The sequence below is a fragment of the Mycobacterium sp. TKK-01-0059 genome (assembly GCF_000709305.1).
Taxonomy (GTDB): domain Bacteria; phylum Actinomycetota; class Actinomycetes; order Mycobacteriales; family Mycobacteriaceae; genus Mycobacterium; species Mycobacterium intracellulare.
Map to the genome: position 1 here is coordinate 1 of NZ_KL446997.1, position 114923 is coordinate 114923.

Annotated in this window: 111 protein-coding genes and 3 pseudogenes (1 of these 114 running past the window's edge); 50 read left to right on the forward strand and 64 right to left on the reverse strand. The window is 65.0% G+C overall.

The window, feature by feature from the left end; translation table 11 throughout:
• Positions 1-840: 840 nt before the first annotated feature.
• The 3 genes from K883_RS26295 to K883_RS25080 form a co-directional block, all read right to left on the reverse strand.
• A complete protein-coding gene (locus K883_RS26295; RefSeq protein ID WP_156035665.1) occupies positions 841-1611 on the reverse strand; it encodes a hypothetical protein in 771 nt (256 codons plus the stop codon).
• A 40-nt stretch (positions 1612-1651) separates the two neighbouring features.
• On the reverse strand, positions 1652-2320 hold the full coding sequence (locus K883_RS28450; protein ID WP_255358968.1) for a DUF3846 domain-containing protein: 669 nt from the start codon (positions 2318-2320) through the stop codon (positions 1652-1654).
• Positions 2321-2671: 351 nt separating this feature from the next.
• Positions 2672-3496, reverse strand: coding sequence for a zincin-like metallopeptidase domain-containing protein (locus K883_RS25080; protein ID WP_036456229.1), 825 nt, complete (start codon positions 3494-3496; stop codon positions 2672-2674).
• Between the two features lie 674 nt (positions 3497-4170).
• On the opposite strand from K883_RS25080, the gene K883_RS25085 reads away from it, so the two are divergent.
• Positions 4171-4875, forward strand: a complete 705-nt coding sequence (locus tag K883_RS25085; RefSeq protein ID WP_036456230.1) for a hypothetical protein — start codon at positions 4171-4173, stop codon at positions 4873-4875.
• Positions 4876-5023: 148 nt separating this feature from the next.
• Here the strand turns inward: K883_RS25085 and K883_RS25090 are convergent, their stop codons facing one another.
• The 8 genes from K883_RS25090 to K883_RS25130 form a co-directional block, all read right to left on the reverse strand.
• Positions 5024-9766, reverse strand: a complete 4743-nt coding sequence (locus K883_RS25090; protein ID WP_036456232.1) for a methyltransferase domain-containing protein — start codon at positions 9764-9766, stop codon at positions 5024-5026.
• A gap of 450 nt (positions 9767-10216) precedes the next feature.
• Positions 10217-10873, reverse strand: coding sequence for a hypothetical protein (locus K883_RS25095; RefSeq protein ID WP_036456234.1), 657 nt, complete (start codon positions 10871-10873; stop codon positions 10217-10219).
• Between the two features lie 132 nt (positions 10874-11005).
• Positions 11006-11248, reverse strand: coding sequence for a hypothetical protein (locus K883_RS25100; RefSeq protein ID WP_051701231.1), 243 nt, complete (start codon positions 11246-11248; stop codon positions 11006-11008).
• 193 nt (positions 11249-11441) lie between these two features.
• Positions 11442-12758, reverse strand: coding sequence for an AAA family ATPase (locus tag K883_RS25105; RefSeq protein ID WP_036456236.1), 1317 nt, complete (start codon positions 12756-12758; stop codon positions 11442-11444).
• Position 12759: 1 nt separating this feature from the next.
• A complete protein-coding gene (locus K883_RS25110; protein WP_036456238.1) occupies positions 12760-13977 on the reverse strand; it encodes a hypothetical protein in 1218 nt (405 codons plus the stop codon).
• 193 nt (positions 13978-14170) lie between these two features.
• Positions 14171-15451, reverse strand: a complete 1281-nt coding sequence (locus K883_RS25120) for a vWA domain-containing protein (protein ID WP_036456240.1) — start codon at positions 15449-15451, stop codon at positions 14171-14173.
• Positions 15448-16554: an AAA family ATPase gene (locus K883_RS25125; protein ID WP_036456242.1), complete on the reverse strand. Its 1107-nt coding sequence runs from the start codon at positions 16552-16554 to the stop codon at positions 15448-15450. Before K883_RS25125 ends, K883_RS25120 begins: the two co-directional genes overlap by 4 nt.
• A 440-nt stretch (positions 16555-16994) precedes the next feature.
• Positions 16995-17840 (reverse strand): hypothetical protein, encoded by an 846-nt coding sequence (locus K883_RS25130; RefSeq protein WP_036456243.1) that lies wholly within the window; start codon positions 17838-17840, stop codon positions 16995-16997.
• Between K883_RS25130 and K883_RS27740 the strand changes: the two genes are divergently transcribed.
• Together K883_RS27740 and whiA are read left to right on the forward strand one after the other, a co-directional pair.
• On the forward strand, positions 17839-18162 hold the full coding sequence (locus K883_RS27740; RefSeq protein WP_156035666.1) for a hypothetical protein: 324 nt from the start codon (positions 17839-17841) through the stop codon (positions 18160-18162). The genes K883_RS25130 and K883_RS27740 overlap by 2 nt on opposite strands.
• 10 nt (positions 18163-18172) lie before the next feature.
• Positions 18173-19126, forward strand: a pseudogene (whiA, locus tag K883_RS27300) (DNA-binding protein WhiA).
• A 140-nt stretch (positions 19127-19266) separates the two neighbouring features.
• On the opposite strand, the gene K883_RS27745 reads toward whiA, so the two are convergent.
• A complete protein-coding gene (locus K883_RS27745; protein WP_156035668.1) occupies positions 19267-19527 on the reverse strand; it encodes a hypothetical protein in 261 nt (86 codons plus the stop codon).
• Between the two features lie 519 nt (positions 19528-20046).
• On the opposite strand from K883_RS27745, the gene K883_RS25150 reads away from it, so the two are divergent.
• The 5 genes from K883_RS25150 (at position 20047) to wrbA (K883_RS25170) (ending at position 25794) form a co-directional block, all read left to right on the forward strand.
• A complete protein-coding gene (locus K883_RS25150; RefSeq protein ID WP_051701188.1) occupies positions 20047-20490 on the forward strand; it encodes an MmpS family transport accessory protein in 444 nt (147 codons plus the stop codon).
• On the forward strand, positions 20487-23321 hold the full coding sequence (locus K883_RS25155) for an MMPL/RND family transporter (protein WP_036456253.1): 2835 nt from the start codon (positions 20487-20489) through the stop codon (positions 23319-23321). Before K883_RS25150 ends, K883_RS25155 begins: the two co-directional genes overlap by 4 nt.
• A complete protein-coding gene (locus K883_RS25160; protein WP_036456255.1) occupies positions 23318-23752 on the forward strand; it encodes a hypothetical protein in 435 nt (144 codons plus the stop codon). The genes K883_RS25155 and K883_RS25160 overlap by 4 nt, the downstream gene beginning before the upstream one ends.
• Positions 23753-24637: 885 nt before the next feature.
• Positions 24638-24982, forward strand: a complete 345-nt coding sequence (locus K883_RS25165; RefSeq protein WP_255359025.1) for a MarR family winged helix-turn-helix transcriptional regulator — start codon at positions 24638-24640, stop codon at positions 24980-24982.
• Between the two features lie 167 nt (positions 24983-25149).
• Positions 25150-25794 (forward strand): NAD(P)H:quinone oxidoreductase, encoded by a 645-nt coding sequence (gene wrbA / locus K883_RS25170; protein ID WP_036456259.1) that lies wholly within the window; start codon positions 25150-25152, stop codon positions 25792-25794.
• Here wrbA (K883_RS25170) and K883_RS25175 read toward each other — a convergent pair.
• The 6 genes from K883_RS25175 to K883_RS25200 all read right to left on the reverse strand — a co-directional run bounded on the left by K883_RS25175 (position 25768) and on the right by K883_RS25200 (position 30338).
• A complete protein-coding gene (locus K883_RS25175; RefSeq protein ID WP_036456260.1) occupies positions 25768-26274 on the reverse strand; it encodes a MarR family winged helix-turn-helix transcriptional regulator in 507 nt (168 codons plus the stop codon). The two genes, wrbA (K883_RS25170) and K883_RS25175, sit on opposite strands and share 27 nt — an antisense overlap.
• Positions 26275-26523: 249 nt before the next feature.
• Positions 26524-27234 (reverse strand): GAF and ANTAR domain-containing protein, encoded by a 711-nt coding sequence (locus tag K883_RS25180; protein ID WP_051701189.1) that lies wholly within the window; start codon positions 27232-27234, stop codon positions 26524-26526.
• Between the two features lie 22 nt (positions 27235-27256).
• On the reverse strand, positions 27257-28012 hold the full coding sequence (locus tag K883_RS25185) for a pyrimidine reductase family protein (protein ID WP_036456591.1): 756 nt from the start codon (positions 28010-28012) through the stop codon (positions 27257-27259).
• 49 nt (positions 28013-28061) lie between these two features.
• Entirely contained in the window at positions 28062-28409 is a 348-nt protein-coding gene (locus K883_RS27750) for a Rid family hydrolase (RefSeq protein WP_218917179.1), read from the reverse strand.
• A gap of 444 nt (positions 28410-28853) precedes the next feature.
• The gene (locus K883_RS25195; protein WP_036456264.1) at positions 28854-29570 is read right to left on the reverse strand and encodes a cutinase family protein; all 717 of its coding nucleotides are present in this window, start codon (positions 29568-29570) and stop codon (positions 28854-28856) included.
• Positions 29571-29942: 372 nt separating this feature from the next.
• Positions 29943-30338, reverse strand: a complete 396-nt coding sequence (locus K883_RS25200; RefSeq protein WP_036456266.1) for a RidA family protein — start codon at positions 30336-30338, stop codon at positions 29943-29945.
• A gap of 101 nt (positions 30339-30439) precedes the next feature.
• Here K883_RS25200 and wrbA (K883_RS25205) point away from each other — a divergent pair, with 101 nt between their 5' ends.
• The 4 genes from wrbA (K883_RS25205) to K883_RS25220 all read left to right on the forward strand — a co-directional run bounded on the left by wrbA (K883_RS25205) (position 30440) and on the right by K883_RS25220 (position 35366).
• Positions 30440-31075 carry an NAD(P)H:quinone oxidoreductase gene (gene wrbA, locus K883_RS25205; protein ID WP_036456267.1) on the forward strand — a complete coding sequence of 212 codons (636 nt, stop codon included), beginning with the start codon at positions 30440-30442 and terminating at the stop codon, positions 31073-31075.
• Positions 31076-31142: 67 nt separating this feature from the next.
• Positions 31143-31883 (forward strand): beta-phosphoglucomutase family hydrolase, encoded by a 741-nt coding sequence (locus K883_RS25210; protein ID WP_036456269.1) that lies wholly within the window; start codon positions 31143-31145, stop codon positions 31881-31883.
• The gene (locus tag K883_RS25215) at positions 31880-34246 is read left to right on the forward strand and encodes a glycoside hydrolase family 65 protein (protein WP_036456271.1); all 2367 of its coding nucleotides are present in this window, start codon (positions 31880-31882) and stop codon (positions 34244-34246) included. The genes K883_RS25210 and K883_RS25215 overlap by 4 nt, the downstream gene beginning before the upstream one ends.
• 487 nt (positions 34247-34733) lie before the next feature.
• On the forward strand, positions 34734-35366 hold the full coding sequence (locus K883_RS25220; RefSeq protein WP_081914443.1) for a TetR/AcrR family transcriptional regulator: 633 nt from the start codon (positions 34734-34736) through the stop codon (positions 35364-35366).
• 122 nt (positions 35367-35488) lie between these two features.
• Here the strand turns inward: K883_RS25220 and K883_RS26300 are convergent, their stop codons facing one another.
• The 12 genes from K883_RS26300 to K883_RS25280 all read right to left on the reverse strand — a co-directional run bounded on the left by K883_RS26300 (position 35489) and on the right by K883_RS25280 (position 47899).
• Positions 35489-36187, reverse strand: a complete 699-nt coding sequence (locus K883_RS26300; RefSeq protein WP_081914414.1) for an MmpS family transport accessory protein — start codon at positions 36185-36187, stop codon at positions 35489-35491.
• A 108-nt stretch (positions 36188-36295) separates the two neighbouring features.
• On the reverse strand, positions 36296-37822 hold the full coding sequence (locus tag K883_RS25230) for a flavin-containing monooxygenase (RefSeq protein WP_081914415.1): 1527 nt from the start codon (positions 37820-37822) through the stop codon (positions 36296-36298).
• Positions 37819-38580, reverse strand: a complete 762-nt coding sequence (locus K883_RS26305; protein ID WP_255358978.1) for an SDR family NAD(P)-dependent oxidoreductase — start codon at positions 38578-38580, stop codon at positions 37819-37821. Before K883_RS26305 ends, K883_RS25230 begins: the two co-directional genes overlap by 4 nt.
• 62 nt (positions 38581-38642) lie before the next feature.
• Positions 38643-39455, reverse strand: coding sequence for an enoyl-CoA hydratase/isomerase family protein (locus K883_RS25240; RefSeq protein ID WP_036456275.1), 813 nt, complete (start codon positions 39453-39455; stop codon positions 38643-38645).
• Positions 39456-39553: 98 nt separating this feature from the next.
• Positions 39554-40384 (reverse strand): SDR family NAD(P)-dependent oxidoreductase, encoded by an 831-nt coding sequence (locus tag K883_RS25245; RefSeq protein ID WP_036456277.1) that lies wholly within the window; start codon positions 40382-40384, stop codon positions 39554-39556.
• Positions 40362-41066 (reverse strand): TetR/AcrR family transcriptional regulator, encoded by a 705-nt coding sequence (locus K883_RS26310; RefSeq protein ID WP_081914417.1) that lies wholly within the window; start codon positions 41064-41066, stop codon positions 40362-40364. The genes K883_RS25245 and K883_RS26310 overlap by 23 nt, the downstream gene beginning before the upstream one ends.
• Positions 41066-42775, reverse strand: coding sequence for a class I adenylate-forming enzyme family protein (locus K883_RS25255; protein ID WP_036456279.1), 1710 nt, complete (start codon positions 42773-42775; stop codon positions 41066-41068). The genes K883_RS26310 and K883_RS25255 overlap by 1 nt, the downstream gene beginning before the upstream one ends.
• A 280-nt stretch (positions 42776-43055) precedes the next feature.
• Positions 43056-43613 carry a hypothetical protein gene (locus tag K883_RS25260; protein ID WP_036456281.1) on the reverse strand — a complete coding sequence of 186 codons (558 nt, stop codon included), beginning with the start codon at positions 43611-43613 and terminating at the stop codon, positions 43056-43058.
• A 196-nt stretch (positions 43614-43809) separates the two neighbouring features.
• Positions 43810-44415 carry an FAD-dependent oxidoreductase gene (locus K883_RS25265; protein ID WP_036456283.1) on the reverse strand — a complete coding sequence of 202 codons (606 nt, stop codon included), beginning with the start codon at positions 44413-44415 and terminating at the stop codon, positions 43810-43812.
• Between the two features lie 229 nt (positions 44416-44644).
• Positions 44645-45667, reverse strand: a complete 1023-nt coding sequence (gene gnd, locus K883_RS25270) for a phosphogluconate dehydrogenase (NAD(+)-dependent, decarboxylating) (protein ID WP_036456285.1) — start codon at positions 45665-45667, stop codon at positions 44645-44647.
• Between the two features lie 16 nt (positions 45668-45683).
• Positions 45684-47129, reverse strand: coding sequence for a glucose-6-phosphate dehydrogenase (locus K883_RS25275; protein ID WP_369798935.1), 1446 nt, complete (start codon positions 47127-47129; stop codon positions 45684-45686).
• Positions 47130-47185: 56 nt separating this feature from the next.
• A complete protein-coding gene (locus K883_RS25280) occupies positions 47186-47899 on the reverse strand; it encodes a sigma-70 family RNA polymerase sigma factor (RefSeq protein ID WP_081914418.1) in 714 nt (237 codons plus the stop codon).
• Positions 47900-48103: 204 nt separating this feature from the next.
• Here K883_RS25280 and K883_RS25285 point away from each other — a divergent pair, with 204 nt between their 5' ends.
• The gene (locus K883_RS25285) at positions 48104-48574 is read left to right on the forward strand and encodes a MarR family winged helix-turn-helix transcriptional regulator (RefSeq protein WP_036456288.1); all 471 of its coding nucleotides are present in this window, start codon (positions 48104-48106) and stop codon (positions 48572-48574) included.
• Positions 48575-48760: 186 nt separating this feature from the next.
• On the opposite strand, the gene K883_RS25290 is transcribed toward K883_RS25285, so the two are convergent.
• Positions 48761-49321, reverse strand: coding sequence for a TetR/AcrR family transcriptional regulator (locus tag K883_RS25290; protein WP_081914419.1), 561 nt, complete (start codon positions 49319-49321; stop codon positions 48761-48763).
• A 445-nt stretch (positions 49322-49766) separates the two neighbouring features.
• On the opposite strand from K883_RS25290, the gene K883_RS25295 reads away from it, so the two are divergent.
• Positions 49767-50336 (forward strand): TetR/AcrR family transcriptional regulator, encoded by a 570-nt coding sequence (locus tag K883_RS25295; RefSeq protein WP_179945134.1) that lies wholly within the window; start codon positions 49767-49769, stop codon positions 50334-50336.
• A 263-nt stretch (positions 50337-50599) separates the two neighbouring features.
• The gene (gene kasB / locus K883_RS25300; RefSeq protein ID WP_036456293.1) at positions 50600-51847 is read left to right on the forward strand and encodes a 3-oxoacyl-ACP synthase KasB; all 1248 of its coding nucleotides are present in this window, start codon (positions 50600-50602) and stop codon (positions 51845-51847) included.
• Here kasB and K883_RS28665 read toward each other — a convergent pair.
• From K883_RS28665 to K883_RS25315, 4 genes and pseudogenes are all read right to left on the reverse strand, one after another.
• Positions 51838-52077, reverse strand: a pseudogene (locus K883_RS28665) (hypothetical protein); the annotation flags it as partial. The gene kasB and the pseudogene K883_RS28665 sit on opposite strands and share 10 nt — an antisense overlap.
• 121 nt (positions 52078-52198) lie before the next feature.
• Positions 52199-53038 carry a phosphoadenosine phosphosulfate reductase domain-containing protein gene (locus tag K883_RS25305; RefSeq protein WP_036456296.1) on the reverse strand — a complete coding sequence of 280 codons (840 nt, stop codon included), beginning with the start codon at positions 53036-53038 and terminating at the stop codon, positions 52199-52201.
• A complete protein-coding gene (locus K883_RS25310) occupies positions 53035-53454 on the reverse strand; it encodes a hypothetical protein (RefSeq protein ID WP_036456298.1) in 420 nt (139 codons plus the stop codon). Before K883_RS25310 ends, K883_RS25305 begins: the two co-directional genes overlap by 4 nt.
• Positions 53454-54341: a hypothetical protein gene (locus K883_RS25315; RefSeq protein ID WP_036456300.1), complete on the reverse strand. Its 888-nt coding sequence runs from the start codon at positions 54339-54341 to the stop codon at positions 53454-53456. The genes K883_RS25310 and K883_RS25315 overlap by 1 nt, the downstream gene beginning before the upstream one ends.
• 224 nt (positions 54342-54565) lie before the next feature.
• On the opposite strand from K883_RS25315, the gene K883_RS25320 reads away from it, so the two are divergent.
• The 4 genes from K883_RS25320 to K883_RS25335 are packed head-to-tail and all read left to right on the forward strand — an operon-like array spanning position 54566 to position 57326.
• Complete coding sequence (locus K883_RS25320; RefSeq protein WP_036456301.1) at positions 54566-55213, forward strand: hypothetical protein; 648 nt, start codon at positions 54566-54568, stop codon at positions 55211-55213.
• A gap of 55 nt (positions 55214-55268) precedes the next feature.
• The gene (locus K883_RS25325; protein WP_036456303.1) at positions 55269-55736 is read left to right on the forward strand and encodes a hypothetical protein; all 468 of its coding nucleotides are present in this window, start codon (positions 55269-55271) and stop codon (positions 55734-55736) included.
• The gene (locus K883_RS25330) at positions 55733-56599 is read left to right on the forward strand and encodes an RAMP superfamily CRISPR-associated protein (RefSeq protein WP_036456305.1); all 867 of its coding nucleotides are present in this window, start codon (positions 55733-55735) and stop codon (positions 56597-56599) included. Before K883_RS25325 ends, K883_RS25330 begins: the two co-directional genes overlap by 4 nt.
• 7 nt (positions 56600-56606) lie before the next feature.
• Complete coding sequence (locus tag K883_RS25335; RefSeq protein ID WP_036456307.1) at positions 56607-57326, forward strand: hypothetical protein; 720 nt, start codon at positions 56607-56609, stop codon at positions 57324-57326.
• 10 nt (positions 57327-57336) lie between these two features.
• Here the strand turns inward: K883_RS25335 and K883_RS26315 are convergent, their stop codons facing one another.
• The 4 genes from K883_RS26315 to K883_RS25355 all read right to left on the reverse strand — a co-directional run bounded on the left by K883_RS26315 (position 57337) and on the right by K883_RS25355 (position 60692).
• Positions 57337-58353: a hypothetical protein gene (locus K883_RS26315; protein WP_051701196.1), complete on the reverse strand. Its 1017-nt coding sequence runs from the start codon at positions 58351-58353 to the stop codon at positions 57337-57339.
• A gap of 276 nt (positions 58354-58629) precedes the next feature.
• On the reverse strand, positions 58630-58869 hold the full coding sequence (locus tag K883_RS25345) for a hypothetical protein (protein WP_036456610.1): 240 nt from the start codon (positions 58867-58869) through the stop codon (positions 58630-58632).
• 404 nt (positions 58870-59273) lie between these two features.
• Positions 59274-60272 (reverse strand): hypothetical protein, encoded by a 999-nt coding sequence (locus K883_RS25350; RefSeq protein WP_036456309.1) that lies wholly within the window; start codon positions 60270-60272, stop codon positions 59274-59276.
• Between the two features lie 114 nt (positions 60273-60386).
• Complete coding sequence (locus tag K883_RS25355; protein ID WP_156035673.1) at positions 60387-60692, reverse strand: hypothetical protein; 306 nt, start codon at positions 60690-60692, stop codon at positions 60387-60389.
• 333 nt (positions 60693-61025) lie between these two features.
• Between K883_RS25355 and K883_RS25360 the strand changes: the two genes are divergently transcribed.
• The 4 genes and pseudogenes from K883_RS25360 (at position 61026) to K883_RS25375 (ending at position 64167) form a co-directional block, all read left to right on the forward strand.
• Positions 61026-61937 (forward strand): hypothetical protein, encoded by a 912-nt coding sequence (locus tag K883_RS25360; RefSeq protein WP_036456312.1) that lies wholly within the window; start codon positions 61026-61028, stop codon positions 61935-61937.
• 49 nt (positions 61938-61986) lie between these two features.
• Positions 61987-62466, forward strand: coding sequence for a hypothetical protein (locus tag K883_RS25365; RefSeq protein ID WP_036456314.1), 480 nt, complete (start codon positions 61987-61989; stop codon positions 62464-62466).
• Positions 62467-62548: 82 nt separating this feature from the next.
• Positions 62549-63841, forward strand: coding sequence for a hypothetical protein (locus tag K883_RS25370; protein WP_036456316.1), 1293 nt, complete (start codon positions 62549-62551; stop codon positions 63839-63841).
• Positions 63842-63962: 121 nt separating this feature from the next.
• Positions 63963-64167, forward strand: a pseudogene (locus K883_RS25375) (YiaA/YiaB family inner membrane protein).
• Here the strand turns inward: K883_RS25375 and K883_RS25380 are convergent.
• Together K883_RS25380 and K883_RS25385 are read right to left on the reverse strand one after the other, a co-directional pair.
• Complete coding sequence (locus K883_RS25380; protein ID WP_036456318.1) at positions 64139-64567, reverse strand: type II toxin-antitoxin system VapC family toxin; 429 nt, start codon at positions 64565-64567, stop codon at positions 64139-64141. The pseudogene K883_RS25375 and the gene K883_RS25380 overlap by 29 nt on opposite strands.
• A 4-nt stretch (positions 64568-64571) precedes the next feature.
• Entirely contained in the window at positions 64572-64844 is a 273-nt protein-coding gene (locus K883_RS25385) for a type II toxin-antitoxin system Phd/YefM family antitoxin (RefSeq protein ID WP_036456612.1), read from the reverse strand.
• Between the two features lie 69 nt (positions 64845-64913).
• Here K883_RS25385 and K883_RS25390 point away from each other — a divergent pair, with 69 nt between their 5' ends.
• The 4 genes from K883_RS25390 (at position 64914) to K883_RS25405 (ending at position 67581) form a co-directional block, all read left to right on the forward strand.
• On the forward strand, positions 64914-65096 hold the full coding sequence (locus K883_RS25390) for a hypothetical protein (protein ID WP_036456320.1): 183 nt from the start codon (positions 64914-64916) through the stop codon (positions 65094-65096).
• Complete coding sequence (locus K883_RS25395; RefSeq protein WP_081914420.1) at positions 65093-66067, forward strand: NHL repeat-containing protein; 975 nt, start codon at positions 65093-65095, stop codon at positions 66065-66067. Before K883_RS25390 ends, K883_RS25395 begins: the two co-directional genes overlap by 4 nt.
• Positions 66060-66503, forward strand: a complete 444-nt coding sequence (locus K883_RS25400) for a hypothetical protein (RefSeq protein WP_156035675.1) — start codon at positions 66060-66062, stop codon at positions 66501-66503. Before K883_RS25395 ends, K883_RS25400 begins: the two co-directional genes overlap by 8 nt.
• A 61-nt stretch (positions 66504-66564) precedes the next feature.
• Positions 66565-67581, forward strand: coding sequence for a hypothetical protein (locus tag K883_RS25405; RefSeq protein WP_156035677.1), 1017 nt, complete (start codon positions 66565-66567; stop codon positions 67579-67581).
• Positions 67582-67781: 200 nt separating this feature from the next.
• Here the strand turns inward: K883_RS25405 and K883_RS26320 are convergent, their stop codons facing one another.
• Genes K883_RS26320 through K883_RS25420 form a run of 3 tightly spaced genes read right to left on the reverse strand, consistent with a single transcriptional unit; the run spans position 67782 to position 69913 of the window.
• Entirely contained in the window at positions 67782-68393 is a 612-nt protein-coding gene (locus tag K883_RS26320) for a hypothetical protein (RefSeq protein ID WP_051701198.1), read from the reverse strand.
• A gap of 12 nt (positions 68394-68405) precedes the next feature.
• Positions 68406-69086, reverse strand: a complete 681-nt coding sequence (locus K883_RS25415) for a hypothetical protein (protein WP_036456327.1) — start codon at positions 69084-69086, stop codon at positions 68406-68408.
• A 44-nt stretch (positions 69087-69130) separates the two neighbouring features.
• Complete coding sequence (locus K883_RS25420; RefSeq protein ID WP_036456328.1) at positions 69131-69913, reverse strand: sensor domain-containing protein; 783 nt, start codon at positions 69911-69913, stop codon at positions 69131-69133.
• Between the two features lie 236 nt (positions 69914-70149).
• Between K883_RS25420 and K883_RS27305 the strand changes: the two genes are divergently transcribed.
• From K883_RS27305 to K883_RS25465, 8 genes are all read left to right on the forward strand, one after another.
• Positions 70150-71169 (forward strand): sensor domain-containing protein, encoded by a 1020-nt coding sequence (locus K883_RS27305; protein WP_156035679.1) that lies wholly within the window; start codon positions 70150-70152, stop codon positions 71167-71169.
• Between the two features lie 94 nt (positions 71170-71263).
• Positions 71264-71965, forward strand: coding sequence for a sensor domain-containing protein (locus tag K883_RS25435; RefSeq protein ID WP_036456621.1), 702 nt, complete (start codon positions 71264-71266; stop codon positions 71963-71965).
• Between the two features lie 87 nt (positions 71966-72052).
• A complete protein-coding gene (locus K883_RS25440; protein WP_036456332.1) occupies positions 72053-72460 on the forward strand; it encodes a hypothetical protein in 408 nt (135 codons plus the stop codon).
• Positions 72457-73734: a DUF7373 family lipoprotein gene (locus K883_RS25445; RefSeq protein ID WP_255358983.1), complete on the forward strand. Its 1278-nt coding sequence runs from the start codon at positions 72457-72459 to the stop codon at positions 73732-73734. The genes K883_RS25440 and K883_RS25445 overlap by 4 nt, the downstream gene beginning before the upstream one ends.
• The gene (locus K883_RS25450; RefSeq protein WP_036456334.1) at positions 73731-74945 is read left to right on the forward strand and encodes a DUF7373 family lipoprotein; all 1215 of its coding nucleotides are present in this window, start codon (positions 73731-73733) and stop codon (positions 74943-74945) included. The genes K883_RS25445 and K883_RS25450 overlap by 4 nt, the downstream gene beginning before the upstream one ends.
• 8 nt (positions 74946-74953) lie before the next feature.
• Positions 74954-76984, forward strand: coding sequence for a serine/threonine-protein kinase (locus tag K883_RS25455; RefSeq protein ID WP_036456336.1), 2031 nt, complete (start codon positions 74954-74956; stop codon positions 76982-76984).
• Positions 76985-77011: 27 nt separating this feature from the next.
• Positions 77012-77887, forward strand: a complete 876-nt coding sequence (locus K883_RS25460) for an SseB family protein (RefSeq protein ID WP_255358984.1) — start codon at positions 77012-77014, stop codon at positions 77885-77887.
• Positions 77884-78495 carry a hypothetical protein gene (locus K883_RS25465; RefSeq protein ID WP_255358986.1) on the forward strand — a complete coding sequence of 204 codons (612 nt, stop codon included), beginning with the start codon at positions 77884-77886 and terminating at the stop codon, positions 78493-78495. Before K883_RS25460 ends, K883_RS25465 begins: the two co-directional genes overlap by 4 nt.
• Before the next feature lie 75 nt (positions 78496-78570).
• Here the strand turns inward: K883_RS25465 and K883_RS25470 are convergent, their stop codons facing one another.
• Positions 78571-79653: an FHA domain-containing protein gene (locus K883_RS25470; RefSeq protein WP_156035681.1), complete on the reverse strand. Its 1083-nt coding sequence runs from the start codon at positions 79651-79653 to the stop codon at positions 78571-78573.
• A gap of 375 nt (positions 79654-80028) precedes the next feature.
• Between K883_RS25470 and K883_RS27310 the strand changes: the two genes are divergently transcribed.
• Together K883_RS27310 and K883_RS25480 are read left to right on the forward strand one after the other, a co-directional pair.
• Positions 80029-80607: a DUF4333 domain-containing protein gene (locus tag K883_RS27310; protein ID WP_255358988.1), complete on the forward strand. Its 579-nt coding sequence runs from the start codon at positions 80029-80031 to the stop codon at positions 80605-80607.
• 2 nt (positions 80608-80609) lie between these two features.
• Entirely contained in the window at positions 80610-81002 is a 393-nt protein-coding gene (locus K883_RS25480; RefSeq protein ID WP_036456340.1) for a hypothetical protein, read from the forward strand.
• Positions 81003-81126: 124 nt separating this feature from the next.
• Here the strand turns inward: K883_RS25480 and K883_RS26325 are convergent, their stop codons facing one another.
• Together K883_RS26325 and K883_RS27315 are read right to left on the reverse strand one after the other, a co-directional pair.
• Positions 81127-82350 carry a hypothetical protein gene (locus tag K883_RS26325; protein WP_051701202.1) on the reverse strand — a complete coding sequence of 408 codons (1224 nt, stop codon included), beginning with the start codon at positions 82348-82350 and terminating at the stop codon, positions 81127-81129.
• Positions 82351-82500: 150 nt separating this feature from the next.
• Entirely contained in the window at positions 82501-83079 is a 579-nt protein-coding gene (locus K883_RS27315) for a sensor domain-containing protein (protein ID WP_255359027.1), read from the reverse strand.
• On the opposite strand from K883_RS27315, the gene K883_RS28455 reads away from it, so the two are divergent.
• The gene (locus tag K883_RS28455) at positions 83078-83338 is read left to right on the forward strand and encodes a hypothetical protein (protein ID WP_036456344.1); all 261 of its coding nucleotides are present in this window, start codon (positions 83078-83080) and stop codon (positions 83336-83338) included. The two genes, K883_RS27315 and K883_RS28455, sit on opposite strands and share 2 nt — an antisense overlap.
• A 319-nt stretch (positions 83339-83657) precedes the next feature.
• Here K883_RS28455 and K883_RS25500 read toward each other — a convergent pair whose 3' ends face one another.
• Positions 83658-85079 carry a neutral zinc metallopeptidase gene (locus tag K883_RS25500; RefSeq protein ID WP_179945143.1) on the reverse strand — a complete coding sequence of 474 codons (1422 nt, stop codon included), beginning with the start codon at positions 85077-85079 and terminating at the stop codon, positions 83658-83660.
• A 190-nt stretch (positions 85080-85269) separates the two neighbouring features.
• Between K883_RS25500 and K883_RS25505 the strand changes: the two genes are divergently transcribed.
• The 3 genes from K883_RS25505 (at position 85270) to K883_RS25515 (ending at position 88309) form a co-directional block, all read left to right on the forward strand.
• Complete coding sequence (locus K883_RS25505) at positions 85270-85821, forward strand: helix-turn-helix domain-containing protein (protein WP_255358989.1); 552 nt, start codon at positions 85270-85272, stop codon at positions 85819-85821.
• Positions 85818-86450 carry an RES family NAD+ phosphorylase gene (locus K883_RS25510; RefSeq protein ID WP_036456349.1) on the forward strand — a complete coding sequence of 211 codons (633 nt, stop codon included), beginning with the start codon at positions 85818-85820 and terminating at the stop codon, positions 86448-86450. The genes K883_RS25505 and K883_RS25510 overlap by 4 nt, the downstream gene beginning before the upstream one ends.
• A gap of 71 nt (positions 86451-86521) precedes the next feature.
• A complete protein-coding gene (locus K883_RS25515) occupies positions 86522-88309 on the forward strand; it encodes a hypothetical protein (protein WP_036456351.1) in 1788 nt (595 codons plus the stop codon).
• A 306-nt stretch (positions 88310-88615) separates the two neighbouring features.
• Here the strand turns inward: K883_RS25515 and K883_RS25520 are convergent, their stop codons facing one another.
• Positions 88616-89206 (reverse strand): hypothetical protein, encoded by a 591-nt coding sequence (locus tag K883_RS25520; RefSeq protein ID WP_036456353.1) that lies wholly within the window; start codon positions 89204-89206, stop codon positions 88616-88618.
• A gap of 47 nt (positions 89207-89253) precedes the next feature.
• On the reverse strand, positions 89254-90177 hold the full coding sequence (locus tag K883_RS27760; protein WP_255358990.1) for a DUF4333 domain-containing protein: 924 nt from the start codon (positions 90175-90177) through the stop codon (positions 89254-89256).
• Positions 90178-90418: 241 nt separating this feature from the next.
• Between K883_RS27760 and K883_RS25530 the strand changes: the two genes are divergently transcribed.
• Positions 90419-90826 (forward strand): hypothetical protein, encoded by a 408-nt coding sequence (locus K883_RS25530; RefSeq protein ID WP_036456639.1) that lies wholly within the window; start codon positions 90419-90421, stop codon positions 90824-90826.
• 105 nt (positions 90827-90931) lie between these two features.
• Here K883_RS25530 and K883_RS27320 read toward each other — a convergent pair whose 3' ends face one another.
• From K883_RS27320 to K883_RS25540, 3 genes are all read right to left on the reverse strand, one after another.
• Positions 90932-91795 (reverse strand): sensor domain-containing protein, encoded by an 864-nt coding sequence (locus K883_RS27320; protein ID WP_255358991.1) that lies wholly within the window; start codon positions 91793-91795, stop codon positions 90932-90934.
• Positions 91746-93011, reverse strand: a complete 1266-nt coding sequence (locus K883_RS25535) for a serine/threonine-protein kinase (RefSeq protein ID WP_081914425.1) — start codon at positions 93009-93011, stop codon at positions 91746-91748. The genes K883_RS27320 and K883_RS25535 overlap by 50 nt, the downstream gene beginning before the upstream one ends.
• 176 nt (positions 93012-93187) lie before the next feature.
• Positions 93188-93667: a hypothetical protein gene (locus K883_RS25540; RefSeq protein WP_036456356.1), complete on the reverse strand. Its 480-nt coding sequence runs from the start codon at positions 93665-93667 to the stop codon at positions 93188-93190.
• Between the two features lie 131 nt (positions 93668-93798).
• Here K883_RS25540 and K883_RS25545 point away from each other — a divergent pair, with 131 nt between their 5' ends.
• Together K883_RS25545 and K883_RS25550 are read left to right on the forward strand one after the other, a co-directional pair.
• Positions 93799-95358 carry a hypothetical protein gene (locus K883_RS25545; protein WP_036456357.1) on the forward strand — a complete coding sequence of 520 codons (1560 nt, stop codon included), beginning with the start codon at positions 93799-93801 and terminating at the stop codon, positions 95356-95358.
• Between the two features lie 47 nt (positions 95359-95405).
• A complete protein-coding gene (locus K883_RS25550) occupies positions 95406-95876 on the forward strand; it encodes a DIP1984 family protein (RefSeq protein ID WP_036456359.1) in 471 nt (156 codons plus the stop codon).
• A 1130-nt stretch (positions 95877-97006) separates the two neighbouring features.
• On the opposite strand, the gene K883_RS27765 is transcribed toward K883_RS25550, so the two are convergent.
• Positions 97007-97147 carry a hypothetical protein gene (locus tag K883_RS27765; RefSeq protein WP_156035685.1) on the reverse strand — a complete coding sequence of 47 codons (141 nt, stop codon included), beginning with the start codon at positions 97145-97147 and terminating at the stop codon, positions 97007-97009.
• A gap of 161 nt (positions 97148-97308) precedes the next feature.
• Between K883_RS27765 and K883_RS27770 the strand changes: the two genes are divergently transcribed.
• Entirely contained in the window at positions 97309-97764 is a 456-nt protein-coding gene (locus tag K883_RS27770) for a hypothetical protein (protein WP_156035687.1), read from the forward strand.
• A gap of 408 nt (positions 97765-98172) precedes the next feature.
• On the opposite strand, the gene K883_RS25555 is transcribed toward K883_RS27770, so the two are convergent.
• The 6 genes from K883_RS25555 to K883_RS25575 form a co-directional block, all read right to left on the reverse strand.
• Positions 98173-98784 (reverse strand): hypothetical protein, encoded by a 612-nt coding sequence (locus K883_RS25555; protein ID WP_255358994.1) that lies wholly within the window; start codon positions 98782-98784, stop codon positions 98173-98175.
• A gap of 65 nt (positions 98785-98849) precedes the next feature.
• Positions 98850-99506 carry a hypothetical protein gene (locus K883_RS25560; protein WP_255358995.1) on the reverse strand — a complete coding sequence of 219 codons (657 nt, stop codon included), beginning with the start codon at positions 99504-99506 and terminating at the stop codon, positions 98850-98852.
• Positions 99507-99568: 62 nt separating this feature from the next.
• Positions 99569-102733: a hypothetical protein gene (locus tag K883_RS25565; RefSeq protein ID WP_369798938.1), complete on the reverse strand. Its 3165-nt coding sequence runs from the start codon at positions 102731-102733 to the stop codon at positions 99569-99571.
• A gap of 41 nt (positions 102734-102774) precedes the next feature.
• Complete coding sequence (locus K883_RS25570) at positions 102775-103167, reverse strand: hypothetical protein (RefSeq protein ID WP_036456366.1); 393 nt, start codon at positions 103165-103167, stop codon at positions 102775-102777.
• Between the two features lie 537 nt (positions 103168-103704).
• On the reverse strand, positions 103705-103839 hold the full coding sequence (locus K883_RS28460) for a hypothetical protein (RefSeq protein WP_255358997.1): 135 nt from the start codon (positions 103837-103839) through the stop codon (positions 103705-103707).
• Positions 103840-103870: 31 nt separating this feature from the next.
• Positions 103871-104233 carry a hypothetical protein gene (locus tag K883_RS25575; protein WP_036456645.1) on the reverse strand — a complete coding sequence of 121 codons (363 nt, stop codon included), beginning with the start codon at positions 104231-104233 and terminating at the stop codon, positions 103871-103873.
• An 876-nt stretch (positions 104234-105109) separates the two neighbouring features.
• Between K883_RS25575 and K883_RS28030 the strand changes: the two genes are divergently transcribed.
• The gene (locus K883_RS28030; protein ID WP_179945137.1) at positions 105110-105682 is read left to right on the forward strand and encodes a hypothetical protein; all 573 of its coding nucleotides are present in this window, start codon (positions 105110-105112) and stop codon (positions 105680-105682) included.
• Positions 105683-106489: 807 nt separating this feature from the next.
• Here K883_RS28030 and K883_RS25585 read toward each other — a convergent pair.
• From K883_RS25585 to K883_RS25600, 4 genes are all read right to left on the reverse strand, one after another.
• Entirely contained in the window at positions 106490-107422 is a 933-nt protein-coding gene (locus K883_RS25585; protein WP_036456369.1) for a ParA family protein, read from the reverse strand.
• A gap of 771 nt (positions 107423-108193) precedes the next feature.
• Positions 108194-108427 carry a hypothetical protein gene (locus tag K883_RS25590; protein ID WP_255358998.1) on the reverse strand — a complete coding sequence of 78 codons (234 nt, stop codon included), beginning with the start codon at positions 108425-108427 and terminating at the stop codon, positions 108194-108196.
• Between the two features lie 4 nt (positions 108428-108431).
• Complete coding sequence (locus tag K883_RS25595; RefSeq protein WP_036456371.1) at positions 108432-109310, reverse strand: ParA family protein; 879 nt, start codon at positions 109308-109310, stop codon at positions 108432-108434.
• A gap of 81 nt (positions 109311-109391) precedes the next feature.
• Positions 109392-110867: a ParB/RepB/Spo0J family partition protein gene (locus K883_RS25600; protein WP_255358999.1), complete on the reverse strand. Its 1476-nt coding sequence runs from the start codon at positions 110865-110867 to the stop codon at positions 109392-109394.
• A 743-nt stretch (positions 110868-111610) separates the two neighbouring features.
• Between K883_RS25600 and K883_RS27335 the strand changes: the two genes are divergently transcribed.
• The 4 genes in view from K883_RS27335 to eccD are tightly spaced (at most 33 nt apart) and all read left to right on the forward strand, a layout consistent with a single transcriptional unit that may run on beyond the window.
• Positions 111611-111841, forward strand: a complete 231-nt coding sequence (locus K883_RS27335) for a hypothetical protein (protein ID WP_065501424.1) — start codon at positions 111611-111613, stop codon at positions 111839-111841.
• A complete protein-coding gene (locus K883_RS25605) occupies positions 111816-112664 on the forward strand; it encodes an ESX secretion-associated protein EspG (protein ID WP_255359000.1) in 849 nt (282 codons plus the stop codon). Before K883_RS27335 ends, K883_RS25605 begins: the two co-directional genes overlap by 26 nt.
• 33 nt (positions 112665-112697) lie before the next feature.
• Positions 112698-114275, forward strand: coding sequence for an AAA family ATPase (locus K883_RS28465; RefSeq protein ID WP_036456375.1), 1578 nt, complete (start codon positions 112698-112700; stop codon positions 114273-114275).
• A gap of 3 nt (positions 114276-114278) precedes the next feature.
• Positions 114279-114923: the start of a type VII secretion integral membrane protein EccD gene (gene eccD / locus K883_RS25615; RefSeq protein ID WP_036456378.1), read on the forward strand. 771 nt of this gene lie beyond the right edge of the window; 645 of the gene's 1416 nt are visible here — the first part of the coding sequence; its start codon is at positions 114279-114281; its stop codon lies beyond the right edge, outside the window.

The window sequence follows — 114923 nt, forward strand, 5'->3', positions numbered from 1 at the left end:
CCGTCTGTCCCCGCGAGCCGGCTGCGCCGGCTCCCATGCCCGGGCGGGCAGGCCCGCCCGACGAGTTACCCTGTGCGCCAACCGCTTACGCGGTTGTCTTGGATTACGTTGCTGCGGTTGGTGTTTCGGTGTCCGCACCGCTGACGCGGTGCCGTGGTGGTGACGTTGTGCTCTATTGTGCTGTTCGGCATTGCGCTGCAACCGCTTTCGCGGTTGGCGCCACCGCTGACGCGGATTGCCTTGCTGTTCAACGCCATACCGCCATACTACAGGTTCTTTCCGAATCACGCTGCTTTCCAACACTTTCCACGCGATCAACTTTTCGGTACCGCGCGCCGGGCGGGAAGGGGGATATGACGGTGCCCCGCAGGCGGGGTCCTGCGGGGCACCGGGTTAGCGTGGCACGCTGACGTGCGCCACGGGGGTTAGCGGCGCCCATACACCCTGCGCAGGGAGGCCACCGCACGCCCGGTCCTGGCGGCGCTGGCGACGCACCGCGCGCTGGTGATCGCGCTTATCGGTCGGCAACCGCCACGACCCCGTCCAGGCCGTCACCCCCGCCGTCTTGGACACCTCAGCCATGGTCATCACTCCCCTCTTCGAGAACCCCAGGCCCACCCCACCGGCGTGCCCAACACCACAGACCCTACCGGCGACCACCGACACCACTGAACACCCCAACAGCCCTCCCCCAGCGCCATCACCCGCCGCTGCCGGGTCCGCCAATCCACCCACACCAGCGTCACGAAGCCGCACGGCTGACCCTTCACCGTTGCCCTCCCCCTTGCGTGACCACGCCACCATCGACGCGCAGCAAGCACGCAGGCCCGTGCCACGGGCTCACCGGCCGCAGGCGCAGACCCCCAATGGGAGCTGTCGTGCTGTCGCGGCGAAGTCGTCACGCTCGGCGATCTCCCCGTTGATCATCGCCAGCGCTTGGTCGATAACCTCGGCCAAGGCCAGCCGCGCCTCCGATGCTTGCGCCGCTAACACGCGGCGAGGGCGGGCGACATACACCGACACAGCGAGCCACCGCTGGCCGATATTGGCCATTTCGACGTGCAGGTTGAAAACGACATCGATCCCGTCGAGCACTCCCTGGCTGTCGTACGCCGGATCTATGTCCAAGCTCAGCCAACGCACGTCAGCACCCGCTGCTAGCCCTTGCACTTGTAGCCAGCTCGCCCCGGACGGGTCGCTTTGGAAGACCTGCAGCAACAGCTCGTGCAACGTGTACTCCGCTTCGCACTCGCCGGCCAGCCGTGCCAACGTGTCGGCGATCTCGGCGCGGTTCGCCTCGCGGGCCCACCACTGCTGATACAGGCTAGGGTCGCGTGATACCACCAGCGGAGCGACCAATGCCTCCGCGCGTGGTGATTCGGCGACGTCTACGCCATGGCTTTCCCCGCGGGGCGACCCCAGCCATTCCTCGAGCACCTCGACGAGGGATGCCGCCCGGTCATGGATCGTCTCGCGCACATCGAAGTTGTGCTCGTCGTGGTAGCGGTAGGCAGATTCGCTGTAATCGCTCAGATCGCAATTAGTAGGGCAATTTTGGTCGCACTCATGCATGACGTGGATGTCGTCGAACGAGGCCCGCAGCGCCGCCACAGCGGCGACCACAGCTGCCGGTGGGGTCGGTGCGCTCATCTCAGCCCCACTCATTGCTCAGCCCCACAAGCTCGGGACGCTCAGGGGCTTCCAGCACGGTCACGGTGTACAGGGCATCGACGTTTCGGCCAATGCCATGGCCGTCGCCCGTGTACTCCCGCAGCTGCTCCCACAGATGCTCGAGGTCTTCGAAGGGCTCCACTTGAACCTTCTCGACCTGTTCGGACTCGTGGCCGTCGCTGTAGGTGTTCTCCACCTTGATCTTCAAATGAACTGCCGCACTCAGCTCCTCGTCCTTCGGTGAAGCGAACGTGTCGGCAAACACAGCCGACGACATCTCGGCCAAATGCTCCAGTCTGGCTAGCTGGTCCTCGTCGAGCGGGGCGGCACTCTCGCCCGTCAAACGAGTGATCACTGCCGTGCCAAACACCGGTTGCCATCGCCCGTAGCGGATCGCAATCATGGTCGCCACGACATTCAGTACCTCAGCCACCGCCTCGCGGTCATCGAGGTCCACCCCCAGGAGCGCCTCATCGTCGACCCACATATCGAGCCGATCATCAAGGGAGATCACGTCATACAACGCGCATCCGATTTGTTCGCGAAACAGCGCCCCCGCCCCTCCGCGCTCATCCAGGACGAACGGCACCCGCGTCACCGTCCGATCAAGGCCCACCTTCAGCACCACCGGTGCATTGCCAGCAGTCACAGCACTCCCCTTTCCGGGAAACTTGGCCCTGCCCCAACGGCTTGGCCAACACCTCGAACGTTACCGCACCCCACCGACAAGGCCGCCCGTCACCAACCACCATTGACAGCAACCGACCGACCAGAAAAAAGAAGAAGACCACCAAAAAAAACGCGCGCGTCGCAGGCACTCCCACCACCGTCACCCCACCCTTGCCGGGTGGGGTGACGGTGGCCCGGCGGCACCAGACACCACACCCGGCGAGTGAGCCGGTCGCCAGGCGGGCACTGGGTCGCGGGCCGGACCGGCGCGCCAGCGCCGGAGGGAAGTTGTTGGGGACTTTCTCCGGCGCGCGCTGCGCGCCCCGCGGCTCTACGAGGCCTCCTCCTCGTCCTCGACGATCTCGGCCAAGGTTCGGCCGGCCCTCAAGATCTTGTCCGTGGCGGTGAATACCGCGCGGATGTGGTTGTCGGTGACCCGCTCGTCACCCAGCCAATGCTGGATGTAGGCGCGCGACTCCTCCGGCGCCCACGCGGTCAACTCGAGTTCGTGGGCCAGCAGGTAGGCCACCGACTCCGCTCCGAACTCGCACACCCCGCGGCTGCACGGGCTTTCCTCGTCCGCCGAATCCGTTGTGTGCCCGAGCATCACGTGTCCCATCTCATGAAACAGGGTTTTCATCGGGAACTTTGCGACGGGGCTGACCGCCACGTTGCGCCCGAAGCTGTATCCCTGGCAGTTGCCGTCGATCAGCGCGTACGGCACCTGCGTGATGTCCAGGGCCGCCAGTGCACGCTGTGCGTCCCACGCGGGCAGCTCGGGCCACGTGACGTCTGGCCCGACCGTGTTGCTGTAAGGGAACGTGGATCGATTCAGCTTGAAGCGCATCACGACGACGACCTTTTCGCCCGTCTCCTCGTCGGTCTTGCGGATCGGCCGCGGATGCAGCACCGCCCGGCCGCCGCCCTTGACCGGGATCCGGCCCAGCGCCTTCCACACGCTAAACGGTGCGCACGGCTCACTGACACCCTGCGACCACAGCAGGATCTGATTCTGCAGGGAGTACTGGTAGAACCGGCAATACGTGTCCCCCAGCCGGCCCGGCATCGTCATCGCCTGTTCGAGCATGGCTCGCCAGTCGACCTCGCCGTCCTGGTTGATGGCCGGAGCAACCCGCTCGATCGTGTATGCAGTCATGGCCTTCCCCTTCCGGGAGTTCGGGGCCCGCCCAACTGGCTTGCCCTACACCGAGAACACTACCCACGCCCACCGACAACTTGCCGCCGCCGAACACGATAAGCCCCCTTATCGCCCACCGCTCTTGTCCGACTACGCCCGGCTCGGATGTGCTGGCAGCCAACGCATCACGCGCAGAAGAGCCGTCACCGACCCGCACGCATTCACCCGCGAACATGACCTATGGAGCCGCGGCCGGCCGCCCACACCCGTCGTGCGCCGACGACCTCGCCGAGGCCCGCACGCTCGGCCACGCCAGCGCGGCCGCGGCTGCGCTGCGGGCCGCCACCACGCCGCCCGCACCGCCTGGCACGCGTTCTGCGACCTGCTCGACGAGATCGACCGCACCGGCCGGCCCTGCACCTCCTGCCCCTCCTCCTCGTTGTCGAGATTGCTGCTGCTGCCTGCTGCTGACGATCGCCGCGCAGCTCCCTAACCCTTGCCCCACCCCGTGCCGGGCGGGGCGACCCGTCAGCAGCCCAGGTCAGTCTGATTCTGCGGGCTGTACTGGTAAAACGGCAATAGGTGTCGTCCAGGCGCCCCGGCATCGTCATCGAACACAGTAATGACTAATATCAGCCGACTCGGTTCGCAGCATCCGTCCAAAACGCGGTTTGATGCTCGATACTGCTCATATGTCGGTTATCGACGAAGGTTTCGAGGTTTTGTGGCGGTATCCGTTCGGGATGGATGAGACCCCAAAGTGGGCCATGCCTTGGCTTCCTCCCGGCCCGGTGGCGCAACAAGCGCTGGCGGTTCTACCTTTTCCACTTCGAGCGTGTCAGACCGGGACCTACTTCGACCCAGATGATTGTTACGAGGAGCGGCCCGCACGTGAGATGAAGGCCGTGGAGAAGGCCATCCGCGATCTCGGCGAGCGGCTCGAATGGCGACTAGAGCGAGTCTGGGCACTGGATGAAGAGTCTTCGCCAGAGGATGCAGCGGCATACGAAAAAGCCACCAAGTGCATCAGCGGGCAATACGTGAACCCACGTTGCCTAGACGACTATGTCCAACACGCTTGGGACCTCGCGGAGACGGTTGGCTTGGATGAAGAAGACCCAGATCCGAAGCTGAAACCCGGCCCTGAAACGGCTGAGGTGTATCGCGCTGCACTAGATTGGGCACAAGCCGGCGTTGTCGTACTGCAGCAAAGTCTTCCCTGGCCCTTCACTGAAGTACCCCCCTGGGTCATCAACGACAACCGACCGGCGCATCGGGCGCTGTTCACCTACGCATGGCTCCTGGCCGTGCGCTCGAAACGTCAAGCGAAGCCTTGGTTTCGGGCAATGCTGTACATGAACCCAATCGATAACATGGGTGTCAGAGACTTCCTGTGATCGATAGCGTCATCATCAGCCGAGTGCGCCCCGGGCGTGGCGTCCCTCTCCCTACACCTGTACCAGGTTGGGAGGAGTGCTGGGCCGGCGCAAGGCCGGGAGCGGCCCCCACCGGCGCACGCAGGCCGCTCCCGTCGACGTTGCGCTACTACGCTGCGGCGGGGCGGTTCTCTTCCCTCAGCGCGTCGTCGATCGCATTGTTGACCTCGGCGAGCTCGGCGCGCGCAGTGATGAGCTCAGCCGGCTCTCCGACCCCAGTAGCAGCCGCGGCGTCGCGGGCGTCCTGGGCGCGCCGCTGCGACTCGTCGATGCGCGCGCGGGTCGCTACGGTCTCGCGATCCACACCGGCTACCCACGCCCCCACCATCGCCTCCGCCCACGCCTGGACCGCCTCCGCCCCGCGCCGGCGCACCTTGCCCGGCAACGGCTCGGCCCACAGCACGCGGTAATCGAAGACCAGCTCCAACCGTTGGCCTGGGTCGGTGTCGACGGTGCGCACCGACATCCGCGCATCGCGCCACTCGGCCCGGTATCGCGAGCGGAATTCCGCCGGGTCACGGACCAGGCAGGCGTCCGTGGCGACCCGCGTCAAGTCGACATCACGCATCCCGTCGCGCTGCTCAGCGAAGGCCTGCAAGCGCTGCACTCGGGCCGCGGCGGCCTCAGCGGCGGTGTTTGCGGTCGCGGCCTGGTGCAGCAGCGTCCGCACGTTTTGCTGGACGGTCACGTGCGCCAGCCGCAGCGCCCGTACGCGTGACTCCAACTCGTGTTGGCGCAGTAAGAGCTCGTTGCCCGCCGCGGCGGCCTTGAGTTCCCCGATGGTCAAGGTCTCATCGCCGATGTCCTCGATTTCGCGGGCCTGCCCGTCCATCCGATACAGCTGGGCGAAGCCGCGAGCCTTCCGTTCCACGGTGCCGAACATGAAGGCGTCGAATGTCTGCCTTGCGACGTGGTAGTGGATGTTCGCGATGTCGTGTTCGTTGCCGTTGCGCTGGATGCGGCCGTTGCGTTGCTCCCATGCCGCCGGTGTCCACGTCGGATCCACCTGGTGCAGTGAGTACATACGCTTCTGGAGGTTGGTTCCGATACCGACCTTAGGTGTAGAGCCCAAGAGCACCGCGACCCGGCCATCACGGCAGGCTGCGAATAGGGCCTCGCGCGCCTTGGCCGTAGTCGCTTCGTGCACGAAACGGATCTTCTCGGCCGGCACGCCGCGGGCGATCAGTGCAGCCCGGATCCGCCCGTAGCTCTGCGCGTCCCCCTTCTTTGGCGTGCCCATGTCGCACATCACCAACTGAAATGCGCCTGGCGTCGCCGCGCCCGAATATGTCAAATCCCTTGTGCTGTGGTAGACCTCGGCGACGGCCGCGGCCACGCCATCGAGTTTGGGTGCATCCTCTGCGATCCCGACCAGGTTCGGATCCAGTGCGACCTTGCGCCCGTCACCGCAGATGAGCAGCATGTTGTCCGTGCGCGCCGAGGGCATGCGAGCCCGCAGGGCATCGGCCCGAGCGACCAGGTCGGCCATGAATTCGCGCTGTGCGTCCGTCGGTTCGGACAAGTGAGTATGGTTCTGCACCTGCGGCCGCTGCAAACCGACACCGTCAGCCCGCACCATGGACATGAACTCTGAGAGCATGGTACGCAGTTCCGGGACGTTTTGAATGGTGCCCGGCCGGCGCCGCGACCGAAATCCCGACCCGTCTGGACTGGTCTCGATCAGCACCTTGTACCGGACGAACTGAGCCGCCCACGCGTCAAAATGCCCTAATCCGGTGCGCGCCAACTGTTCTGGCGCAAGCATGCTCTGCCACACATAACCCTCAGCGAGGGTGTTGGTGAACGGCGTTCCTGTTAGTAGGCACGCATGCGGCCGCTCCGGGTTGGCCCGACGCAACAGAGACACCTTCAAGAACAAATCGAGAGCCCGCTTCGAGGATCCGAGGCTAAACCCATCGGCGCGGGTGGTCACGGGCAGCCGGCGGAACTTGTCGGCCTCGTCGACTATCAGGTAGTCGATTCCCAGGCTTTTGAACGTGATCGCCTTCGGGTCGTTGATCGCCGAACGCAGCTTCTCGAGTCGCCCCTGCAGGGAGCGCACGGCCGCAGCGATCCGCTTGCCGGTGTATCCCTCTGTGCGCGCGTAGCTTTCGAGTTCACTTAGCTGGTCCTCTAACCACGCCCGCTCCGCATGCACCGGAATCGGCAGCGAAGAGAACGTTTCGTGAGTCATGATCACCAGATCCCAGTCCCCAGTAGCGCAGCGTGCCACGAACCGGCGGCGAGCATCGCCGTGGAGGTCCTCGCGGGTCACGATCAGAAATCGGCCCGCCGGCCACGCCTGGTAGCACTGCCGGGTTACCTGCTCGATCAAGTGCAAAGGAACGATCAGCGCAGGCCGGTTCGCTAACCCGAATTGACGTAACGTCATCGCCAACGTGATTGCCGTGAGCGTCTTTCCAAGGCCTACTTCATGGGCGCAGAACACCGCGGGCGTCGACAAGGCTCTGTCGACGAAGTCACGTTGCCACTGCCACAACGAGATTCCGTCAGCCAGACCGGGGAACGTGAGGTGTGAGCCGTCGTGATTGCGCAGTACGTGCGCGTTCATGGTCTGGTTGTATTGCTCGACGATGCGCCGCTCCCGTTCGGCGTTCTCCCACACCCACAACGAAAATCGGCCTTGGATCGCCGCCAGCTTTTGTTCGGCGGCCTCGGTGGCGTCGGCGTTGCGGATCTTGCGCCGGGTGTGTGTCCGCTGGTCGTAGAACTCATCCCACACGACCGGCGCCGCTCCGTTGAGGCCGATCTGCAGCAACTCGACGGCGGTCATGCGCTCGGTGCAGTACGCGATCCGCGCCTCTGGCGAGATCTGGGCGCGGGCGCTCACCTCCCACGCCGCCAGCGGCGCCACGTGCTCGACGCCGGCTCGCGTCCCGAACACCTCGCTGCAGAAGTCGGCGACATCGCCGGCGCTGACCCACGGTGAGCCCAATTCAATCCGGATGTCGTCACGCCCCAGCCAGGGAGGCTGCACCGCTTCAAGGGCGGCTACATTGCGCTCGAAGCGCGGATCCATCGCCGCGGCCGTCAGGGCCTCGCGCAGCTTCGCCCGGACGTCACCGCACAGATAGTTGCGTGCGATGAGCGCTCTACCGTCGCGGGGATCCCGGAACACCAACGCGCCCAGCGCGTCGAATGCCTCTTGAGGATCGGTCAGCCCTAGCAGGCCGGCCACGCGATCGAGGTCCAGGCCGCGGCCTTCCCCCAGGCTGATCGCCAACGCCTCGCCGGGCGTACCGGCACTGGTGGCCGCCACCGGTCGCTTGTTGACCCGCCGCAGCAGAATTGGGGCCGGCGCCGCCTCACCACTGTCTTGATCGAAGGCCTCCAGCGCGAACACGATCGGCGCATCGGGATCCCCACGGAAGCCACCAAGGGGCGGGGTGCGCCAGCCCAGTCGCGGCAATCCCGTCTCCGGATCCGGCTTGCCTTCGGTCAAGGTGCCCCGGTTCAGCGCCCCATACCGCTCGACGTATTCCTGGTAGGCCTGCCGGCACGTCACCCGTAGCGGCTCCACCGCGTGATCCGGCGTGTCCCAGTCCGCCTCGGCTTCCACCAGCGCCACCGCGGCGTCACGCAACCCGATGAGCGTGCGCAATTCAGCGCTCGGACGAGCCACCACCGCGAGCGCACCGCCGGCGACCCGCACCACCTGCCCGTCCACGACATGCAAGGAGCCCTCTTTGCGTCCCTGGTCGTCGGTCAGCCTCACGTCTTCCAGATCAGCCGGCGCCCCGTCATCGTCGGTGTACGGCACCAACAGCGGGGTCACTGCAGCGAATGCGGCCGCCACCGCTGCAGAGGGATCGGCGGCGCGCACCGCCAGCGGCGAACGGTCGAAGCCGGTCACCTTCATCTCGCCGGCCACCAGCTCGGGATGCAGCTCCCAGAAGGAGCTCACCCACTCACGGCAGTAGCGCCCGCGCACCGTCGATTCCACCGCCACGCGGGTCGCCCCAGACCGCGGCTGCTGCCACCCGTGCACGTTGCTGTCACCATCACGCACCCGCAAGATCAGGACGTCGGCAACGACGTCGGTACCCGACTGCCGGAAGTACCCCGAGGGCAACCGCACCGCAGCGATCAGCTCGGCCTGCTCAGCAATCGTCGTCGATAGTCCGTGCGCCGCGTCCAGCTCGTGGCGTGAGGTCACCACCACCACGTATCCCCCCGGCCGCACCGCCGCCACGGCGCGCGTCACGAAGTACTGATGCAGTGGCCCGTAGAACCCAATCGCGCTGTCGTGCACACGAGCCGACGAAAACGGCACATTGCCCACGGCGGCATCGAACCGCTTATGCGGCAACGAAACCTTTTGCAAGTCACCGGTAATGATGGTCGCGCCCGGATGCAACAGGCGGGCGATTTCCGCCGAAATCGGGTCCGCTTCAACACCGGTCAGACGGATCGGCAAGTCAGTCGGCGCGTGCTTGAGGAACGCACCCGATCCGCAGCCTAAGTCCAGCACCGATCCGCCGGCGAAACCCGCCGCACACAGCACACCCCAGATATGAGTCACCAGCTCGTCTGGGCTGAAGAACGAGGTGTCCACAACACGTGCTGCCTTGGCCATCGCCTCCCCCGCGACGTCGTCGAGCTCGTCGGCCAGTTCCGCCCAGGGTCCAGCTGGCTCTGCGTCGAACAACGCCGCCACTGGCCCCCAGCCGGGGAACGCCGCGAGGCTCGCCCGTTGCCGCTCATCGAGGGCTGCCAGCGGCTCGGACTCCAGCTGAGCAACGGTCCGCGCTGCCGCCAGTGCGCGGCGCGCCAACACCGGCCCCGTGCTGTTCCCCGCTGCCTCAGATTGCGAGATCTCCACCGTCGTCATAACCGCCTCCCCTTTCGCGGGAGTTACGGGCCCGCCCACTTGGCGTGCCCTCTCGAAAGCCACCGTACAAGACCCCACCGACACCAGGCGTCACCGCGCCCACACCACCAGCCCCCACCATCAACAAGAAGAAGAAGAAATGTCGATATGCAACGAAGATTGACAAGACACGCCTAGCTACTTTGACAGGGCCAGGGCGTGTCGCAGGAGTTTGTCAATCTTCGTTGCATTGCCTTTCACTCTGATAGAGACCGTGTTTCGACTCAAGAGAGGCTCAGACACGCCGTTGTTAAACAATCAGCGCCAGTTGTTAATGTTCGCTGCACAACGACAAGAAAAGTGGGTGCTGCGAACCTGTTTCGACCACCACCCCACTCCTGTGGGGGATGACACGGTCGACGCATAGTGGTGGCCGACCGTGTCACGGGCCGGCCACCACTATGCGGGGCGCTAGCTCTCCTCGACGTCCACTACGTCGTGCTCCTGGATCGCGTCTGCCAACAGCGGACCGCGCAGCTCCGCGATCGCTTGCTGCACCATTTGATCGGTCACCTCCCCCGCAGCCGCGTCGGCGCTGTGGGACGACACAGGGATGCGAAGCCGGATGGTTGCGTCCACCTCACACACCCACTCCCGCAACCGCGGCCGCAAGCCCTGAGACAGCATGAACCGGTCAAACCGTTCGCACAGGTCGTTATCGTTGGCGTACTCGTGCGCTGCGTCGACGATGCGCTCCAGCCGCGCCTGATGCTCGGTGAGCGCCAAGCGTGCCGCCTGCGCCTCCCCTCGAGCCCGCCGAGCTGCCCAGAACGCGCCGGCGAGCGCCGAGGCCCACGCTGGCATCTCTTCCTCCGCCGGCACCGGATCACCGGACACCTGAACCTCCGACACCGCGCCGGCCACCACCACCGCGCAACCGTCGAGCCCTACGACCGCACACTGGCGCTCCGCGTCACCCACCGCGGAGCCCTCGATTACCAACCACCCTGGCACCGGTCCACCGACTAGCGGCGCGAACACCACCGCGCCCGACTCGACGCCGGCCGCCAGCGCCTCCGCCACCGACCGCGACACCGCGGCTACCGAACCCTCAACGACAGCAGTCACTGCTTTCCCCTTTCCCTGGGAATCGTGGGCCAGTCCGAATGACCAGCCCCACAACTGCGATTTTACCGCCAAACACCGACACCCATACGACGAAATCAAAACGCGCAGCAACTATTTCGGAACCACCACGGCTTACCAGCCGTCCTGGTCCCAGACCTCACCCGCGTAATAGGGGTCCCAATCAGCCGGCGCCATCGCCGGATACCGCCGGTTGATGTCATCCATCACCGGCTGAAGCCGGGCGGCATACGCCTCATAGTGGTGATCGCACCGGTAATAGGCATCCCCACTCCCAGAGAGCGTCGAGCGCGCGAAGACCTCGCCCTCGCAGCCGTCCGGCCCATCCAAGCATTCACCGTCGCCATAAACCGCCATGATGTTCCCCTTCCGAAACAAGTGAGCCCGCCCCAACGGCTTGCCCCAACACCAGTGACACTACCGTCGCTCACCGAGACAATAAGGAGAAGAAAGAAGAAGAAGACAAGAAGACCCGTTCCGCCTCAACAGGTATCGAACCCCTACCCGACCCCGTGCCGGGTGGGGTTCGAGGGGTTTGCCAGCCGCCGGGTCATAGGGCGGCCAGCACTGCCCGCGCGTGAGCGGCCTGCGGATCGTGGGCGGCGGCGTCCAACACTGGCGCGGTGGCCGGGTCGGTGAGGATGGTCAGGTGCGCCCGGTGACGGCTCAGGGTCACGCACATGCGTCCCGCGTCAAGGGCGAACGATTCCGCGCTGCGATACCCCGCCATCGGGTGCAAGGCCACAACGGCGGGCCTCTCTAGGCCTTGCAGCGCGTTGACGGTGCCGACCAGTACATCGGGCATGTCGGCCAGCAGTGCCCGCACCGCACCGGCTTGGGCGACGTGCGGCACGACCACTGCAATGTCGCGGGCGGTCAACGCCTCGCACACACCGCCGCGCCGGTAGTCATGCCAGGTCAGTTCACGCACCCGCTCAGCCAAGGCGGTCAGCAGCGCCGGGTCCGTCGGCCCATTCAGCGCTTCCGTTGGACGACTGACGATTTCAGGCAGCACCGTGCCGTCCGGTGCGATCACGACCTCATCAGGACGGCGCGACGTGAACGGCATCTGCGGGTAGAAATGCTGGGACAACAGCGCGCAGGTCTGCGGTCCCAGTCGCCAGGAGTTCGTCAGTTCGTGCATGGTGATGGCATCGCCGTGTGCGGCCAGCAGCGCAGCCGGGGCGGGTTGGTGTGGCCCGGTGGCTTGGCCTTCCCACTTCTCGGTCGAGCCGGTCACCACGGGTGCCACCTGGCCAGGATCGCCAACGCAAATCACTTGCCGCGCAAGGCTTCCCAGCGCGCCGAGGTCGGCATAGGTGCATTGCCAGGCCTCGTCAACCAAGAGTACATCAGCTCCGGCCACGTTGGGATCGACGTAGAGCCAGCGAGCGGCGGTGCCGATCAGAATTTCCCCGCCGGTCGAGTGTTCCCATCGCACACTGCGGCCCGCGACCGTGCGAATGCCGTCCACCATCACCGGCTTCTTACCAGCCCCCGACACGATCAGGGAAGCGCGGTCGCTGACGGCGGCGATGCGCCGAGCCAGCTCGGCGGCTTGCTCGCGGGTCTGTGCAGCCACCGCCACACGCAGCGCCACGCGGTGAGCCAGTGCACCGGCCAGCAGCGCCACCAGGCGGCTCTTGCCCGCGCCGGGGCAAGCCGGAACGCAGGCCGCAGCATCCCCGCCCCACGCCGCCAGCAGCACCCGCGCCAGCATCGGCGTGTCCAGCAGGTCACGTCCCGGCCAGTCCTCGGTGATCGGCGCAGCGGTAGGCAGCGCCGGGGCCACCGTCGCCGGTGCCCCAGCAGGCGCGTTAGCGGTCGCGGGGGCAGAGGCGGTGAATCGCTTAGGCAGCGTACGCATCTCAGTTCTCCGGTGCTTGTGTGTCGTCGGCGGCAGCGATCATCACCGCCAGAGGAACGGGGCGGCGGCTCGCGGTCGGGGTGGCCCCCTGTGACAGCCAGGAGAACCGCCGCTTATACAGCCGCGCCACCGCCGCGCGCCGCGACCGAATCGTGGACACCGAGGGCGGCGCAGGGATCACCGTCACCATCTCACCCGCAGCAGGCCGGTACCCCGTCTTACGGAGCCCACCGATGGTCACCGTCAACGCCCCGTCCTCACCCACGGCGGTGGCGAAAACCTCACCACTGAAACGGTTCTCCGCATCCGGCATCGCCGTCATCGGCTCCCCAGCCCAACCGATGACGGCGGCCCCCGCCTTCAACCGCGTATCCAGCCGCCCCGCGCGCACGGTGACCCGGTTGGCGTGCTGGCCCGCCCCCACGACAGTCTCGCCGTGGCAGACGAACCCGGTGTGCACACCCCGCCCCCGCCACAACGGATCGGCCAGCAACGCCGCCTCATACAGATCGGCGGCATCGCAGCGGCTCGCCAACCGCGCCGCCGCCAGGTGCAACGTTTCGGGCCGGTCCCAACTGCGCTGTTCGCGCACCGCCGCCTGCATGACCTCCAACTGCCAGTCGTCGTCCTCACGCAGCGCGTCCAGCCCCGGCAGCAGCAGACCTCCGGTCACCGCGCGATGCCAGTCGTGCAACCCGCTCACGCCGTTGGGCACCGACAGCGCCGCCCGCCACGCGCCCGCGTGATCGGCACCGGGAACCATACCGAGCACGAACCGCGCGCGGCTGGTGCTCAGCACGTCGGTCACCGCCGAAGTACCGGGATGCGCGGCCCGCTCCACCCACCAACCGGCCAGCGCCGATCCCGCCGCCACGTCGATGCCGGCGCTCCGCGCCGGGTCGGCGTAGCAGCGCGCCAAACCCGCCAGCGCTCGCAACGTGGCAGGCGTATCGACCAAGGCAGTCGCCCCGCCGCAGAAGTCACCGGCCACGCACCCGGCGGCGCGGGCGAGCGCGGCCAGCCCATCGGCTCCGGTGCCGCTGTGGGGGTGCCCATCTGGCCCCACGGCCTTCACATGCACCACCGGCCCAGTGCGCCGCGCCGCGACGGCCACCTTCACGTCGCGCGCCGGGGCAGGGTTATGCAGCAGCCGGGGCACCGGCCCACCGGCATCGCGTGCGGCCACCCGCAGCGCGAGGTCAAACAGCGCGGCGCTCACGCCGCACCGTCCCGGCACTCACCGGCATCAGCCAGACCGCGCGCGGCGGCGGCGAACCCGTCCGCCAGCGCCGCCGTCGCCAGGTCGTCACGGGGACGCTGGGCAGCCTCGCTCACGGTGGCTACGGTCCACCCGGTGCCAGCCAGCACCGCGTTGGCCCACTGCGCGAAGTCGGCTGCCCCGGCCCGCCCGCTCACGCCGCCACCACCGCTACGGGGGTGACGCGCACCGTCTTGGCCCATGCAGGCGTGGTATCGGCGGCGTGCGCGCCGATCAGGGCCACGATCAACGGCACCGGCAGCCGACGTTCGGGCCAGGGTGTGCCGCCATCGGTGAACGCCACGACCACGTTGCCCGCTGGCCGCGCAGACAACGCAGCATCGATACCGACCCGCAGATCGGTGCCCCCGCCCCCGGTCAACGTCACGTCGCTGATCGACCGCACCGCGCGCGGCACGCTTGCCGCTGCATCGCAGCAGACCACCCGCACCTTGGCCCCGGTGCGCCGCAGCACCGCCCGTGTTTCCGACAGGGCGGCAGCCAAATCGTCCTCACCCATGGACATAGACGTGTCGATAATCAGATCGACGGTGATCTTCGGTGCTCGCAGCGTCGGCAAGAGCACGCCCTTGGGTGCGCGCCGGTTCGGTCGCCGCCAGGAGTGGTGCACCTGGCCCGCCTGGTCCTCGACGGCGCGGCGCACCGCAGCGCGCAGCACCTTGGGCCACGGCACCACAGCCGGGGCGAGTTGGGCAGCCGCCCACCGAGCCAGGCCCGCAGGCAGGGTGCCGCGACCGGCCCCGCTGCGCGCCATCTCTTGCTGCACTGCGCGCGCGACAGCGACCTTCACCAGATCGGCGGCAGCGGTGGACAGCCCCTTGCCGCTGCCCAAGTCGGCGGCGGCGGGCAGTTCGCCGGGCACGGGTGCATCTCCGGCACCAGAGCCGCACCCGTAACCATCGTCATCATCCCCGTCACCGGCTCCCTCACCAGTCGTGACGTTGCCGCTGCGGGGTGTACCGGGCGGCACCAAATGCCGGTAGTAGACCTCGGCGGCGTGCCCGTCCTCGCAACCGATCCCGCTGGGAGTTACCACACCGGCTGGCAATCCCACACCGGCCGCGATCAGGTCGTCGTTGATTTCCGCGTCGGCGGCGACATTCCACATGGTTCGATCCACCGGGGAATCCACCGTGTCAGCGCGGCCACCGTGTTCGCGCAGCACGTGCCCGACCTCATGCAGCAGCACCGCACCGGCCAGCGGGATGCTCCACCCGTCCTCGGTGCCCAGCATCATCGGGTCCAGGTAGAGACGCCAGTGCCGGTCCACGGCAAAAGTGCCCAGACCGGGCGCAGCCACCGGCGACAACGCGAACAGTGCCCGCGCGAAGTACGGCATCGCCTCCACTGCGGCCATCCGCGCCAGCCGCAGCTGCCGCCATTCGTCGGCGGTGAGCGCCCTGACCTCACTCACGCCGCGCTCCCCACATCGAGGCCCGCCGCGATCATCACGTCCTTGAACTTGCGCGCCGCCGCAGGCGGCTTCGCGCCGGGAGGCATCGCCACACTCAACGCCCGCGCCGCTGCCCCGGCCACATCGGGAGCACCGTGAGTTGCCGCCTCCACCAACGGGCCCCATGCGGTCATCCACGCATCCTTCGTGCCCTTGGCCGACGCCCACGCCACCACACCCGAAAGCACCGCCCACACCTGATCGGGACGGGCCGTGCCCCACCCGACGATGCTGGGGTCTGCGATCACGTCCGCGACGGCGGGCAAGTCCATGCTGGCCCGCCACTCCATGAACTCACTGCCCGCGCCATCACCGACCAGTCCGAGAGCGACGGCACTGATAGCGGCGGTGTCATCGCGGCGCAGATGCGCCAGCACTCGCGCCATCGCCTCCCAGGACCGCCGCGACGGCCACGCCCGCCCAGCAGCCTCGTCGGTGTCGGGGTACTGGTGCAGCAGCGCCGGGCGCGCCTCCACGAACGCACACACGGCCCCAATCTCATCAGCGCGACGCAGCTCGTCGGCGGCAATGCCGCGCGACGCGGGCAGCGCGGCGAACGACGACCGCATACCGATCAGCCATTCCTCGGCAGTTGGCTCAAAGTCAATGTGCAGGAACCGATTCGCCATCGGCGGCGTCAAATCAACACCACCCGCGCTCCGATCAGGCGGATTAGCAGCCGCCACGATCCGCACTTCATCGGGCAGCTTCGTCCGGCCCACCATCCGCTCTAAGGCCACCGTCAACATCGCGGCCTGCACCGAAGCCGAGCACGTGCTGATTTCATCGAGCAGCAGGTAGCCGCCCTTGGCGTCGATGAGCGTCTGCGTCCAATCCGGCAGCGCCAGCGTCTGCACCGCCCCATCGGTAACCACCGGCCACCCCGCAATGTCAACCGGCTCACGCTGCGATCCGATCACCGTCTCCACTGGCACGCCATCGGCAGCGGCCAACGCCCGCACCACCGAACTCTTGCCCATGCCGGGATCACTCCACAGCAGCACCGGCACATGGGCGCGAGCCGCAGCGTCGATCACCGTGACGGTCGTATCCAAATCGGTCATAGCCCAATCCCCTCCTGGGAAAAGTGGACTGGCCCTGATGGCCCGTCCTCACATCACAAGACACTACCGGCACCCACCGACACGTTCCCGAGAGGCCCACGGCTGCGGCGCAAAGCGGCGGCGATGATGGCGAAACCTGAGGAGATGCAGCGAAGATTGACCAGAATCGCCGAGGCGCTTTGACAGATATCCGGCCTGTCGCCTACCGGCACCAAACTAGCCGCCCGCCGAACTCGAAACTCTCGCAAAGCAATTACTGCTCGCCATGCCTGCGCGGCCTGTCGTTAGACAACACTGGCCACCTTGTCAATCTTCAATGCATCTCGACAACAACAACAACAACAACAACCCTTTCCCAAAACATCCACCAACACCCCGCTCCCCACCCCTGTGCCGGGTGGGGAGCGGGGTGTTGGTGGATGTTTGGAACTAGGTGTTGACTACTGATCGGCGACGGCGATGCGGGCCGAGCCGCCGGCCGACTCGAGTTGGCGCGCGCGGCGCGCGGCGGCGACCCGATGCACGCGGCGCGGATAGACCCTGCCGTCGCGCTTGGTCCGGGCCTGCGGATAGGCCCTCTCAAACGCGTCTTGGTCGTCGACCATCAGCACCACGCTCACACCGTCGACTTTGGTCACCTCGAGCTGCTCGGCGCTAGCGGCGATGAAGTCGTCGACGGCCTGCAGTTCGGCAACCAGCCCTGCCGGCGGCGCCGCGGTGCTCCGCTCGAATTTGGCGTAACGCTTGGCGTCGACGCCGAGCAACCGCGCGGTCTCCTCCTTGAGCAGGCCGGCCGCCAGCCGGCGCACGGTGAGGTCACCGCGCTGCTCACCGCGGTACACCTCGACGACACGGCCCTGCCGGCCCAACTTCCCGGCGGCCCGGCCCACGGCCACGTGTTGCAACGACAGCGGGTAGGCCACCAGATCCCGCAGAGTGCGTGCATCGGGATGGGCGTCTTCGAATTCGGCTTGGTCAACCACAGCCCTCAGTACCACAGGGCCTTCTGCCGGCGCCGCGGCGATGATCCGCGCGGCCTCGCCAGCGACGAACTCCTCCATCGCGATCAGCTCGTCGACGAGCTCCGGGCCGACCTCCAAGGCGCCGGTCTCCCGAGAGCGGTACTTGCGTAGGTCGACACGCAGCACCGGCACGAGGTCCTCGACCCGCAGACTCAACGCGTTGCGACGAGCGATCAAGTCCGACCACAGGTATGGCGGCTCGTCGATGTTGTCCTCCCGGATGCAGACAGCGGCGGGCAACACACCCGCCAATTCCACTTTCATGATTCCTTCTCCCCTCCGGAGATCTCAGGCCGGCCCCATTTTTGACCTGCCCTTCCACGTCGATGCTACCAACGTCATGCGACGCCAGCGGTTAACCCTGCGCCGCGGCGGAATGCACCATCAAGGCGATCGGCTCGACTTCATGCGCTACTTCGACGAGGTCATCAACGACAGTTGCAACGGTCGCTCTAAGACATCCGGGGCCACGGTTCCCGACGTTGGTGAATCCGGCTGGCAGCGCGCGCTGCCCGGCCGGCCTCCGCAGTATCATTTTCCCGATGAGCTCCGCCGGCAGCCGACGGGAAACACGGTCACCGAGTAGACCTCTTCAAATGGACTCGACTGCTGAAGCCAAGCAAGAACTGAGTCACCTGGTCATCACTTCACTTGACGCTCGTAGGGCCGAGTGTCGGCTCTGTTGCGGTTCTCTGATGGTGTGCAGATCGTGGAAATCGGTTGGCTTTCAATATCGATCTCAATCTTGAAGCGGTCGCGCTTCGGTTACGTCGCGAGATCTTCTCGCTGATGGCTGCCATGCGGCCGCACGGGCGGTGGCTCCAACACGTGCTCGACGTAACCCGCACTGGCTGGTGCAAGTCGACCGAAATGCCGATGAGCTGGCTCGGCGGGCCGGGCTGCTTGATCGACGCGGCCGCCCCGTCCACGGCCTACCGCCGCACCTCATGGCCGGCAGTTTTGCGGTAGGTGAATCCGTCTGGCGTGGCGCAATTTTGGCGCGGGGTGTCCCGGTCGACAACGGGCGCTGTAACACGCTAGATGTGACATGCCCGGGCATCGAGGCCGCTATGGCATTGGCGGGGACAGCACGTCGGCTGGGGGTCCGGGCGAAGGCGGCCGAGGCCCGTGGCAGGCACCATGTCGTGGTGCGCAACGTCGACGGGATTGGCGAACTATTAGCGCTTATGGGTGCGCAGCACGCTCGGGTGGCCTGGAATCAACGGCGACGCCGCAGACCACCCCAGGCAGACGGGTACCTGCAATCTGGGTTCGGCGATGCTAACCAGCGCCGTGCCGAGCTGGCCGCAGCGTCGACGGCTGCACAAGTTGAGCGCGCCCTGGCCATTCTGGGGGACAGCGCGCCAGATCATCTGGCTCAGGCTGGTCGACTGCGTATCGAGCATCGGGTGGCCTCACTTGAACAGCTCGCTCAGCTGGCCGATCCGCCCCTGAGTAAACACAGCATCGCCGGGCGCATTAGACGGCTGATCGAAACGGCCGACCGTCTTGGCCCAACCGTGAATCCCTCACGCTACGAGGCAATGTGAGTCATGAGGTTAGCGGCGACGAATACCTTGGCCGTGGATCCCGCCCAGGCCTAGGCCGCCGACACCACCAGCGGTACACAATCACGCCGTGAGCGAGAAATCAGCGTTGGTGCCGATGATCGTGCCGCGGCTGGCGCGATTCAGGGTGTTTCTTGATCCTCGATCAGCGTTGTCTGCGTGCGCTTTTTGATCTCGTAGTCTCTGAGGAGATCCTGGGCAATCTCAATCGCGGTGCCATACTCCACACCGTGGGACGACAGCTGAGCAGCGAGATCGTCGGCGAACTGGCCGGCATTGGATTCAGGCATGGGAAACCAGCGCAGGCCGATGGGGCCAGCAAACGGTGTTACTGCAGTGAGTTGCCTTATTGTTGAGGCAGCGAGCTTGCGCGGCCATGCCATCGTGCGCGTAGCGGATCGGCTGGCCGAGATACCAGCCTAAAGGCCGAACTGCTTCGAACTGCGCCCGTCCGGCGCCGGCAAAGTCGGTCGCAACCATGACGGTATTAGATCATACCGGACCATTTATTACATACTGCATCCAGACATTGGCTGAAAGGTTGTGCCTGGATTCGACGTGGTGGCGGGTGGATGAGCGAGCCATCGACGGGCCGGGCCGACTCGGCACCGGTTGTTGGCAGCGCGCTCATCGCGCCCCTTGCAGAAGGTCGGCCCAGGTAGTGGCTGACTTGTATAACATCGAATCATATGCGACGGTATTAGCCGCTACGTAATGCGATATGCTTCCTCGTCGACGTCATGACCTCGGAGGGCCCGACCGCGGCGCTGATGTTGCGGGCGTTCTTCGAACGTGGCCCAGGCGTCGCGGCGGCCGTTGAGCATGTTGGCTGCCTTGAGGTGTGAGTTGGGCGCGGATCGAAAAGTACGAAAATTCGGTTGCGGATTCCGAAAGGTGGGCGAGTGAGCCAACGTTCAGTCGGCAGGACTGTGCTGGCGAAGGTGTGGATGCCCTTGGTGATCGCTATTGCACTCGGTGTGGGTGCCGTAGGCATGTGGAAGGTGCATCAATCGTCGGCCCCAGGCCCGGGCATCGCCGTGCAGGATCCACAAGCGCCGGAACAATTCAATCTCAAGTATCTCTCCTATGAGGTCTTCGGCACGTTGGGCGACGGCGGAATGCTGGACTACGTAGACATCGACGGACATCCACATCAAGTTGATCTCGCGGAGTTGCCGTGGTCACACACGGAGAGGACGACGTTGACCGTGGTGTCGGGCGCTATTTCGGTGCACGTCCACGGAGATGAGGTCGGTTGCCGGATACGGGTGAATGGCGTTGTGCACGACGAGCAATCGATAACTCATCAGGAAGCTGATGTCACCTGCAGAGTGAAGTCCGCATGAGCGCGCATAGCGCCAAACGCCCGTTCGTCGCGAGAACCGTCCGGGTCTTTGCGGTGCCGATCATCGTGTTCTGGGGCTTACTCGCCGTGACCACGAATACCTTTGTGCCACAGGTGGAAAAGGTCGCCGAAGAACTAGCTGGCCCGATGGTCCCAACCTATGCACCGTCTCAGGCGGGGTTGCTACGCATCGGTGAGAAGTTCCACGAGTCGAACTCCACCAGCTTCACCATGGTCGTGCTGGAAGCCACGCGGCCGCTCAACGACCAGGACCATCAGTACTACCAGGACCTGATGCAACGGCTCCAGCACGACGCCGCGCACGTGCAGTACGTCATGGATCTGTGGGGCAAGCCGATCAGTGCAGCCGGCGCGCAGAGCACCGACGGCAAGTCCGCCTATGTGCTGCTGCGTACCGCCGGCGACAGCGGCCAACTCCTGGCCAACCAATCCGTGGACGCCGTGCGCGACATCGTCGCCAAGGACGTCCCGCCCCCGGGGCTCAGGGCCTACGTCAGTGGTGCGGCACCGCTGGCCTCAGACACGTTGACGATCGCCAACTCGAGTCTGAACAACGTCACGATCCTCACGATCTTTCTCATCATCGGGATGCTGTTGCTCGTATACCGCTCGGCCGCGACGGTGTTGATGCCGCTGGCCTCGGTGCTCATCGAGATGCTGGTCGCTAAGGGAGTAGTCGCCACCCTGGGCCATTTCGGGTATATCGAACTCTCGTCGTTCGCGGTGAACATCGTTGTGGCGTTGTCGCTGGGGGCCGGCACGGACTATGGCATCTTCCTGATGGGTCGCTATCAGGAAGCCCGCCAGGCCGGCGAAAATCGGGAAGACTCCTTTTTCATCGCGTACAAGGGCGTGGCACCCATCATCATCGGTTCGGGCCTGACGATCGCCGGTGCTGGTTTCTGCCTGAGTTTCGCGCGACTGAACTACTTCCAGACCATGGGACCGGCCGTGGCCATCAGCATGCTGTTCACCATCGCGGCCGCGCTCTCACTCGGCCCGGCCATCCTGGCACTGGGCAGCCTGTTCGGCCTGTTTGACCCGAAGCGGACGGTGAAAGGGCATCTGTACCGGCGTATCGGGGCCAGCGTGGTGCGCTGGCCGGTGCCAATCCTGGCGGCCAGCAGCGCCGTCGTCATGATCGGGGCGGTCTTCGTACCGACCTACCGGGTGAGCTACGACGACCGCAAATACCAGCCCGCCGACGCTCCTGCCAATCAGGGTTTCGCCGCCGCGGATCGGCACTTCCCACAGAGCAAGCTGTTCACCGAGATGCTGATGGTCGAGAGCGATCATGACATGCGTAACTCGGCGGATTTCATCTCACTGGACCGGGTGGACAGGGCTCTGATCCGCTTGCCCGGTATCGCGATGGTGCAAAGCGTCACCCGGCCCCTGGGCCGGCCACTCGAACACGCCACCATCCCGTACTTGTTCACCACCCAAGGTAGTGGCAGCGGCCAGCAGCTTCCGTTCAACAAGCAACAAAACGCCAACACCGACCAGCAGGCACAGATCCAGGCCGACACCGTGGCGGTGCTGCGCAAAGAGATCGGCTACTTCCAACGGATGTCCGACGAGCTGCACAAGACTGTTCTCACCATCGAGGACCTGAAACGCATCACCGATGACATGAATCAAGAGATCTCCAATTTCGACGATTTCTTCCGTCCGATAAAGAGCTATCTCTATTGGGAGAAACACTGTTTCGATATTCCCATCTGCTGGGCATTTCGATCGCTCTTTGACGCACTCGACAACATCGACAAGTTGGCCGACGATATCGGCGACGCCAAAACCTCACTCGAGGCCCTCGATAAGCTCTTGCCCCAGGTCATCACGCAGCTACAACTCACCGCCGACGACTCAGCGGCACTGCAGGCACTCGTGGTCAACTCCTACGGCCCGGCACATTTGCAGTCCACCCAGACCGACCAGACGTTCGACGACCTGATCAACGTGGGCAACGACTTCGACCACGCCCGCAGCGATGACTTCTTCTACGTACCCAGGGAAGCCTTCGACAACGAAGACGTCAAAACCGACATGTCGCTCATGATGTCCCCGGACGGCAAAGCGGCCCGATTCATCATCACCCACAAGGGCAACGCCTTAGGACCGGAAGGCATTCAACACGTCGAAAAATTCCCTGACGCCATCGAGATGGCGCTCAAGGAGACCTCACTGGCCGGCGCGAAAGTCGAGGTCGGCGGCGCGGCCTCCAACGACAAAGACATCCAGGCCTACGCCGATTCGGATCTGCTCATCGTGGCGATCGCCGCCTTCACACTGATCTTCTTGATCATGCTGATCCTCACCCGAAGCCTGATGGCCGCCTTCGTCATTCCCGCCACGGTCGCCTTCTCATACGCGGGCGCCTTCGGTCTGTCAATCCTGGTGTGGCAGCACCTCGTTGGGCTACATCTGCATTGGCTGGTGCTACCGATTACCTTCATCATCCTGGTGGCGGTCGGTTCGGACTACAACCTGCTGTTGATCGCTCGCGTGAAAGAGGAGATCCACGCCGGGCTGCATACCGGCCTAGTCCGCGCGCTGGGCAGCACCGGTGGTGTGGTGACATCCGCGGGCCTGGTGTTCGCCTTCACCATGCTGTCGATGCTCATCAGCGACCTGAGGACCATCGGTCAAGTGGGATCGACAGTCTGCATCGGGCTGCTTCTGGACACGCTGATCGTCCGGTCGTTCGTCGTGCCATGCCTGCTACGCATTTTCGGACCGTGGTTTTGGTGGCCGGCGCTGGTGCGCTCCCGACCGCTGCGCCAGCCCTCTGATTTCGGAGTAAAGCAATGAACCCGATCCCCTGGGCCATGTTGTCGGTCATCAGCCTTGGCGCCATCTTCGTGTTCGCCGCGCTGGGCACGATGATGGTCATCCGGTTGGTGCGCCGGCCGGCATTGCCGCTCAGCAGCCAAGTCGGCGGCATCCCCACGGTTCTGCGCAAACTACGCAAACGCGAACCAATGACAGAAGAAGAACTCGCCCTGGCCCGCCAAGCCATCTCAGATCGCGCATCACCGCTGGCTCTGTGCATCCCTGCCACCCTGTTCAGCCTCGGCTGCTTCTTCATCTTCGGCAGCCTTGAACAATTACACGGAAAAACGCCTTCCGAGCGGACATTTCTTGGAATATTTCCGATGCTGACAGCCACCAACCTCACCCTGCAACTACTCAGGAGCGCAAGCTTGAAAAGGCGCCTGCCACGCAAATCAGAAGACCGCTGACGCTACACGCCACTGTCGGCTCAGCAGCAGCTGACAGCCAGACAGCACCTCACAAGCCCATCGAGTCATCACCACGCGGCATCAGCGGACCGCCATACTGGATTCATATGATACGGTAGTCGATGATACTATCTGTGAGATTTCCTACAGGCGCGTTCCCCTGTTTCGATGCCCGCCAACGGTCGTCCTCATCGGTCATGGTGACGGCAATCTACCGGCGTTCGACATGAAACCACCGGACGGAAAGGTGTGAGATGAAGTCGCGCAATCTGGAGAACCAAACCGCCGAGGCGCTCTTGACCCGGATCAAAGAACTTGCCGCAGACGCAGAAACCCACCTACTCCCCGACTTGGCCAACGCGTATGTCGCCGTAGTCGCAAAATCTCCCATCCCGAACCGGCGCCTGGGTCGAATCAGATAACCCAGCAGTAAGCCGTAACAGTCCTCGGGATCTCCTGCATGCCACCACCAAGACAGGGCCCCCTAGCGGTGCTACGCACGGCGGTGTATGCATCGACCGGCCACTCCGCTAGCCCTTGCTGGACCGCCGCAGTATAGGCAGCTGGCGCGTCGTGGCTGAGCCAGCCGGGCCCGAAACTTCTCGACTTTCGTGAGGCGCTTGGCAGCCGGCTAGCAACCTCGGGCCGCCGAGCCGTCGGGGTCAGTGCCCACCCGGGACGGTCATGCACGCGACGCAAAGTAGGGATCATGTGCGACGGTAGCGAGGGTGACTAATCGCGTATGCTGTTGGAGTGGCGCGAATGACGAAAACAAGGACAGTAACTAATCGGGCAACGGGCCGTCCCGGAGATACATCTCCGTTCGCGCTCGGGTTGTTGCTGCGGCGTGCGCATAATCGTGCGGCCACTGAGCTGGTTGCGGCGATGCGACCGTTTGGGCTAGAGCTACGGCATTTCGCCATGTTGATCGTGCTCGTCGATCGTGGCCCGACCCTGCAGCGTGACCTTGTGCCAGTGACGGGGTTTGATAAGGCGGCCGTTGGGCGCGCGATCGACGATCTCGAAGACGCCGGCATGGTTACCCGCGAGGGTGTCGCAGGTGATCGGCGGGTATGGATGGTGCAAATCACTGAGTATGGATTGGACGTGTTCGACGAAGCCCACCGCGAAGCACAAGGCATCGCCGACAGGCTCGTGGCGCACCTCAAGCCCGGCGAGCCGGGACTGCTCATGGACCTGCTGACGCGGTATGCCTACCCCGAGTTGTGACGTCGCCGGACCAGTTCACACGTTGTGAAAACGATCCGCGAAGCTGACTGATTGGCGCACAGTCCTCGACGACGCACTCGATCGCCGCGCCGGCACCTGTGGGTTAGTATCAGCTGATACCATCTGATGTGTAACGAACATCTATGATTCGCCTCTAGGGGATCCCCATGTCGCAGCGCGCCAATATCGCGGTTGTGTATTACTCGTCGACAGGGCATATGCACGAACTTGCCGAGGCGATCAGGGCGGGCGCCGCCGAGGCCGGCGCGGACGTGCGCGTGCGCAGAGCCGCCGAGACGGTGCCCATCGAGGACATCGTTGCGCATCACACGTGGATGGGCAACATTTCGCGCACCAAGCACATCCCGGTGGCAACCGACGATGATTTGTTGTGGGCAGATGGGATCATCTTCGGCACGCCGGCGCGATTCGGCAACGTCGCGGCTCAGCTCAAGGGCTTCATCGACACACTGTCGGGCTTATGGCATCGGGATCTGTTGTCAGACAAGGTTTACAGCGGTTTTACCTCCACCGCATCCATGCACGGTGGCCAGGAGTCCACGCTACTGGCGCTGTATAACTCGGTCCATCACTTCGGCGGGATCCTCGTGACGCCGGGATACAAGGGGCGCGTCGATGCGGCGACACGTAACCCCTACGGGGCTACAGCCTTCACCCGCAGTGACGGCTCTCGGCCCGTGGATGACGCGACGCGCAAGGCAGCTCGGCTACAAGGTCGCCGGGTTGCCGTCATGGCCACAGGCTTCAAGGTGGGACTGAGCCGCCTACCCGATGGCGATGCCCCTTCCTAGCCCGGGATCTCCGTCGGGATAGGTGTAGCGCGTCAGCAGGTCCATGAGCAGTTCAGGCTCGCCGGGCTTGAGGTGCGCCACGAGCCTGTCGGCGATGCCTTGCGCACCTACGTGGACTTCATCGAACACCGCCAAGCCCAGCGAGGTAGCCTCGAGCAGCCACGCGCGACGGTCGGTGAGTACGGTGACCCGTTTGACTAGGCCGGCCTTTTCAAGCCCGGCAACCACCCGTCCGATGCGAGCCTTGTCCCACCCGGTCAGTGTCGGCATGTCACGTTGTAGCGTCGGCCCCCGGTCGGCGAGCACGAGCAGTACGGCGAAATGCCGCAGCTCGAGCCCGTGCGGCCGCAGAGCCGCGACGAGGGCATTAGATGCGTGCCGATGCGCGCGCCGGGTTAACAGCCCGAGGGCAAAGGGCGAGCAGTCACCGGGTCGATCGGTCGCGCGGTTGCGGGTCGCACTGTCGCTGCTCTGGTACATGCACCTATACTATAGCGTAATCTCAGGTGATACTGTCGCGCGTGATCCTAGCTGGTTGTGAAAATTGCGCCGTTCAGCCATGCTGCGACACTGAGCAAACATGAACGCAGGTCTGGCCGAGGGGATCTCGCTGCGACGGGCTGCGCCACAGTGAGGTATCCCCACCGCTGCGGCCCACACGCTCAGTGTTCAACGCTCAGTGCGTGACAACACGCCCGAGGCGGGGCGGTTTGTGGTTTCTTGACATGTCTAGGGCGCACCAGGATCAACGGTTGACGTGTTTTCCCCACGGCGGACGAGTCGTTCGGCGATGATCTTCACCGGGGTATTCAATTGCTGGGATAGGCCGGTGAGCAATTCAAAGGCCTGCATGGCATCGACGTCGAAGCGCTCCATGAGGATGCCTTTAGCCTGGCCGATGACATCTCGGCTCGCGAGCGCGGATTCGAACTGCTGTTGACGGTCGGCGGCAAGGATCAGCAGGGCCGCCTGGGTGGCGAGCATGGCGCCCAGCGCTTCGCTTTCAGCGGTGAGCGATTCTGGTTGAAAGCCAAACAGGTTGAGCGCCCCGCTGTTGGCGCCTTGGGTATAGAGCCGAAACGACGTGACGCTCAAAACACCAGCCGCGCGGGCTATCTGGGCGAATTCTGGCCACCGGTCGTCTTCGCGTAAATCGCTACTGCGTACGATGACATCTCGGTCGGCGGCATCATGGCATGGGCCCTGACCTGTGCGCTGTTGGGCTTGGTCGATCTCCATCGCGGTCACGGATGTGGCGGCGATGGACTGAAACCCGCCATCACTGATCACTAACACGGTGGCGCAGTCCACACCGTCAATCAGGTCGACGGCAGCCCTGGTGATCTGCGCCAGAGACTTCTCGATGGCGTCGTGACCTTCAGCTGCGTCCGCAACCCGGCGCATCGCAGCGATGATGGCCTCGTCGTAGCGATGAGTCACATTCAGGCCTTTCGTGGCGCACTCAGCGGCTTTCCCGGCGTACCCACCGGGTGTAAAGGTAGTTTTCAGCGTCGGCCAGCATGTGCACGGGCCGCATCCCCAGCGCGGTCTCGGTGGGAGACGACACGATTCGAGGTGAGGGGCCACCGATCACGTTCGGGGAGATGGTCAGGCAGAGTTCATCGAGTGTGTCGGTGGCGACGAGCTGTCCCAGTAAGGTCGGGCCACCCTCGACCAATACCCGCCACAGGCCCATGCCGGCAAGGAACTCGAGCGCCAGACCGATGTCGACCCTGTCCTGTCCGCAGCTGATCACCTTGACGCCCGCGGCGTTGAGCGCGGCGCGCTTGGCGGCTGGTGCATCCCGGCGGGTGAAGACCATCGCCACTGGGGACTGCCAGACCTCGGCGGCCGCATCTAGGTTCAGCGAGTTGCTCACGACCGCGATCACCGGGGCTGAGCGTTGTTGGCGCCGGCGCCGCCATACCGCAAACTCCGAGTTAGCGGTCAAGGCCTGATAATGTTCGACCGCCACGGTGCGCGCCCCCACGACGATAGCGTCGCTAAGTCCTCGCAATGCCGAAAACAGCGCCTTGTCTCCGGCTGAGCCCAGCAGGGACGAGCTGCCTTCGTGCGCGGTTGCGCCATCGACCGAGCAGATCATGTTCGCCCGCACATAACAGCGGCGCCCGCTAGGAGTGGTCTCGGGGTAGGCGTAGCGGCGAGCCAGATCAATGCTGCGAGTCGCTAGCTCCTGTGAAGCCTCAAAAACGGACACCCGGTCCTCCTTTCCTCGGTTCCGCACCGGCGGCGCGCCCCGCGACGAACTAGACATACGGGCTGCCGATCGCGGTAACGTCGAGTTCGACGGGCAGCCCGGACATGGCGAACGCCTTGAGCGCATACAGGCTGCTGGCCGGGCGTGGGGGAAGGAATTTGTGCCCCAGCTTGGCGCAGGCGGACGCGTCGTGCGGTGCGACGACCTCGCTTTTGACGACGACGGTCAACTTTGCGCCAGCGGCACGCGGTGGCACCTGCACGGTCTCGCAGCTCTGGGTGAGGCGAGTATGACACCCGCCGAGCAGCAACCCGGAGGGGTCGATACCGATCCGCCCCGAAACAGCGACGGTATTTTCGGCAATGACCGCGTGGGAGAACACATCTGCAGGCGACAAGCCCACACCCTCGAGAGGTGAAAGATACACCGGCTCTCGCGCTGACATGGATCTCCTCACTTCCTCCTCATCGAGGACCCGTTCTAGATAGTAGCAGATGAGACGGTCAGGAGTGTTACCAAAATTGCGGGCGGTCGCAGTCGCCGCCAGGAACCGTCTCGGGATTGACGGCGGGCACTGGACGCCCAACCTCGAAACAGGCCGTCCTGGGTTGATGCGGGGCGTTGTCGGGTGTTTTACAACGAAAGCGTCTGCGGTGCAGCCGAACCTATGCAGTCATTGGGAGAGGCTGCCGCAGCGATTATCGCGATCAGAGGTTGACGGTGCACGGGTGGTCCCGCGGGCAATCAGTCGCTATCCGCGACGGTCTGTCCTGTCGTCGCCGGGGCCGGTAGACCCAGTGCACCGCCCGGCACCCCGCCTGACCACCTCTTGATGTTTTAGCTATTGCCCCGGGGCGGCACCGAGGTGAGCGGCGGCGAAGTCGGCTCCCTGCTCGATCATGGTTGCGTCGTCGGCGTAGGTGTTATGGGCGGCGAAGTTCATCCCATCAGAGCACACCGGGTCTTCAGCCACGCAGACTTTGATGGTCTTGGCCGCGTAGGTGGGACCAATGACCACAGGGGGTTCGCCGAGGAAGTTCATGGCGCGCACGTTCGGCATTCCAAACAACACGACCGCGGCGACGTGGTGAGCCGTCTCAGGTGCCAGCGGCTTGGGAACCGTCGAAGGGTCCACCCCGTCGGGCACGGCGGCGGAGGTAACAAATCCCATGACTGCTGCGCCTTGAGAGTATCCGCCGAGCACCATCTTGGTCCGCGGGCAACTGTCTGCCGTCGACAAGACATGCGCGCTGGCATCTCTGATCCCGTCGAGGCCGGTCGACCACTCCCGGCTGGCCGGGTAGTCGACCGGATACACCTCGACCGACGTGGCGCCCAGGCGTGAACGCAGTGAATCGATGAAGGCCTGTCCGGTCGGGCCCACACCAGCAGGCTCACCAGTTCCGCGAGCGAAGGCCACCTCCACGTCCGGACATGGTTGAGCCGAAGCCGACGGCGTGAGCAGACCCACCGCGGCCACGAGTGAGATCGCTGTCGCAACAATCACCCATGTGCCAACGACGTACCGCGGCACGGTACGCACCCGAGCACCGCACATGATCCGATTCACAATCGTTTGCTCCCTTGACATGTCATGGCCGCGGGCTGACCACCCCGCGGGTGAAGACCGCGGCACGTGTCTGGACCGCAGGTGTGCAGCGGAGCGTACCCGTTCTTTCATGGAACACACATGTTCCGTCGACCAGTCGGCCCTTCCGGCACCGCCAACAACGTACTGGCCATGTTTCTCGGCCGGGTTCGCCCACCGCATGGGCGGACGTCGCGAAGATGGAACGCGGCCGTAAACCGTTGTGGCCACGCGATGTAGCGATGTTCGATGTATCGAGCAGTGGTGTGCGATGCGATCCGAGCGGCACACGCCCGTTGACACGCTGGCGCCGCTGTTTCCTGTGGGCGGGCCGAGCAGAGTTTATTTGGTGCGGATGGCGGTGGCGTCGAGTTCGACGAGCAACCCGGGCATGGCGAACGCCTTGACCGCATACAGGCTGCTGGCCGGGCGTTGGGGAAGGTATTTCTGGCGCAGCTTGGCGTAGGCGGGCACGTCGTGCGGTTCGGCCACCAGGACCTGTATTTTGACGACGTCAGTCAACTCCGCACCAGCGGCACGCAACACCACCTGCAGGTTCTCAAAGGCCTGGGTGGCTTGAGCATGAAACCCGTCGAGCAGCAACCCGGAGGGGTCGATACCGATCTGTCCCGAGGCATAGACGGTGTCTCCGGCAATGACCGCATGGGAGAACACATCTGCAGGCGGCGGGGCCAAACCCTCGGGGGTGGATAGGTACACCGGCTCTCGTGATGACATGGACTTCCTCACTTCCTCCCGCGCGGACGACGGCGTTATCGTCGCATGTGATACGGTCGTCGATGATACTACATGAGCTTGGCCGGAGGGAGATCGCCGCAATGTCGACAGTCGCTAACGTCACGATCGTTTATTACTCGTCCACCGGCACGATTTATCAGCTGGCCGACTCGGTGCGCGCTGGCGCGGCCGAGGTCGGAGCTGAAGTGCGTCTGCGTCGGGTGCACGAGTTGGCATCCGCTGAGGCGATTGCGACCAATAGCGCGTGGGCGGCGCATCTGGCCGAGACGGAACACATTCCCACCGCCACCCACGATGATCTGCTGTGGGCCGATGCGATCGTCTTCGGCACGCCCACCCGATTCGGCAACGTCGCGGCCCAGCTCAAACAGTTCATGGATACCCTTTCCAGCCTCTGGCACCGAGACTTGTTATCGGACAAGGTCTATAGCGGATTTACCTCCTCCGCATCCATGCACGGAGGCCAGGAATCCACGCTGTTGGCGCTCTACAATTCGATCTATCACTTTGGCGGGATCCTGGTCACCCCGGGATATAAGAACCACACTGACGACTCCAACCACAACCCCTACGGCGCCAGCTATGTCACCGGCGACGACCCCGGGTCCATCGACGACGCGGCGCGCGAGGCGGCGCAATTCCAAGGCCGGCGCGTGGCCACCATGGCTGCTGCGCTCACGAATGGTCTCGCCGACCCCGACACCCCTGTGGCCTAAATCCAGTCCTTGCGCTGACAGGGGTATCGCCCGACTACGCCCCACTATCGGAGAGTGAGGATCTGTTGTGCTGGGTTTACCGGAGCACATTCGTGCCGGTTTGTTCGACCTTGACGGTGTGCTGACCGATACGGCCAGTGTGCACACCACGGCCTGGAAGGCCATGTTCGACGCCTACCTGTCCGACCGCGCGAGGCAGACCGGCGACGAATTTGTCCCGTTCGACGAGGGCGCGGATTACCGCACCTACGTGGACGGCAAGAAACGCGAGGACGGGGTCCGGTCGTTTCTGGACAGCCGCGGTATCGAGTTGCCTGACGGCAGCCCCGACGATCCCGATGCCGCCGAGACCATCTACGGCCTGGGCAACCGCAAGAACGACATGTTCCAGAAGGTCTTGAAGCAAGACGGCGTCAAGGTGTTCCAGGGGTCGCGGCGCTACTTGGAGGCGGCGTCGGCCGCAGGCCTGGCTATCGCGGTGGTGTCCTCGAGCGCCAACACCCGCGATGTTCTCGAGGTCACCGGGCTGGACCGGTTCGTGCAGAAGCGGGTGGACGGCATCACCCTGCGCGAGGAGCACATCGCCGGCAAGCCGGCACCGGATTCCTATCTGCACGGCGCGCAGCTGCTCGATATCGAACCCGGGGCCGCGGCCGTGTTCGAAGACGCCCTGTCGGGCGTGCAGGCCGGCCGCGCCGGTCAGTTCGGTTTTGTGGTGGGCGTGGACCGGGTGGGTCAGGCCGAGGATTTGCGCCGCCACGGCGCCGACGTGGTGGTGACCGACCTCGCCGAGCTGCTGGCGTCATGATCGACGACGCAGCCTTCCCCGTCGAGCCCTGGCACATCCGCGAGCGCAAACTGGACCTCAACGTGCTGGCCCAGTCGGAGTCGCTGTTCGCGCTGTCCAACGGGCACATCGGGTTGCGTGGCAACCTCGATGAGGGCGAGCCCTACGGTCTGCCCGGGACGTACTTGAACTCTTTCTACGAGATCCGGCCGCTGCCCTACGCCGAAGCCGGGTACGGCTACCCCGAAGCCGGCCAGACGATCGTCGACGTCACCAACGGCAAGATCATCCGTCTGCTGGTCGAGGACGAGCCGTTCGATGTCCGCTATGGCGAACTGCTCTCCCACGAGCGCGATCTGGACCTGCGCGCCGGAACGCTGACCCGCACCGCGCACTGGCGTTCGCCCGCGGGCAAGCAGGTCAAGGTGGTCTCGACCCGGCTGGTGTCGCTGGCGCAGCGCGGTGTGGCCGCCATCGAGTACGTCGTGGAGGCGGTCGGCGAGTTCGTACGGGTCACGGTGCAGTCGGAGCTGGTCACCAACGAGGACCAGCCGCAGACCTCCGGTGACCCGCGGGTGTCGGCCATCCTGGAGAACCCGCTGGAGGCCGTCGAGCACGAAAACACCGACTGCGGAGCGGTTCTCATGCACCGCACCCGCAGCAGTGCGCTGATGGTGGCGGCCGGCATGGATCACGAGATCGACGTGCCCGGCCGCGTGGAGGTCAGCACCGATGCGCGCGCCGATCTGGCCCGCACCACCGTGATCTGCGGGCTGCGCGAGGGACAGAAGCTGCGCATCGTCAAATACCTGGCCTACGGGTGGTCGAGCATGCGCTCACGCCCGGCGCTGCGCGACCAGGTCGCCGCCGCGCTGCACAGCGCCCGCTACAGCGGGTGGCAGGCGCTGCTGGACGCCCAGCGGGCCTACCTCGACGACTTTTGGGACAGTGCCGATGTGGAAGTCGAGGGCGACCCTGAATCCCAGCAGGCCGTGCGCTTCGGGCTGTTTCACCTGTTGCAGGCCAGCGCCCGCGCCGAGCGCCGCGCGATTGCCGCCAAGGGGCTCACCGGAACCGGTTACGACGGCCACGCCTTTTGGGACACCGAGGGTTACGTGCTGCCGGTGCTGACCTACACCGCGCCGCACACGGTGGCCGATGCGCTGCGCTGGCGGGCCTCCACCCTGGATCTGGCCAAGGAGCGAGCCGGCGAATTGGGATTCGACGGGGCCGCCTACCCGTGGCGGACCATCCGCGGGCAGGAGTGCTCGGCCTACTGGCCGGCCGGCACGGCGGCCTGGCACATCAACGCCGACATCGCGATGGCCTTCGAGCGCTACCGCGTCGTCACCGGAGACGACACCCTGGAAGCCGAGTGCGGCGTCGAGGTGCTCGTCGAGACCGCGCGACTGTGGCTCTCGCTCGGCCATCACGACCGGCACGGGGTTTGGCACCTCGATGGCGTCACCGGCCCTGACGAGTACACCGCGGTCGTGCGCGACAACGTGTTCACCAACCTGATGGCCGCGCACAATCTGCGCGTGGCCGCCGACGCCTGTATCCGCCACCCCGAGGTGGCCAGGTCGTTGGGTGTCACCACCGAGGAGTCGGCGGCATGGCGCGATGCGGCCGACGCGGTCAACATTCCCTACGATGCCGGGCTGGGGGTGCATCAGCAGTGTGAGGGGTTTACCACGTTGGCGGAGTGGGACTTCGAGGCCAACACCACCTATCCACTGTTGCTGTATGGGGCATATGTCCGGCTCTACCCCGCCCAGGTGATCAAGCAGGCCGACCTAGTGCTGGCGATGCACTGGCAGAGTCACGCGTTCACCCCCGAACAGAAGGCCCGCAACGTCGACTACTACGAGCCGCGCATGGTGCGCGACTCATCGCTGTCGGCCTGCACCCAGGCGGTGATGTGCGCCGAGGTCGGGCATCTGGCGCTCGCACACGACTACGCCTATGAGGCCGCCGTGATCGATCTGCGCGATCTGCATCACAACACCCGCGACGGCCTGCACATGGCCTCACTCGCCGGCGCGTGGACGGCGCTGGTGTCCGGCTTCGGCGGCCTGCGCGACGACGAGGGTATCCTGTCGCTGGATCCTGCGCTGCCGGACGGGATTTCGCGGTTGCGGTTTCGGCTACGGTGGCGCGGCTTCCGGGTCACCATCGACGTCGACCACGACGATGTCACCTACACGCTGCGGGACGGGCCCGGCGGCGAGCTGACGATCCGTCATGCCGGCGAGGCACTCACGCTCAGCACCGAGGCGCCGACGACCGTTCCGGTACGCCACCGCAAGCCGCTCCTGCCGCCACCCCAGCAACCCCCGGGCCGCGAGCCTCTCCACCGGCCGGCCCTGACGCGCAATCGGTGAGACTCGATGATGCGGCGCCCACCGCCCTGCCATAGCTGCTGGACCGGCAACCCGTCGGGACCCGGCTGCCGACCGCACCAAAGGCGCCAACAACTGTCAGCCCCGGCCGAAAGGCCACGGTGTCGGCCCCAACCGGCCGCGCTCTGCGGTCCCCCTCGCGGGCCGGGACCCAGCGCGTCTACTCCTCGAACACCGGGATCATCGACGCCACCGTTCGACGCTGTGATCGCTTGCATCACACGGTTTTTCCAATATGCTATCGCCGACTGCCGCCGCCAACATGGCCTCAATGCGCCTCGTCAATTCTCTGGGTTGCGCCGGCCGCTGTTCGCCACGCCTATCACCCTGGGCCCGGGCCGCGAACTGTCCCCCTAGCGCCATAGAACCCCGCTCGTCTAAGGAATCGGAAATCGTCACGGTGGACAGGTAGATCACGGCGGTGAGCGTCAAACTCGATGGGCGCAAGCGGCGCTGGCGTCACCACAAGATGACTCGTCGTATCGAACTGGTCGACGGCACAATTGAGGTGGTTCGCCGACTCGGTGGCGCATTGAGCATGGAGGACATCGCCGCCGAGATCGGGATCTCCAAGACGGTGCTGTACCGCTATTTCGTCGACAAGAACGACCTCACGACCGCCGTGATGATGCGGTTCACCCAAACCACGCTGATTCCCAACATGGCGGCCGCGCTGGCGTCCAATCTGGACGGTATCGATCTGACCCGCGAGGTCATTCGGGTCTACGTCGAAACCGTGGCATCTGAACCCGAGCCCTACCGGTTCGTGATGACCAACAGTTCAGCCAGCAACAGCAAGGTGATTGCCGACTCCGAGCGGATCATCGCTCGCATGCTCGCGGTGTTGATGCGGCGACGCATGCAGCAGGCCGGAATGGAGACCGGTGGTGTCGGGCCGTGGGCTTATTTGATCGTCGGCGGGGTGCAGTTAGCCACCCACTCCTGGATGTCGTACCCGCGGCTGAGTCGCGATGAGTTGATCGACTACCTGACGATGTTGAGCTGGAACGCCCTTAAAGGAATCGTCGAGGTCGGCGGATCGCTGGAGAAATTCCGCGGCGAGCCTCACCCATCGCCGATCGTGGCGCCCCGACAGCACTAGACATGGGGTTACTTGTCGGCGGTGTAGAGCCAGCCCCACACGACCGAGGTTCGTCCAGCACGTTCATCGCCAGCAGAGAGCACGGTCGACGAGACGCGGCTGGTTACCCGTCAACATCGGAATCACGTCGGAAGCGGCGCGGTCTCACCGCCTTTGGGGGCCGCGCCGAAAACATTCCACGCTGCCTGCAACCGTTGGCTGCCCAATAGCGAGGATCGGGAAACAGCGTTAGTACTTGCGATTAGGCGGCTGTCCAGCAAGCACGCCGCGCGCGCGGGATGGCCCGTGACGGATTGTTCTTGTTCGACGTGGCCGTTGATGATGACGCGGCAGCCGATCGTGTCGCTATTGCCTTGAGCCACAACAAACGCGAAAACTCCTGGTGACGCGGCCGTCAGCGTATGCGACCAGGGCAGCGATGTGAACGGTTCGGCATACGCTTGGGCGTTGGCGTCCAAGTAGCCGACGTGCCCCACTGTCTGTGCCGGCCCGATCACTTCGTATTGGATCCGCTCGACACTGACGAGTGGGGCTTCATCGACGTGTCTGCTCGACGAAACACCTTGTGCGGCAATGGTCCGATGCAATCGGTAGGCGACGACGCCGCCAAGCAAGGCCACGCACGTAGTCAGGAGGGCTATCGACGCACGCAACGCAGGCCCCATCTTGCGCGCCTCCTCTTTATCCGCCAGGCCGCCAGGCCGCCTGTGCGACGACAAACCGTCGGCCGAACCGCAGCCGGGTGTGGCGTCGCAAAAGAACACGGCCGAAGAACCGACCGCACCCGGTAGGAGCCGGACCAGACCCGATGGAACGTTCATATTCCATAATAGAACATTATGGTGCGCCAGGGGGCGGGCCGGCCCTCTCGCGTGCGACTCAGCTGCGCTACCGGGGCCTGCTGAGTGGCGGCGCGCGGATCGATGCTTTCAGCAGGCCGCGCTCTGAGCAGGCCACCGGTCGATGTCGGCGCGCCGCACGCGGCGGCTGCGCAGCCAGAACGCCAAGACAGGTTTGGGCCACAGCAGCGTGTTGCGTCCGGTGCGCGGGTCTTGGTACCAGCTGGCGCACCCGCCGGTCTGCCACACTGTGGAGGCCAGGGCACACTGCAGTTGATCGTTGTAGCGGTCCTGGGCGGCGCGGCGGACTTCAACGGTCTTGCCGCGCGCGTAGCGAAGGCAGCGGGCGAGGTAGCTGGCTTGGGCCTCGATCATGAGGATCTGCGAATTGTGTCCCAGTCCGGTGTTGGGTCCGCACATGATGAACATGTTCGGAAAGCCGGTGACCAGGGTTCCTAGATAGGCGTGCGGCCCTGTTGACCACGCGTCGTCGAGTGGGGTGCCCTCGCGGCCCCGGATCGGTATGCGGGTCATCGCGTGTTGGGCGTCGAACCCGGTCCCGTAGATCAGCACATCGGCGTCAATGACGTGCCCGCGGGAGGTGATGACCGCATGGGGAGTGACCTGGCGGATCGAGTCGGTGATCACGTTCACGTGGGGTTGGCACAGCGCCGGATAGTAGTCGCTGGAGATCAGCAGGCGCTTGCAGCCGATGGCGTAATCGGGTGTCAGCAGGGCGCGCAGGGCGGGATCGCTGACTTGCCGTTGGAGGTGGTGGATGGCCATGCGATGGGTGGGTTTCATGGCCGACTCGTCGCCGAGGAATCCTTTGACGCGCTTTTCGTGCACCCAGAACAGCTGGGCACGCCGCCACCAGCGGGCCAGCGCACTGTGGCGCATCCGGGCGCGCTCGGCGCGGCTGAATCGACGATTCGCTTTGGGCATGATCCAGGCCGGGGTGCGCTGAAACACGGTGAGTTCGGCGACGTCGTCGGCGATGGCGGGGATGAATTGGATAGCGCTGGCGCCGGTTCCGAGGACGACCACTTTCTTGCCGTGCAGGTCGACCGTGTGCTCCCACTGCGCGGAGTGAAACACCGGACCGGCGAACTCATCAATGCCGGGCAGCTCCGGTGTGAGCGGATAGTGGAGAATGCCAACGGCATTGACGAAGTATCGCGCCACAAAACGCCGGCCGTCGTGGGTGCTTAGGTGCCATCGGTGTGCGGCGCTGTCCCAGTGCGCTGCGGAAACGCCGGTGTGGAATCGGATGTGCTCGGCGAGCCCGAGTCGCCTGCTTGCTGCGCGCAGGTAGTCCAGAATCTCGGGTTGGGTGGCGAAAAGCTGGCGCCAGCCCGGTTTTTGGAGAAAGGAGAAGGAGTACAGCGGGGCGGGGATGTCGCAGGCGCAGCCCGGGTAGGTGTTGTCGCGCCAGGTTCCGCCGACATCAGCGCCTTGTTCGAGGACGACATAGGAATATCGGGTGCGTCGCGAGATCGCCGCCGCCGCGGCTAGCCCGGAGAATCCGGCGCCGACGATCACGACGTCATACACGCTTTCGCGGTGCGCGGGTTGGTCCGGTGATATGTCCTGGCTGCCCACCGGTCTGGGGTTCATCGGTGTAGCCCGACGGTGTTCAGCCCGGCCCCGGCGTCCACGCGCAGGTGTTGTCCGGTGATCGCACCGGCGGCCGGGGAGAGCAGAAATGCGATGCTGGCGACGATCTCATCAAGGGAAACCAGTCGGCCCAGCGCCACCTGTGCTAGGGCCCGGCGCCGGATGTCTTCGGGCATGGCCAGCACTTTGGGTGTGGCAATGAGTCCGGGAACGACCGCGTTGACCCTGATGTTGGTGTCCGCCCATTCAGCGGCCAGCGTGCGGACAAGCCCGAGAATACCCGCCTTGGAGGCCGCGTAGGAGGCCTGGCCGGGCAGACCGTCGAGCGCTCCGGTCGAGGACAGCATGACCACGCTGGCCGCGGCGCTGACTGCCAGCGCCTGGTAGGCCGCCTGGGCGGTCCAAAACTGGCTGAGCAAGTTCGTGGCGACGTCGTCGCGGAAGGCGGCGGCCGGAAAGTTATGGGACCGGTGGATCGTCGCGACGGCCGCGGCCGCGCCCACCAGACCATCCAGGCCGTCAAGTCGCCGGATCGCAGCATGCACGGCATGCAATGCCGACTCCGGATCGGCCAAATCGGCGGCGATGAGCCGATCACCCTCGTGCACGGAGTCGATCGCTTCGGGCCGGTCGATCCCGATCGCCTCGCACTCGAGCTCGGCAAGGGCGGCCATGAGCGCTGAGCCCACCCCGCCGGCCGCACCGGTGACAATGATCTTCGTCCCAGCGATCGGGACGGGTGACGGAAATGCGTTCACAGCCTTGCCCTTCCACACTCGTGGTACACCGTGATGACCGGTCAATTGCCGACCGGGGGCCTTCATCGTCCCTGGAATTCAGGTTTTTCGCGGGCCAGGAAGGCGCGCTGACCCCGGGTCCAGTCGTCGGACTTGCACAAATAACTGAAGGTCTCGGTCTCAAAGGGGATGTTGTCGTTTAACGGTCGCCCGATTCCCCGAAGGATCGTCTGTTTAGCGGCGCGCACCGCCAGGGGCCCGTTGGAGGCAATCCGTTCGGCGATCGCCAACGCTTCGTCCATGAGGTCGTGGGGTTCGACGATCTTGGTCACAAAGCCGATGCGCAGCGCCTCCTCGGCGTCGTAGAGCCGCCCGGTCAAGATCAGCTCCATGGCCCGACCGAGTCCGATGATGCGAGGCAATCGCGAGCAGCCGCCATCGCCGGGCATCAGCCCCCACTTGATCTCCTGATGCCCAAACCTGGCGTGTGGCACGGTGATTCGGATATCGCAGAATTCCGCGAGTTCGTGTCCGCCGGCGATGCAGTCGCCGTTGATCGCTGCGATGATTGGGGTGTTGATGGCATAGCCACCCGAGATTCCCGCCCACCCCGGGCCTTCCCAGGCCCGGCGACGGTTGTCTTCATCGCTGGCGTTACGAATATGCGGGATCAGTTTTTTCAGGTCGGCGCCGGCGGAGAACGCTGGGCCTTCCCCGGTGACGATGGCCACGCGGATCTCGGGGTCGGATTTAATGCGGTCCCACGCGGCCAGTGTGGCCGAGGACAGCTCCAGGTCGAAGGCGTTACGTTGGTCGGCCCTGTTGAGGGTCACCACCGCGATGTGATCTCGCACCTCATATTTCACGACATCGGTTTCGGTCAGCGCATCAGACACGGGAGGTTCCTTTCATGGATTACCGTCTGGGAAGAATTCGTGGTGGTCAGCGGTGATGGTCTCGCATCACTCTGGTGGGTGCGGCGTCGCTGCGCTGCTCAGCAGGTCATGCCCCCGATCTGTCCGCCACTGACGGTCAGTACGTGACCGTGAACGTAGTCAGACGCCGGTGAGGCCAGCCATGCGACGGCTTCGGCGATGTCTGCGGGCGCACCGACATGTCCCAATGGGTTGGTGGCCAACGCGCTGGTGCGCACCGCACCGGTGATGCCCAGTTGGTGGGTGCGGCCGGCCACCTCGATGCGGTTGCCCGGATCGGGATCGGCGGTCAGGCGGGTCTCGATGAAACCGGGAGCCACCGCGTTGACGTTGATGCCCAGGTGGCCCCATTCCTTGGCGAGCGCTTTGGTCAGGGCGATTGTCGCTCCTTTGGCCGCAGAGTAGTTGACCTGCCCGCCTTGGCCCATCAGACCAGCCAGCGACACCACGTTGACCACCTTGCGGTGCTCCAGGCGGTTGGCGGCGATCTCGGTCTTGGCTGCCGCGCGCATGGGTTTTGCTGCCGCGCGCAGCAGCCGGAACGGGACCACGGTATGGATGTCAAGCATCGCCTGGAACTGTTCGTCGGGCATCGTGTGCAGCGGTCCATCCCAGGTGTATCCGGCATTGTTGATCACAATGTCCACTCGGCCGTGGGCGTGCATCGCGGCGCCTACCACGGTGTCGGGCGCGTCGGCAGCGGTCAGGTCGATGGTCACGGGAGTCGATGGTCGCGGCAGTTGCGCTGCGGTGGAATGCAGTGCGGCGCCGTCGATGTCGGTCAGGACCACCGTCGCTCCCCCCGCGGACAGGCGCTGGGCAATCGCGGCGCCGATGCCGCGGGCAGCCCCGGTGACGATGGCGACTTTACCGCTGAGTTGTTCGCTCACCGCGGCTCTCCTTTCGTGCGCCCGGCTCCAATGCGGCCACCAGTAGTTCGGCCGCCAGGCGCAGCGTGGCGGCGTGCTGGGCGTGACCGCCGGTGCGGTTCTTGATGTCTTCGACCTGGATGGTGCCCACGACGACGCCCCAGATGACGTCGGCCAGCGGTGCCACCGGTACGTCCCGGATCAGTTTCTGGTGAATGGCGGTGCGAAGGACCGCGCGCGCCAGGGTGAAGTCTTGTCGCCCCTGGCTGTCCAGCGCGGTCACGGTGGCCGGGTCCAGCGTCTCCACCAACCGTGTCTGGTGCAGCAGCTGGGTGAGCCGAAACCGCTGCGGGTCAGTGCGATACGGGGTGAGTACCGCATCGAGGAAAGCGCCGATGAGCTCCTGGCAGCTGGTGATCGACCCGGTCTGTAGCTGGCGCTGCACCGCCTGTAGCTGCGCCCCGATTTCGGCGAACACCGGAAGCATCAGGGTGAGCAGCAGTTCGTCCTTGGTGCGAAAGTACCCGTAGAGCGTCGGCTTGGTGATCTCGGCGCGCAGCGCCACTTCCTCCATCGTGGAGCCCGCGAACCCGCGGGTGGTGAAGGTCTCCTGGGCCGCGGTCAGGATACTGTCGCGGCGCGCGGAGCGTTCGCGTTCGCGGCGGCCCCGCGCCGCCACTGCCAATTGTTCTGCCCGCGTCATCAGTGCCCCTTCTGCTCTCGGGTATGTAAGTCACGTTTGAGTGTCTTGCCCATGGCGTTCTTCGGCAGCGCTGCAACGATTTCGACTCGTCGCGGTACCTTGATCGCCGCCAGGTGTTCGCGGCTGTAGGCCACGACATCCTCGGGCGTGATGTCACCGACGACGAACGCGACGGGAACCTCGCCGCGATAGGGATCCCCCTCGCCCACAACAGCCACCTCGACGATCCGGGGATGCTGCAGCAACCTCGCCTCGATCTCGGCAGGAGACACGTTGTAACCCGAGACGAACAGGAGGTCTTTTTTCCGGTCGACGTAGTGCAGGGCATCGGCGCGGTCGAGGTAACCGATATCACCGGTACGCAGCCAACCGTCGGCCCCAAAAGCCGCGTCCTGCGGCTGGCCGAGATAGCCCTTGGAGACTTGCAAGCCACGAAACTCGATCTCCCCGGCCACCATTCGCGCAGCCACGCACCCGTCGACGCTGACACGCACCTCCCCCACCACGGGCACCCCCAGGGTGCCCGGAGCAGGTTTACCGGGCAGCGCGTTGAACGTTCCGAGGCTGTTGAGTTCACTCATCCCCCACCCACCATGCAGGTCCACTCCGGTTGCCGCTTGCCAGCGCTGCGGCAACCCGGCCGGGATCGGGGCGGCCCCTGTCGCGCAAATCCGCACGCCCGCCAGATCAGCGTGCGCGGCACCGTGTTCCAACAGGGCCGCATACAGGGTGGGCGGGCCGAAGAGCACATTGACCCCGTGCTGGCGCACACACTGCAAGAAGTCGTCGGGATCAAACAGCGGGCGCGGGATCACCGTGCCGCCGCGAACGAATGTCGGCAACGAATACACGAAGAAGCCACCGGTGTGAAACAGCGGCAACACCGACACGGTGACCGGGACGCGCACACCCGGCATCGCCAGGGTATGGGTGATCGCGTTATGCATCAGGTTGTAGTGGCTTTGCAGGACACCCTTGGGTCGGCCGGTCGTGCCGGCGGTGTAGACGATCTGCCCGATCTCGGTGCGCACGTCGGCCACCGCAACGGGCTGCGACAACGGCTGGCTGTCCAGCATCTCCTCGAGAAGTACCGGCGCCCAACCGGACCGGCGCGGGCCGGGCGAGGGCCACCACCGGTGAAGCCCGGGATAGGGGGTGAAGCCAGGATCGGCCAGATCGGCGGTGGAGACCGTGAACACCGCCGGTGGAGTACGGCCCTGTACCGCCTGTTCGACCACCGGCAGTAGCTGCTCGACGCAGATCACCGCACGCGGCTTGGCGTCCTCGAGAAGGAACCGTACCTCCTCGGCGCGGTACATGACATTGACGCCGCAGTGCACGGCGCCGAGGCGCGCCAGCGCAAAGAAAACTACCCAATGCATCGCCGAGGTGGGGACCATCACCGCCACGACATCACCGCTGGCCACGCCGCACCCTTGTAACACGGCGGCCGCTCGACCTACGAGGGTGTGCAGCTCGCCGTAGGTCAGCGTGCGTCCCAAGTAGACAATTGCCGGCGCTGCGGGGCGATGTTCGGCGTGAGTGCGCACGACGACGTCAACAGTCTGCTGCGGGATCGCTGGAAGCTGCTCGGCCCACTGCGGATCGAACATGACATAGGAGTCCTCGGCTCCGTACTGCTGCGAGTCCTCGAGCCACTCGACGGGGTAGCCGAGCTTCTCGTAGAACCGCCGTGCGCCACCCTTCATTTTACGGATCGTAAACTATCCGACCGATCGTAGGCAACTAGTGGTCGATGATTTGCGCGTCGTCGACCGCGAGTCGTGAGTGGGTCCCTCATCGATTTTGGGTGTGGCTGCATGCTGTTGGGTGGGTTTGTTGTCCCCGCGCGGATGGATCAGCCGCAGAACCACTTTCGCGATAGCATCTAGCCCCGGGTGGTCTGTCATTGTGGCCACCATAAGAGCGACGACCCAGGCTGACAGCTCCCATGATGCGTCGCATCCCTTGCTGCGGGTGCGGGCCCGGTTAGGGCACCAAAGGCAGGCGCCGCGCGGGTGTCCCCGGCTCCAGGAACCACAGCCGTACCGCTGTCAGCCGCAGAATCCGCAGTGCACCGCTGAGCATGAGCACCGCCAGCGGCAGGTTGCCGAAGGTGACGGTCAACACCGACACCCACAGTTGCGCCGAGCCAGCAGTCAGAACGTCGAACCAGGCATCACAGATCAGCAAAACCCCCGTGGTGAACGCGGGCAATACCACCAGCTGGCGCCGCTGCCAGCCCAGCACCGCGGTCGCGGCCATGAAACCGATGAGCACACAGTCGAAGCCAATCCAGGTGGCCGGCCAGTTCTGGGCCACATAGTTAGCTGGGAGGGCAAAGCCGAGGTAGACCATCCAGGGGATCAACGCGATCGTGCCGCCCACCGTCAGGGTTAACCGGGTGCGCCGCATACGTCGGGCCACCGGTGGCGGAAACACTTCGTCGAGCGGGCGCTGCAGCCGCAGAATCAAATCACGGCGTTGCTGCGGCGACATCGCCGCGATGCGGGCGTCTGACAGCACGCCGTCGTCGTAGCCAGTCATGAGTCTCCAGTATCAGCCTTCGGCGCCTCGCGCCGCCGTCGACGCCTGCCTGGGGGAATTGCGATCCAACGCGGCACGCGCAGGCTAACCGCGCTCAACGGCGCCCGCACCGCTTCCCCTGCGTCTGTGATGACGCAGATGCGCTCGCTGCCATCACAGAGGTCGTTGGGCTGTTTGCCGCGAACTGCCTGCGGTCTCATTGGCGCAAGCGACTCAGTGTGTGCAACTTGTTCATCACGTCCAGCGCGGCGACCTTGTAGGCCTCGGCAAATGTCGGGTAGTTGAACACCGCATCCACCAGATACTCAACGGTGCCGCCGCATCCCATGATCGCCTGCCCGATGTGGACGAGCTCGGTCGCATTGATACCGAAGACGTGCACTCCCAACAGCTTTAGATCGTCGGGGGAAACTAAGAGTTTGAGCATGCCATCGGGTGCGCCGACGATTTGCCCGCGGGCCAGTTCGCGGTATCGGGACACGCCGACCTCATAGGCGATCGAAGCGTTGGTCAAGTTGTCTTCGGTTTCGCCAACGAAGGACACGTCGGGGATGTTGTCCGTGACACGGTAACTGGCGCCGTACAATTCGCGCTGGGTAATACCCGTCAGATGCAGCACTGCCTCGCGCAGTGTCTTGGAAGGGATCGTGCCGGTGGTGTTCGTATACACACCACCGAGCATCCAGCTGTGCTCAATGACTGCCAAGGACTTGCCCAGTTTGGCCGCGGCGATGGCCGCTTTTTGTCCTCCTGGACCCGAGCCCAGCACGATCAGATCGTACTCCTGCGTGAACGGATGCATGGGGTGCTCCTTTGCTCTCATCGAATGCGAGCGGCTCTCTGTCACAACGGGTTAACTCACAGGACGCCTGGATACTCGCGACGAGCCCGTACCTCGCCGTCCGTGCCGGCGCTCGCCTCCAGCCGGCTGGCCGGCCGCGCACGCATACGGCTGCCCTCCACACGATCGATAAGCAAAGCGCGAAGCCGCCGACGCCCCCGCGGCAACTAGGCCGCCCTTGTGATCGCCATTAGCGCGCGGGCTTCTCCGCATGCCCGCCGAATTGCTTACGCATCGCCGAGAGCGCCTTGTTGGCAAAGTCGTCGAGCGAACGTGACGCGAAGCGGGACTGCAGCGCGGTGGTCAGCACCGGGGACGGGACTCCCTCGTCGATCGCGGCGATGGAGGTCCAGCGGCCCTCGCCGGAGTCCGAGACGCGCCCGGAGAATTCCTTCAGCTCCGGGGATTCGTGCAGCGCGATCGCCGTCAGGTCCAAGAGCCAGGAGCCGATGACGCTGCCGCGCCGCCACACCTCGGCGACCTCGGGGATGTCGAAGTCGTACTGGTAGAACTCGGAGTGCTCGAGCGGTGCGGTTTCCGCGTCACCCTCCTGGACGTGCTTGCCGATGTCGGCGTTGCGCAAAATGTTGAGCCCCTCGGCGAGCGAGGCCATCATGCCGTACTCGATGCCGTTGTGGACCATCTTCACGAAGTGTCCGGCACCGGCCGCCCCGCAATGCAGGTACCCCTGCTCCGACGTCGCGACCTCACCCTCACGGCCCGGTGTGCGGGCGGCCGCGTCGACGCCCGGAGCGACGGTGGCGAAGATCGGCTCGGCCTGCGCGAATGCCTCGTCGTCGCCGCCGATCATGAGGCAGTACCCACGCTCGCGGCCCCACACCCCGCCACTGGTGCCGCAATCCAGGAAGTGGATTCCCTTCTCCGACAGCGTCTTTGCGTGGTCGATGTCGTCGCGGTAGTAGGAGTTTCCGCCGTCGATGACGATGTCGCCGGGCTCGAGGGTCTTGGCCAGCTCGTCGATCACTCCAGTGGTGATCGTTCCGGCCGGCACCATCACCCACACGACGCGCGGCGCCGTCATCTTCTCGGCGAGCTCTTGCAGCGAGGACACCCCGGTGGTGTTGTCCTCCCCCGCCATCGCCTCCACGGCGTCGGGGTTGTGGTCATAGACCACGCAGTCATGTCCACCGGTGACCACGCGCCGGACGATGTTGGCGCCCATCCGGCCGAGGCCGATCATCCCAAGCTGCATCGTGTCCGTCTCCTTACTATTTCGTCGGCGTGCTGTGCGGCAACCACGGCCCTTGCCAGGTGTGGTGACCACGCACCAGCGCCTGTGCGGCCTCGGGCCCCCACGAGCCCGGGTCGTAATGGTGGATTCGCCCCGGCTTGTCCAGCACCGGCTGCACGATTCGCCAGGTCTCTTCGATGGCATCTTGCCGGGCGAAAAGCTGGCGATCACCGTTGAGCGCGGCGTAAAGCAGCCGCTGGTAGGGCTGCACCGCTTCACCGAGGTCTTCGGCGAACGACGAGTCCAGGTGAACGTCGTGCCACCTGTCGCCGACCTGGGCGGACAACTGCAGCCGCATCCCGGGATCGGGGTCAATACGCAGCACGATCTGGTTCGGCTCGGGGGGCCGACGGTCGGGCAGGAACGAAAACCCGGGAACGTGGTGAAGGAACATCCGAACTTCGGTGACCTTCTCCGTTAGCGCCTTGCCGGCGCGCAGGAAGATCGGCACTCCGGCCCAGCGCCAGTTGTCGATCTCAGTCCGCAGGGCGATATAGGTCTCGGTGGTGGAATCCTTTGCCACTCCGGCGACGTCGGTGTAACCGCGGTACTGCCCGCGCACGCAGCGCTCCGGATCCAAGGCGGGCATCGCCCGGAAAACCTCGGCCTTCTTGTCGTTGAGGTCATCGGCGCCGGCGCCCACCGGGGGCTCCATCGCGACCAGCGCGAGCACCTGCAGCACATGGTTCTGCACAACGTCACGCAAGGCACCCACCGCGTCGTAGAACTTGCCGCGGTCCTCGATCCCGAAGTCCTCGGCCATGTTGATGTGGATCTCGGAGATGCTGTCGCGGTCCCACAGCTTCGCCAGGCTATTATTGGCGAACCGCAAGTACTGCAATTCTTCCACCGGTTGCTTACCCAAAAAGTGGTCCACGCGCAGGATTTGGTCCTCGTCAAGTACCGCGCGCAGCCGGGCGTTCAAGTCCCGCGCCGAGGCAAGGTCGTGGCCGAACGGCTTTTCGATCGCCACCCGCGCCCGCTCCAGCAGGTCAGCTTTCGCCAGGTTCTCGATGATCGGCGCGAACAACGACGGCGGCATTTCCAGGTAATAGAGCGGACGGGAGGCCGGGCGGATTTTCTCGGCGAGCTGTTTGTAGAGATCGGCGTCGGTGACGTCGCCGTGCAGGTAGGACAGCCGACCCGCCAGCCGGCCGAACACCGCCTCGTCGAACTTCTCACCCGATTTCTTGATGGCATCCCGCGCCCGCTCCCGCAGTTGCTCGACCGTGAGGTCATCACTGGCCACACCCACGATCGGATGCTTGAGCTCGCCGCGGCGCTCGAGCCGATACAACGCCCGAAACGTCATCTTGCGGGCCAGGTCACCGGTGATTCCAAAAATCACCAGCAGGTCAGATGGATCACTGTCGCCCTCGGCCAAAACCGCTCCTCCCGAAAACTCCTGCGTGGACGGATGCATGGGGTGCTCCTTTGCTCTCATCGAATGCGAGCGGCCGTCTGTCACAACGGGTTAACTCACAGACTGCCGGGATACTCGCGACGAGCCCGTACCTCGCCGTCCGTGCCGGCGCTCGCCTCCAGCCGGCTGGCCGGCCGCGCACGCATACGGCTGCCCTCCACACGATCGATAAGCAAAGCGCGAAGCCGCCGGCGCCCCCGCGCTAGTCGTGACGCCACCGTTGCGCTGGGACAGCTCGTGATTCGGGCGATCTCCACGCCGCGATACCCCCGTACGTCCGCGTAATACACGACTCGGCGAAATGCCTCGGGAAGCGCCTCCATCGCCGCTTTAATCTGAGGATCAGGCAGTCTCTCCAGTGCTTCGTCCTCCGCGCCGCGCCGCCTGGCCCCGACACGCCCAGCTAGCGAGGAAGGGTGCCAATCAGGCAGATCACCGTGGAGCACCTCAACAGCGCGTCGCTGCCGCTTGCGGTAATCGTCGACGAACACGTTCTGCATAATCTGGTGAAGCCACGCTCTAGCGTTGCTATCACGCTGATATGAGCCGAAGCCGGCGTAAGCCCGCGTCATGGTTTCCTGCACCAAATCCTCAGCATCGGTTCGGTTGTGCATCATCCTGTGGGCGCGGCGCGACAGTTCAGCCATTAACGGAATGACCTCACGTTCGAAACGTCTCGCAAGATCCCGCCGATCGTCTGGAAAGTTACCGGGCGGTGTGATGATGTGCGCCTCGCCCCGCAGGGCCGCTTCTCCAAGTATACATTGCATAGCAATGTATACTAGTGCCTGGGCTCAGAGATGCAATCCTGATTGAGTACCTTCTCGGCTTCGCCACTGTAACCAAACGCGTTGCCGCGAGCGCGTTTTGCCACATAACGGCAGAGTAACAGTTCTCGATCGCTCCCGTAACCGGACCATCTGAGGCGGCCTCACAACCGGATTAGTTTAGCCATATGATGTACCGTGGGGAATATGCCCATGCCTGATAGCAGTGTCGACGCGATCGCTGGCGCGCTGGAGCAATCCACCCTATTGGTCATCCGCCAGCTCCTGGATCGGCGGGAAATGAGCCTTACTGCCTCCGATGTGCTCCTTCGACTCGACACAGACGGGCCAGCCCGGTTGAGCACGCTGGCCACAGCCGCGGCGCTGAGCCAACCCTCGATGACTCAACTGGTGCAACGATTCGAGCGTCGCGGCCTCGTCACCCGCACAAGCGATCCCAGTGACCGGCGTGCGGTCCTGATAACCATCACCGATACTGGCAGCGAAATGGTCCGGCAACGCCGACGTTTCGTCCGCCACCAGCTGTCCGAACTGGTGACCAGGCTGCAACCCGACGAACGAGTGGTGTTGGAACTGGCTTCCCGAGTGATGCTGCCACTGATCAGCCGGCTCAATGACAGTGACCACACACCGCTCTCGCAAGTCCTGACCGCTTGAGGGATGGCGGGTGCAGCCGCGCCCCGTGAATTGTCTGATTGATCGACAACCCATGGACGTCAAAGTCGATACCTAGCTGTGGTGGTCTTGTTGACACAGATGAAGGTGTCGAGTGTCGTCGGCCCACCGATCGGAAGGCCGCTTTCGAGTGAGCCCACGCCTCCGGGCCGCCGAGGGCGTTGCGCATCAACCTAAGATGGCGTCACTGATCTGCTCGAGCTCGGCGCGACGAGGCGTAGTCCCGGTAAGCAGCACACTTTGAATGATCAGCGCCGGCCCGACATGGATCGTGAGGTCTCGCACTGCAGTCGGGTCGATCTCCCCGGAGATCAGGCCAGCGGCAATGATTCCCTGTATCGCCTTCGCGACCGGGACGAGTACCAAATCAGCGTAGGTCTCGCGGATTTCGTCATCACCGAACAACTCGGCGATGACGACTAACTCCGGATAACCCGTTTTGCCGACGAGCAGTTGAGCAAACCAGTGCAGCACCGTGACCAAATTCCGTCGCGCTGGCCCCTCCTGGCGCACACTGGGCGGCAACGCTGCGCGGGCTCTCAACGCGTCCAGTATTACGTCTCGCTTGGTCGGCCAGCGCCGATACAGTGACCCCTTGCCGCAGCGAGCCCGCGCTGCCACCCCGGCCATGCTCAGTCCGCCGTAACCCATAGCTTTCAGTTCCGCCAAAGCCGCGTCATACACCGCCTTTTCGAGTTCCTTGCCCCGGCGACGGGTCTTTACCGCCACGGGGTTACCCAGGGGCTGCGGTGAAAGGTGTGCCGTCGGTAACTCGGCGCCGTCGACATCGCCGATGCCTGGCCTGGATGCGAAGGTGGGCGGGTCGCGGTGAACTGCCAGCGGTCACCAGAACCAGCGGTCCCAGCAGCGCGGCAAGTGGTGGGACCGTTTGCAACCCCACGATTATGATCCGCTGCGACCAAGCTCAGCACAAGGGCGGCCCCGTCTTGGCGGTTACCGCGCTGCCCACACGGGTTCACCACGTCGACCCGAACTTGTTCGGATACGTGCGGCATTGCAAGCACGACCGCCCGCCTCCTTGCCGATTGTTCTATTGGGCGTGAGTGGTTGCAAACCAATGCATCTCGCCGACACGGCAACAGTCAAATGGAGCATACAAGCCCTGATATGGAACGTCAACATCCCAAATATGAACGTGGTTATTATAGAGGCCATGAGCGTTGCCATGAGAAAGCCCTCAGGCGCACAAACACGGACGCGGTCAGCGATCCTTACAGCGACCGCCTCTGTTCTCGCCCGCGACCGGACGGCCACCATGCCCGAAATAGCCGAAGCTGCGAGCGTGGGCCGAACCACCCTGCACCGCTACTTCGCCGACCGCGAAGGCCTAATCCATGCGGCCACAATGGACGCGATCCAGGTGGTCAACGAGATCATCGCCGACGCGGCCACTAACCACGGACCAGCGATCGAGGCGATGAGACGCGTGGTCGCCGAACTCGTCCGTGTCAGTGATCAAATCGTCTTCCTCTTCGCCGACCCTGCCGTGCTGCGCAACATCCCGCCCGGACAGCAACCCAACCACCAGCCGATCCTAAAACTCATCAAACGCGGCCAAAAAGAAGGAGCATTCGTCTCCGACCTCAGCCCCGACTGGATCGAACTCGCGCTGTTTGCTCTGATCCTGCGAGCATGCCGCGACTCCGGCGCCGGCGCCGTCCCCCGCCACACCGTCGTCGCATCAGTGATCCGCATCTTTGAACACGGAGTCACCCCGCGATAGGCCATAACGCGAACCCCCACCGGCCTGAACCACAGGAGATGGGCTTTAAGCCACCGGCCGACCGCATCCGCGTTGCATCCGAAAGCCTCATCGCCCCCAGCCGGTAACCCCCAATCGACATAGTCACCTGGGCGCGCAACATCAGTGGCCTCGCCGCCGCACAAAGTGTGAAGCGTCAAGCCCGCATAGGTTGCCGTGGGCGACTGACCCATTCCGTCGCATATGATACGGTCGGCATTGATACTACACGAGCCTGAGATGGAGTGATCGCCGCAGTGCCGACATTCGCCACCGTCGTCACCGGTATAGCGATGACGACTGCGCTGGCCCCCGATGCGGAAAACACCTGGAAGCTCTTACTTGAGGGCCAAAGCGGGATCCGCCAACTCGATGACCCATTCGTACAGCAATTCAACCTGCCAGTACGCATCGGCGGCCACTTAGTCGAAGAGTTCGACAGCCAACTCACGCGGATCGAGGTCCGCCGCCGAAGCTACCTGCAAAGAATGTCCACAGTGTTGGGCCGCCGCGTCTGGCACAACGCCGGCTCACCCCAAGTCGACACCAACCGCCTGTTGGTAGCCATCGGCACCGGAATGGGCTCAACCGAGGAACTGGTGTTCGGCTACGACGGGCTACGTGCACGCGGAATCCAGGCCGTCCACCCGCTGGGCGTGCAGATGTACATGCCCAACGGCGCAGCGGCCGTCGTTGGGCTAGAACGACAGGCCAAAGCCGGAGTGATGACACCGGTCTCAGCATGCGCATCGGGTTCAGAAGCCATCGCACGCGCCTGGCAGCAAATCGCTTACGGCGAAGCCGACATCGCCATCTGTGGGGGCGTGGAAACCAAAATCGAAGCGGTGCCCATCGCGGCCTTCGCTCAAATGCGCATCGTGATGTCGACAAACAACGACGACCCGGCCGGTGCCTGCCGGCCATTCGATAAGGATCGGGACGGCTTTGTCTTTGGCGAAGCCGGCGCGTTGATGGTGATCGAAACCGAAGAACACGCCAAAGCCCGAGGAGCCAAGATCTTGGCGCGGCTGTTGGGCGCCGGTATCACCTCGGACGGCTACCACATGGTGGCACCGGACCCCAACGGCGAACGCGCCGGTTTCGCGATGACAAGAGCGATCCAGCTCGCCGATCTCACGCCCGGCGACATCGACCACGTCAACGCACACGCCACCGGCACCTCAGTCGGCGACCTCGCCGAAGGCAGAGCCATCAACAACGCCTTGGGAAGCCACAAACCGGCCGTCTATGCGCCCAAGTCTGCCCTAGGCCACTCGGTCGGTGCCGTCGGCGCTGTCGAATCAATCCTGACTGTCCTAGCGTTGCGCGACCAGATCGTCCCACCCACACTGAACCTGACGAATCTCGATCCCGAGATCGACCTCGACGTGGTAGCCGACGGGCCCCGCCCAGGCTCCTACAACTACGCCATCAACAACTCGTTCGGATTCGGCGGACACAACGTTTCCCTGGTCTTCGGGCGTTATGGATAAGCCCCCGAACACGCAGTCGCGCAGCCTAATCGAAACCCGCTCCACCTTCGCACATCAGATAGTGAAGGACGCGGTATGGCCGCCGATGGGACCGAGCCGCGCGGATTTGCGACCAGGTTGGAGCTCCAGGCGGGACGATGCGGGTTGTCCGAAGTTCGGACCGGACACGATGAGCCGGTTGTCACGCACGGCGTAGATATACCAAGCGGATGGCGCCTCGGTCGGCCGCTGCGGCGGCCGGGGAGGAGGAGCTACCACGGCAACTTCGTGCCCCAAGGCCGCGCGTGAGCGCGATGCACTGACGGCGTGAACATTGCTGCCAGCAGCAACAGCGCAGTCCGCAAGCGGCTTTCACGTCCATTCAGTCAGCCGCGGTAGGGCGCGGCTGAGGCGGTCATACAGATCTGGCCAGCCTTTCTGCAGCCAAGCGATGTGTCCGTTGGACAGCTTGGAGGCGTCGATGATCGAGTCGACGCGGATCTGCTGTTCGGGGACTCCGAGTGCAGCGAGCTTGCGGTAGAGCGGATTGGGCTCGATGCCGCGGCCGGCCAGGTACTCGAAGACATACGAGCGTTGCCAGTCCCAAATCGGACCATAGGTAATGGTGCCGTCCGCTCGGCGCACCACTCCGCCGACTTGCGCGCGCACATCTGACCGCGAACTGTGCTGTCGAGCCCGCGTTTCGGCGCCCAGACCGCGCCGGTACAGCATCCGTCGGCCGTGGGACTCCTCAGCGCGCACTCCCCACAGCGATCCGCGGCCGTAGCGGCGGTGCGCCTCGGCCGCGGGCCCGGTGATCATGATGTCGGCGAGCTGTCCGCGCAACCGACGATCGACTGCGTGATGGTCGAAACCACCGCCGGCGATCAGCACCGTCAGCAAGTCTGGGTCAGCGGTGATCACGTGATAGTTCAGCTGCCATGCCTGCGCCAGGTCCTCCAGATAACGCAGCGTCTCGGGGAACTGCAGCCCGCTGTCGAAGAACACCACTGGGATATGCGGGTCGACCTGCCGAGCGAGATCGACTACGACGGTGGAATCCTTACCGCCACTCCAAGATACGAACCCGTCGTGCTCGTCGAGGTGTTCGGCGATGCGGTCGAGCAGATGCTGGTGGCCCTGGGCCCCGCGCCGGCGGGCGGCGATGCCGCGTAACGTGTGCAGGTCCAGCCCAGCCGGTGGCGTGGTCATCGTGCGTCGCTGACGGTGACGGTGCACCTCGGAAACAGCCGCGCGAGGTATTCGCGGACATAGTCGATGCCCTCTGGGCCCTCGAGAATCGATTCCTCGCTGGTGGTGTCGTCCCACCACCACCACTGTCCGTTGCGCTTGAATCCAAACGGCGGCGGCACGTTTGAGTCGATGTGGGTGCGGACGAAGGTGCGGGCCGCGCCGACGACGAACCACCAGTCGTTCCCGCCGAAGGTAATGGTGCCGTCGGCGTCGGCGACGTCGGATAGTCTGCGCGGCAGCCTTACTCGAGCCAGGCATGGTTCGGTGGCCGGCTTCCGCGGCCGGGTGAGCGAGCGGTAATGACCGTTGCGGCCGGGCTCGTCGGATCCAACGTCGGATCGGTTGGGGTGCACGATCCATTCGGTGGGGGTCATCACCGCTCCCTCAGTTGCAAGACGACGCGTTCGTTGAAGCCTCCGGAACGGGTTGCATAGACGACGTGTTCGGCGGACGCTACGTCGAACTGCATTCCTCTCGGGAGGATGTGGGTGGTGTCTTCCACGCTGTCGGAGCGACCCAAATACATCCCACGGCTCGTCACAACCTCGAACACCACATGCCGGGAGCTGTCGTGGCCCGGTGTCTCATGCAGGTTGTGTCGGGTGAGGGTGAACTGGTCGAACGCGATGCTCGCACCGGGCCGCAGGTTAGCCGGCAGGTCGGAGGGCTTGGTGATGTCGCCATGGTTGTCGGGCAGCTTCACCGCAACGTAGACGCGGTGGGTGCGGTCGTTGAGGCGTTCATAGGACTGGATCGCCCTGTCGAGGCGCTGCACCTTTACCCGATCAGTGTCCGCTAGTTGTTGGACGTCACCCGCCGAGTGGTGCAGCTTTTCGTTGATGCGCCGCCACTCGGTGGGGTCTTCGCTGGTCAGCATGCTCGCGATCGCGGCGTGCTGCGACGCCGGCGCCGCGGCCATCACCTGGTTCTTGACCGCCGAGCGGAGTTTGCGCTGGCGCCCGCTCAGCCTTTCCCGGAACTCCTCGCGGGCCGGCAGCTCGCCGCGCAGGCGCCCGGACTCGATATGGCTCCTATCTCGAGGCGTGGCGCGATCACGGTCGCGGGCCGCCCGGGTCAGTGAGGTGTCCGCGTCGCGCAGTTCATCGGTGATCTGGTTGGCCAGTCGCTGGAAGCCACGCTCCGTCATCGCGTCCTCGGCCACCTCGCGAGCCGCCTTCACGTCGCGCGCGGAGATGACGCCGCCCTCGACGTCCATGGCGACGGGCTGCTCCCGGTTCGGTCTGGCGGTCTTGGCACCCACGCGGTTCAAACTTCCCTAGCTCGACGATCAACCGCAGTGTATGGGCCAACCTGGACACCAAGCGGGATTGCTTCCGGCGCCGGGCCCAGAAAAGAGGGAGGCGGCCCCGGACGGACTGATAATCAGCCTTCCGGAGCCGCCTCAGGTGAAACCCTCACCCGACCCCTGTGTGCGTTTCGTGTCGCTCACGATACCAACCGATCCGGCCGTATCGTGGCGCCAGCATGCTTTCCGATCCCGCCGCCGCGGCATGGGTTGCTGCCGGTCGACCCGCCGTGGACGCGCCGTCGCCGGTAGATGGCCGCTGCGGGCGCTGCGGCGAAGAGGGGCCGACCGTGCTGAGCTCGCGCATCATTTCTGAGAAGTTCACCGGTTTCGACGCCTGGCCATTCGGATCCCGCCGGCTCTGTGTGCCATGCGCCTGGGCCTACAGCACCCCTCCCACCACACAACTGGCTTTACTGATCACTGCGACGACCGTGACGGAGTACTCCACCGGTGCCGCATTGGCTGACGCGCTCGCTGGCGGCGCCTTGCCGACCTCTCAAGCCGCGATCCTGCCGACCGCTCGACGCCGCCACATCCTGCCGACCGCCCAATGGGGACATCTCGCCACCGATGGTCTCGTCGTGCCCTGGGATGCCGCCGCGGCGACCCGGCTGACCGACCTGATCTGGCTGCGCACCACCGTGGGCGCAACCTGGAACCAGTTGAGCCATCCGGCGCCTCCCTCGCGGTTACTGCGCGCTCAGCCGTCCAGCCATTGGGGGCGCATCCTGGCTGCCTGGACGGCACTGCAGATATGGCGCACCGTCCCGCCATCGTGGGCAGCAGCTCGCGCCCTCACCACCGTGCCGACGCCTCAGCCCTAACCCGCGCGCCGAGCGATCACCACCCGATGACTGCCGGGCCATTTACGCTTCACCCATGACCGCAGCTCCCACTCCCACCCAGACGTGGCGTGCCCTGGTCCCCGAACTGCCCCCCTTCGACGAACCCGCCCCGGACGCCGAAACGAAAGAAGCCGCCCGGCCCAGTCCCGCCGACACCGCTGAACGGCTGCTGCTGCTACTGCACTACAGCATCGACTGGGAGAGAAGCTGGCTCGCCGACCCGCGATACCGCAAAACCTACTGGGACGAGCTGCTGCCCGGTCGAGTTCGCCGTGCCGCCTACCGCGCCGACACCCTGGATCGCTGGTGGTCTGATGTGTCCATACAGCTCGAGGTCTGCGCGCCCCGGCAGCGGGATCGACGCCTCGAGCTAGCCATGCTGCTACGCCAACCGTCGCTACCTGTCATCGCCGTGCTACGTGACAGTCTGCCGGCACTGCTGCTGCGGGTGCGCATCATCGCCGAAGCTGTTGCCGAACAACGGAAAGCGGCCCGCGGGTGAGCTTGATCAGCGTTCACTTCGACATCGACGTCTTGGCCCGATCCTCGATCGTGCACCGCGAGGACTACAGCGCCATCGGCACCGACAATTTCGCCTTGTTCCGCCGAGAAAAGATCATCACCCCTACCGGTGAAGTGATACTTGTCCCGATCGTGTCGGGCAGCGGCTTCCGCGGCATCTTGCGCCGCATCGGAGAGTCACTGACCGCCGCCGTGCTCAACTACGAAGACACCGCCCTGCCCATCCCGGCAGCACACCTACTCACCAACGGCGGCCGGCTGGCCAAATCCGCGCGGCCCCTTACTGACGAGCAAGAACGCCGCCTCAAGGCTCTACTGCCCCAGATCGCGGTATTCGGCGGGGCGGCGTCGGGCCGCATCATGTCGGGGCTACTGGACGTCGGCAAGGTGCTGCCCGAGATCGCCGAACTCTCCCACATCCTGCCCCGCCCACCGCGATCCAGAGCCTTGTCTGCCGTGCTTGGCGTCGCAGAAGAATCGTTTAGCCACCTGTCCGATCACCGCACCACCACCGCCCGGCCTCCCAGCACGGACTCGGATGAAAACAGCAGTCCGCTCGGACGATTCGGGGTGGAGACGCTGCCGGCCGGAACCCGACTTCAGACCTGGGTTCGACTCACCAACGCCACCCCCATCCAAGCAGCATTTCTGCTTTCCGTCCTGGACGAATTCGCCACCCGAGGACACCTCGGCGGCCGCATCGCCGCCGGCCACGGACAGGTCACCGCCACCGTCACCGCGACCACGCTTCGCGGAAATCTGCCCGGCGACAACATCGACTGGGCAGCGGACCTAACCGCTCACCGCGACGAGGCGATCACCACGCTATCGCAACTGAGTTGACACACACATGATTGCTCTGCAGATCACCGCCACCACACCACACGGTGTCGTGCTGTCCCGCCCCTGGGGCGTGGCCTTGGATGGATTACTCGCCTCAGTACTGTGGCACCGCCGTAAGTGGGCCGCCCGCACAGCGGGCGAAGAGTTTATCTACCAGCACACCAAAGACCCTGAGACACTGGATCTTCCGCTCGCCAAATGCGGCAATCCCACCTCTGACGCCGACTGGCACTGGATGGCCACCTTCGCCGACCTCCACCCCCATCACGTCACCGACCCCGACATGCGCTGGCGCACCTCACGCACGAATCGGGGCCGGCTTCAGCAGCTGACCCCCGTCATTGGAAGCCAAGCAGTTTCCGACGCCCAGGGCCGCTATCAAAAGCGCATCGTCCCTGTCATGGCGCATCCCGCCGCGACCTTGACCTGGCGCGCCGTCGGCGACGCCGACCTCATCCGTGAGCTGCTCACCGACCTGTTTTCGATCGGCAAGCACCGCGGGGTCGGAGAAGGCCTCGTCACACGATGGGAAGTCACCGAAACCCCCGATATCTCACGCTGGGCGGCCGGCCACGAACACGAGCCCGGCGTACTCGGCCGCACAACGCCGGTGCGCTGCCTCACCCACACCCCCGGTGTCCAGACAGGACAGCTGGGTACCGCCGCCGTCCGACCCCCGTACCTGCACCCTGCGAGCCGCGCCAAGGCCTACCAACCAGCCCGCTAGCAGGCTCGCATCACGGCCACGAATGGACATTCTGCGCTTGTATGGTCTGAGACCAATAACACGTTAGCGGCCCGCTTGAACCCGGCGCCGTGGGCAGTGGAAAGCCTTGCTCGACAAGGGCTAACGCCGCACGAAACGCCACCTGCCACTCGAGATATTTCAGATCTATCCCTTCGTGCACAGCGTCATTTCGCCTGGCCACTAGATCAGTTTTGAAACCCTCCGGAGGGCCCTGCCCCAATTCCCTCAGCAGTACTGCCTTCCCTCCAAGTCCCTGATGGCTTCGGTCGCGGAGGAGCCTTGCTCGCTCCCCCGACTCGGTTCCCACAAGCAGATCGTCAACCAGCTTGGTCGCAGCCAGCCCTGCTGCAGTGGCTGCATCGATGACCGAGCGGCGGTACTGATCGGCGTTTTGCAGGGCGCGCGCGTCCCGCAACAGAGTCCATGCCAGTGGCGGCTCAATGTGTGCGAGCGCCAGACAATCCTGCAGAATCGTTGCGGTCACACCGAGGACTCGCTCAGGGCCCTGAACAACAGTGCCGCCGGCCCTCAACGGCTTCCTTTCCCCGCTTTCGTCGACCGTCCATATCGACGTCCGCGTATTCGGGTCTAACCAATCGCTGGCCTCGTGGCCGACTTGTGCGAGGCGTTGGTTAGTTGCGATCTCGAGCCATGTCCTGACATTCTCCCACCAGGTATCAATCGTGTTGAGAATCTCCAACGCTAGAAGGTCCTGCCCCCACTCCGAACGTATGGCGGGCTCCACGACCTCCGGCCCGGCCTGAATGATGAAGGCAAGACGTTTGATGACAACGCCTTTGAAGCCCAGCGTATGGTCCTTGTAATGGATTCCCCATTCTTCGCCGGGCGTGGGTAGCGTTGCCGCCCAAGCACGCGGAGGCGCCAGATAATCCGCAAGCCCGCCCTCAGCGTCAGGGGTCCGTGGCAGACGTACAGTCGCGGCGAAGACGCCGTCCTCTGTAACGAACGACGTCGAGTAGCTTGACCGGGCGGCAAGCAAGTCCACTTCGGCTAGAAAAGGCCGGTCCCAGGTCGTACCACCACTCCAGATGAACGCCGCGCTCCGATGCGACCATTTCTTCGTCAGACACTCGACTACGGTACCTACGAAGCCATACGCGCACTGAGCGTCGCGTTCGTCTTCGTGCTGATGGTTGGACCCACGGCGAGCGCTTCGCCTGGCGATGTACGCGAATTCTGGTGCCGCTCGGGTTGCCGCCGTCTGTTGGTCAATATTGACAGCAGGCTAGCGTCAGCACGGCCACGAACGAATTCTGTTCCCTCACCATCCCATGTCACGGGCCACTTCTGCTTGAGCCGCCGCGACCTCTTCAGCAGTCGCCGCGGTCACGTCCGCGTCGGCCGCCCATTCGAACCGGGTCAAAAGATCAGCCAGCGCCTGCTTTTGCGCCGGATGCGTAATCGGCACGGTGTTCAGATCGGTATGGGCCAACCAGTCGAACAAGACGATCGCGTCGGCACGCCACAAGCGCAGGCTGACAGTAGGCAGCTCTTCCTCCATGCCGGCCATCGTGCCACCGGCACGTCAGGACAGTGACTTGATGTGACCACGAGGAAAACACCTCGCGTCCTGGCTGCTGAGATCGCCTATCTGACGAGCACGCCCTCAATGCTGCCAGTCTGGGGGTCTGGGTGAACCGGCCGACCAGCTAGTCGAAGGCGCCGGCCGCGAGGGTAGGCCCCCGAGGAATCCCACGCCAAGGCCTGTCTGTAACGAGACCTGTCCGCACGCTGTAGTCGGGGTGGCGAAAGCCTCATCTCACGGGCCGAGCCTTGGCGCGGAAATCGTTGAACGAGTTCGGTTTCGCGCACCTCCAGACATCTCGAAGTGATGCAGGAATAGCTGCTGTGAGAATCGGGCCGGGCACGGGGCCGGCCATCACGATGCATGGGTGAGGACCCGGGTCAGGAACGATGACAGGTTGAGATGAGGGCTTGCTGTTCATCGAGCAGCTCGCTGATCGTGCTCAGATATGCGGATTGGTCGCCGTGGATGGCATCACTTGTGCGCGCGGCTATTTCGTCGTTGCTGATAGCTTGTCGCTGCGCCACCGCCTGCACGGATAGGTCGGCGATCCGGTGAAGGCGGCGAGCGATATCGGGGGTGGATGCTTGTCGTGCGTAGGTTTGCAGCTGGTTGGACCAATCCCGGTAGCTGGCCAGATCCACGTCGGTCGCTGTCAGCCGCGCTGTGAGCACGCTATTGGTTTTGAAGTTGAAGTTGGCGACCGCGTCGACGGTCCGGCAGTCCGGGTTGGGGCGATCCGATAGGTATGCGATTGTCACAGTGGCGATTCCAGCCACGATAAACAGCGGGATCGACATCCTTAGTCTCCGCGGCGGCGGAGCATAGTCGACGTCCACCGGCGTGTCGTCAGCTTCTGCGCTTGCGCGCAACGACTCCACGTGCGTGGTCAGCTGATCCTTGCGGTACCCAAGCCACGCGTAGTAGGCCGCGAAGTACAGCGCGAACCCGACAAAGAACACTCCGCGCCGAATATCGTTGGCCAGAAAGGACAAAACTCCGGCGAGGATGAGGAAGGCCGGCGTCAGCCATATCAATGCCGTCGACCCGCGCAGGGCCCGAAGCGTGTGCGCCAGCCGCAACGTGCCCACCTTGACGGCAGCCACCAGCACGCGCGGTTCAGAGGGGATCTCTCCGCGGCGCAATGCCCGGCTGATTTGGGCCCGCTGCTGGCGGCTAAGTCCAGTGAGGGCTGCAGAATAAGCCCGGCGGAACGGGCGCTGGACGAAAACCAGGCACGCCGATATCAGCAGAGCGAACCCCGCAACGGTGAGCGGTCCCCACAACCATCCGGTGACGGCGAAAAAGTTCGGGTACAGCAACGCCGCGACTGCGCCAAGCGTGATCGCGCCGAACGCGGCGTTCGCCAGCCAGCTCACCCACCAGGGCGCAACAACGATTCGAGCCCACACAGGTTCTAAGTGTCCCAGAAGGGAGGCAGCCCTTGGGAAGAACCAGGCCGATCCAGCATTTGCAACTTGCGCGACATGACATCACATCGGCCCATTCACGCTGGCACACTGGACGATCATCTGTGCGAGCTGTGGGTCAATCCCGTTGCCTTCGAGACGCGAGATCTCCGCCATCGAGGAACTCCCGTTGTTGCGAATGTTCCGGGAGACTTCTTGTCCGATCGTGTCGTAGACAAGCTGCTTTGCCTGAGGTGGTTCCGGGTTCAAGTGCTGTCTACTCAACAGGATGCAGTTCATGTAGCTATTCATGTCCGCCGCCGCAGGGCTTGCGACGACTCCCGACACGAACCCACAGAACATCATCACGAGAGGAAGTGTTTTCTTCATCTGTCACCTCCTTTCGCGGTCCGTTCTCAAGACCATCTCAACTGACATCCGAACTCTCGACCACAGTTTTCGTGAATATCGTGGTGAACATCGTTGGTTGCACCGCTACCGCCGTCGGTTTTCCATCTCGACGCAGCGCCGCTCACCGTAGGCTTTGGCCATGTCTTCACGTCGTTATGCCGTCGCGGTGATTGTCAGCGTTGTCGCCGCTGGCGTAGCCGCGACGGGATGTACCAAGAGCGCCGGACCTGCTGCAGGAACCAGCAGCGTGCAGTGTCGCGGCGTGTCACGCGCCGGCTCCCGGCACAGGTGAAACGGGTATGCGTGGCGGCCATGGCATGGCTGGCCTTGGTCGTGGCTGCGTGCACGCCTCCTGATCGCAGCGCCGAGGTGCGCCACCTTCAGGCCGAGATCGCCAAAATGCCGGGTGTTGATGACGTTAATCCACTATATACCAACGATTTTGAGAACGGCGCCCAGTTGAGCCTGGTAGTCGCGATGCCCAAGGCAAGCGAGGAACAGATCGCGGCGGTGGCCTCACGTATCACCCGCATCAAAGGCGGGGATTTCAACGGCTACCGCCAGTCCACCACCTTCGTCGTTGGCGACCGACTCGAGGTAAAACGTGGCGCAGAGCGCAACCCCGCCCAGATCGCCGGTGACACACATCGCTTACGGGAACTCAGGACGCGTGTGCCGCAGGCGTCGATCCTGTGGTCACGTGACGGTGCCACGGTGCGCCTTGAAGTATCGGATATCGACCACACCAGCGATGTCTTGAGCGCAGTGTTGGCCACTGTGCAGCCCGAACCGATGACCGTCTATGTCCGTTCGGCCGAGCCGACCAAATTCCCCACCTGGGAAGTCGGTATTCCAATCACCGCCGAGCAGCGCGCAAACATCGACGCCCTGATATCGCGCCTGGCACTGCCGATCTATTACGTGCGCGTCGACGACGCCAGAATCACTGCGCTCTCGGTTTACATCACAGACCCTGCTACGGCCTACCGCGACCTCAAATCAGTCATTTCCACCATCGCGCCCACCAAACAGCACCCGCTACAACTGCAATGGCACCTCATGGTAGAGCCCGATAATTTCCACCAGTTCACCGGAGATCTTCAAGTGCCTGACTGCCGCGACGACAGTGGATCGCCGAAACCCCAAACCCCTCAGGGCAATCAGACGGCTGAGGCGGCTGAATTGCAGCGGCAACTAGCCAGCGACTTCATCGACTGTAGATAGGCACCAGCGTGTCGTCTCATGAGGTTGGTTCACACGCCGGAGGGTCGTTGTGACCGATCCTGACGTCGACGGGCCACACCCCGCGGCCCCCGGGCGCACCATAGGGGCGGTTTTCTGGCACGTCGTGCGCCGCCTCGCGGTCGGCGCCCTTGGCCTGATGTTCATCGCCCTATTGTTCGGGGCAGGCTTAGTCGCCTACCAAGATCTGGCTGGGCCGCACTGCGACGGACACCGGATGGGCCCGGCCGACACCTGCTCGGTGCTGACCTCCCGCGGGTACCGGTCGGTAAGAACGATCGAGAAGTTGAACCCGGCAGGCACCGATCCAGCAGTGCTGACGGCGCCGGTGAACTGGCATGCAACACAAGAAAATATCCACCAGGGCGTGTACTCGCCGGCGGGAATGCGGGATTTTCACCGCACGACCGGCTACGCCATGTTGGGGGGCGCGTTACTGATCGCACTGGCATTGGGCTCGTGGGCCTACAAGGCCGCCAAAGCTAGGTCAGCGGCACCACGACAGCTCTGACGGCGCTATCACGACGAGCGGGGCCTTGGGCTGAGGTCGGCCGCTGCCGCAATAATGAGTAGGCGTAAGTCATGCTTGAGTCATGCCGAAGAAATCGCTAGAGGCACAGGCCCAGCCAGGAACCGGCTCCGGTGAGCGCGTCCTCGGAACGTGGCAAGCCGCCGGGCTGAGCATGGCGGTGATTGTGTCTGCGGCGCAGTACGGGCTGGGAGCGCTGCTCGGAGCGGCGGTCGTGGTCCCGGTGATCTACGCCTTGGCGCGGCTGCGCCGCTATGCTCCCCATGCGCGCAGCACCGCCGAATTGGTGGGCGCCACCCTGGGTCCGAAGGCAGCGACCGCAGCCGGCATCGTCCAGCTGCTCGCCTATGTGGTGCTGGCAGCGAAGTTCGCCACCGCCCTCGGATCGCTGCTGCTGCTGCAGTTTTCATCCGGCGAGGACCCGGCCGCGATTTTTTCGTGGTTACCGGTCGCCGCGGCGGGGGCGGCGATCGTCGTTGGTGCCATTGTCTGTTGGGCGTCGACTCGGGTCATCGCGTCGCTGGTGGCGCCGCTGGTGATCGCGGGGTTGCTCATCTCCGTCTACCTTGCGGTGGCAGTCACTGCGCGCGTCGCGGCGGGCAGTGACCCCGTTGTCATCGGGACGGCCGCAACGCCGGGCCAGCTGTCTGGCCAGTTAGTCGGCTTCGGTCTGGGGATGGTGGGCGTTGAACTCATCACCGTCCGGGCCGCGCGCATAGCCAGGCCGGGGCGATCGATGTCGCTGGCGGTCGCGGTGGTGGCCGTAGCTGCGGTGGTGTTGTGGGTTGGTGATCACCGGGGTGTGGCGGGCCCGTGGCGCTGGAGTGCCAAACTCCTGGGCGAAGCGGTGCCGGAGTTCTATGCCGAAGCGGGTCGGACGTGGATGACTATCACCGGCGTCGTTGTGGGGGTGGCCGCTGCGTTGGCCTCAGGGTGGGCGGTGGTGCGCGTCGCCGCGGACCTGGCGGTAATGCGCCAGGCGAGGCCGAACACCATCGCGCGAGTGGTGGTGATGGCGCTTGTCGCGGTGACGGCTGCCGTCTTGTCGGCCCACGGCGCGCGCTGGATCGCCACAGTCATCCTCGGCGCGGCCTTCCTGCTGTTGATGGCGCTGTATGTCTTTGTCACCGAAGCCAATTCACGCGTTCCCGGCGATAGCGTAGTGGCGTGGTGGGTGCGGCTGGTGATGCCCGCGGTGGCCGTGGTGGCAGTGGTCAAACCGGTCGCCGACGCCCAATTCGCGTCGCTGCAGTTGGCGACGGTGATCGCCGCGGCGCTGGGGGTGTGCGCCGCGGCAGCGGCCGCAGCGGCGCTACTGTACCCGGCCCGAGGTTCGCACGTCGACGACGAAATCTGAGTAGTGTTACGGCTCCCGGCCAACGGTGTAGTGCCGCAGTCTTATTGGCATGACCGTTTCCTAACGGCACACGTGAAAGACGACCGCGGCCTTCTTCGTTCAGGCCGCCGTCGCGTTCGCGATCAGCTTCGTGGCCGCGCTCGGTGGAATCTATTTCCTGCCGCTTGACCCGTGGCCGCGATTGTTCCTCGGTGTCACGTTCCTCTTTCTGGTGTCGAGCGTGTTTACTTTGGCCAAGGTGGGTCCGCGATCAGCAGGATGCCGCGACGATGTTCCCGCGGCGGATCGGCACGCCGGCTAAGAGATACCAGCCCCTCCCGCGCTGATCCCTGGGGCAACAGCCTCTATTCCCAGCTTGTGGGAGGCCTCAGCCAGGGCCTCGTCGTAGGTGACGAACGCCTCGAGTGAGGCCAGCGACCCTGCGATGCTCGCGGTGGCGAGGTGTATCGCATCGACTGAGCGCAGCGCGGGATCTTGGAAGGCCGCTGCAGTGCTGCGCACCACTGGGTCGATCTCGAACCGGTCGAGCCGGTCCAGCACGGCAGGCAGCGCCGCCAATGCGTCGAGCTGCCCGGCTCGGATAATCGCTCGCGGTAGCTCTACTTCGGCCACCGCGGAAGTGATCCAACGTATTTCGGTTCGTCCGTCGAGCCAATCGGCTAGGTCTTCGGACTCCGGCTCGAGGCGGACCAGTTTCACCAGGGCTGAGGTGTCGAGGTAGATCATGGCGTCAGAAGCGTTCTTCGTCGCGCATGCCGCGCACCAGGGCGCCGGCATCGGGACCGTCCCCGGCCGGAGTCGTGGGTCGTGGTGCGGGGCCGCGCATGGTCGCGGGGCGGACCCGGCCGGCGGCGACCAGCTCGTCGAGCGGGCCGGCGGGTGTAGGCACGATCCGGGCGATCGCCGCGCCGCGCTCGGTTACGGTGATTTCTTCGCCGGACTTGACTCTGGCCAAGACTTTTGAGGTCTCCTGGTTGAGTGTGCGGATGGAGATTTCATTCACCCAACTAATGTAGAACACAACGTTCTACATGTGCTAGCTTTGTTCACGTCGATGACCGAAAGGTAAGACATGGCCGGAGCGTATTGCCGCTACTGTGACCACCGCTGCTTCGTATACCGGGAGGTGATCGTCGGCGGCGAAATTGTCTGGGCCGGGCACATGGCCACCTGCAGCAAGGGCGCCGCCCACGACAAGCGCAGCCTGGGCGTCGATTTCAGCGAGGCCCACAACCCGTACGCGACCACAGCATGACGACCGCGACCCGCCGTCCCGTTGAGGGATCCGTGTGCCCGCCTCGGCGGCTCCGCGGCGTTGTCGTCCTCGCGGCCACCGGCGTGGTGGCGCTGGTGGGGTGTAGCAATGAAAGCGCACCGCCGCAACACCATCCGACGACCACACCCTCCGTACACGCGGTGCCCAATCCATCGCAGACGCCGCCCCGCACCTATCAGCAAAGCGATCTGCCATTCACCGGTCTGAAAGATCCGACGGCCGTCGCAGTGGACACGTCGGGCAGCGTCTACGTCACCGACGCGGGTAACCACCGGGTTCTGAAACTTGCGGTCGGTTCCGGCGACCAAACGGAGCTACCCTTCGGCGGTCTGCAAAACCTCACCGGTGTCGCGGTCGATGCGGCGGGCAACGTCTACGTGAGCGAGTTCAGCGACGGCTACCCGGGGGTCGGCAGCGTGGTCAAACTCGCGGCCGGCGCCAATAGCCAAATCGCCGTGCCGCTAGCCGATCTCGCCGATCCCCAAGGTATTGCGGTGGACTCGGCAGGCGGTATCTATGTCGCTGACCGACGCAACAAGCAGGTGGTGAGCCTGCCGGCAGGCTCGGCGAGTCAAAGCGTGTTGCCCTTCAGCGGGCTGGAATCGCCAGGTGGTGTTGCCGTCGACGCGGCGGGCAACGTTTATGTCACGGACTCTGGCGCCAGTCGCAGCAGGGTGCTCAAGTTGCCGGCGGGCTCGACGAAGCAAATCGAGCTGTCGTTCACCGGTCTCAATCAGCCGTATGGGGTCGCCGTCGACCACCAGGGTGATGTGTACCTTGCCGACTACAACAATCGCCAGGTCCTTGAGCTCGCGGTGGGTTCGACGAGCCAAGCCGAGCTCCCCTGCAAGGGCCTGAGCTCCCCAGCAGGCTTGGCGGTGGACTCCGGTGGCAACGTCTACATCGCCGATTCGATGCGGGCGCGCGTCGTCAAACTCGCGAATGGCTAAGCGGTTCAACGGCGATCCGGTACGTCGACTTGGTTTGGTTGTGTTCGGGGTGGTTTGGATGCTCAGCGGCGCGTTGATGGCGTTCAACCCGCCGCCACATGACTTTCGTCGCGCTGCAGCGCTGCCTGCCGTGGGTTGGATCACGATGGTGTTCGGCGGCTACGTCGGATTCAAAGCCGTGCACAGTCCTGGGCCTACCGATCGTCGCGGGCCGCGACACGCCAGCGGCGAAGAGACGAGCGTGCGCGACTCGGCCAAGTTCGTGGTCATCTTCCCGCTGTTCCTGGCGTGTGGCGTCTGGGCTGTCTGGGACGGCTACCGTAGGGACCTGCTTTCGCTGGTTGGGCTCGGCCTCGCCAGTCTCGCGATGAGCCTTCTCGGGTTGCCGCTCGCTGTTTCGGTGTCGATGTGGCTGTTGCGGCAAGGTCGCCGCTAAGAGCGCGGCGCCCGCTTCCTTCCTAACGCCTCTACGGGTTGTGGGGCCTAGTCTTATCGGGGTGTCTATGCAGGAAGTCCGGGTTGTCGAGGGCTACTACACGTGTCCTTCCGCGTTCACTGTTGCGATTTCGGCGCTCAGCGTCCCGTACAGCGCTGTGGTCGGTGGACACAACGTGTCGATCACGCTGCCGACCGTCGCCGGTGTGCCTCGGGACAATCAGGAGCTCGTGGAACCCGCCTGGCACTACAGCGAGCATGATATGTCGTTGAGTCGGCTGCCCGAAATGGCGCCGTTCTGGGGGCGCGTCGTGGTGTTCGGTCCTGACGGTCAAACACCGAAAGCCGTTTCTGTCAATAGATTCCGGATCGCATTTGACGCGGTCGGCGACGATGAGCAGGTCCGTGGTTTGTCTCGAGCTATCGCCGAGGCCATGCCGGTCTGGTGGAAGCAAGTGAGTACCTGGATTGAGGTGCTGTACGGCCAGGATTTGTCCCGTCTGGGGCCCATCGAGCCCGGAATCTCCTTCAACGCGACCACATTATGGACGCGTCTTCACACTCTCCACGGTCGTCCTATCCACGGCGGCGGACATGTGCTCCCGGTGGGTTCGGCAGGCTTCAACGTGGTGATGCCGAATTACCGGCCGATCACCGGCGACGCTCTCAAGCGCTGCATTCGGCATGCCGTGGATAACGATCGGCTCGCCGACGAATGGTTGGTTGTCCGCGACGCCAAATCTCTGTGGGCCGGTCGTGACTACCGGCGCGCCGTCCTGGATTCCGGTCTGGCAGCAGAACTTGCGGTCACTCGCCTTATCACGGATCATCTGACTGCCATCGGCAAGACGGCCGCGGAAATCAAGCGGTTATTGCGCGCGAACAGCATGCTCACACCGCTGTGTCGATACTGGCTCAAGGAATGCGGAGGAACCCTGCCCGCCGACTACGCGGTACGCCTTATCAGGCGCCGCAATGCCGCTACCCACGCGGGTCAGATCTTCGCTGAATCCGAGGTCGCCGAGGCGATCGACGTGGCTGCGAGCATCGTCGCCCAGGCCGCGCCGCTGCCGAGGTAACGCCGTGGCGATGCCGACCGGCCAGTGCGTCAGGACACGCCTGATGATCAAGCGGCGCAGTCGCCCGTTCCGAGTCGATCTTCTATGACCGATCAGCTGACTGTGGTACTGAAAGTCTGATCGTGGGTGATTTGTCCCGAAACCATTTGGGCCAGCACCGACTTGGGCGAAGGCCAACCGAGCACGCTCGACGCCGTGGGTCAATTGATCGTTGTGTCGGCGGGGGTCGAAGTGAAGCTCTTGGTGGTGCTGGTGCCGTCGCTTCGGTTGCTGGTGACAGTGCAGCTGGTGCTGGTCGCGTCGACTGCGCAGGTACCGGACCAGACGCTGCTGGTGTAGGTCAGGCTGCTGCCTGCGGGCAGCGGGATGAATCCGGCGGCACCGGTGGGTTCGCGGGTGACGCCGTCGGGTCCTACGCGCTGGGTGCTGAGGAACTCTTCGCGCGTGGTCTTCGAAAAGCCACTTGGGGCCGTGGTCGTGATCCGCACGAGGTTGTTGCCTTCGGCGGAGCCGTGTAGCTCGCCTAGGCATTCGATGTAGGCGAACATGCCGCGGGAGATGACCACGATTCGGCACAGTTGGCCGCTGGGCGAGGTGAACTGTGCGCCGCCGCCGCCGTAGGTGTTGAAGGTCTGGAAGGGTTTCGGGTCGACGGCGTGGTAGCCGGTGTAGTTGGGTGGGTCTGCGGCAGCGGGAGGGGCGGCGAGGCCGGTGAGCGCAGTGGCCACGCCGGCGCAGAGTATGGCGCCCCGCAAGCCGATCAGGTTGCTGTTGTTGTTGCGCGGTTCGCGCTCGGTGATCTGTTTAGCCACAACATCATCCAATCAGTAGGTCTGGCTGCCTTGGGGCAGGATCCGGAAGCCATGTGTGCCGTCGTGATAGAGGTTCTGGATTTCACAGGTGATCGAGTCGTCGGTGACGACGGCGCATATTGACGTGTTGAGGTCGTCGTCGCCGCGGTGTCCTCCGGGGACGACAATCTTCTGCCCAGGATTGAGTAGGTGGTAGCTGGCGGGGTCGACGGTTCTTTTCTCGGTCGGGCCGGCGTGGTAGGTCTCTTGCTCGTTGAGGTCGGTGTGGCTGAGCAAGGAGAAGACTTCGGTGTGCCCTGGGGGCGCGGGACCCCGGGTGATCGGCGTCAAGGTGTCTTTGTCGTAGGGCCACTCGGATACCTTTGCGTAGTTCACCCCAGATGCCACGCCAGGGAGCGGCCCCCAGCAGTCGATCGCGGCGGCGTACTGGAACGAGTGTGGGCCGTCATAGATTCGGCAGCGGATTCCGGCGCGGGTGGCGAACTGAATTCCGTTCCAGCCGTAGGTCGAATAGGTGCGGTAGTCGTCGGTGTTGACGGACCGGTAGTCGTCGAAGTTGACCGGAGGGGGTGGCGGCGGGGCGGCGCAACATGCCGGCTTCTGGTGGCATGCCACGCTCGCGGCGCCGATGAGTATTGCTGAGATGGGGACGGCAAGCGCGCGCACTGCCGGCACCTCCTTCTTCTGTGTCATGTGTGCTGCCGAAGTCGATGATGGCCTGGCGGGCTCGCGGGTGGTCAGGCCTGGGAGATGGCGCCGGTGGTCTTGTCGACGATGTCGCTGGCTTGGCTGGTGGTGTCGAAGCCGCACCACAGGGTGTCGATGATGACGTTGTTGGCCAGCCCCAGGGCGCGTTGGCAGGTGAAACCTTCACCGCTGGCTTGGGTTTGGGTGTTGGTCAGGGTGGTGTCGGTGGCACGCAGCTCGCCGAAGTTCCATGTCACCGGGGCGTGGCTGTGCAGGACGACGGTGAGCGAGTGGTTTGCGCAGCCCGACCAGCGTGTTTTGGCTTGGCTGAAGAATTGTTGGGCTGAGTCGGCGTCGCGGAAGCCGATGAGGGCCTGGACCAGTGCGTGGCGGGCGCTCCCCGGTGTGGTTGCGTCGTCGAGGATTTGGCCTTGCATCGCGGTCCAGTTGGTGCCTTGGTAGGCGTTGGCTTCGGCTGGGAAGTACGTGTCGAGGCAAGCCGGGGTGGAGATGGTGTCCTCGTCGTGCCACATGTGCGTGATCGGTGTGCGCACGGCCATGCCTGTGGTGTGCGCAGCGGTGTTGATGTCGTTTTCGCTGAGCAACAGGTCTGGCAGGTGTTGGGGCAGGATCGCCGGCGGTTGCCAGCGGCCGAGGTCTGCGGCGGCTGCGGGGTGGCCGGTGGTGGTGGCGGTGCAGCCGGTGAGCAGCAGGCATAGGGCGGTGGCGGCGAGGATTGCCCAGCGGCCGGTGGCGGTCAGCCGCGATGTACGGGTGCTGTGTTTTGGTGCGCTGTTTTCTGTGGTCTTCGCGGGTGGTTTTGAGGCGCTCATTCGGGCGGTCTCCTTGCCTGGGCCTGGTGGATACGGATGCAGACGGTATCAACAAAACCACAGTGGTGCAATGTTTTGAAACATTGCGCTCGGTTTTATGCTGTGGTCCAATCCAAAGCATGCATGACAGTGCGGCAGCGTCCGAGGGCTTCACCCCTCGGCTTGGACCGACCCCGGCCGCGACACAGCGACCCACCTCGCGCCCCGCAACCCCGCCTATCCCCGAAGGACAGCAGATGCGCCACCACGCGAACCCGCCGCTCAGCACCGCCCAGACCGCCCCGCCATCGGGCAATGCCGCGATGCGCAACGGCTACCAGCCTGCTGCGATGCCGCCCATGGGCCCCGGGCCCGGCGAGGAAGCCACCGTGGTGCTGCCGCGGCGGCCACTCGGATTCGCAGGCGGCCCTCCCCCGGTCCCGCCCCTGCCGCCGGCGCCGCCCTGGGGCCCCGGCCCGGGCTACCCTGCTGCGATCGCGACGCCGCGCCGCCAGCGGTTCCCCCTGTGGGCCCGGATCGGCGCCGCCGCCGCGGTCATAGTCGCCATAGTGGCCGCCGGAATCGTGATCAACGTCGCCAGCAGCCCCGATGACATGGGCAGCGTGGCAGTGACTCGCTCCCCCAGCCCATCCTCGACGCAGGCCAGCCCGAGCCCAAGGCCGCAAGCGGTGGCAACGGTGCCGTTGTCGGCGCTGCCCGGGCTGCTGCTGGATGTGGCGACCATCAGCAGCATCGAAGGCGCGACGAACATCGCGCCGACACCGGGCGCCGGTAGCGACGACGTGGCCTACAGCGGCGTGAATACCGACCGGCCCGAATGCGGCGAGATCCAAATCCCCGCGCTCGAGTCCGAACTTGAGGGCACCGGTTGGGTAGGGATACGCACCCAGTCGCTCCAGGACCCGAAAGCCGTTGAGCACCTGGACAACAGCGCCGCGATCTACTTCACGACCGCCACGGCGGCCAGCGACTTCGTGGCCAAGCAGGCTGCGGCCTGGCCGAAATGCAACGGCGCCACCTTGCACCTGCTCGAGCGGGGTCAACCAGACAGCATCTGGATGGCCAGCACGGTCGCCAACCGTGACGGCATGCTCAGCATCATCAACACCCAGGAAGGTGCGGGGGGCTGGCAGTGCCAACGGGCCATGACCGCCCGCAACAACATCGTCATCGATGTGCGCAGCTGCGGTAATAACCGCACCGATCAGGGCCTCAAGATCGCGACCCGGATGGCCGATCGTGTCAACCCCCGCTGACCAGACCCACCGTTGCTACTCGCGTGAGAAGAGGGGAGCGGCCATGGCTTGGATGCGCTTGGCGCCCAATGTCGTTCGGCTGATCCTGGTGCTGGTGTCCTCGGCGTTGATCACGCTGGTGGCCGGTTGCGCTGATGTCGTCAGCGGCACGGTGCGCGCGGCGCCGGACCTCAAACCGCGCCCGCTGGTCGGCGAAGTCATCAAGCAGGCGATGCTGACCGATGCTGAGTTGTCCCACGTGTTCGGTCAATCGTTCAAACTCGATGACAGTATGCCGCCGAAGTTCGGCGGCCCGGCAGAGATGTACTGGGACTGGCCGGGCGCTTCACGCAGCGATTGCGCCTCGCTGGCGCACATCCTGATGGGCGAGGCCTACCGTAATGCGCAGGTGGTCAACGTTGCTCACGAACAGTGGTGGGCCGCCGATGTCGGCGAATTTCCCACGGTGATCGATCTCGTCGAGGGTGTGGTCGCGTTACCGAACGCGGGGGCGGCCAATGCGTTGTTTGAGAAATTCGGTTCGCATTGGTCGCGGTGCGCCGGTCAGCGCCTCGACAGCAGCCTGGGATTTCAGAATGAGATCACCGAGGTGCACGCCGGTACTTCAGTCGTGGAAGCCACCGTGGAAGAGGTAGACCTACACACGAAACTGCGGCGGGTGCGCGCGCTCGGCGTGAGGGGCAATTGCCTGGTGGAGGTCGAGGCGGTCTATTTCCGCGACGTGGCGCCCGCGCCGGGCAAGGACGCCAGCGATGTGGCCAGGGCGATGATGGGCAAAATCAGCGATCGAAGCTGACGCCCTGGTAGTAGCGGCTACCATTCTCCCCATCGTTGCCGGCGCACACCGGCCGGCCGCGGGACCTGAGAAAAGGAGGGATCGGACGTGTGCGACGAATCGGCGGCTGAGCCGATGGCGACGCTGCTCAACAGCGCGCGCGCCCGCCAGCTGGATGCTGCGGCGCGGACCCGCCTGCACCGCGCCGCGCGCGAGGCCGCACTGTTGTATCCGGACAATCCCGACTTACAGCAGTGCGCGGTCGACGCGGCGATCGACTATCTCAACGACAATGCTGACCTGGACGCTGACGGTGCCGAATGGCACCGCATTCGCGACCAGGAGAAGCGACTCGGTGCCCGAGTGCGCCAACTCGCGGTGATGGCGGTGGCCGACAAGGCTGTCTCGGAACGGCGGGCGGCCAGCGCCATCTTCATCGACCGCATGGCGTTGCGGCGCTGGTCGGGCAAACGGCCCAACAGGCGCCGGAGCGGATCAGCGAAAGCCGCCCGGTGAAGATCCGACACACAAGCATCGCCGCCGCGCACCGGGGCTTATCGCCGCTGCTGCTCAGCCTCGCCGTAGTGGTCATCGTGGGCAGCGGCTGCTCGAACCAGGTGACGGGGGTAGCCGTCAAGTCCGGCGGCCCGGCGCCCGCGGCGGCCAACGCGGCCCTGCTCGACCCCGGTAACTATCCGCCCCGGCCCCGGCCCCCCTTGGGCAACGTCGCCGATGACGCCGCCGGGCGCCGCGTCGAGGCCCAGCGGATGGCCGACATGGTGGCCGGACCGTGGCAAATCGACGCCACGTTGATCAGCCCGACGAACGCCGAAATCGCGCCCACGACAGCGTTTCCCGAGCCCACACGGCTGTCGGCGCTGGTGCGTGGGGATTCGATCGCCGCGATCGCCGCCGCGCATCATTTCGTGGCCGGTTTCGTCAGTGGGCGCGCCACCCCGCCACCGCCACAGGGACAGGCCGGCGCTGACAAGCCCAAGATCCTGGACAACGGGGTGTTTCGGTTCCCCAGCCCCCAAGACGCGACGGATGCGGCTGCGGCGATGGCCGCCGCTGATGTGGGCACCATCCGCCCGGGCAACATCCCAGCGACGCAGCTGGCGATCCCCAACTATCCCAACACGCGGGCCTACGTGGCCCCGCTGTCAGGAGGTTTTGAAGCCTCAGCGTTCAGCGCGCACGGCCCGTACGTGTTTTTCCAGTTCGCCGGATCCAAGGAAAGCTCCGCGGCGGTCGCCGACATGATCGCCAAAACCCTGGATTTGCAAGGCCCGGCCGCTGACCACTTTCAAGCCACCCCGGTTGATCAGCTGGCCAGCTTGCCGGCCGACCCGACCGGTCTGCTGGCCCGCACCGTGCCGGCCACCGACCCCAACGTCAACCAGGGTGGGGTCTACTCCCCGCACGGCTCACTACATTTCCGATCCGACCCGGTGGCCACCCAGGCGATGTACAACGACGCCGGGATCGCCCGTGTGGCCGTCGACCGCACCACCATTTATGAGGCGGTCGATACCACCGGGGCGCAGCGTGCCGCTGATGGGCTAGTGCGCATCGATGTGCCGTTCTTGGGCTATCACTCCGCGCCCGGCATCAACGGTCTACCCTCGGCGCGCTGCTTTGACCGCGGGCCCGACATCACCGACCTGGGGGCGGTGCGGTTTTTGTGCATCGCCACCGCGGCGCGCTACGCGTTCAAAGCCACTGCGGCCCAAGAGGTTGAGGCACATCAGATCATGGCTGCCCAATACCTGATGTTGACCGCGCCATGACCGGGCGCGTCCGTTCGTGGTTGTGCGCCGCGGCCGTCGGGGTCGCGGCGTTGACGGTGGCCTGCAGTACCACGATCGCCGGGAGCGCGGTCAAAGCGCCGGGGGAGGCCAGCTCCGACGGTGTGAATCTGGGCTTGCTGGATGCCGGGAACTTCCCGACCACGCCACGCCCGCCGTTGGGGGTGGCCGGCGACGCGCTGCGCGGCGGGTGGGCAGAAGGGCGCCGCCTGGCCAGCGCCCTAGTGGGCCCGTGGGAAGTCGATCCCGATCTGGTCGACTTCGCGCAATTGCAATCCGGTGTGGTCAAAGACACCGACGCGGTCAATTCACTTCTGGGAGCCCCGCTGGGCGAGGCCCTTAACGGCCACAACTTGTTGGCAGGGTTTTGCAGCGCCCGTCACGCCGACAAAGGCCCCTACAAGGACCTGTTCACCATGGTGTTGGAAATGGCAAGCCCCGCTGATGCGAGCGCCGCGGTCGCCGACATGACCGCCAAAGGTACGTCCTTGACGATGCCGTTTGACGCCAAACCGGTTCCCACGCAGCCGTTTTCCATCCCCCGCTACCCCGCAACGACCGCGGTGAGCTACCGCTGGACCGCGAGTTATCCCGAACCGGGTGGACCGCGCTTGACGGTGACCGCTTTGAGCGCACATGGACAATACGTGCTGGCGCAAGCAGCGACGTCGGTCGACAACCCTGATATCGCAGCCCAATTGATTGCCACCGCACTAGATTTGCAGCAGCCCCTGGTGGACAAATTCAAGCCCACGCCACCTAATCAGGTGGCTGCGCTGCCGCTGGATCCCGACGGACTGTTGGCACGCACCGTGGCGCCAAGATCAGAAAACGAGTCCGTCAGCGACGGCGTTTATGATGCTCATGGGGCGCTGCATCTGGCTCCCGACGACCCGGTCCATCTCGCCGCCATGTTCAAATCCGCTGGCGTGCAGCAGGTTGCGTGGGTCCTGGAAACCAGGGTCTATCAAACCCCGGACGCCAGTGCGGCCGCGCGCCTGGTTGCCGATATGACTGGGCCGCACCAGGTGGGCGGGATCTCCGGCATGCCCAAGGCGAAATGCTTCAACGAGACGTTGGCCTATTGGTGTGTGGCGAGTGCGGAACGCTACGCCTACCAGATGCAAAACGAACAAGAGCACGCTCTGCACCAGATGATGGCCGCCGAATACCGCATGCTGACAGGGAAATGAGCCGCTGAATGCCCCTTGATGTAGGAACTATCATCGCCGGCTACCGCATCGAAGGCGTGCTGGGCCAGGGCGGGATGGGCACGGTGTATCTGGCCCGCCACCCGACGCTGCCCCGCAGCGAGGCGCTGAAAATCCTGTCCGGCGAACTGTCCGGAGACCGCCAATTCAGGGAGCGCTTCATCCGCGAAGCCAACCTGGCCGCGAGCCTGGACCACCCGAACATCGTGCGGGTCTACAACCGAGGCGAAACCGACGGGCACCTGTGGATCGCCATGGAATACGTCAAAGGAACCGCCGCCAACGATTTGGACCGCGCCAACCTCACCCCGGCCCGTATCGTGCGCATCATCACCGACGTCGCCGCCGCACTCGACTACGCCCACTCGCAGCACGTCTTACACCGCGATATCAAACCCGGCAACTTCCTCGTCGCAGCGCCCGGCAGTGAGCGTGAACGAGTGTTATTGGCGGACTTCGGCATTGCACGCGCTCTCGACGATGCCACCGCCCTGACCGCGACGGGCTCGATGGTCGGCACCGCGGCCTACGCCGCGCCGGAGACCATCGAAGGCCGACCCGCCGATCACCGCACCGACGTTTACTCGCTGGGGTGTGCCCTGTTTCGGCTGCTGACCAGCCGCACCCCGTATGAGGACCCCTCCAACAAGTCCCTTGAGGCCATATTGGTCGGACACCTGATGCGGCCTGTTCCGCACCCCAGCGACATCAACCCCACGCTGCCACCGCAGATCGACGAGGTGATGGCTCGCGCGCTGGCCAAAAATCCTGCTGATCGTTTCCAGACCGCTGGCGAACTGGCTGCGGCGACTACCGCGGCGCTGACTAACAATCCGGCACCGCCAACCATCACCGGACCTCGTCCCTCCCAGCCGACCAATCCCACTCTGACCTACCCACCCACCGGACCTTCCCTACCGGCGGGCTCCGCACCGGTGTGGCCGGCCTATGATCCCCGCGCAGCATCCGCGAATGGAGCGGCGCCGCAGCCGTTCACGGGCGCGCCGCCCCCCTCAACCCCGACAGGTCGCCCAACCGAGTCCGGTCCTAAACTCAAGCGCCGCAGCCGCACCCGGCTGATCGTGGGAGCAACCATCGTAATTGCCGCGTTGGTCGCAGCGACAGTGGTGGGCATTCACCTGTTCGGCACCACCAGCACCGGATTGGGCCCATACCAACCGCAGACCCTGAACACCAAATTCGGCACCCTCAAACTCGAGCACCGCCCGATGGCCATCGCCGCGCTCGGAGCTGGCGACCCCGATGCCGTGCTCTCACTCGGCGCCCCTGTAGTGGTGATGAACGCGCCCGGCGCGACGACACCGAGCTGGCTGCAGCCGCTCATCCATTCCACCCCACCGGTCTTCGCCGCCGCCGACACCGTTGCCATCACCGCTGCCAAACCCGACCTCATCATCGACACCGACAACATCGACCAGACCACCTACAACTCGCTGGCCGCGATCGCCCCCACGCTGACCCAACCCGCCGACAACACCCAAGACTGGAACTGGCAGGCCCAACTGAACTGGATCGCCACGGCGCTGGGCCGCACCGACACGGCCAAAACCTTGGTCGACAAGGCGCAGTCCGAGCAGAACCAGATCCGCTCCGAGCATCGAAGTTTCGGCGGCAAATCCATCGTCGCGGTCAACTACACCGGGACCAACACCACCGCGGCGGCGGTCCCATCACCGCCGAGCGCCTACCTGGAAAGCATCGGCTTCACCTACAACACCCACTACAAACGCGCCCCCGGCGGCCCACCAACCGTCCCGTTCAACATCGACGACGTCGACTACATCGCTCAACGCAGCGACGTCATGCTGCTGCTGCGCACCGACCCGGGCGCCGGCGGCGGCGGATACGGCGGCCTGCCCGCCAAATACAGCAGTTTCGGCGGCACGCTCGTCATCGTCGATGACCCCGCCACAATCGCCGCCCTCAACGCCGGCGGCCCAGCAGCCACCACCTACCTCAACACCGCGCTGGTCACCAAGCTTGGCAACCAAATCCACTAAACCGCCAACGAGACACCGCGCGCCGCGTTGAGGCTGCAGCGCACGCGCGTTAAGAACCAGGCCATCGTTGCTCACGCTATCTGTGCAGTCAGGGGAATCCGTATGGCAATGGCAACCGAGGACAACGGAAACCGCGCCACCCTGGTCGACAATGTGGCGCTGCGACAAGCCGTCGCCGCCTTCGCCGCACAACCCAACCAGCGCGGGGCGCTCGAGGTGCTCCGTTTGTGCATGTTCGGTGAGGTGGTTTTCGACATCACCGGATCCGATGCATTTACCGGCCAAACACCGTTCGCGGCCGGGTCTCGCCTCCAAATCCGCGGCGGCACAGGCCCCCACGGCAAAGGGTCGGCGCTGTTCGCTTATACCCGTCATGAGGAGATCGCCCGCCTGCACCCGCCGGGTACGCGCACGCAGTCATTGGTGCAGTCGGCTACCGGGGCCCTGGAGCTGGCCCAAAGCCAAGGCAACGACTGGCTCTATATCGACCCCGCCGGCCCCACCTGTGCATTGTCGGCCGCCGAAATCGATTTCGCCTTGCGCAATCCGAATAACGAGCCGCTCAAGCGGGCGCTGGCCGATCACGCTGCCGGCAAGATCGACAGGCACACCGTCGTCGACGTGGTGCGCCAGAACGGACCGTTGGCGATCGCCGCCGACGATTCCCAAGGCGACGGGCACATCGCCGTTCGCAACACCACACATCCCGACGGCAGCTCGAGCATCTTCGGCTTCACCAGCGGCCCAGAAGTTCTAGCTTGGAGCCCCGCTGATGCGGCCGGGCCCCTCACGGTCGAACAAGTGGTGAACATGGCTCGCGCGCAAGGCCACAGCGGGATCGTCATCAACCCGGCCGGCCCATACCTGTGGGTCTCGCTGGCCGAAATCACCCAATTAAAATGAAGAACGCCAACATCTTTCACGCGCCGAGAACCCGGCTCAAGGATGTTGCTGCGAAACGATCGTTCATATTGATCGGGCTGGCGCTTGCCTGGCCAGCGTTGGTCGGTCTGCCCCTGCATGCGACCGCAGCGCCCGATGACATTGATGCACTGATCGACGACAGCGGGCCACTGCCCAATCAGACCCGCGACCTCACGGCACTACCTGATCTGCTGTTCACCACCCCTAGTGGCCTGCTGTGCAAAAAGACCGTGGTCAAGGTGATGCACGACGTGACGTGCGCGGGTGATCTGCCCGGGGCGCCGGCGGGGACCCGGGTGGTGACGCTGCCCACGGTCTACGCCCAGGCCAACGGGCCGGCGCGGTTTCTGCCCACCCCGCCCGAACGATTCTTCGGCGACACCACGGGCCAGGCACCGGTCCTGCTGACAGCGGGCAACAAAATCGTGTTCTGGGCGTTCTCGAACACCCAATCGCTGGTCTGCGGGGTGCCGCGATCGGCGGATCTGGTGTGCAGGCTTAACGCGCCGAAGGCCATCGGTGCCGACAACAGCGGTCCACAAACCCATGGCTTCGTGATCGCGGCTCCCCACAGTCACGTCTTCTGACGACAGCCAAGACGCGCGCGGCTCCCCGTCAGGGGAGCCATCGATCGTTCGCTCACATCGTGATCGGTTATTTGTCTATATCAGGTCGGCGATGAGGAGCTCGATTGCGTCGGCGACATCGGGCGTTACGGGGCGTTCGGCTTCGGCGTCTTCAAGGGCTGAGGCGGGCAGTCCGGAGCCGATGGCCGCCTCTTCCAGGCTCAGCTCCGCCCGGTGGCGGGCCCCGTAAAGCCGCTGCCCCAACGTCGCCGACGGCGAGGCGGCGGCGCGCATCATCACATCGTTGTAGGTGCGCCGCACACGGCTCAACGCCTTCATGGCCGCAGCGCCCCCGGTGGGCTGGCGCGCCGCAGTCAACGCCAGGCCCTCGAGCCTTTGCAGATCAGCCAGGATCGCAGTGGCTTTGGCGGTGAAGTCCGGGGCGTTCGGTTCAGGCAAGTCCGCGATGGTCACGCTGACGGCTTGCAGGGCGAGCTCGACCGTGCGCGAAATAGTCGGCGCGTGAATGGAGTCGGTCAACACCTCGGTCGCCTCGTCGCTACCAGCCTCAGGGACGGCCGCTGCTGCTAGCTCGCCCTCGCGTCGCTGCGCCTCGATGTACCCGGCGGGCAAGTCCAAGGCCTTTTCTAGTTTTGCCAGCGTGCTGGGATGCGGCCAGCTGCGACCTAGCTCGAAATTGATGAGGGCGGACTGGTTGTAGATCCCGTCGTTGTCCAGGCCCCGCTGGGAGATCTTCAACTGCTCACGACGCGCACGGACCGCTTGGCCAGCGCGCAGACGCCCCGCCGCGTCGATTTGCTCGGCGCGCGATGGGTGCTCGGTTTGAGCTGACCTCAGTGCCTGGGTCGACTCATCCTGAGTCACATCGGTGGTAAGTGTCACGGCCACCCCATCTGGGGCCCCGAGGTGCAGGGTCGTGGTAGCGGTAATGGGTACCGGGGTGCGGCGGTTTCCGTCGACGAACATTCCGTTGGTGCTGACATCGACGGCGTACCAACCGTCGGGGTGGGGTTCGAGGACAACATGGCGTCGTGAGACCCGCTCGTCATCGATGTCGACCGCCGCCTCAGGATCTCTGCCGATGAATACCGCGCCCGCGGCGGCGTGAAGAGTGTGTGTCGCGCGACCGACCCGCACAACTAGCGCGGGCGTCGTCACTGGGCTGGCAGTCAATCGTCGCTCCCTTTCCCGATTCGAGGCACTGATGCTCTGCTGTTAAACAAAGCGCTCGGCTAAATGCTACCTCATCCGAATCGTAAAGTGGGCTGGAAAGCACAGCGCCGCTGTCGAGGGCTTGTGGCGTTCTGCGATTCTCGCGTCGTGCGTACCGATGGGCGACTCGCCACATTAGGCAAGGTAGACACCCTATAGTGAGCTGCTGACGCGGTTGCTTCACCGGGCCCATGACGCGCACGTGGGACGCCCCCCAGGCGTGCTGTGGTTTCTAAACCATTGCGCTATGGGGACTGCTTGGGTTACTGTTCGGGCACGATGCCATTGCGGCCCTCGGCCACGCACAGAGAAAGGTCGCCGATGCAACACCCACAGCAGCCGCCCCTGGCGCCACCGCACCACCCGTACGCGCCGGGCATGCCGCCGGTCGCTCCCCAGGGCTTCTACGAACCGCCTATCCAGCCACTGCCCCGCCCACAAGCCTTCCCGATGACGCCCCAGGCCGGACCCTTCCCCTACCCGCATCCTCACCTACCACCAGGCGCGAACCCCTGGGCACCAACCGCCTTCACGGCGCGTGGTCCCCGAGTTGGCCTGCGCGGCAAACACCTTCCGCTCTACCTGGGCGGCGCGTTCACCGCGATCACCGCGGCGGTGCTCTTCGCGGGACTTTTAGCACCCGGTTTTCTCGTCACCAAACAACTCGACGTCCGCGCTGTCGCAGCCGGCGTCACGCACGTCTTGTCCGATCCGAACGGTTACGCCGCCAAGAACGTCAGCGACGTCACCTGCAACGACGGCCACAACCCCACCGTCCTCAAGGGAGCCACCTTCACCTGCCAGGCCACCATTGACCACATCAAACACCAGTTCACGGTCACCTTCACCGACGACGCGGGTGGCTACGAGGTCAGCGCCCCGAAGGGAACAAAAATCTGACCATGCGCTTGGACGACATGGGCCAGCCGGCACGAATCCACTGCGGCCAGGCGCCAAAGCCGCCTAACCGCAACCTGTTAGGGGCGTGCCTAGCGCTGCTGGCGATGGTGGTGCTGGCGCTGGTGATCCTGCTGTTGTTCAACGAGTTGAGCAGCCCGGTGTTCGGGGTCAAACTCGGAGAGGGCTATTTCCCCGACAATTCCGCGGCGATCGTGCATTCCGCACGAATCGGGGTCCTCACTTCGACCGGGTTGATCGTCGTCGCGACTGGCCTGGCCGCGAGCGCCGTGGCCGTACGCCCGCACCCATTTCTCCAGGTGGTCGCCGTGCTGACCCTGGTGTCCCTGATCCCGCTGCTACTGCTGCTCTTGTTCTGCTACGCCCTGGCTTTCTAAAGCTTTTCGGGAGGACGGGAATTCTCGGTCCCGAAGCGCCGCGAGTTTCGTGCGATTGCAGATGGGATCAGATCGTCCCACCGGGATCCATTGCCCGTCCTGGCGGGCTGCCATCCGCGCGGTGTCAGCGGGAGAGCTCGACGAGTTCTCCGCTGATTTCCCACCGCGAGCCGATGGGTTCAACGGCCAGCAGCTCACCGGCCACACACCAATCGTCTCCAGGGCTCCACTGGACACCCGCGGCACCGAAAGGCTTGACAAGCCGCGGCACAGCGCCGAGCACGCCGCGTCGTTGATCAAGCAGGTGCGCCTCGATTTCGGCGGCATCGGCCGCCAGCATTGTCGCAAGCCGCGCCACAACTTCAGCAAGCACGGTCGCGTCTGCATGGGTGGCGAACACCGAGATGACCCCATCGAAAATGCCTTTTACCAAACCAGCACCCCACACCGGTGGTCGACCCCCGCGCGGCGGCCGGACCCGGACTCTGACACCAAAAGGTGTATGGGGCGTGCATTCTGGCTCGAATACCTTCACCGGCCCGCGCGCGAGCGCTAGCCACACTTGTTCCAGCTTCTTCTCGCCAGAGAACGCGCCCAGGTCCGTCCAGTCGAACGACGCCAGCAGTCGGCCCTGCCGCCAGTCGGTGAAGGAGGCCGACCGCGGTGCCAGCGCATAGCGGTAGCAGAACGGATACTCGCCACCATCCGGAGGGGCTGGCACGACAGCACCGTGCTCGAAGCGAATCCCGTTACACCCAGCGATCGCAAACGAGCCAATGTTGTAGAGCAACAGGTTTTCCACGTCAGCACCGTCAGGCTTTGCTCCGAAAAACGTGGCGTGCAGCACCTGGCCATCCGAGGGTTTGAGCTGCCTGCAGCGAGCCTGAATCTCGCTGCTTAGGTTCTTCTGGCGGACACGCCGGTCCCCAGACTGGATGTAGGCATCTGCCCAGGCCTCGACGACCGCACGCCCCGGCAATGGCCCGTGGACCACGCTGCGACCCTCATACTCACGGCGTGGGCCTGTTCGCCGGCTCCGCCCCGTCGTGGTGGATTCCAGGGTTCGGGGGCCCGAGTGGCAGATCGCGCACACCGCAAGCGGCTCCCCCACCTCTTTGATCGCCCACCGCTCGAGTTCGGCCGAATGCTGCGCACAGACCTTCACGTACGGTCCGGTCCAGCTGCCGGCGCGTGGGTTCGTCCCGTTGATCGTTCGGCACCTGGCACGGTGCACACGGGCGCCGGTGGCAGTGTGGCTGCGCGCAATGTTGATCACGAAGCCATCCGGGTGGTCAGTCAGCCAGGTTTGATAGCCCGCATCATCGTCGCGAAACTCCCGTGCGCTCATCCCCAGACCTTCATCGTGCCCTGCGGGTCTGAACCCCGAGCCATCACCCGTGTCATCGTTCCCACTGCGGCTGTGCTGCAGAGGGTTTCGTAGCATGCGCTGACTTCCCCGTGAAACTCCCGCCGCCGCAGGGGGCGCAGTGCTGGCCGGTTATGAGTGGCGGGTGATGTTGTCATTGATCACGCGAGCAAGTGATGCGCCCGTGGTGATGGTGTTTTGCCCGCACGCGCGCACATCCACCACGACGTTGCGTCGCACACCCATCGCGCGCTCGCACTCACTGCCTTGGTGTTCGCTCGCCCCGGCGGGCAGCAACACCGTGCTGGCGATGCCGTCGGTCTCGCTGATGATGGTGATCGTGGCGTGGTCATCGGGTTGGCCGTTGGTGAAGGAAACGGTGACGCCGGTCAGTCGGCACCCTCGCCACGCCGAGAGCTGTTGGGTGTAAAACTGTTGCGCGGCAGCCTCATCGGAGAACGCCGCCACCGCCTGAATCACCTTGTGGCGTCCCGGACTGGCCTCCATCAGTCCTTGGACCGCCACGCCGGTATACCCCGACCCGGTGTAGGTGCTTGCCAACGCCGGGGCCACCGCGCTGGCGCACTTGGCCGGGTCTATCGACACGTCTGAGGCAAGCGACGTCGCCACCTCACGCGGTCGCATCTGCACGTCGTGGAGTACATTGCCGACCTGGTCGGCAGATGCCAGCAGGCTCGGCAGCGCTGCGATGTCTAGCGCCGGCGCCGCCGGCGAAGCGCTCGGTGACGGTGTCGGTGGCGCAGGCCTACTCGAGGCAGGTGCCCGCGTCGATGACGGCGCCGCCGAGTTCGCGGTCGTCGTCGAATCGTTGCCGCCCGCCACCACCAGCGTGATCACCACTACCGTGATCACGGCGGTGATCGCACCGGCAACCCACCAGGGCCAACGCCGGCGCCGCCGCGGCGGCGGGTATCCGATGGGCGGCATGCCTGGACCGCCCACGGGGTAGGGATACGGCGGCCCACCCGGTGGCCCCTGCCAGTGTGGTGGGGCTTGAGGCGGCGGCTGCCAGGCCGGGCCGGGTTGCGGGAAGGATCCTCCCCCCGGCGTCGGTGGCGGCGCTGGCGGGCGCTGCGGGAGGTTCATCGTCGGCTCATCGCCCTGCCCGGGCCCCCAATCGGTGCTCATTGCTCTAACCCTGCCTCAATACGGTGAAATCCTCAGTGGGATTGCGGATCCAATGCCTCGCCGGCGAGCGGCTGTCGTCGCACCGTGTTGCTGCTCGCTTACCGCGCCCGCACTGATCCAGCACCTGCGTGCGGCTGTGTTCAGGCGTCGGTGAAACGTTGGTAGCACAGGTCGTCGTTGCTGTTGACGACCCCGGAGCGAAATGCGGTGATCCGGGTAAATCCCGCCGGCGCGGTCTGCCCGTTGACGTCGCTGGCCACCAGGTGGTTGGTCAACAGTCCGGCAACAGCTTTGTCGAGGTCCCCGGCAGTCAGGGTCAGCGCATTGCCCGACGGCACCGACACCGGGCCAGCCATTTTGCGGTGCGCCAGGCCGGTAAGGCAGGCGGTCCGCAATGCGCTCACCGGTGAATCGAGCTTGAGGCCGCGTTCGTGTTGCACCGCAAGGACATACCGCGACATCACCACCGACATCGCGGTGTCATCACCCTGGATCAGCACACGACCGGACTGCTCATTACCGGGCGCACCCATCTTTTGGAGCTGGGCGAGATCGACAGCGATGGTGTTGGTGGCCGGGCAGTATGAGGCGGGCGGGCTGGCTTGGGCGTCAGCGCAGCCGGCGGCGGTATAGGACAGCTGCGGGGGGCTTTTCAGGGGGAAGACCGCCCCGAGGGTGTCCATCAGCGACGACAGGGTTTGCTCGGTGATCGGCACTTCCCCGGTCTCTAAGCGACCGGATTGGTCGTAGGTCAACGCGATCGGCAAGTCCCCGCGACGCTGCTTGACCTCGTTGTCGTCGATCGCGGCGCACGCCGAGGCGCCTGAGACAAAACCCATCTGGAAAGCACTGACACGGTCGAGCGCGGTGCCGTGGCCTTCTTCGATCAGCTCCCGATCGTCGGGGGTAAGGATCGGGTCGCGCAGGGTGATCAGGCCGGCCAGTACATGGTCGAGCCCGTCCCCGGTACTGAGGGTGAAGCGCGTCGACTTGCCTTCGGCAACCCAGCGCATGTAGACACCGCCAAAGCAGTCCGCCTGCTGTTCTAGCACGATCGTCGAGGTGCCGCGGGGGGCGATGTTGGCCATGTCCTGAATGGCGTGACCATACTCGTGAGCGAAGATGCCTGTGACCGGCATCGATCCGAAATATGTTTTGCCGGTGGGGATTAGCACCCCGCGGTCCCAGGCGATCAGGTTGCAGCGCGGCGAGAACAACGCGTTGATCAGTTTGTAGGTTCGGTGATGGCATACGGCAGGGCTGGCCGGATCCTCGGAGTCGTAGGAGACGAGTTCGTCGACGGGCTTGAATTCGCCTTTGAAAAATTTGCTGTAGTTGGAGCGCCAGAAACTTTGAATGTCGTTGACCGACAACAGCACCAAAGTGTCGTCGTCACCATGGTCGGTGTTTTCCACTGTGCCGGTGGGTTGGGGTGCGTCGCTGCGAGGTCCGCTTGGGCCGTCGACCGCCAGCAGGCCCCCGACGTGGAAAGGGTCGTAGAGCATCGAGGCGCCGTGTCCTTTGATGACGGTGGTGCACCCCGCGGCGGCACCGGCGATCATCGCGACGACGCTGACCGCCGTCGCCGCAGCGACCGCACCGCGCAGTCGGCTATTCACGAGGCAACCTTATCGTCGCAAGATCCGTGCGCGCCTCGTTCTGTGCGGCCCCCGCGTGGAGCCGCACAGAGCAGCACATGCGTGCTAGTATGTGCGTATGAACGGTTCGGCGGCGCCCGCGTTGGGTGCCCTATTGGCCAAGCACCGGATTGACCTCTCGGTGGAGGAGGTTCTCAACGAGCTAGATTCCGCGTTTGCGGCGATCCCGGGAGCAACCACGCTGTCGAAGGCGGAGGTGGACTTTCTTCGCACCCACGCCGAACCCAGCGCCGAGGCAGTCATCGAGACATGGTCGGCCGACGATGAGCGCCAGGCCCGCGCCCGTGTTGCGTTGCGGCAACTCACCGGCGCGCTTTCTGGATCGGTCAGCATCAAAGAAGCCGCCGCGATCTTGGGTGTCGATCGGTCGCGCGTGTCACGGCGGATCACCGGAAAAGCGCTATGGGCCTTCGATCTTCAGGGAAGCCGACGCATCCCCCGCTGGCAGTTCCTCGGGAAGGAGCTGCTTCCGGGCTTGGACGTAATCGTGCCTGCGATACCACGCGACGCTACCCCCGCGGTCCTGGATGCGTTCATGCACACCGCGCAGCCCGACTTTGACAACCGCACGCCGATCGAGCATCTGGCCGCCGGCGGTGATCCCGAGTTGGTCGCCGGCTTCCTCGAGGATCTCGGACGCTGGTGAGCCCCCAGCCCAAACCGAAAGCGCCTCGAACACCTCCCGCGCAGCTCGTCCAAGAACCGCAAGACAGCATCGACTACACCGGCACGCTATGGCGGGTCCACCGCACCGCCGGCGAGCACGTGCTGCCGTGGAACCAACTGCGCACCTACGGGCCGCTGCCATCGATGCGGTGGGACCCCCACCCGGGCCCTTCGCCTGGCGCACGCAGCGACGGTGTGCTGTATGCCGCAGCCGATCTCGCAACCAGCCTGGCCGAGGTCTACCAAACAACGCGCGTGATCGACACCCGCGCAGGCACTCCGACCCTGGCCGCCTGGCACCCCCAGCGGCCACTGCACCTGCTCGACTTGTCCACAACTTGGCTGCTGCGCAACAGCGCCTCGACCGCACTACTGGCCGCGCCGCGCTCGGTATGCCGGCGCTGGGCCCGCGCTATCTACACGACTTGGCCTGACCTGGACGGGCTCTACGTCCCGTCGACGATGACCGGGCGGCCCAACATTGTGCTGTGGACCGCGGCCGCCGACTCTATCCCGATGATGCCGGCGTTCTCACGCCCGCTCGCGCACCCGCTCGTCTGGTCGATCGCGCAAGCAGCAGCTGGCGAGATTGGCTACACGATCCTATGACCATGGCCTCCGATGATGAGCCCGTCCAGCCGGGGCCAGTGACACCCGAGGGCGCTATCACCGTTCACACGATGGGCGTCCACTACCGGTGGCAAATTCCTGAGGTGGTCCGCCAGCAACTGCGGCTCGCACATAGCCTGCGCGAGGATCTGGTCACCTTGCAACTGGCCTATGACGAAGACATCAAGGCGATCTGGTCGTCGTATCCGACGGTAGCGGCCGCTGAAGCTCACGTCGCGGCGACCGAAGCGGAGGCCATCGCGGCCAACGAGGCACTGAAGGCTGCCCGCTCCGCAGCCAGAGGCAAACGCGTGAACACCGCGATCACCGAGCGACTACACGACGCCAGGACCGCACTCAAAGCCGCACGCCACGCCCGCCGGGAAGCGATCGCCGACGTGAGGCAAGACGCCGCGCAGCGCCGCCGCGACTGCGGCGCACAACTGGCGGCCGAGCAGAAAGCCCTCTACCGCACCTACTGCCAACACGGCGACCCGACGCTGTTCTGGGCGACGTTCAACAGCGTCATGGACGAACATAAGGCGGCGGTGCGCCGAATCCAGCAACAGCGCGCCCAAGGCCGCCCAGCTGCGCTGCGCCACCACCGCTTTGACGGCACCGGCACCCTCGCGGTCCAACTGCAGCGAACCGCCGGCGCGCCGCCACGGACTCCGATGCTGCTCGCCGATCCCGCCGGGCGCTACCATAACGTCCTGCACCTGCCGTGGGTTGACCCCGACCAGTGGGCATCCATGACCCGCGCCGAGCAGCGCCACGCAGGACGCATTACGGTGCGGATGCGATGCGGATCCCTTGGGGGCCAACCACAGTGGATTGACTTGCCGGTCCAAGCCCACCGCTGGCTGCCCCAAGACGCCGATATCACCCGCGCCAAACTCACCGTCACCCGACTCGGCGCCGATCTGCGGGCGCGGCTTTCGATCACCGCGCGGCTCCCCCATCCGACTGTCCCCCGCCGCGGCGATCTCCCCACCCTGGCCATACATTTGGGCTGGCATGCCATCGATGGGGGTGTCGTGGTCGCGCATTGGCGCTCAGACCGACCAGTGGCGATCCCACCCGAACTGGCCGACGTGATCGTGCCCATCGTCGAGGGAATCTCGGGCCGCATCATCGCGCCCGGCTCCGTCGGGACCCGGCTAGAGCGCTACGCCGAGATCGCCTCGGCTCGTGATGCGGCATTGAACGACATCCGGGACCGGCTGAGCACGTGGCTTGCCGACCAGGGGCCGCGGCCGCATCCGATCCGGCCCGACGAACAGATCACCGCCGCCGATGCTGCGCGGTGGCGCTCCCCCGCTCGATTCGCCGCCCTCGCGCTCGCGTGGCGCGGCTCCGACCTCGAGATCGCCCAACCGCTTGAAGCGTGGCGGCGGGCCGACAAACTGTTATGGCAACAGCAAGCGCACGGCCGTGCACGAGCCCTCGGCCACCGCACGGACTTGTGGCGGCGGGTTGCAAGCGCGCTGGTCGGCCAGTGCGGGCGCCTAGTCGTCGATGACACCAATATCTCCGCCGTGATCCGAAACACCATGGAGCACACTAGGATTCCTGCCGACCTACAGCGCCAAATCGATCGCCGCCGCGATCATGCAGCGCCTGGCGCGCTGCGTTCGAGCATGGTCGCCGCAGCGACCCGCGACGGCGTCCCGGTGATAGTGGTGCCCGCTGCGGGGTTGAGCCGAATCCACGCCGGCTGTGGATATGAGAACCGGGTAGAGAGCCGACGGCGGCGCCGCAAGATCATTTGCGCCGGGTGCGGTCGCACCTATGACCCCGATCTTTCAGCGACGGCGCTGATGCTCGCTCGAGCGGCGCAACCACCGGTGCAGCCTTGACCCGCCGGCCTCGCGTGCCACTGGCTACAATGACTCACGAGGACTTCGCCCAGCGATCCGGGCCCAAAGGATCGACGGGTCATTCCACGGTTGCCCACGGACTGACAAACAGAGCCCAGCGATCCGGGCCCAAAGGATCGACTCCTTCTCCGGTTGGCAGGCACCCTGCACCGGATATCGCCCAGCGACGCGCTGCCGCGCATTTCAGAGGCGCGGAAGATTCCTGGTGTCCCGCGGTCAGATTCGTGCCGGATAGCGACGGCTCTCATTGCTGCTGTCGGTACCGCTGATCGTCGCGGCGCTCGGCTACGAGAGGTAGCGCCACATCGCGCACGTTTCCAGCAGCGGCTTAACCAAGTCCACAACCTCGCCGTAGGTCATGGAGACGTTTCGCATCATGCGGTTGCCGCCCAACTGGGGCAGGTAGGGCCGCGGCTCTGCGTCGTTGAGCCGGTCGAGCAGGGCACCGGCCATTTTTTCGACGACTGGCCAGGCTTGTTCTAGTTGGCCCGACCAGTACGGCTCGTTGTCGGGAATGCTTGGGACGGCCTGGATTAGACCTGCATAGCAGGCGCCGTCACTGTCAGCCCCGAAGTCGAATTTCTCAGCGACGGTCTGGCGAAATGACTTACCGTCTTCGTCCGTGTCGTCCACTGCGTGCGCTGGCTTACCCCACTGCAAGCGGGCCTCTGCCCAAGGGCCGGCGTAATAGATGAACGCGGCCTGCACCGGGTGATCGCTTGATATCAGTACCTTGCTGTTGCCCCCGGACGGACCTCCGTCGATCGTGGCCATGGTGACGGCTATCCGGTCATCAAGTAGCCCGTTGTTCGCAGTCATCAGCGCAGCGACGGTGTGGGCCGCCTCGTGGTGCGCGACCGCAGTCTTATCGGCCATGCCGCGCAGACTACAGACACATACGGTCGGCCCCGGGAGCCGACGGGTTAGTCGGGTCGGCCCACTTCGTAGTTGCCGTTGTTGTCCAAGAACGTCACGGTGACCTGGCGAGGGGTGCCGTCGACGCTAACGCGGCAGGTGAAACTGGCGCCCTGCTTCACAGGAACATTCGCGCCGTCATTGCATTTGACGTCGGAAACGTTCTTGTCGCCGTAGCCGGTGACCTCGTCGGTCAGTACGCGTTGGACCTCGGCTTCGGCAGCCCCGATGTCGAGTTTCTTGGTGGTTAGGAAGCTGGGCTTGGACAAACCGATAGCCACGCCCGTCGCCAGGAGCGCGCCAGCCAGTCCCAGGCCACCCCACAGCAGGGCCTTGGACCGTTGAGGGCGCCTGGGGCGTGCGGGTGCAACCGGGCCGTAGGGCGCGGCGGCGTAAGGCCCGGGCGGCGGGAAGCTGTACTGGCTGGCCGGCCCATAGTGCAGTGGTTGGGGAACGAAACCCGGCTGGGGAACCGCCGGTGCTGATGCGTTCTGGGGCGCAGCAGGCGGATAGCCCGGTGCAGGGGCAGGCCTCGGATGCAGCGGCGGCGCCGCCGTTGGCGGAGGCCCAGATGGCGGGCTGGCTTCCTGGTTCGGGATCGGCTGCCAGTTCCCACGTTGTCCGTACTGTCCATCGGAAGCGGCCTGGAAAGGCCTACCTCGTCGACTGTCATCTGCGACGTCGGCGTCTTCACTGCGTAGCGGCTCGAGCGACGGGGGCGCCACCATGGTGCGCTCAGGGTCGTCAACCAACTGCTGAGGGTTGGGCACCACGACGGTGCGTTCTTCGTCGTCGTGCGAGTGCCCGCGGGGCACGACCACCGTGCGCTCCGGATCATCATGCGGTGCGACCAGGCGGGATTCTTCGCCGCCTTCTCGCGCCAATGACCCCGAGGCGTTGGTGGTCTCCCCGTCCTCCGGACTGTTCATCATCACTCCCTCGCCTGGCTCATGATGTTACGCAAAGGTGCGTCGCGCAGCTCCTTGCCGGGCAAGGTCGAGGAGAAGCGGGAGGTGCCGGGATCCGCGGCTGCCGTCCTCTCACCGGTCGTCGCCGCATGCGGCGATCGCGCTCGCGACCCGCGTCGGGCCGCGGCCACCCCGACATATGGCCGTCCCTGGTGTGCTCAAATACGGGTATGTGGGGACGATTCCGCTGAGCAAGGGCGACTCCATGGATCCCTACGAGCAGGCGCTACTTTGGACGCAGGCCCAGCTGGGCATCGTCGTCACTGTTGAGGAACGGATGCACCTGGTCGCGATCAGCGATCACGTCGTAACCGATTGCATCGGCAAGCAAGTCGAAACGCTCACCGCTCGTGGCGGCGTGGTGTTTTGGTTCGGCCATGCCGGCCGAAATGCGCCGGTTAATCGCATGGCGACACTCAATCTCTTTGCAGCTGCGACGATGTCGGCATTCACCCTGCCCTTGCTGCGTGGCCCCGTCTTGATCACGGGGGCCGATCCGCGCGGCAACCCGAGCGGGCTTTCAGGCTCTCAATTCCAGCTCCTGAAATCCGGGCCGGGCGCGAACTGGCGGCAAAGACTCATCTTCCGGCTTCGTGAGCGCCGGATGGATTGACCTATCCGCTCGGGCAAGGTCAGGCCGGGCTTTCGGCTGGTTGCCGATCGGGGCCCACGCACCGGCCGATTCCCAGATGAAGTTGCACTAGTACGGCTGCAGCAGTTACGGCTTGACGCTTCCCAGCATTGCAGTGGCCACCCGTTTGGCATCGGGGATAGCCCATGCAGGATCCCGCGGCCATCCCTGAGCGGGGTCGTAGTTTGAAGCGATCTTCGGGACCTGGCAGCTGCGCGTTTCGACGATGACGTTCCCGTGGGATCCCATTGCCTGCTGGCATGCATCTGGCCCGTTCTCCCCACTATTTGTGGCCATGGAAACGGTGATGAGGTCTCCTTGCCGCTGCACTGGGCCCAAGACATAACCGGCGCCGTTCTCGAAGCCCAGGGAGGCATCGACTTCACTTTTCGCACAGGTATTCCATTGCGCCTGCGACGAATTCAAGAAATTCTGAGCGTCTTTCACGGAGGGATACACCGCTGCGGTTTGTTCGATGAGGTGCGGGCCCGGCGAACCGAGGTACACGTGACCAATGGTTTGAGTTTTGATTTCGGTGGGCTGGGAGGGGGCATAGACGTCATGCTCACCGGTGAACACCACGCCAACACATGATCGCGGCGTGACTTGGCTTGAATGATCCGACATCCCGTACGACGACGATTCAATGGCAAGGCCGCCGCCCCCATCACCGGCGGGAGTGCCGGCGACGGTCACTCCGAGCACCTTGCTTAGCTGGTCAGCAGTCAGCAAGACTTGATCGATCGCAGGCGAGAACAACGGCTGCGTTGGTGACGTCGGCGACCCACTGACTGATCCGACGCGATCAGATCCATCGAGGAGCATCACGCCGTTCACCACCACCACTTTGAGCCAACGGGTTTCGGTGCTGGACGTGCCGTCTGGTCGGACGTACTTGATTTCAGCAACCACGCTGCTGGCGTCGCGGGGGCTGACCGAAAGAACCGTCACCCTGTATTGTCGCCCAGAAATCAACGAATTCACGTTGCCCTGTTTGGTTTTGGTACTGGCTATCGAGTTTTTCCCACGCGTCTGTGGGATGAGCTGGGAGCTCCCCGTAATAGCTGGTGACGAAATCCCGCATGCTCTCGAACGTGACCGGTGACGCAGCCGGCGCCGCGGTAGTTGGGGTGCTCCGCGCCGATTGGTCGTGCGAGGATTGCCGCATCAGCAGCGCGGCCGCGCTGATTGAAGCGCCCACAAGAACAGCGACGGTGACGGCTACGGCTACCCGCCGTCGCCGCGATGGCCCGGCCTCGGCATCGACCGAAGGGGTAGCCCGCGGCGCTGACACGGTAGGAGTCGACGGTGTTGAGGCACTGGCAGAATCGAGTTGTTCGGCCAGGGCGTTCACAAAATCGGAGCAACGTTCGAAGCGGTCTTCGGGACGTTTGGCGAGACCGACGGCCAGCACGGGGTCGAATCTGGCAAGTGCCGGTCGCACGTCAGCCAAAGCTGGTGGAGGCACATTGAGGTGACGGCTGATGACGACCGCGGGGTTTGAATTGTGGAAGAGCTGCGAGCCGCAGAACAAATGGTAAGCCGTGGCAGCCAGTGCGTATTGGTCCGCACGGCCATCGAGGTCTTCGCCGAGTAACTGCTCCGGTGCACAGTAGGCCACCGTGCCCACCGTCATGTTGGTCTTCGTCAGCCCGCTGATGTCGTTGATGTTACGAGCTATCCCGAAGTCGGTCAGCAGGATTCGTTGCTCACCCTTGTCGTCGAGATGGGTGAGCATGATGTTGGCTGGCTTGACGTCTCGGTGAAGCAAAGCTTGCTTGTGGGCGTGGTCTAGCGCGCTGGCGACGCCGCTGACGATGCGGACGACGTCTTCGGGGGGCATTCCAGCGGGGTATCGATCGGCCAGGAGCCGGGCAGCGTCCAGTCCGTCGACGAAGTCCATCGAGATCCAGAGTTGACCGTCTTCTTCCCCGCGGTCGTGGACACCGACGATGTGGGGGTGCCACAGCGTCGACGCGAGATCGGCTTCGCGGTTGAAGCGGGCCCGGAATTCGTCGTCGGCCGACCACTCGCGAGGTAGCAGCTTGAGGGCATCTCGGCGCGGTAACCGTGGGTGTTGGGCGAGATACACCTCGCCCATTCCGCCCGACCCAAGCAAGCGAACGATGGTATACCCGGCGAACGACTGGCCGGTCGTCAATGGCATAGCGTTGACGTCCTCCCCGCAGTCATTGCGGGCCGGCCAGCTGTGGTTTCACGGCTCCTGAGAGTAATGAGCCGCCATCGGTCCCGACGGGAAAATCCAAGAACTGAGCACGCGGGAACTCCGTGGCTCAGCTCGCGGCTGTCGGTGACCGAGGTCCGACCGCTGCGAAAAACGGTTCACGCCGGCGCGTCAGAGCGGCTGTTGAGGTAAGTCGCGGTGGCCACCAGCACGGTGTAGCTGGCGATGTTCACCGAAACCAGCAACGCAACAGGGGCTCCGTGGAACGCCGCCGTCAGCGCGAGAGTAAGGCCGTAGCTGGTGCCGCCGGATAGCGCCAGGCCGATCAGCCAGCCCAGTGCCTGATTTGAGGGGGATCCGACCGCCACCACTAGCAGTTCCGACAGGTGGGGGTGGCGGTCTAGGAAGGCTTGGGCCGCACCAGTTCTGCGCCCGTTTTGGACTGCGGTTCGTCGTTGCCGTTCCCAGGAGGCGGCCAGGTGTATGCCGGCCGCGAAAAACAGCAGTGCCCCGGCGCCGGCTGCGATTACCGCTGCTGTCGGTACAGAGGCGTGCTGGCGATCGGGGCCGAAGAGGGCATCGAGGGCCGTGAACGCGAGCACGTAGAGCGGCATCAACCAGATCAGCGCGCGGGTCATGACCAGGTAACGGCAAGAGCCGTGGCTTGAGTTCTGGTCTGCATTCGTCCACATCTAACACAGTTGTGTGCCATTTCAGCGCGCCTTGAGCCTTGCGCCAATGACAGCCGAGGCGTGTCAGAATCCGGGCTGTGCCGGATTGGACTTATGTGCCGCTTCGTCGGCCTGCGGCGTGGTTGCTCGGTGAGCGCCGCAGCCAGGTTTGGGCACTGCGGTTGCTCGCTGCATTGATCCGCTACACCGGCGGGCGACGCTGGATTCCTCTGGTGTTCGATCACCCAGCTGTGCCGGCGCGCTGGGCCGGCCGGTTCGGCGCCTCGGTCCCACCCCGGATCGCGTGGGAGGCCATCGCGGTTCTTCCTGTGCAAGGCGCCTCAATAATTGAGATCAACCCGGTCGGTGTCGATGACGTCGCGACCGTGCGTCGCGCGGCGGCCGACCGCCGGTGCCGGGTCACCGCGGTGGCCGACAACGCGCAAACATGTGCAGCGATCGCCGGCGACGTCGACGCCGTCAGCGTCGGCGATCCGGACGGCCCCATTGTGAGGCTGAGCGCCGCGGATCTGGCGCCGGCGGTGTCTGCGCTCACCGATGCGTCGACGACGGTGCTGGCCCGGCCCTCAGTGCTACTCGAGGCAGGGCCGGGCTGGTTCAACCGGGTAATTGAAGCGGCCACCCCCACCTCGCCGATGCCGTCGTCGCGCTGCAGCCTCGCCGCCGGTCCGCGCCGCTGGCCCAATTGGTTCTGGGCCTCGCTGACCGGGCTGGGGTTGATCGTGGCCGGCTTCGGTGCGGGCGTGATCGCGTTGGGCCCAGTGCTACTGGGCTATGACCGCGCCTATCTGGGTGCAACGGTAGCCGATCTGCATCGGCTCAACCCACATCTGGTCGGCTTTTTGCAGCATGATCGAATCACCATGGCCGCCAACATGATCGGCATCGGTATCCTCTATCTCGGCGCGGCTGCGGCGATGCGCCAAGGCCACCGGTGGGCGCGTCGTGTACTGCTGATTTCGGGTGTAGTCGTCTTCGGCAGCTACTTCTATTTCCTTGGCACCGGCGGGTTCGTGGAACCGTTGCACACGGTGGTCGTCGTCGTGTTGTTCCCGACGCTGGTGATGGCGGTGTGCCGGCGGCCGACCGGGGCGCATTGGCCGCCGCTGGTCGAAGGGCCTGAGGCGCAGCGCCGCCGGGCGCTATTCGGGCAGCTGTTGATGGTCGGCGTCGGCGCAGGCCTAACGGTGGCCGGCGTGGTCATCTCCGTCGTCGGATTCACCTCTGTGTTCGTGCCCACCGACCTCGGCTTCATGGGCACCTGCGCCCATCATCTGCAGGCGGCTGACGCGCATCTGCTGCCGTTCATCGCCCATGATCGGGCGGGCTTCGGCGGCGCCCTGATCGGGGCGGGGCTGGCGGTCCTGTTGATCAGCATGTGGGGTTGGCGCCGGGGCCAGCGCGCGGTGTGGTGGACTCTGCTGTTGGGATGTGCGTGCGCAACCGCGCCGGTCCTTATCGTCCACTTCGCCATCGGCTACACCGATTTCATGCACCTGCTGCCGGTCTACGTTCTCGTCGCCGCGGCTAGCGTGGCGCTCGCCTTGTCGAAGAGCTACCTGACCGCGCGGCAGGATCTCGAATCGACCAATCCGGTTGAGGGCACCGCGCGCAGCCGAAAAGGCGTTGCCGGCTAACCGGTGCTGGACCATCATGGTTGGGCAAACTGTGTGAAGGAGTAGCTGTGAAATTGGCAGAGGCGTTGTCGCTGCGGGCGGATTCGGTCCGCAAGATCGAACAGTTGCGCACCCGCATCGTGAGCAACGCCCGCTACCAGGAGGGCGAAGAACCAGCCGAGGATGCTGCCGCCTTGCTCGCCGAAGTCGACGGCGTCATCGACGAGTACCAAATCCTCATCCAGCGGATCAACCGTACGAACGCCGCCACGACGATCGGCTCGGACGGCACGCTGACCGACGCGTTGGGCCGCCGCGACGCGCTGCGGTGGCGCCACCATGTTCTGACCAGCGCAGCGGACGCGGCCGCCGGGAAGAATCAGCAGGGCTACACGCGGCAATTGCGCTCAGAGCTCAAGATGCTGTCTGCGGTGGCGGTCGCTGATCTGCGGGCCCGGGCCGATCAGGTTGCCCGCGACCTCCGTGAGCTCGACGTGCGGATCCAACGATCGAACTGGGAGGTCGACCTACAGGAGTGACAGGACCCCGAGGTGTAGCAGGTAGTCGTCGCGGAGGCGTGCACAAGCCTTGACCGGCGGGCCAAGCCCGGTCTCTGCTGGCGCACGAAGGGCAGTGCGGGGGATTCGATTTCCCCTTTCACATCGCAGCCCAGCATCGCGCACAGGTGACAGGGCACGGCACACAGCACATCACCACGTGCAGATCCGGGACGATGAGGGTGGGCATGGGGCATACACCTCGCGGTAGGCCGCCACCAGGGTCTCGCAGAACACTCTCGTCGAGGCGCAGAACACGCCAGCCGCTCGTGGCATGTCGTGCCCGCGAACAGGATTGGGCCTGCCGTGGCCTCAGTTCTTAGTGAGGGTTGCTGGGACCACGGCGACACCCGGAGGCTGCGCGCACGGTAAGGAGTTGGTGGCGGTCCCCGTCAATGTTTGGGCGTCAAGCGAGTAGCTGATGATGGAGGGCTCCGCGGCGCAGTCGGCGGGCAGTTTCCGCGTTGCCTGCCATGTGTGTTCGACAAGGTGTAACTCAGCCGTCCAGCCCAGTGAGGACTGCACATGAGCGCAACCAGGCCCGCATGCATTGATCTCCCAGACCGTCTTGGACACGACGCCTCCCGCGCGTGGCTGACCGTCAACGGTGAGTCGCGCGCCGTCAGTGGTGAACGTGTAGCTTCCGTTCAGCGCTGGTATGGGCTCCTTGGTGGATGGCGCCAGGGTCGGCGCCGACGACGAAGGCTGGGACGAACATGCGGTCAAGCAGACCGCGGCGAATGCGGCCCACCCCCACCGTGGCCCGCTGGCAATGCGCATCGAAAGCTCTTTCCGGGCAGGGAGTTTGACCGACGAGCCGAGCCTATCGCACAGCTGTTGGGTCGGAAGGGTCATGCACCATCCAGATCGGGTCAAACCCTGAGACGCTTGCCCGCTCAGGGAGCCAACCATGCGGATCACGACCACGAGCCCAAGTGGCTTTTCGAAGACCACACGCGAAAAAATTCCTCAGCGCGCAGCGCGTGGGATCCGACGGCGTCACCCGCGAATCCACCGGTGCGGCCGGATGCATCCCGCCGCCCACGGGCGACAGTCTGACCTACGCCAACAACGTGGTCCAGCACCTGCGCAGTCGATACCGCCAGCACGCGCTACACCAGCAACCACAGCGACGGCACCAGCACCACCAAGAGCTTCGTGTCGTCATGAAACTCGGCTACTTTGATTGCTGCAAGATTCACGCGTCTTGAGAGATCGAGGTCGAAGGGTGTCGCAGCCGAACCCGCAGCCACTACCGGGCGGTTATCCTCCTATCGCCGGGGGCGCGAGACCCGGTTATCTGCCGCCAGCGTCGCCGGGTTATCCAGCGCCCTCAAGCTCGGCTCCGGCGGCATATCCACCGCCGCCAGTGGAGCCGACGTTTCAGGTGCGCACGTTCAAACACACTGGCGCTGTGATGTTGTGGCTGAATCAGCCGTGCATCACCACCGGCAGCTATGCGCAGTGCGAGGCCGCGATCGATGCTGCTCAACAGCACTGCATGCTGGCCGGTTGGTGGAGCATGGGCTCGCTGGTGTGGAATCCGATCTCGTTGGCGCGAAACGCGCGCGCCCGCACGGTGCTGCGCCGCCAAGCCGGTCAAGCGCACGACTACGCGCTATGGTGGGCGACTTACCAAGCGGGGGGCCGCCACATCCATGTATGGGCGCCTCCACCCACCCGTCCGGCATACACCAAATGGTGGATGTGGCTGCCGCTCATTATGATTCCACTGATTGTCGCACTGATTGTGGCCATAGCAACCAGCAGAGAAAGCCACCACAGCCCCACCACGCCCACTCAGAATCCTTTGACAACAATCACGTTGCCCACGTTGGCGCCCAAAGCTACGCAGTCCGCTTCGCGCTGACCTCCGGGCGAGCAAGACACTGGTTCAGGCTGCGCCCACTCGTCGTCGACGGCGTCGTTGTCGCCTGTATGCACGGCGGGTCAAACGCCAGTTCGGGCAGTCGGGAAGCCACTGAGCATCGGGCTCGGGTCGATAGGGATCTGCCAGCCTGTATGCCTCGGGCGTGACGACAGCACCGGCGTGATGCTGGCGTTCACTGACGGCCACCGCCACCGCCGTTGAGCGCGGCGCGGGGCATCCGGCATGTGGTGTGACGGGGGGCGCCGTCCATGGTGGCAAGTCGATCGCCGGTGAGTCGATCGAGCTCGGACGCCGGATGCCGAAAAGGGGCTGGCTCAGGGCTTGGGCGGAGGCGCGTTTGATTCGAGTCCGCGCGGCGATGCGCCTGAACAGGGCCACTTGTGAAGCCTAACCGGGGCTCTGGTCGGAGGCCGGGTGCACTATTCCCAGGTCAGCAGCCAGCGTGGCGAGGTCGACCGGGGGCGCGTCTGCCATCCAGGCTTGTGTGCGCCCGGCAGCAAGATAGCGCGGTGCGGGGTGGACTCGCCATGCTTGTTGACGGACCATCACAGCGTGGGCCAGGACTTGGGCGTGGAATCGTGTCGGCACCGTCCGGCTGGCCACTAGCGTTCCCCGGCGTCGCAGTTCCCCTAATGCCCGTGTGCTGGCGTTGGTGACGGCGACTTGCAGCCAGGGCTTGGCGTGAATGGCGATGATGGCCACGGTGTGCGGGTCGAGCCAGCCTTGTTCGCGCCAGGCCGGCAGGATTGCGCTCTCGTCGTCGATCGATGCGAGCGCATTGAGCGCGTATCGATACTGCTGGTCGTTGCGCCGCTCGACATCGGCGGGACCGCGTTGCAGTTGGGCGATCCGATGTTTAGGGATCGCCACACGCCAAGATGGCGAGTGTCGCTTGGAGATCCAGCGGCGAACGGTGGAGGGTGTGACACCGGCATACGCGGCGACCGCCGCCGCGTCGACGGTGTTCCGGGGGGTGGCGCCGTAACAGTCGAGCAGCATGTCGATGAGTCTTTTGCGGCTCCACCGGGGGCCAGCGTTGGGTCGTATTGCTTTGGCTTGCAGGCTCATTCGGGGGTACCGATACCGAAATCGTCGATAGTGACGAAGTCCCAGCCAGCGACGTACTTGTCGTCGAAGAACTCTTTCATCCACTTTCGAAGGCCCTCATCGCCGCCGTCCTCATAAGCCCGCAACAGGGCCTCGATCTCCTCGGGACTGATGTCGTTGGCCACGCGGCGATCGCGCGCATACCCTTGGTCGTAGCCGCCCACGCCTTGCTCACCGCTGACCCAGATTTTGCTGCCGGTGCGAAGCGCCTGCTTGCCTTGTGTGCTGCTGCGGAAGTCCGCCGTGGCTCCCCGCCGGCCCCGTTTGGTGGTCGTGACGCGCCGCGCCGCTGCCCGGATCGACGCCAGTCGTCCCTTAGACGGTTGTTGGGTGCCAGCGGCCCAGCGCCGCACGGTGCCCTGGGACACGCCGAGTGATTGCGCGGCGGCTCTGGCGTTGACCGCCCCACCACGCGGGCCCCGGCCGAACACTGCCTGCAACATGCCCCGCATGCTGCCGCCCTCTGCGGAGTCGGCCTCACGCAGGCCTGAAATCCGCCGCAAGAACGTGTTGCTTTGCGCTGCTTGTGCTTGCCGGATCGCCTGGCGGACATCGCGTTTGGATACACCCAAGCCCCGTGCAGCGCGGTCGACGTCGACCGTTCCGTTAGCCACCGAGCCGTACCCCGCCAGGTCGCTGGCGTTGATTCGGCTGCGTCGTCTGCCTCTGCGCGCCATCAGCGGCTGCCCTCAGAGTCGGTGAGCAGATTGGCGCGCCAGGCACGGGCGGGGATCAAGTCCTGTTTGCCGCGGTAGTCACGTCCGTTGAGGTGCTCGAGGTGCTCGTCGAGCAGCCCGGAGCCTTCCGGCTTGTACTGCCCGAAGCCGCGGCCAAACGACTTTGGTCCCCCGGGCCAGGCTGTCACTGGATCCGGATCATCGGAGGCGTAGAGGACCGTGTCGGTGGCCACCGCCAAGGGCCACTGCCCCGTCTTCTCACCGATTTGGTGTAGCCGGTAGACGATGTTGGCCTTGGCCTTGGCAATCACGTGCAGCCGGCGTTCGGGGCTGTAGGCGGGTTTGCCTTTGAGGTGCTCATCGGAGCCGATGATGCCGATCCCGTGGGTGCGGATGATTTTGGCTTGATCACGCGCGGCTTGAGCGTCGGGATCGTCGAGGTCCAGCATTGCACTGGCGTCGCGGAATCGTTCGTACCAGCCGAGCAATACTCGGCCGTGTCGCGCCCAGAGCCATGCTTCCAGGATTTGTGGTTGGTAGCCGACCTCGATAGCGCGCTCCAACGTCGGGGTGCACACCCACTTGGGGCCGGTGAACTGCAGTCCTCTCGGGTTGAGGAGATAGGGCAGCCGCCAGTCGGTGGTTTCCGGGATATTGACTAGCCAGTAGCCCGGTGTCTTGGCGTTAAATGGCGCCCCGTCGGGGTGGTGGACCGGGTTGCCGATGGGCAATTCCAGACCGGCGATGCCGGCCACATAGGAGCCGCCGCGGTCATAGGCGTGGATGTAGCGGCGTTGGCGTTCCTCGCTGGTGGGAGGGCGTGACCAATTGAAATCCGATTCCACATCTCCGATGCCGAACGGTGGAGCGGTTGTCGACGGCGCGAAGACGACGTCGCGCCACTCCTGTGGCGACCACGTCTTGGTTCTGGTCTGCAACATCAAGTCCACCGCGGTGACACCGGCGTTGATTTTCCACGGGAACCGCAACGCGTCGGCCAGTAGCTGCAGCCGCTTGGCGATCTGAGCTGGGGTCGGTTCGTCGGACAGGATCGGCATCTCATCCGTGCTGGTGCCCATCCCGGGGATGAGTGCGATCATCACACCGCGTTTGTCGTCTCGATAGACGCGGGTCCAGGTGCCCAGCCGGTGAGCGTTAGGGTCCTCCCCCGACCCGCCGAGGCTCCATCCTTCGTTGACAGCGCCGGTGACGAAGTCGATGTTTTCGGTGAGTTGGCGCAGCGACTTGGCGCGATCTCGGCGACTGATGGCCTCGACGTCGATTCCGAATTCCTGGCATGCCGCTTCGGTGATCCAGATTTGGCCTGGCTCACTGTATTTCGCGGTGAGGCGGTACCCGAGATGGTGCGTGTAGGCGAGCTCGGCGGCCTGGCCGACGTGCACGGTCGGCGTGGCGAGTTCGATCCGGGTGCCATCGGCGAGCCAGAGCCCGTCGGTGTGTAGGACCGCGGCCGGTGCGCCGCCAGCTACGGTTCTGTTCGAGGCGCGGCCAGATTGGGTCCCGGCGGTCGCCGGCGCCGGCGCCGAATCGTTGTTGGCTTCTGATCCTTCGGATGCCGGCGCCGCTTCGTCGAGGGCCCTCTGGTCAGCATCCACAGAAGGGGTTTCCGATGCCGGGCTCCCCACAGCCCGTGTATTGCTGGCTTCCGCTTCGGGCGCGACGGCGACAGGCGCTCGTTGGTCGGGTCCCTCGAGCGCAGCGCTCAGTGCAGCGGCGACCTCGGCGGTGTTCTCCGCGGTCAGGATGTCAAGGATGAGCTCGTCGGTCACCGGCGCCCGGTGGGTCACCATCATGCGTCCCAGTCGGGAATGGGTGTCGGACAGATCAATTGGCTCACCAGTCGCTTCGTCGCGGCCAGTCGCATAGATCATCGCGGCATCGCGCGCATACAGCGGCCACAGCCGGTATTCGCGCGAGATCCGCATCGCTGCTCGGCGGCCGCGGAATCGGACACGCGCGGCGATCGCCGCGGCCCACGCTGGCTGGAAGTGCTGGCGCCACGCTGGATCAGCCCACGGTTCGGGGTTGGCCAGGGCCTGCAGATACTCCGCGGCGGCCGACTCGACGAGCGCCCGTAGTGGCGCATCGTTGGCGAACTCTTCCCGGGCTTCGCGCAGCCGCGTCGACCACGCTTCCAGCAGGCGACTGTGTTGGGGCCACACGATCGCCTGCTCGATGCCGAGTCCAGTCGCGGGCAGCGCGGCGCCGCCGTCCCGGACGTCTTTGGCCAGCCCGTCGAGATCCTCGGTGGTCACCCAGGCGGGGGTTGGCGCATCCAGGCTCATCTGTGGGTGCGGCGGCGGCAGCATCTGGGGCAACTGCAAGTCACCAGCCGCTGGGAGCGTGACGCGCCACAATCCGAACGGCCGCTTCTGTGCGGCGCCGGCTGCAGCTGCAGTTATGCCGTCGAGTACCTGCGGTTGGCCGTATCCGAACGTTAACGTTCCCGCGGCCGCCAGCTGTGGGCATTCCTGGGCCAGCCACACCAGCTGATCGCTGTGCTCGAACTCATCTTCGACCTCTGAAGCGGGCGCGCACCACGGCGGCTGAATGCGGATCTCGGCCATCACGTGCGCCGGCAGCACTCCAGGTCTGGACACGATGGCCCCCCGTCGTCCGGCGCGGGCCCGCATGATGCGGTCATTGATCGCCGCCGCCGAGGCCGCTGCGCTGCCTGCGGGCAGTGCTCCCAGCACGGACGACCACCGCTGCAGGCGGCGCCCCAATTCGACCGCGTCCTCGACCAAATCGTCGCGCTCACCGACTAACCAGGGATGCAGCTCGGCCACGATCTCGACCGAAACACGTTGCGCACCAACTCCCCGAGCCAGCACGACCGTGTGACCCTTACCGTGACGCAGCTCCCAGCCGCGCCCTACCAGCGGCGCCAACGACTGCCCAAGCTGCTCGACCAGTCCGGAATCCCCCACGTCGGGGTCGGGGGTAATCAATTGACGACAACCCGCACCAACCACCCATATCCGGGCGGGATCAACATCGGCATCGCCCGCGGGCAGCGACTGCAGTAGGCCACGGCTGTCGTGCGCCCACTCGATCAATTTCGCGAGCTTGTGGATGGAGTCCACCGGCCCGGTAAGTACGTCGCCGCTGACCGTGAACGCACCCGCGCCGGTCACAATCACGACGTGACGCTCAACGACTTGCGACGCTGTGCTTGCATCCGTCATAAGCGGCCTTCGGACGCACGCGCGGCCAGGTAGGGACGGATGCGCGCGCTGGCCCCCTGCTGGGTCATGCCGAGGACCGCGCCGACTTCGGTGTATGTGGCGCCGGCCGCGATCGCCGCTGCCGCAGCCGGCCGCTCATCCAGGCCAGCGGCCCGCAAAAGCGCAGCGCGGGTCAGTTGCACCGCCTTGGTCTCGGCCGAGGTGGCCCGCTCTACAGCTTTGACCAGCCGTGCACGCTGCGCGGGCGTAACTTTGCGCCGGGCTACGCGCCGCAGCCACACGTCCACTGCGGCCGCCAAAGATGAATCAGCCATCTTCGAGGCAAAACTGGTTGATTCCCGTTGTGCAGCAGCCTGAATCAACGCGACAGTCGGATCGGTGGCAGTCATGGACGCCTGCGCTCAGCAGCTACGGTCAACACGTGTGCGATGCTATCGACCACCAGCGACACCTACAAGCAATCGTTGTGTCACTCCACAAGCTCCCCTTGTGATGCAGCACTTGGGGCCCCTGGCATGAAGCCGTGCTTGAGCATTTGCCTTCACCCCGTGCGGTGGCGCCACATCGTGTGCCGACCAACTGTGCCCGCCCGGATGATTTCGCCGCGCTTCTCTAGGATCTGCAGATGGTGATAGATGCGCTCGTGAATAACATCAGCGCCTAAACCTGTTGAGAGACAACGCCGTAGGTCGGCTGTACTCATTGCCCCAGCTGCTTGGGTCAGGACGGTCAGCAGCCCTTGACGTACTGCTTCTGGCGGCGGATTGGTCATATGATGACCTGATGAGTGGCCTGCGCCGGACTCGCCGGGGCTGGGAGGAAGCCCCGCCTCCACAGCAGTGTCCCAACGGCCATGGGATGCGCGGTGGCGGCCGTGTCCTGGTGGGCAGCCAGCAGTGTTCCTGCGGGACTATTCATCGCAGTTTTCACTGCCGCGAATGCTCGACCACGGTGTACAGGCCGACGCCGGGTCCGCGGTGCCGGTTCAGCAATTTCGACGGGCGCGCCAGTGCAACCAACGGTGCATAGAACGCGCCGGCGTTCCTCTGCACTCGACCCATCAGCACCGCTCCCCCATTGAGTTCAGCATCGTCAGTAAGTGATCGGGCCATCGGAGTTGTCCGCACTGGTGTCGCTTTCCATCGCGGCGTCCAAGGCCGCCCACCCTGTGTCGGACAGCCGGCCTCTGCCATTGCCCGCCACAAGCATCGCTGCGGCCACGTCGGCCGCAGTATCGCGATGGCTGGTGAACATGTAATCGAGGTTGGGTTCTGCCACGCGCACACTTCTCGGCAAGCTGCCGGCAAGGACCTCCCGCACGATAGCGACCAGGGCGGGTTCACCACCAAGTAGGCCGCCGGCGATCCCCCCGGGCGGCCCCGATGAGCGCCGCTCGAGCGCACTCCACGAGACGACCCCTCGGGAGGTGCTGAACGTGATGATGGTGGGGACCATGTTGGGTTGCTCCTCGGTGCGCCGCATCAGTGCGCCGCGGGCGTGCGCACACCGGCATCGAAACCAGGCTGCCGGGGTTTGCCGTCTGAGTTGTTCGCCCAGTGCTTACCTGACGCGGGCACAGCGGACTGTCCGCCGGCCAAATGCGAATCCTCTCGTTGCACTGCTCTACTATCGGCGCTCCGAGCGACATCACCCACTCAACGGTCTCGTTCCCCTCGTAACCGGGAAACGACGAATCGTCGCAGTGTCGCGGTGGGGCAATACAGTTCGGCTAACAGTTGCTTGACCCCTGTGACGCACAAGACATAGTTAGCCGGGTTAATTATTTCGTCCGCGCGGGTAGACCGGTCGGTATGAACGCGAAACTTTCGAAGCTCACACCAGTTCTGTTCGCCGGTGTCGCTGCCGCAGGAATCGCAGTTACACCCCCCGCTTTCGCCGATCCGGCACCACCGCCGCCGGCCCCTCCGGCTCCTGGCTGCTACAACCCCGACGGCACGCCCTGCACGCCGTCGGCGGGCCCGCAGGGAGCCGGTGCCGAGATTCCAGGCGGCCCAGGGGCCCTGGCGCGCTCCGATGGCCAGGTGTGGGCCGGTATCCCCGACGGCCCGTGGGCTAAAGCGGGGCCAGGCGGAGGAATCGCGTGCGTGCAAGGCGCTCCGTGCCGCACCATCAACCTGTCCGGATAACGCTTCATCCCTTCAGGTTCGGCGCGAGGAACGACTGGCTGGTCACCCCTTGCGCCGAACTCGTCTGAAGGTGCGCCCGGATCGTTGACGCTGGAATCAGGTCTTGTCTCGGGGCGACTCGAAACCTTCACCACTGCGTCGATAATGATTTGATGCGTGCACGCCGTCGGCGTTGGTCCCTGCGGTGAATCGGGTCTTCCGAGACGGTCGGAGCTGGCTGGTCGGCACGGCTGCAGATGTCGCGTGGATTGACGCGGCCACGTCGATCGGCGTCAGGATCACTTCGGCGATCCCACCCATATCTGATGACTATGGCACCGTCGTATTGCCCGACACCGACGAGGAACTGCCGGGGCACGATCGGGCTGTGGTCGCCTTGCTGCGGAGGCGGTCGCCGGATCAGCAGTGGTGGATTGGTTACCTTGACACCGGCTGCGCTGACGTCGTTTTCCCCGACGCACCGAGGGTGACCTTATATGCGAACTGGCCGTATGTACTGGTGCAGGCCGGACCAGAGCAGGCCGCCGGCTGGCGCTCTGGTAACTCCGGGTCGTCGAGGTCGACTCGCCTACCGGACCTGATCTTCCCGGTGGATCGGTCCTGGCTTGTGTCCACGATGTGCGACGACGATTGGACCTGTGTTGGTGGACCGGTTGCGCTATTGGACGGTTTCCTAAATCACCCCGATCTGCGGGCCCGTGCCCGACGCGTGCGCGTCGATGAGGACGCCACCCCACCCGGTCACAAGGCGATCTGACCGCCCACGTCTCGAATCTAGAGATTCGGCTGTCCCCCCACGATAATTCGTCGTCGTCGGAGGTAGATGGGTTACTGGCTTAGACACTTCGAAGCGCCTTAGAGATAAACGCAGCCAGGAGAATTCGCCTGAATCAGTCCGGGATTAAACCGAACTCGTATCTGAGTGCTTGCTCCACGAGTGCGCTTCGTGTGCCGGCGGCCCACGCTTCGACTAGGTTGTCGAGCCGCTGCCCGTTTGCGGCTGTCACTCCTGACAAAACGACGGTGCGTGGAGCGGTTGCGTGGCGCCGCCGCCGCGGGACGGCGTGCGATGAAGGGCGTTCGAAAAGCTGGCCCTCCCCTACGGCGTATCGCTGGTTGGTCCAAGTTGTCGCCAGTTTCGCCGCGTGGGTTTCGATGGCGTCTAAAACGATGGCACCCATCGTGCGGGCGAGTCCGCGGCGGACTTTTTTCTCGGCGATCTGAGTTCGGTAGAGCTCGTCGTAGACCTCCGCCGACAGCAAGACCTCGGGTGGACGGGTTCTCCCTGTCGGTCGTCCAGTGGTTATCGGGCTCGGCGGCGTGGACTGTTCCGGGATGGTCGGTGTTGGCGCGTTCGCGCGGGCTGGTTCGACGGCGGGGGTGCTTGCTGGTGGCGCGTCAGAGTGGGCTGGTCTCGCGTTGACAGGAATTTCTGCCGGTTGTGGCGCAACCGGCGGTGGAGTTGGCGTGGCGGATCCGGGTTTGCGCACCGGCCACATCTCGTCAAGGTCGTGGTCTAGCGCCTCGGGGTCAAACAGCGGCTTGCCGCGGGTGCGTGAAGGGCTCATCCGACGCGCTCCCCCGCCGTCACTGATTCGTATCGGCCGAGTCGTGTGACGATTTGGCGGACGAGCTCTTGGTAGTCGGCGGCAAGGCCGGTGGGGTCACTTGTCCACATGGCGCGCTCGGGGCTTTGGTTGTCGCGCAGCTTCGACAGTCGAGCTCGGCGGTCGTCGTGGGCCAGCGCAACGAGTTCGCCGGCGGTTTTGTGTAGCGTTCGCATGTCGACGGCGGCCGCGGGTGCGGAGCGGATCGTGATGTCGAACGGCGTTGTCCCGCTGCCCTCGAGCATTTCGCTGACTTGATCGAACACGTCTTGGTTGCGCTTTTTCGCTCGCGGGTTGACGTCGAACAGCAACACACCGAGAAGTTGGATGGAGGCACCGAGTTTGCGTGCTCGCCAGAAGCGTCGCGCCAACCGTTCGACGCCGCCCAGGCTGGCTTGGTCGTCGCGGGTGGGGATCAACAGGTAGTTGGCGACGGTGAGATAGGTGTCGAGTAGCGGTACGTCACCTGGACCTGAATCAATGAGGACCAGGTCATAGCCCTCGTCTTCGCATAGTTTGGCGAGCTGGTTTTCCAGGTTGGCGGCCATGTCAATGCCATTCTCGGCCATCAGGTGGGCGCCGGCGCCGACGACGGCAAGTTGTGGACCGCCGGCGACTACGTCGAGGTTGGCCCGTACGTTGCGCACCGGGACAAGGGGCGCACCGAATTGCAGGGTCTGGGCCAGCGATTGGCCGCGGTCTCCGTCGACGCCGAGATCTTCGACGGTGACGTTGGCCTGTGGGTCGCCGTCGACCACGAGCACGCGACGGCCCCGTTTTCCCGCGGCGGCGATCATTTCCGCCACTGCGGCGACGGTCGTTGACTTTCCAACTCCGCCTTTCTGATTCGCTACGAGGATGGCCCGCGCATCGGGCCCAGTCATTGTCATGCGTCGCAACGTACGTACCTACCCGCGAGATGTCATGTAGGCGCACGGACGTGAAGTCGAACCGTTACCTAGCCCACTATTTGGACGTTGAGACCGACGATCCTTCGCCCGTGGGCACGGGCGGCGACCGGACCGTGTGGTCGCGGCACTCTGCTGCCGTCAATTCGGACGTCTGCGCGTCCGGGGCATGTTGTGGGCGCACGGGCGGTCGCTAGAGCGTTGCGACCGCCGTGTGTACACACGAGTGATCACCTCGGTTGGCCGTACGGGTAGTCGGCTGAGGCGTTGGACGTTGCGCCGCACGGGTATACGTGCGTTGTCCGTGCGTGTGGCAACGCGTCAGTCAGCCGATAACGATGCGGCGCTAGACCCGGCACCACGGGCGTCGGTACCACGTACACAGACTCGTACATAGGGCGGGCAGTCACCCGTTGATGGCCCGCGTGTTATCCGGTGTAATACCCGCGATTCGCACGTCTTGTTGTCCGGTGATCGCCCGGATATCGCAGTTCACATGGCCTATCTGGGGTGCGGCAGGAGGCGAGCTGGTCGCAGGCGGGAGGACCTTCACCGTCCCTCGTTTCCGATGCGGCGCAGAGCGCAGAGTCGCGGCTTGGGATTCTCATTACGTAGCGCGAGATCAGCCCGGGTTCTTGAATGCGGTAGCAGCGGACAGTCAGGCTAGCAACGTGACGCCGGTGTCGCATCGCGCGCGGCGTTCGCTGCATGATCCGACCGCTCGTGGCGGGACGGCGGGCCTGTCAGCGCGCCTTAGCGGCGACCCGGTTCGAGGGGTTGTGGGTCGGGGAGGATCTCGCGGCCGTCGTTGTAGTCGTGCTCGATGACGCGCAGCTGGGCGACGAAGGCCTCCCGGGTGAATTGGGCGATGGTGTAGCGCCGGCCTGTGACGCGCTCGACGATGCGCACCGCCGCGCGGGCCCTCTGGTGTAGCTCGGTGGGGATGTTGAGCTTGCTGAGGTCGCTGGGTTTGGTGGGGTTGTCCACGGAGCTAGGCTTTGATGGCTGCTGGGCGGAACATTCCTTGGCGCTTCATGTGGTCAATGACGTTCTCGTAGTCTTTGCTGACGTCTTTGGCTCGGTATCCGTACAACGGGACAGGAAGGTAGTTGGTGTAGGCCTCATCCACGATCGAGCTGCGTCGGACCGCCGGTGTGACCTTGTCACCGAAACCTTCCTGTAAGTACTCCATCTGTTCGCGGTACACGCCGCCGGTGCCTGGCACGGCGCACGGCACGATCGCCAGGAGCGGGATGTCAATCCTGAAGGTCTTTTTGATGATCGCGAGTTCTTGCAGCAGTGCCTGGATGCCTTCTGATTCCTTGCCTGCTGGTTTGGTGCAGGTAATCAGTCCCCAGCCGCCGGAAGGGCCGTCCTCGTCGACCGAGGACGCGATCAGTGCCGTGGTGACTAGTGCGCTGTTGGAGCCGGGGGAGTCGATGAGGGTGACGTCAACGGCAGTAGCGGCTTCGAGGGCATCCCGCAGGCGTAGTACGCCTCCGGTCACGGCCGGTAGTTCGACCATCAGTTTGTCCAGAGTCGAGCGGGCGGCGGGCACGACCGTCAGGTTGCCGATGTGCATTTCGGTGGCCTCGTCGGTGGCGTATTCGGGTTCGCCGGCATCGGTGAAACCCTGGATGATGCGAGCGGGCCGTTCGATGTCGTCGATTGTGGCTTGCTGGCGCAGTACGTCGGCGATGGTCACGCCGCTGATGTCGGGGTAGCCCAGCCAGGTGCTGGCGTTTGCTTGGGGGTCGAGATCGATGACGCGCACCCGCAGGCCAGAGCCTGCGAGCTGGATGGCAGTGGTCACGACGGTCGTCGTTTTCCCGACGCTGCCGGACATGTTGGCGACGGTATAAGTGGACATCGATAATCTCCTTTGGGCGTGGGGCGGGTGATGCAGCATGCATCACCCGAGGCGGTTGTGACGGTCGATGCGGGGGTTGGCTTAGGCGCCGGCGGCCTCGAGCTGGCGGCGTTCCCATGGGGTCGGTTGGTAGCCGGCTCGGTTGATGAGCAGGTTGACGTGGGCGGCGGCGGCGTCGTCCCAGGCCTTGTCTTTGAGTTCCGCGGTGTGGAGTTCAGCTGCGGCCACCGCCCGGTGCCAGGCCCGGGCGTTTCGCGCCTTTTCCGCTGGGCCGTCAGCGGTGGCGTCCCAGTCCCGTAGCAGCGCGCTTACCGCTGATGTTGCGCTGCGCGCGGCCACGCCGGACAGGTATTGAGCCACCAGAATCTTGAGGAGCTCGGCGTTGGATGGCTGCTGATAGATCAGTGCCGCGCAGAATTCCCGCCTTGCGCGTTGGGCCTGGGCCGCGGACTGGGCGTCTGCCTGTCGCTGGGCGGCTTCCGGAGACGGTTCGTCACGTTGGTCTGGATCCTGGTTTGTTTCTTCTCGGGGAGGAAGTGCATCCGATTCGGTTGGCGGGTCGAGGACTTCAGGAGCGCCCGGCTGATCGGCCGGGTCCGCGGCGGCCGCGTTTCCGAAGCGCGACGTCGTCGACGTCAACCCTTCACCGGCGAGGTGCCGTGCGTAGAGATCTACGGCGCCTGAGGCGGGGTTGATGGCGCCGATGACCTCGGCACCAGGCTCGTAGTCGGCGACGCGGTGGAGATGGTAGTTCTCGCCTAGTTCGGCGCGAGGGTCCTCGACGAGGGGGATCCCTAACTCGTCGGCCTTGGCGCGGGCAGTGCGCTCGGCGATGACCCGCTCGGCGGCGCGGGTGGCGATCATCCCACGGGTGAGGATCAGATGCAGGGCCTGCATTTGCTCCCTGTGGCGCAGGTCGCTGAGCTGATCGGGGTCCTTGGTCTTCTGCCAGCGCCGAAGCGGACCGTAGGGCAGCTTGCCCGCCAAGGCCGCTGCTTCAGCGCTGGGCAGCCGGCCGTCGTCGACAGCATCGCGGATTTCGGGAGCCAGCAGCTTGAGTGCGAGTTTGCGGGACACGGTGGCTTGATCGACGCCCAGCCGCTCGGCAATCGCGCGTTGGGACAGTCCGATCTCTGAGTAGCGCGCATACAACTCGCCCTCGGCAAGGTCGGAGAGGTCTTGGCGGCCAAGGTTTTCGGTAGCCATCGCGTCCAGATCGCCGTCGTCGTCCATGATGGCGTCGTCGACGACGGCCGGGATGGTGTCTCGGCCGGCTTCGATCGCCGCGACGCGCCGGCGGTGACCGTAGACCAGTACGTAGCGCGTATCGGTTGCGATGTCGGCGGCCGATGGCCGCGCCGCCAGGAACGCCTCGCGGGTAACCACCAGCACGGGCAGCCGTACGCCGCTGGCACGTACGCCGTTGAGGAGTTCTTCCCATTTGGGGTCGCCGGGCTGCGGCTGTGATCGCCGGGGGTCGTTGAACGGGTGCGGCGCGACCTCGGCTACGTGGATCTGGACCACCCGGTGCGCTTCGTTAGCGACTATGGCTGACATGCCCGCGATAAGGCCGGTGCCTTCCTCCGAGGCCGCGGAGTCGGTAGCGGGGGAGGGGTCTGTGCTTGGTGCGGTGTCTCCGCCGGCCAGCATCGCGAATCGATTGGCGGTTTTACGTCCGGCTGGCTTGGCTCGGCGGGCGGGGCGGGCTGTCGTCTGGTCCACGAGCACTCCTTTCTAAATACCGGTATTAGAGTAATAAGTCATGCGGCGGCCGGCAAGCCATTTGGTGCCAACGCGCTCTTGGCCGCCAAGGGATCCGCAGTGATGCAGCCTGCATCACCCAATCCTCGAGACCACCGCAAACAGATCCTTCGTGTCACGTGACGATTAGGGGAGCGGGGGATTGGATAGGCACGCGATAGAGACTTGGAAGACTCTGAAGGGTCCACTCGCGTGGTCCCTATCATGACAGCTCCTCGCGACACTGGCGAGACGTGGACCGCGCGCCCGCCCGCCTTCAGAAAAACGCACATCTGCGCATACCTTGCGCATACCTGGCGATGCGCATCGCGCATACTCGCGGACTGCATACCGGCATCTGCGCATCGCGCCTTATGCCTTCCTGAGCGCGGCTGTCGCGATGCCTGCTTCGCTTCCCACATTCTGCGGGGTGCGACATTTTGCGATGACTGCGCGAGGGCATGATTGGCGAATGGGATAGGCAATCTATTTGCCGTGTCCGCTTTATGTGCTCTACTGCGAGCGCGCGGGCAAAAGACCCACTGCGAAAGGGGTAGCCAATGGCTGAATCAGACCTGGTACGGGAGTTGAGTGCCCGCGTTCTCGCCCAGGACGACAAGGTCCCGACCACGATCCGAATCAACCGGCGGACCCTCAAACGCCTTCGGGCTCAAGAGAAACGCTGGACGACATCGATGTCGTTCATCGTCGAACGCGCCCTGGAACCTGTGCTAACCGAATTGGAGCAAGCCAAGCTACCCACCGATGGAGACGGTGCTGATGACGACTAGGTACGACGCGGTCGAGGTCGACGCGCACCAGGCCTGGTTTCTCGCCGACCACCTGCGCGTGGGTGCCTATCCGTGGATGCTGGCAATCACCGCCCCCTATGTCGATCCAGGGGAGCGGGAACCATTCAACCAGCGCTGCCTTGCGGAGCTGGCTGAGGCCGGCGTCATTGACGCAGACGGGGACATCAAACCATCTGTCGCGCAGGCGGTTAAGACCGTATGCCAGCCACGCCAGTGGCTGGAATGGCGCACCATGATCGACCCCGAACAGATTTTGCGGGGGGTGCTGGCGCGCACCGCACCGCCAGATGCCGTGGTCGCGCTGCGCTACGCGCAGATGGTGACGCTCACGCCGCTGCAGGTGACCCACAGCGAAGCGATCGTGCCGATCATCACCGCGGGATTGCCCCCCGATCAGCCGCCGGCTCGCTTCGAGGAGTTCTCACTGCCGATGGACACCGGCAAAGCGCTCGACGACCGCGTCGCCCGTGGCGCTGACTTGATGGAAGCCCTCATCGAGCTGGGCATCCCCGAACGAGAAGCCGAGATCATGGAAGTGGCCCGTGCTGGCGATCGCATCACCGTCGAACTGACCGCCCATGAGGCCACCAACGGCGCTCACCATCACACCGATGTCAGTGTCAACATCATCAGCACTGAGGTAGGGCAGATCCTCGTCAGCCCCACACCTGGGCAGCCACGTGCCGGCGGGGTGTCCATTTTCGCTCCCGCTGAACCGTTTTCGATCGCCATGGCGGTGCGCGACCTGACCGAGCGCCTCCCGTCGGGATCGTGGTTCCCCGACGAAAACTTCAGTATCTGACCCTCTACCAACCCGAAAGTAGAAACCGAAGCGATGAGCACACCTTCTGATTCCTTCCCCCAAGACGACACACCCCACCACGAGCAGCCCACCGCAGACCAGCGCTACCCCCATCCTTCTGGGGCCGCCCCCCAGGAGGACGGCAGGCAGCCCAGCAACGGACCGGACACCGGGCCAGGCCAGCGCGTGCGGTGGCCGGCGGCACCGCCCCCTCAGCAGGGGTCTACTCCCGGCGCCGAGGCGCCGCATCAGCCACTGCCCCCTCCACCGACCCGCGCGCCAGCCCCGCCGCCGTCACGGCCACAACATGCGGCCCCGCACGGGGCGCCAACGTTCAAGCTGCCTGACCCGGCGCGCCCCAATACCGAACCGCGCCAGCCGGATCCCGCTTGGCAGCCTGGCGACGAGGCATCCAGCGACAAGACCGCCGAGATCTCCCTCGACCAAATCGCCGCGCACCGCGGCCAGCCCCCGCAGCACGAGCAAGGCCTCGACGGCTTTTTCAGTGACACGCCGCAGCCGCATGAGCAGCACCAGCCGGCGGGCTGGCCTTCGACCGCGCCCTCGCAGCCGCCGGCCGCTGACCCGCACCAGCCGCTGTTCGGCGACCAGCCAATCTCACCGGGAGCGTTCGCACCCAGCGGCTACAGCGCGCTTGACGAAGGCCAACAGTTCGTCACCTCGCGACGCCGACCGGTAGGCAAGGGCTGGCGAAAGCTGGTGTCGCAAATGACCTTCGGGCTCATCACGCCCGGGCCCAGCGCCAAGCAAGAAGAGCACGACAAGCTCATCCGCAGTATCACCGCACCGCTGCTCGACGTCTACGTGGTGGCGTTTGTCAGCGCCAAGGGTGGCGTGGGCAAGACGACCATGACCGTCGCCGCGGGCAGCGCGATCGCCCGCGAGCGTGGGGATCGGGTGATCGCCGTGGACGTCGACACCGATCTAGGCAACCTCTCGTCGCGGTTCGAGCAAAAAGGCGGCGCCGACGCCAACATCGAGGCGTTGTCGTCGCTGCAGGACGCCAGCAGTTATCCAACAGTCGCAACCTTCACCGTGCAGAACAAAGACCGCCTCGAAATGCTAGGCGCCCAGAACAATCCACGCTCCTCCTACACGTTGAACACGCAAGACTTCGAAGCGACGATGAAGACCCTGAAGAAGCACTACAACGTCATCCTGCTCGATTGCGGCACGGCGATCACCTCACCGCTGTTCTCCACCATCGCCAATCACGTCGACAGTCTGGTCGTGGTGGCCTCTCAAGCCCCGGACGGCCTCAACGGCGCGTGGACCACCATCCAGTGGCTGCAGGCGCATGGTTTCGCGCGCCTGTTGCCCCGCACGGTGATCGCTTTGAACTCGACGTTCAAGAACAAGCCTCTGGTGGACCTCGATGACGCCGAACAGGAGTTCACCGCCAAGATCCCGGGTGTGAGCGTGGTCAGGATCCCCTACGATGTCCACCTCGCCGAGGGACGCGATGTCACCTTCGTTGAACTCAAATCACGAGCCCGAAAGGCACTAATGGCGTTGGCCGGCGCGATCGCTCAGCACTATCCCGCCCGGGGGCCGCATCAGCACCGCACGACTGAAACTGGGGGTTTCTGACCGATGGATCCGGCCGCAGCTACCGGCCAAGTCCGCGTCGCCATCATCGGTGAAGACGCCGCGGTGGACTTGGCCCTGCCGACCACACTGGCCATCCGGGAACTGATTCCGCGAATCCGCGCAACACTGGCCACGGGTCGCGATGATGACGACGTGCCAGCCGATGCCGTCAACGACGACGGGTTGCGCCCTTACTCGCTGGCCCCACTCGGGGGAACACCGTTCAGTTTGGACGCCACCCTGGCCACGCTGAACATCGACGACGGTGAACAGCTCATCTTGTGCAAGCTGCCGCCTGGCCCAACGGCGCCACCGGTGGTCGAAGACATCGCTGACGCCTCGGCGCTCCACTCGGCCAGCCAGTTCAAACCCTTCGAGCACGCCATGTTGCGCACCGCAGCCCAAGCGGTGGTGGTCACCGCGGCGACCTTAACGTGCGGCCTGGCAATCTATGGCTGGCACCGCGGCTACCGCGTGTGGTCGGCCGCAGCACTGGGTGCGCTCGCCGTCGTCTTCATCGCCGCCACATTCTGGCTGTACCGGCGCGGCCTGCAAGCCACCGCCGGACGCCTGGGTCTAGCGGCCACTGCGCCGCTGGCGCTAGCCGGCGCCGCAGTAGTGCCTGGGGATGCCGCGGCGCCGCGGGTC

Excerpts from the sequence above, each read along its gene's own strand:
- K883_RS25080 (WP_036456229.1), bottom strand. The coding sequence starts at position 3,496 with ATGACTGCATACACGATCGAGCGGGTTGCTCCGGCCATCAACCAGGAC.
- K883_RS25085 (WP_036456230.1), top strand. The coding sequence starts at position 4,171 with ATGTCGGTTATCGACGAAGGTTTCGAGGTTTTGTGGCGGTATCCGTTC.
- K883_RS25090 (WP_036456232.1), bottom strand. The coding sequence starts at position 9,766 with ATGACGACGGTGGAGATCTCGCAATCTGAGGCAGCGGGGAACAGCACG.
- K883_RS25100 (WP_051701231.1), bottom strand. The coding sequence starts at position 11,248 with ATGGCGGTTTATGGCGACGGTGAATGCTTGGATGGGCCGGACGGCTGC.
- K883_RS25105 (WP_036456236.1), bottom strand. The coding sequence starts at position 12,758 with ATGCGTACGCTGCCTAAGCGATTCACCGCCTCTGCCCCCGCGACCGCT.
- K883_RS25125 (WP_036456242.1), bottom strand. The coding sequence starts at position 16,554 with ATGACCGATTTGGATACGACCGTCACGGTGATCGACGCTGCGGCTCGC.
- K883_RS27740 (WP_156035666.1), top strand. The coding sequence starts at position 17,839 with ATGATTCCTTCTCCCCTCCGGAGATCTCAGGCCGGCCCCATTTTTGAC.
- K883_RS25130 (WP_036456243.1), bottom strand. The coding sequence starts at position 17,840 with ATGAAAGTGGAATTGGCGGGTGTGTTGCCCGCCGCTGTCTGCATCCGG.
- K883_RS27745 (WP_156035668.1), bottom strand. The coding sequence starts at position 19,527 with ATGGCATGGCCGCGCAAGCTCGCTGCCTCAACAATAAGGCAACTCACT.
- K883_RS25155 (WP_036456253.1), top strand. The coding sequence starts at position 20,487 with ATGAGCGCGCATAGCGCCAAACGCCCGTTCGTCGCGAGAACCGTCCGG.
- K883_RS25160 (WP_036456255.1), top strand. The coding sequence starts at position 23,318 with ATGAACCCGATCCCCTGGGCCATGTTGTCGGTCATCAGCCTTGGCGCC.
- K883_RS25165 (WP_255359025.1), top strand. The coding sequence starts at position 24,638 with ATGCGACCGTTTGGGCTAGAGCTACGGCATTTCGCCATGTTGATCGTG.
- wrbA (WP_036456259.1), top strand. The coding sequence starts at position 25,150 with ATGTCGCAGCGCGCCAATATCGCGGTTGTGTATTACTCGTCGACAGGG.
- K883_RS25175 (WP_036456260.1), bottom strand. The coding sequence starts at position 26,274 with ATGTACCAGAGCAGCGACAGTGCGACCCGCAACCGCGCGACCGATCGA.
- K883_RS25195 (WP_036456264.1), bottom strand. The coding sequence starts at position 29,570 with ATGTGCGGTGCTCGGGTGCGTACCGTGCCGCGGTACGTCGTTGGCACA.
- K883_RS25200 (WP_036456266.1), bottom strand. The coding sequence starts at position 30,338 with ATGTCATCACGAGAGCCGGTGTACCTATCCACCCCCGAGGGTTTGGCC.
- wrbA (WP_036456267.1), top strand. The coding sequence starts at position 30,440 with ATGTCGACAGTCGCTAACGTCACGATCGTTTATTACTCGTCCACCGGC.
- K883_RS25215 (WP_036456271.1), top strand. The coding sequence starts at position 31,880 with ATGATCGACGACGCAGCCTTCCCCGTCGAGCCCTGGCACATCCGCGAG.
- K883_RS25220 (WP_081914443.1), top strand. The coding sequence starts at position 34,734 with ATGACTCGTCGTATCGAACTGGTCGACGGCACAATTGAGGTGGTTCGC.
- K883_RS26300 (WP_081914414.1), bottom strand. The coding sequence starts at position 36,187 with ATGAACGTTCCATCGGGTCTGGTCCGGCTCCTACCGGGTGCGGTCGGT.
- K883_RS25230 (WP_081914415.1), bottom strand. The coding sequence starts at position 37,822 with ATGAACCCCAGACCGGTGGGCAGCCAGGACATATCACCGGACCAACCC.
- K883_RS26310 (WP_081914417.1), bottom strand. The coding sequence starts at position 41,066 with ATGACGCGGGCAGAACAATTGGCAGTGGCGGCGCGGGGCCGCCGCGAA.
- K883_RS25255 (WP_036456279.1), bottom strand. The coding sequence starts at position 42,775 with ATGAAGGGTGGCGCACGGCGGTTCTACGAGAAGCTCGGCTACCCCGTC.
- K883_RS25260 (WP_036456281.1), bottom strand. The coding sequence starts at position 43,613 with ATGACTGGCTACGACGACGGCGTGCTGTCAGACGCCCGCATCGCGGCG.
- K883_RS25265 (WP_036456283.1), bottom strand. The coding sequence starts at position 44,415 with ATGCATCCGTTCACGCAGGAGTACGATCTGATCGTGCTGGGCTCGGGT.
- gnd (WP_036456285.1), bottom strand. The coding sequence starts at position 45,667 with ATGCAGCTTGGGATGATCGGCCTCGGCCGGATGGGCGCCAACATCGTC.
- K883_RS25275 (WP_369798935.1), bottom strand. The coding sequence starts at position 47,129 with ATGCATCCGTCCACGCAGGAGTTTTCGGGAGGAGCGGTTTTGGCCGAG.
- K883_RS25280 (WP_081914418.1), bottom strand. The coding sequence starts at position 47,899 with ATGCAATGTATACTTGGAGAAGCGGCCCTGCGGGGCGAGGCGCACATC.
- K883_RS25285 (WP_036456288.1), top strand. The coding sequence starts at position 48,104 with ATGCCCATGCCTGATAGCAGTGTCGACGCGATCGCTGGCGCGCTGGAG.
- K883_RS25295 (WP_179945134.1), top strand. The coding sequence starts at position 49,767 with ATGAGCGTTGCCATGAGAAAGCCCTCAGGCGCACAAACACGGACGCGG.
- K883_RS25305 (WP_036456296.1), bottom strand. The coding sequence starts at position 53,038 with ATGACCACGCCACCGGCTGGGCTGGACCTGCACACGTTACGCGGCATC.
- K883_RS25310 (WP_036456298.1), bottom strand. The coding sequence starts at position 53,454 with ATGACCCCCACCGAATGGATCGTGCACCCCAACCGATCCGACGTTGGA.
- K883_RS25320 (WP_036456301.1), top strand. The coding sequence starts at position 54,566 with ATGCTTTCCGATCCCGCCGCCGCGGCATGGGTTGCTGCCGGTCGACCC.
- K883_RS25325 (WP_036456303.1), top strand. The coding sequence starts at position 55,269 with ATGACCGCAGCTCCCACTCCCACCCAGACGTGGCGTGCCCTGGTCCCC.
- K883_RS25335 (WP_036456307.1), top strand. The coding sequence starts at position 56,607 with ATGATTGCTCTGCAGATCACCGCCACCACACCACACGGTGTCGTGCTG.
- K883_RS25345 (WP_036456610.1), bottom strand. The coding sequence starts at position 58,869 with ATGGAGGAAGAGCTGCCTACTGTCAGCCTGCGCTTGTGGCGTGCCGAC.
- K883_RS25355 (WP_156035673.1), bottom strand. The coding sequence starts at position 60,692 with ATGAAGAAAACACTTCCTCTCGTGATGATGTTCTGTGGGTTCGTGTCG.
- K883_RS25360 (WP_036456312.1), top strand. The coding sequence starts at position 61,026 with ATGGCATGGCTGGCCTTGGTCGTGGCTGCGTGCACGCCTCCTGATCGC.
- K883_RS25370 (WP_036456316.1), top strand. The coding sequence starts at position 62,549 with ATGCCGAAGAAATCGCTAGAGGCACAGGCCCAGCCAGGAACCGGCTCC.
- K883_RS25380 (WP_036456318.1), bottom strand. The coding sequence starts at position 64,567 with ATGATCTACCTCGACACCTCAGCCCTGGTGAAACTGGTCCGCCTCGAG.
- K883_RS25390 (WP_036456320.1), top strand. The coding sequence starts at position 64,914 with ATGGCCGGAGCGTATTGCCGCTACTGTGACCACCGCTGCTTCGTATAC.
- K883_RS25395 (WP_081914420.1), top strand. The coding sequence starts at position 65,093 with ATGACGACCGCGACCCGCCGTCCCGTTGAGGGATCCGTGTGCCCGCCT.
- K883_RS25400 (WP_156035675.1), top strand. The coding sequence starts at position 66,060 with ATGGCTAAGCGGTTCAACGGCGATCCGGTACGTCGACTTGGTTTGGTT.
- K883_RS25415 (WP_036456327.1), bottom strand. The coding sequence starts at position 69,086 with ATGACACAGAAGAAGGAGGTGCCGGCAGTGCGCGCGCTTGCCGTCCCC.
- K883_RS25420 (WP_036456328.1), bottom strand. The coding sequence starts at position 69,913 with ATGAGCGCCTCAAAACCACCCGCGAAGACCACAGAAAACAGCGCACCA.
- K883_RS27305 (WP_156035679.1), top strand. The coding sequence starts at position 70,150 with ATGCGCCACCACGCGAACCCGCCGCTCAGCACCGCCCAGACCGCCCCG.
- K883_RS25450 (WP_036456334.1), top strand. The coding sequence starts at position 73,731 with ATGACCGGGCGCGTCCGTTCGTGGTTGTGCGCCGCGGCCGTCGGGGTC.
- K883_RS25455 (WP_036456336.1), top strand. The coding sequence starts at position 74,954 with ATGCCCCTTGATGTAGGAACTATCATCGCCGGCTACCGCATCGAAGGC.
- K883_RS25465 (WP_255358986.1), top strand. The coding sequence starts at position 77,884 with ATGAAGAACGCCAACATCTTTCACGCGCCGAGAACCCGGCTCAAGGAT.
- K883_RS27310 (WP_255358988.1), top strand. The coding sequence starts at position 80,029 with ATGCAACACCCACAGCAGCCGCCCCTGGCGCCACCGCACCACCCGTAC.
- K883_RS25480 (WP_036456340.1), top strand. The coding sequence starts at position 80,610 with ATGCGCTTGGACGACATGGGCCAGCCGGCACGAATCCACTGCGGCCAG.
- K883_RS26325 (WP_051701202.1), bottom strand. The coding sequence starts at position 82,350 with ATGAGCGCACGGGAGTTTCGCGACGATGATGCGGGCTATCAAACCTGG.
- K883_RS28455 (WP_036456344.1), top strand. The coding sequence starts at position 83,078 with ATGTCTAGCGCCGGCGCCGCCGGCGAAGCGCTCGGTGACGGTGTCGGT.
- K883_RS25500 (WP_179945143.1), bottom strand. The coding sequence starts at position 85,079 with ATGATCGCCGGTGCCGCCGCGGGGTGCACCACCGTCATCAAAGGACAC.
- K883_RS25515 (WP_036456351.1), top strand. The coding sequence starts at position 86,522 with ATGGGCGTCCACTACCGGTGGCAAATTCCTGAGGTGGTCCGCCAGCAA.
- K883_RS25520 (WP_036456353.1), bottom strand. The coding sequence starts at position 89,206 with ATGGCCGATAAGACTGCGGTCGCGCACCACGAGGCGGCCCACACCGTC.
- K883_RS27760 (WP_255358990.1), bottom strand. The coding sequence starts at position 90,177 with ATGATGAACAGTCCGGAGGACGGGGAGACCACCAACGCCTCGGGGTCA.
- K883_RS25530 (WP_036456639.1), top strand. The coding sequence starts at position 90,419 with ATGGATCCCTACGAGCAGGCGCTACTTTGGACGCAGGCCCAGCTGGGC.
- K883_RS25535 (WP_081914425.1), bottom strand. The coding sequence starts at position 93,011 with ATGCCATTGACGACCGGCCAGTCGTTCGCCGGGTATACCATCGTTCGC.
- K883_RS25540 (WP_036456356.1), bottom strand. The coding sequence starts at position 93,667 with ATGACCCGCGCGCTGATCTGGTTGATGCCGCTCTACGTGCTCGCGTTC.
- K883_RS25555 (WP_255358994.1), bottom strand. The coding sequence starts at position 98,784 with ATGCTGCTCGACTGTTACGGCGCCACCCCCCGGAACACCGTCGACGCG.
- K883_RS25570 (WP_036456366.1), bottom strand. The coding sequence starts at position 103,167 with ATGACTGCCACCGATCCGACTGTCGCGTTGATTCAGGCTGCTGCACAA.
- K883_RS28460 (WP_255358997.1), bottom strand. The coding sequence starts at position 103,839 with ATGGGTCGAGTGCAGAGGAACGCCGGCGCGTTCTATGCACCGTTGGTT.
- K883_RS25575 (WP_036456645.1), bottom strand. The coding sequence starts at position 104,233 with ATGGTCCCCACCATCATCACGTTCAGCACCTCCCGAGGGGTCGTCTCG.
- K883_RS25585 (WP_036456369.1), bottom strand. The coding sequence starts at position 107,422 with ATGACAATGACTGGGCCCGATGCGCGGGCCATCCTCGTAGCGAATCAG.
- K883_RS25595 (WP_036456371.1), bottom strand. The coding sequence starts at position 109,310 with ATGTCCACTTATACCGTCGCCAACATGTCCGGCAGCGTCGGGAAAACG.
- K883_RS25600 (WP_255358999.1), bottom strand. The coding sequence starts at position 110,867 with ATGTCAGCCATAGTCGCTAACGAAGCGCACCGGGTGGTCCAGATCCAC.
- K883_RS27335 (WP_065501424.1), top strand. The coding sequence starts at position 111,611 with ATGGCTGAATCAGACCTGGTACGGGAGTTGAGTGCCCGCGTTCTCGCC.
- K883_RS25605 (WP_255359000.1), top strand. The coding sequence starts at position 111,816 with ATGGAGACGGTGCTGATGACGACTAGGTACGACGCGGTCGAGGTCGAC.
- K883_RS28465 (WP_036456375.1), top strand. The coding sequence starts at position 112,698 with ATGAGCACACCTTCTGATTCCTTCCCCCAAGACGACACACCCCACCAC.